The following is a 115343-nucleotide window of genomic DNA, read 5'->3' on the forward strand; positions in this document are numbered from 1 at the left end:
AACTGGAAAACTGGAAAACTAAGTTGTTCCACTTTGGTTGAGAAATCAACTCTAGCTCTCCAGAAGGGCGAAGCCCGATCCCGTTATCTAGAAGCGGAGCGATCCATAGGACGAAGTCCGTTCCCGCTCTTTAAGCTTCCTTCCTCAACGGGTTTTTCTTACCACCGGTCACAGGATCAGCAGAGCCTTCTGCTTTGGCTTGCTCGGCTCGCTTACGACGAATTTCTTTCGGGTCCGCCAACAATGGACGATAAATCTCGATACGATCTTTATCTCGAACCGTTGCGTCGAGCTTTATGTTACGGCTAAAAACTCCAACCTTATTGTTTGCAAGATCAATCTCAGGATATTGCTCTAAAACGCCAGACTCTCGGATGATCTCTTCAACCGTCATCGTTTTGTTCACAACCAGAGTGTACACTCTCTGTTCTTGAGGTAATGCGTATACCACCTCAACGTGGATCATGTCAGACTCAATACTCATAGCATGCATACACCTGTTTCGCACGCTGAGTGAACGCGTTGACCATATTGCTGGTCAGTTCATTGAAGATTCTACCGAAAGCCATTTCAATCATCTTGCTGGAAAATTCGAATTCCAACTTCAGCTCCACTTTGCAGGCTTGCTCATCTAAGGGAGTAAAAAACCACCCCCCTTTTAATATCTTAAAAGGCCCATCAACCAAATTCATCAAGATCGCTTCATCACTGATCAGCTCATTTGATGTAGTAAACGTTTTACTGATCCCCGCTTTCGAAACGTCAACGGAAGCAACCATGGCAGAACCACTGGATTCAATCACTCGGGAGCCGGAACACCCAGGTAAAAACTCAGGATAACTGGCCACGTCATTTACCAGCTTAAACATCTGTTCAGCGCTGAAGGATACCAGTGCTGAACGACTGACTTGCTTCATATAGACTCCTCAAAACATCTACCCAAACGACAGGCATGTACCAATTTTACTTTTATTTGCACTCAGCGCAAATAAAGGGATTTCCTAACTAGGTTCCTAACCGTATAATGCAGCTATTATGGCAAAGAAAAAATCGAAACAAAAAGCGGGTAGCAATACCATCGCTGTCAATAAGAAAGCTCGCCACGAATATTTCATTGATGATGAAATAGAAGCTGGCATGGAGCTTCAAGGCTGGGAAGTTAAAGCACTTCGTCAAGGTAAAGCAAACATCGCAGAAAGCTACGTGTTTATGCGAGATGGTGAAGCCTTTGTGAGTGGCATGACTATTACTCCTCTTAACCAAGCATCGACACACGTTGTGGCGAACCCTACCCGTGTGCGTAAACTACTGATGAGCCGCCGTGAGCTTGATAACCTTTTTGGTCGAATTAACCGTGAAGGTATGACGCTTGCTGCACTCTCGCTCTACTGGTCTCGCTCTTGGGTGAAGATGAAAGTCGGTGTTGCGAAAGGTAAGAAGCTGCACGATAAACGTACTGATCTAAAAGAAAAAGATTGGGCGAGAGAAAAAGCACGCGTAATGAAGAGTTCACTGCGCTAATATTGAGCACTTAAACGCACAAGTCTAGACAGGTTACACTTTTCTGGTACTATGCGAAGAACACTTTGGGGCTGATTTAGGATTCGACAGGAATTTTGCAGTCTGAGGTGCATGCCGTGGGGCGGTTGGCCACGTAAAAAGCCGCAAAAAAATAGTCGCAAACGACGAAAACTACGCACTAGCAGCTTAATAACCTGCTCAGAGCTCTCTCGCCCTAGCTTCCGCACGTAAGACGGGGACCAACGAGAGATCAAACCCAAACGCGCTAGCCCGGATTCTCCCGCCTGAGAGATGAACGGCGAAATTTAATTCAGGATAGTCACTTACTGGCGTGTCGGTTCGCAGGTACTTGGTGAATTTAAAGATCGACTAAGCATGTAGTACCAATGATGAATGGTTTTTGGACGCGGGTTCAACTCCCGCCAGCTCCACCAATTCAGAAACTTTCTAAGTAAGAACATACGCTTAGAAGGGAACAATCAGTAAGTTAAGTATGTGGTACTAAAAAAAGGTACTAAAATGAAATACTTAACTCAGAAAAAAACAGGCACTTGGTATTTTCGATACCAAGTGCCTTTTTTGTACCGCCGTTTTTTCGGCAATCGAACCGAAATCAAAAAATCACTTCATACATCAGATAAAATGACTGCCCATGTTAAAGCCCTCAAATTTGAATCAGCAGTAAAAGAACGAATTATGACTATAAAGCAGTATCTTACTCTCGAAGCCGCAAATAAACTCATTGCGACACATACGGGCTCTACACTAATGAAGATTGAGTGCGCTGTAGATCCTATGAGTGAGTTATCAACGGAATATATGTCTTACATGCTTGCTGAGATAGCTAAAGATGAAAATTTGAGCGCGAGTAATATCAATAGTTTAATGTCACCGATTGAATATCTGACTAGTGCCGATAAATCAGCAACTAACCTAGCCAATGAGGCTTTATCTAATTTTGAATTATCTCCGATCGACCCTCTAACGTGGCAAACGAGGCAAGCACTTATTCAAGTATTTCAATATGCCAAAGATGCTCAATCTGCTCTAAAAAATAGTGACCAACAAGCATGTGAAAACGTGGTAAAGCAGTTAGAAAAAGTTATGCTCAAAGTTGACCCAGACCCCGACCTAGCTAAATCGCTATCTTCTGAGCCAGCGGCTCAGGTCATATCTAATGCTACACCTGTTAAAGACGATAGGTCGTTAAAGGAGCTATTCGAAGAGTATGAGGAAGAAAAGAAGTTCTCGATAAAACCGAGATCTCTAGACCTAGCTAGAGCTAAAATTCATACTGTCTCTGAGCTATTGCATGACAAACCAGCCAGTAGTATCAATCGAAGAGAAGCGGTACTCATTAGGGACTCTTTATTAGAATTGCCTTCAAATATCCATAAGAAAAAAGAGTTTAAAGGAATCTCATTACTAGAGGCAATTAAAAAAAACAAAGCGTTATCAACACCTCTAACAACTCTCGGCAAAACCACAGTTAAAGACTACTTGCAGAAAGTTTCAAGCCTTTGTAAGTGGGCAGTACGACATCAATACCTCGAACACAATCATTTCGAAAGCATCAAGACACAAAGCAGGCAAGAAAGTAAAAAAGAAAGTGATGTAAGGCATCCATTTAGTAATGACATGCTGACTAAAATATTCTCTACACGAATATTTACACACAATGATATGTTGCATAGTTTCCACTACTGGCTTCCAATTTTAGCTCTTTACACAGGCGCAAGACAAAATGAGCTAGCTCAACTATTTAGGGAAAACATTGTTCAAATTGATGGTATTTGGTGCATTAGTTTTACTGAATGCCACCCATCGCAAGACTTCAAAACTGACTCATCGGAACGAATCACTCCTATTCATAGCAAGTTGATAGAGTTAGGTTTTCTTGAATTTGTTGAATCTTGCGAGGGAAGATTATTTGCAACGGGACTACCCTTTTATGAAGGAAAAGGTTACGGCAAGGAAGCATCCCGTTGGTTTAATGAAACGTATAAAACGAAACTAGGTATGAAAGCGAATACAGGATATACGTTTCATTCTTTTCGACACACTGTTCTCGATATGTATAAGCAACATAGTGATGTTGAGGAACGCTTTGCACAAGGTATTGTCGGGCACAAACACGGCAGTATTACATTCGATCGCTATGGCTCTGAATTTCACCCAAGTGCACTCAAGCCTTACATAGATTTGCTTGAATGGAGTTTTCTCAAAATCCAGCCATTTAATCTAGTCAAACACTTTGATAGAACCGAAAAAGAACTTTTAAAATCAGCCCGACGTAAAGCAAACAAGGCAAAAAATAAAAGTGACTAACAGGTAGCTAATTGGAAAAATTACGATATCACAGCTAACCAATAGTGAACTTCAATTTTCTCGATAAAAATGTTCGAACAACACATTGCGTATAGTGTTGTTAACTTGGAAGATTATAACAATCTAATTATGTTAAGAGCACACTAAGAGTGCGGTACTCTTAACTCATCGCACTCACTGAGTGCGGCGTTTTTGTACGTTATTGCCATCTATGGCATTAACGTTGCCACCAGTGGCAGTCATGTTGCCACTGGTGGCACGATTTTGGATGTAAAGAAAAAAAGAACTTCCACAGTTCAGCACCGAGCGAAAATTCACTCCTTACATAAGTTATATAAATTTATAATTGTTATGATCGTTATAATAGTTATACCACACTTTTAATCACATTTAAATTGAAATTAAGATTTAAATTTCAACAAAATCAAGATTAACAAAATTTAATACTAAAAAATTTTAGAATGTCAGGCTGAACTATCATTTAAATTAATCGCACTACCAGAGTGCGGGACACTTAGAAAACAACTCCTCCTCACACGCCCCAACCATCGTACTTATTATAACTTAAATAATTGATTTTAAAGAATATATTGTCAAAACCCTGAATGCGTACTATAACATTCATAGTTTGAGGTTTAGTAATTATACGGGGTTAAAAATGAACGCTGTCCGCGACGCTGCTAAAGAAATCGCAAAGCTCTATAATGAGTCCAAAACTTATCCTGAACAGGCTTTTTGTCTTAAGTTCGATTTTCTTGAGCTAGAAATCAGAGCACCTAATACCTACCCTCCGCTTATTGCAAACGCTATCTATAAACTGAGAAAAAAGAAGCGGTCTGCGCAAAGTTTCACTGAATGGCAAAATATCCTGAGATCTTGTCCTGCGATTGGGCTGATTTATTTGCACCCCGATTATCGACGTAAAGGTTTTTTTAAATATCTCGTATCGGAATTATTGCAGTTAGAAAATGTTCAATTTGTCTGCGTCAACAATGTAAATAGCGATGTGTTAACTCATTACTTGCAGAGAAACCCAAATTGGAGATATACGTTCCCAATGGTAGATAACTATAAACTGAAAAAGCTCATTCCTTATTGTCAACAGAAGCCCGCCGCACAACGATCCGTTCTAGATGTATTTAATGACTATATCGATACTCATGGAATCTACACAGATAGTGCGGCTCATGATAAGCAAATGTTTATTAAAACGCTCAAAGATGAAACAACAAATAGCAACAATACACATTCAACTAACCAATACGAAAATAATGACAGTGGTATATCAAATCAGAAACTCTGCTTTCTGAGAGTAATGAATAGTTACTACACTGATGCCGACCCTTTCTAATTAAATGGTATCAAATAACATCCGTTTATCGATACCCTGCAAATTCTGACCATTCGGTATCATAAAAATAGCTTTTTCATTTATGATACCAATGCTATAGTGATACCAGAATTTGTGATACTAGAAAAGCTATGACAGGACGAATTTTTGCATACTGCCGTGTATCTACCACGGAACAAACTACAGACAATCAAATATTGGCTATACGTCAAGCTGGGCACAATGTAATTAACTCTCGCGTAATTAGCGAAACAGTCTCAGGCAGTACAAAAGCAACTGACCGTGAGCAGTTTTCTAATCTTCTCAAACACAAGCTGGAAATAGGCGACACGTTAGTCGTACTAAAGCTCGATCGCCTTGGTCGAGATAATATAGATGTACAACAAACGATAGAACTTCTCTCGAAAAACGGAATCCGAATTATCTGCCTAGATTTACCAGTTGCAGACCTAAGCTCACCTGAAGGTAAACTTATGCTGCAAATGTTTTCCGCATTCGCAGAATTCGAAAGAAATAGAATCAGAGAGCGTACGCAGGAAGGACTAGCGAGAGCGAAACTTGAAGGTAAGAAGCTTGGTCGCCCTCAAGCGAAGGCAACAACACACAAAGTTCAAGGGTGCAAATCTCTTGGTATGTCACAAAGCAAAACAGCAATTCACCTGCACCTTGGAATAGCTACAGTTAAGCGCCATTGGAACAAATCAGGCGAATAATGGAATATAACCAGTTTGACAGAGAAAAGGCTTTATATGAGCTCACTAAATGTGTATCACTTGGAGCAAAATATCTCTTATGTGCTTGAAGAAGAGTTACTTATGCAATTAAGAAAAATCAAGGAGAACTCTCAGACAAACTCTTAGACTCTATTACAAAATAAAAGAGTAGAAGCTCGCTTGTTCGCATGACATGCGGGTAATCGATGATAATCTAATGTGAGTTGCCCAGTTACAAGAGCGAGATAATTGATAGGAACACTCCTATAGTAGGATACCCTACTTTCCAGAATAACATTAAAACTAGAGATCTAGTTTTCGGTTGTGAACCTTAAAGGAATCAGTGATATCACTTGTTATAAAGCAGAGCGATATGATAGAGGTTTTGCCATGGTAGGATTGGGGGCCGTATTAAAATTAGAGTCCTAATTTTTCACTTATCAGCCTAAACCTATTATATAAGCAAAAACGCCCTCAATAATGAGGGCGTTTTCTATCCAAATTACCTTTTTATACGCTTTTCGCGGTCGCTCTACTTTTAAACTTCTCCCGAAATATCTATAAGAATAGACAGCAGCGCGGGTGGAAGGGCTTTTTCAATTCGACTAATCCTTCTCTTATCTGGGTCTCATTTTAGACTAAGTTACACTTATAGACAATCTAGACATCCAGAGAAAGTAACAACGACATCAGTCCTAATAACTAATGGATAAAACCTTGTTGCAATCATCAGCAACTGAAAAACCTTCCAAGCATAATCAATTTTACTCAGCCATTACATGTAAACCAATTACTTATTACTACTGTATCTAAGTGGAGACTAACATTTGTAAAAACTACTCATTCAAATACAACTCAGCCATACCATCCAGTTTACTTTTTACTTCCTTCCAGTGTGGCATGACGCTGGTTAACAAGCGCCAAAAACGTTCGCTATGGTTGTGTTCAGCGATATGGCAAAGCTCATGTAGGATCACATAATCAATACACTCTTTTGGTGCTTTGATTAAGTGAGGGTTGAGCATCAAGTTACCTTTTGCTGAACAGCTACCCCATTGCTTCGCCATGGGAAGAACACGAAAGCTGGGTATTCCCTCAACCCAAGTAGCTTGTGGAAGCAGCTCCGCAAGACGATCATGAAAAACACGCTCTGCACGAACTCTGTACCAGTTCTTTACCAAAGCTCGAACCATAGCAGTCTTGTCTTCATTAAAACGAGTTAAGGTTACCAAGAGCTTACCTCGATTCATTTTTACCGAAGGTAAAGCCTCAATGTCTTCCACAACTTTAAGTACATATCTGCGCCCTAAGTAAAACTGCATTTCACCGCTGACATAATGCTTGGGTTGAACATACTCCAAGTGAGTACGAAACTCCTTGAGTGCGTCATAGATCCACTTAGCACGCTTCATTACCGCGTCATGAATATCTCCACGTTCGGTATCTTCTGGTGCGGTAATTGCCACTTCACAGTTAGGATGAACTTTGATGGTTATCTTTCGCTTTTGGCTTTCTGTGACGGGCTTGCGAACGACTTCGTAGGTAACAGCCTCATCACCATAGATGAAGCTGTATTCCTCTTTATTGCCTTCATTTGAACTTACCGAAGTCATTAATGATGACCTGCCACACCCAGACGAGTGATTTGGATAATATCGGTAATAATCACCTTAGCGGTGTCCATTCCGACAGCCTTAAACAGCACAGGTAACAACTTACGACGAATATGGTTTTCAATCTCTTGTGGGTTAATTGAAAATTCAGCCACAGATGCCGTAACCACTTCATCGATTCGCATTGCATAATCGAAGCGTTCATCTTCACTTAGAGCATTGCTATCGGCTAGGTTTTTCAGGAATAACCCGTAGTAAGCTTGGACGTGACGTTTGATTTTTGGGTCAAGTTCGGAGAAGCGGTCAATAGGCATACCTTCGACATTTCGCTCTTTTACTTGTTCTTCAAAATCAGCAAACAACAGGTATTGCTTTACTGGGGTATCAAACATCTCTTTCGCTTGTTCGATGGCTTGTTTTAGCAACTTAGAAAAATACTCCTGAGCATATGGGTCATCTGCGAGCTCCTGATCAATCATCTTAGTCACACGACCAGTGATAGCATCTTTTTTGTTACGAGCTTCATCGTCAGTCATCTCTTCAGGTTTGACATCTTTACCCATGTTACCAACTAAGTAGACGCCTTGAGACTCTTGGATCTCTACACCACCAATGTGCTTATCTAACATGGTTCGGATGTTTTCAGCATACTCATCATAGTCAACGCTTTCTTCCGCATCCTCACGGACTTGGCGACGCAGCTCAGACATCGATTTCAACGTCTTTTTGTACAACTCACGCTTATCATCAAGACTCTTATCTTCGAAGTACGTGGCTGATTGCAAAGCCACTTTTAGGCAGTTAGCAAACGTTGTGAGTGATGCATAAAAGTCCTCACGCTTTTTCAAGTTGGTGTCGGTAAGTTGACCATCAATCGTGTCAATTTTTGGGGCTAATACTTGACGAAGTGCTTGACCATCTTGCTTGTTCTGTACACCTTCAAACGTTGCCCATAAATCGCTATAGAAACCTGGCAGCTTCTTATATTCGGTGTCCATGCGGCTATAAAGACCTTTAAGGTCATCAATATCAAAACCACCTTTAATACGCTCTTCTAGCTCTTGATAGCTAGCAATTGAAGCATCTAGTTCTTTCAAAATGCCTCGATAATCAATCAAGTAACCAAACTGCTTCTTCTGATGGAGACGGTTTACACGAGCAATTGCCTGAATCAAGTTGTGTTGCTTCATCGGCTTATCGATGTAAAGCACGGTATTCTTGGGTTCATCAAAGCCTGTCAGAAGCTTATCCACAACGATCATGATATCAGGGCCATCGTCTTTGCTAAACTCATCAATGATGTGCTGGGTATAAGCTTTTTCATCTTGACCAAAGTCAGAATTAAGGACGTTTTCCTTCCACCAATTTTGCACTATATCTTTGCTTTCACCATCGACTGTATCGTGGCCTTCACGAGTATCAGGCGCAGACATTGCGACAACGGAAGTCACTTTACCTATTTGGTCTAAAAGCTTCTTATATTGAATAGCAGAGGCTTTTGAGTCACAGGCAAGTTGACCTTTTAAGCCTTGACGTTTGAAGTTTTGGAAGTGATCGGAAATATCATGGGCGATGAGTTCCAATCGACCTTCGGTTTGATAGATTTGACCTTTCTGAGCAAACTTTTTCTTCAAGTCTGTTCGCTGTTTTTCAGACAGCTTATCGGTGATACGGTCAAACCACGCATCAATGGCTTTGTCATTAGTGCTGAGATCAGGAATACGCTCTTCATACAATAAAGGCGTCACCGTTTTATCTTCTACCGCTTGTTGCATTGTGTATGAGTGAATGATCTTACCAAACTTATTTTCGGTTTTATCGTCTTGCAACAGAGGTGTTCCCGTGAAGCCAATATAAGCGGCTTTCGGAAGGGCTTGTTGCATTCGAATGTTGTTCTCACCGTTTTGGCTACGGTGGCCTTCATCAACTAGTACGATAATATCTGGGCTATTGTTATAGCACTCTGGGAGTTCGATAGCCGTACCAAACTTATTGATGATGGAGAAGATAATACGTTCGTTCCCTTTACCGATTTGATCTGCTAAACGGCGACCTGTTGTAGCCATGGCCGATTTTTTATCTTTATCCGATAATGCACCGCCTGAAGCGAAAGTACGGGCAAGTTGGTCTTCAAGATCAACACGGTCAGTCACTACAACGACACGGCACTTGGCTAACTCTTTAAGCCAGATAAGGGCTTTGGATAAGAAGACCATAGTGAACGACTTACCTGAGCCTGTTGTATGCCAGATCACTCCGCCATTACGAGCACCTTGCTCATCAAAAGAAGTGACTCGTTCAATTAATGCTTTAATGCCGAAAATTTGCTGATAACGAGCGACAATTCTACCTGCCTTTTTATCAAACAAAGTAAATAGCTGGGTCATTTCCAATAGGCGGTCATGACGCAAGAGTGAAACTAACAAGCGGTCTTGGTTGGTCACCATTAAATCACCACCCGCAATGAGTGACAGGTACTCATCACGCACTTTGGCAGAACGGTGGTTGAAGATAAGGTCGAGTTTGTCTTGTTCTAATGGAGCGTTCTTTAAACGTGCAAACGTTGCTTCGGTGATCTCTTCTTCTTTCCATTTCGCCCAGAACTTTTCAGGCGTTCCACAGGTAGCGTATAAACCTTCATGACCATTCACAGAGAGTAATAGTTGGCTGTAGGCGAACAGATGAGGGATCTCATCTACCTTTTGGTTACGGATGTTCTGCGAGATACCTTCCGATACCGTTGGTTTCCCTTCAGAAGAGGAGTCAGGGCGTTTCGCTTCTATCACAACCCAAGGTAATCCATTGACGAAACACACCACATCAGGGATACGCTTACCTGTTCCATAGGCGTTTTCTACTTCAAGCTCTTCGGTGAAGTGGTACTTATTGTTTTTTGGTGTTTCCCAATCAATGATGTCGATGGTTGGGTTGGCTTTCTTTCCATCAACAAACTCAGTCACACTAATGCCGTAGGTAAGTGCGTTATACAGTTTCTCGTTAGCCGCTTTTAAGCCTTCATTCATAGCTGGGTTAGCTAGCTCGTGAACAATTTTATCGACAGCGGCTTCTGATAATTTGTGCACTGTACCCATGAACGTATAGGTTTTGTGCTTGAGTACGTCACGTAACACATCTGGAAGAATAACCACTGATTGGCTTCCACGTTGAGCCGAGCATTCGTTAGGTGGGATAAACGTATAACCTAAATTAGTCAGTAGAGTCAGCGCAGGGATCTTGGCGCTTTGTTCTTCACGGAAGTTAGGTAGATTCTGACTACTCATGACTGCCCTCGATGATAAGCAGCTAGGTCACTATCGAGCGACCATATAAAAACCTCACTCATAGAGAACTTGCTAACGCACTTGTTGAACTCTTCAATGATACTTAGGTCACCAAAGCTAGTACCTTCATTTGGTTTGTCTATTGCTTTGTTTCTGCCAGCATGCTCTGGAAAAGAATCAATCCAAGTTAATATTTCGGTGGTATTAGGAAACTCACTCGGTTGGTATGGAGCTTTTCCTGTAAATGCACCTTTTACAGAATCACTAAAGCGCTTAGCCGTTTCACGCCTTGTTCCCCCGTCTCCATTTTGTGCAATATGGTTACCCGTCTCTACAATAGTCGCCATTGGCAGAATAAATGTGGCACCACTACCTGCGTAATCAGCGAAAGATGCGCTAATTTCATCGATATCTTGGTTTCTTCCTGGAACATTAAGTAGGTTCAAAAAGACTGATGTGTCAATAATGCAGATAGCACTCATTCTTCGCTACCTCGCATTTTAGCTAGCCAATCTAATGCGTTTTGTTTTTTCTGTTCTGCTGTCACTGGAGATTTTACAAAGCGATCAACAATACCATTGGTCACTAGCTCCCCAAGAGGCCCTTGGGAAACCAGCCCAGGATAGTCATTTAGATCCGAAAAACGTACCAGTTGACTGTCACCAGTCGTTCGATCACGGTAACAAAACACGACATCACCAAGAGCTGAATCAGGTAATGCATCCATTAATGCAGGATTATGAGTTGATAGTAGTAACTTAACATTTCGCCTTGTGGCTTGTTCTCGCATTGTTGCAAGTAGCTGTTTCGCCCTTGATGGGTGAACACCATTATCAACTTCTTCAATTACCACAGTAGAGCCTTCAGGAGCAGAAAGTAGTGCCGCTGCAATCGCTAATACTCTTAATGTTCCATCCGATAAAAGTTCAACAGACCAAGTGCGATCAGTTCCACCAAAGCTTTCAACTAGTTCTAGGGACACTTGATTTCGTCGATCTTTAAAGAAGGTAATATCTTTCACATCTTGTTCAGGCAGACTCTGGATAAAATCGATAATTGCTTGACGATTATCTTTGTTTTCCCAAAGCGTATAAAGTACCCCTGATAAGTTGGCGCAATCACCTCTTAAATTCCGTTCTGGATAACTATCACCACGCATTAGTGAAGGTACAGGGTCAAGAAATAAGGTGTTAGAAAGTAACTTTTGAAATGTCTCAGTCGTTTGAGGAATTTCTTTTTGTGCTTTTTTATGACCTGATTCAAACATTGCCGACGAGACGAGTTGATTCAAGATTGTAATTTGATCTGTTCCAGGGACTTGAGGTTTGCGACCTCCACGTGCAAAATTGTTATAAGCTATACGTACGTCTGTTCCCAACCCTGTAGATGGCTGCTCAATCTTATAGAGTGGAAAGCTCTCTTTTGGAGATACAATCATCTCCTGCGAAATATGTAACTCATCATCACGAAGTGAAAGCTCTACTTCAAACTTGTTCCAATTGCGGTCATCCGTCTGGCAACCCAGACAAAAAGAAGAAGATCCTAGGTAACCAAGATCTCTTATTTGACCTCGTAAAATTTGCTCTGAGTCATCGACACGTTGTTTCAATACATTGAGCTTTTGCCCTTGAGCTAACCAAGCAAGAAAACGAAAGGCCTCTAAAGCATTACTTTTTCCTGAAGCATTAGCACCGATCATCAAGGTTAAAGGAGAAAGGTGTAGTATCTGTTCTTTGTAACTTTTAAAGTCTCTAATTTGAATTTGCGTTAGCATATTAAATCCTTTTCTTGAGCGACTTTCACACGGCACTTACCCGTCAATAACTGCTGCATCAGTGCCTTTTTCTCTTGCTTAAAGTGAGCAAGTTTTGTTTCTAGTACTTCAATTTCTTTGTCGGCAGCTGTAAGGACTGAGGCGATTTTTTGTTGTTCGTCAAAAGTAGGGACAATTAGACTCAATCCCATAAAGTCAGAAGGCTTCACATTTAATAATCCATGTGCTCGACCACCTTCCGCTGCTACTTTTGTTAACCCTCGGTTTAGCAAACCAGATTCAAAGTATTGCTCCATAAAGCAGCTTGACGTCTTGGCCTCATCCTTTATTGCGAAGCAGATATAAAGGCTCGTCACTACAGCGTCGTCATATCTATTTAGCCGCTTAATTGCCCCCATGGGGTAACCATTTGAATAACTTTTGTTATAAGCAAACTGCCCTTTACGCAAGATAAAGTAATTATCGAGTGTCTCAGACGCGACTGACTTTTTGAAAAACTCTTGCTGCTTAATTAGGCCATGCTGCGCAGAGATCGTTACAACATTAGTGCTTTGCCCTTTGTTTTTCTCTGCCATTCGGTCAAATAAATGACTTAACTTAACCTCTTCCCACTCCCCCTCAAACGCCTTGCCCGTTTCAGCCCCGTCTTTTGATGAAGAGCGCAAACGCTTCTTACCCGTCAAAAGCTGCTGCATCAGGGCCTTTTTCTGCTGCTTACTGGTTTCAATCAGCTTTCCAGTGGTGGCAATCGCTTTGTCCCATGTTGAGAGGATTTTGGCTATTTTGCGTTGTTCTTCGTATGGAGGAAGCGCTATCTTTAGTTTTTTGAAGTAAGGCAAACCAATCGTTTTAATCGTAGAACCAACGGCTTGCCTTTCAAACTCATGCTTGTTAGTTTGCAGCCAGTTATACAAAAACCAGTTGTGGATTTTATTATTAAAATCACACTTCCAAGCAATGAAATGCTGACTGACCGCCATAGGTTCTGCCATTACCCCACTTTTACCGATCCCAGCATCACGAGAAAGAACTACAGTTCCTGCTGGGTGTACTTGCGCAGACGAGTTCTCAGTACCCAGTTTGGAAATTTCTTTGTCTGTTTCTTTCACTAACCCTTTATCCAATCGGAAGCTATCAGCTAATGAAATCCACTTAATTCCTCCATCCCAGTAGTCTGGAAAAGATTTACTTGGTGTATGACCACTGCATCTTTCAGCGTATTTGTCTAGTAACCCATAAGACCAACCATCTGGAATCTCAGATGAATTTAACTCACGCGCCATAACCCAACTCCTCTAGGTAACCCGCCATTTCTGCTTCTAGGCCAGCTAATTCATTTTGTAGCGCTAAACGTTCAGTGCGTACCGCTACTAGGTCGATCTCTTCTTCTTCCTCAAAGGTATCAACGTAACGAGGAATGTTGAGGTTGTAGTCGTTCTCGGCAATCTCTTCTAGCGTAGCTAGGTATGAGTATTTGTCTGTGGTTTCACGCGCCTTATAAGTATCTACAATCTTCTGAATGTTCTCAGGTGTTAGTTGATTCTGGTTCTTACCAGACTTGAATTCACGAGATGCATCAATGAACAGTACCTGGTTGTTGTCTTTCTGCTTTTTGAAGATAAGAATGGCGGCAGGGATACCAGTTCCAAAGAACAGCTTTTCAGGTAGGCCGATTACTGTATCTAGCAGGTTTTCATCGATAAGCTGCTTACGGATTTTACCTTCACTAGATGCGCGGAATAATACGCCATGCGGCACAACCACACCCATACGGCCGCCTTTTTTACCTTGAGAAGCGGGCTTTAGCGTCTCAATCATGTGTGAGATAAACGCATAGTCGCCTTTGGTCTTTGGCGGGATACCACGGCGGAAGCGACCAAAGTGGTCGTTACCAGCATCTTCATGACCCCATTTATCAAGAGAGAACGGAGGGTTGGCTGTTACTACGTCAAAGTGCAGTAGACCGCCTTCTTTGTCTTGTAGCTTGGGATTACGAATGGTATCGCCCCACTCAATGCGGTGGTTGTCTTCACCATGTAGGAACATGTTCATCTTAGCTAGTGACCAGGTTGAACCAATCGCTTCTTGTCCAAACAGAGCATATTGTTTAGAACCAGCAAAGTTGTTCTGTACTTGCTTACCACACTTCATCAATAGTGAGCCTGAACCACAAGCAGGGTCACAGATGCTATCGCCTTGTTGTGGTTCTAGAATGATTGAAAGTAGATCTGATACTTCTGGTGGGGTATAGAACTCACCCGCAGATTTTCCACTGCCTGCTGCAAAGTGTTTGATGAGGTACTCGTAGGCGTTACCAATCACATCTAGCGAACCAACGCGGCTTGGGCGTAGGTTCAGGGTCTCTTTACCAAAGTCTTCTAGTAGATGGCGCAAAATGTCGTTTTTCTGCTTTTCGTCACCCAGCTTATCGGTGTTGAAGCTAATGTCTTGGAAGACATTCTTGAGCTTAGTGCCGTTAGCTTCTTCAATCGCATGGAGAGCTTGGTCGATACGAGAACCATTACCAGGCTCATGACGAGCTTCATACAGATCCCAAAATGTTGAACCTACAGGGATTTTGAAAGATTGGCTTTCCATCATTTCTGAGATCAGTTCAGGAATGTCACCGTACTCTTCTTTAAGTTCATCGTATTTGTCCTGGTGAACATCAGAGATGTACTTTAGGAACAAGGTAGTAAGGATGAAGTCTTTGTAGATAGACGGATCAACCGTACCTCGGAAGGTGTCACACGCTCCCCATACCGCTTTATTGATGTCATCTTGATTGATTTTAGTGTGTGGCATGATTTCCTAGCCCTTAAATTGTTCAGAATTCTGGATTAAGTCAGTCGCTATAGCATTAAGCTGCTGCTGACGATTATTTATAAGTTCATGAAGTAAGGCATTTTCTTTAATGCTTGCTGCATAGAGCTTGGCAATAGTGTTTTGTTTTTCTATCTCTGGTATCGCTAGCTCAACATCGGCCAATACTGGTTTTCTAATGTTTGTTTGTGTGCTGCCTTCAGCACTCTTTCTAAAGTATTGCTGCACAGGCTTTTGATTGAGCTGCCAAGCCAAGAACATAGGGTTTATCTTATCGCATTGCGATGACTTGATACGGATCTGAAACAGGCTAGGAGAACTAATTACGTCTTCTAGTTGTTCAGGAACGTAGGCTGCATAAGTTCTCATCCCCTTGGCAATGAACAGAACATCGCCTTGTTCAAGCCACATAGGCTGCTTCTTACCTGTTAATTCCGTTCTCACCAACTCGGTGCTTTGCAACTCACCTAGATCACTGATGTCTTTTGCTTGCACGACTTGTACGGAAGCATTTGGATCATGCTTGATTGACCCGCGAAATGGGTAGCCAGCATGAATATCCGCTACCTCTGATAGTCGTAGTCTCATTCCAACACCTCAAACTTTAACTTGCATCCATTGTGGTTACTTTAAGCAAATACGTCAAGAAAAATGCAGGAATAAAAAACTGCAAATTTTAAGTTGACTGAATTTCAAACCGATCATAAGATTATTTGCAGTAAACGAATGGTGCTTAGGGGCTATGAGTTTAAAACTCGAGAAGAAGACTTTAATCTAATTAGGTGTATGAGGAATCGAAGTGACTCCCACAGAAGTAAAGTACAGAAAACTATTTGATTCGGCGATCAATAGGTATGTAAATGACAATTTAAATGCTCTACATGTATTTGAAGGTAAGCACGTTATTTTGCTCAATGATCTATACAAGTACTGTTCTGAACGAGCAGACTACTACTCCATTAACAGACACAATTTACACCAGAACAACATCATCCCTACCGAGGTATTGATGCAAAAGGGTCACTTAGTTGGCGACATGGGCGATTATGAGCTGAGACTGAAAAGAGTAAATGCTTTTATCGAGTGGTGTCAGCATAAAGAGAAGAACAACCTCAAAGCTCACGGAAAGGCAATGGGCAAATGGTTAGCTATGCACTATGGGGATCTCTTTTCAACAAGTAGTAACGCCGCATCTTCTTTGAATCATATTGGAGGAGTAAATAACCTAGAGTTTCTCTTCTTTACTAAAGGTCTTTCACCACAAGCTCTAATTCCTAATGATCCAAAGCTAAGTAGGAATGAAATCAAAAAAATTATTCATGCGAAAGTTAAAGAGCTACATAAACCTAAAAGGCCTAGCAGCGGGACTGCTGACTCTGAGAGTAATGATACTGAAGGTTATGTATATCTCATCAAGCTAAACAGTGGCCTATACAAGTTCTCTCAGTCCAGCGATAAATATCCATCTAGATTAAATGCTCAATTACCAGAATCAGACCTCTCATTTGGTCATATGATTGCGCTTGTTAAAGATGCAAAAGCAGCAGAATTAGCACTTCACAAGTACTTACGTTCTATGGAATATCGTCAACCCAAACAGAAATACAAAGACCGATTTTGGGTTGAAAGCGATGAACACGCAGTAAAGCTATTTAAAGCAGGTTTGAATAGAGAATGGCCAGAACATCAACTAGTTGTAAGTAACTGCAAGGTCAAATTAACTGTGTGATTATTAATACAGCAAACTCATGGCAGAGTAACCACGGTATCCGTTGGCGGAAGCCGTCATTTTTCGATGGCTTGCCTTCGGCAAAAGAAGGCGATAATTGCTGCTATGAACTGTTTATGTTGATAGTAAAGAGCGTCATCAATAATTGATTTGATATTTAACTTAAATGGACATTGAGCCTTGTTAGATTATCAATGGTGGCTAGATGGGATTTGCTAACAGAAAACCAAAAACCAGATCTGGTTTTCATTAAGTGCATCCACATAAATCAATATGAGTGGCAGTAGTAAACAGTTGCATTTTCATTTTAACCCTAAGTTTTAGCCCAGATATAGACAGGAAAACTGAGGAATAAACTGACTCTGACATTTTTCCTAAACGAACCCGTTAATCTGACGTTTTTCCTAAACGAGCCCGTTAATCTGACATTTTTCCCAAACGAGCTCGTTAATCTGACGTTTTTCCCAAACGAGCTCGTTAATCTGACGTTTTTCCCAAACGAGCCCGTTAATCTGACGTTTTTCCAAATGAGAAATTGCTTTGATGCACTTCAACGAAAGCTAAATTCATCCAAAATTGGCAAAGACGTAACCACAAGGCTTGTGCTATTACGTTTCAAGGCAAGGGCGAGTGAAAAACGCAGATATAACTTTAAGCAGTGCCGCTTTTTGCTTTCAAGCAAAATGGCCTATCTATACAGAAATAGTCATCACGTTGACTAGCCTATTACAATCCCCCTCTGGCAGGATAATTGTTACTTTTGACTAAAAAACAGTCTAATTCTTAATTTTATACGTTAGTTTTAAGAATTCTTAAAGCCATTAAGAATGGATAAGAAACTTGAAAGTCACTCTTCAATCAAAGCTCGTATTTTTATTAATTTAAGAGCTATTGGACGCCAGTTCAACTCCCCAAAAAGAACTGAACCACTAACTGATTCCCAACAAAAAGAATCACCACTCACCTAAAATAGGTATTGAAATAGGTACTAACATGGTACAAGATATGGGTACTAAAAGCTGATTTATAAACCAAAACCACACACTTTAACCTGTTGATTTTGAAGAAAAAAGCAGGGCGACGGGTTCACTTCCCGCCAGCTCCACCAAACGTTTGGAAAGGGCCAACTCGAAAGGGTTGGCCCTTTTTGTATCTAAAATCTTTAACTATCAATAGATGACGCCTCGCGCAGACTTTAACTACACATCAGTACGTCACAATCTCTTAGTATCCCCGGCAAAAGCTTTTTTGGGCACACCAAATAGCAGGTTCGTAAAATAACTCGTCTGACGGACAAAGAATTGGAAAGCATCAAAAACCGTAGCTATCGCGAGCTATCAAGCCAAACCTCACTTTACAACTGGTCACTCTAGTTATAGAGACAGTTCTCCCTCTCTACACAACGACCCTTGGCTTATACCAAGAAACAAGCCGATAGCGCCTCCGCCACCGATACCCAACATTGAATGCATCATGTGTCACAGCCAATGGCAAGCCTCATTGCCAGAGCAACCTACCTGCCCCAAATGTGATAGCCATTTGTATGCGAGCGAGGTCTCTTCGAGATAAAAACGCATCAAGTGTTCATTTTTTATGAACAAACCTAAAAAATGAAAAGAACCTGATACTCCCAGCTTTTGTTTCTCAGGCTCAAGCTCTTTAAATAACTAATGAGTAGTTAAGATTGCATAAATGAAGGAAAATCAACACAATGAGTAGCACAGGTGTCATTATTGGCAAATACTTGTTTCAATCAATCAACGATGAAATTTATTTTAAGTGCGAACAGTGGCTATTTTTACCCATAACACATACGGAAATAACTAACTCTCAACCAGCAAGACGCTACACTGTATACTCCGCACTACCATGCTAATTTGAACAACGAGCTGCTCTCTAAACTGGAAGCCTACACAGGCTTTCTTGCCAGATAATGAGTAACATATTATACATTAATTGATAAAACCAAGAATTATGAGTAATATACTACTCATAAATAGAGTGGAGTCTTCAATGGAAGAGTTAAACATACAAGCTTTTATCAAAGGTGAATGGCTAGATATTGCTATCATTTCATTTCCTAAAAGTGAACAGAACAACTTCCGAGTGACTGAACTCAATTACCTCGGAGACTACGCATTAGAACATCATGAAAAAGATGACCTACACGCCGTATCAATTAACCTGCCTGTATCTTTTTTCTTTGACGACCTGGGGCGGCCTGGATGGCTAACTTTTCTTGATGACATCATGCCAAGTGGGGCAAGCAGACGCTATTGGGTCAAACACCTAGACATTGAAGATCTTTCAATTGATGAACAAGACTATGTTTTACTAAAGTTTGGCACAATGTCGCCTATCGGCAACTTGCGAGTAAAAGACTCTTTACCAGAACGCTATGAAGAGTCAGATACCCTCTATTTTTCTCTAGACGATGTAAAAAACCGCGCAAGTGACTTTTTAGATTATGCTCAACAAAGAGGGGCTGCGGCTGGCGGTGCGACAGGCGCAGGAGGTGAAGCTCCAAAACTAATCTTGCGTTGCTCTAAAGAAATCACAGAGCCAAGTAAGATATGGATCGATCCTTATCAAGATGATAACACCAACCAAGATCTACACTATTTAGTTAAGTTTCCTAGAGGCTCAAGAAACACTGTTGACTGCAATATTCTTCGAGCTGAGTTCCATTATTATCACGAACTCACCGCTATGGGTTTTGATACCATACCAATCCAAAATATGCGATTAGAAGAAGGATTAAACTACCCTTCTTTATGGTTGCCTAGGTTTGATATTCGTTTTAACGAAAAGCAACAGATTGAAAAATTCGGAATGGAGTCTGTCTACTCCATTTTGAATAAGGGTGCAGGCGTTACTCTAGAGCATGAAGCGACGATTAGAACGTTAATTGAAAAAATCACCCATAGTCATATGATGCAAAATCAAGGGTATGACTTTGATGTTCAGAGCTTTGTTGTAGAGTGGGTAAAGAGAGACTTACTCAACATCCTATTTGGCAATAGCGACAACCACGGTAGAAACACCTCATTCTTAAAAGGTGATGGTTATATTAAGTTAGCCCCAATCTACGATTTTGCTCCAATGAAAGCCGATCCAAAAGGTATTCCAAGAACTACAAAATGGAAAGCCCCACTAGAAGTTGGTGGCACTTACAATTTTATCGGTATTGCAGAATCACTGTCTGACCTTGTGCCGAGTGAACTCTTACTGAACGAGCTTAAAGATACCGCAGAAAAATGTCTGGATCTTAAAGAAAGACTGATCGCTCGTGGGGTTCCAGAGCAGATCATTAAAATGCCAGCTATTGGATTAGATCATATCCCTGAAAAATTGAAAAAATGGGGGCTGTTATGAGCAATAATAACAAGTCATCTAAAGAGTCTATAAATGATGTCGTTAATCGTCTCCGACATAATCGCAAACAGATCTCTAATCCTCACAATACAAACAGTGACGACAACGTAAAGGCTGATACTGTTAACCTCGGAGGTCGCACTTATCAAAGGGCATCAAAAAAGACTCTACCTCCAAAAGCAACCGAACGCAGCAGGATAGTAAATCATATAGTTAAACAATTATTGTTCGGCGAACTAACCCAAGGTCAGGCACTGAAAGAACTTCGGATCAATGTGTTAGGTTTAAAGCAAGATGTTTACGCAAGGCTCGTAGATGTGTCCCGAAAAACCCTCTCTGATATAGAGAATGATCGTGGTAACTACAAAACAGACATATTGAATAAAGTTTTCAAACCTTTTGGTCTGAAAGTTGGTCTAATCCCGTCTTCAACGAGTATGCTAAACTCATTGCTCGAGAATAACTGATCACCTACTGATAGCTAACGGTCACAGATTATTTTGCTATGATTTCGTCAGTCCGTAATAGCTAAAGTTATATTTGGACGGGAGTTTAGTTCCTTTTGAAGTAGGAAATTGATGTACCATTTGATGCTACAGAAAATTGGCAATGTTACAAGTAAGTGCTGCATTGCCTGAGGGCTTTCCTGAGCATATCGTGGGCTCAATTTTTGAGAATACTCAGAAAATAATGCTGTAACGATGCTGAAGAAACTTCGACTCGAGAAGTCTTAATCTCTTTGCACCGTCTCTATAAGAGAGAAGGAACAAGGTATATGAAGGAGTATCATTAGACTGGCACTCGTTCAACTTGATGTGATTCTATCCGTCGAGGTTAATAGCAATCAGAGCTTTTAAAGCTTGTTGCTTAGGTAAAATCGTGATGCATTCCCATGCCCGATAACTGGATCAGCCCTTTTTATTATTCATACTAAACTCACCGCACAGTAAATATAAATACAACCCTAACACCTACATATATAAAACTTATATTTAAGTTCATCTAAATATTTTCTATGAAATTAGAAATACATTAACTAATACATCTCATTATCATTGAGAGAAAGTAAGTATAAGTCACTGATAAATATATGTTATATAAATAAACCCCATGTTTAAATCTCATTACATTCCTTTATATTGACATTCATTAACGCAATGCTTTCCAAGCCAAGAATAACATTCACATCCATTTAAATTAAAATAAAAATGTAATGGTTTTCTTTAGTTTTTCATGCTGAAATATATTGGCTATCTTTTATTTTTTAGTGGTTTTTGTCGCTATTTTAGAGTTAAAAATCAATAAATAAATTTTAGTACGTAGTAATTAAAATATTAATATATAAATTAGTAGTATGAAATTAAATAAAATAATCATTGCCATCTTTGTATTGTTTACATCTTATACCCATGCTGTTGAGCTTGAAGTCGTCCTTAAAGATGTCAGCAATGATCACTATCATTTCTATGTAAAACTGGTTGAAGACTCTCATCAACCCACTGGTGTAATGCCCCCCCAAGCAGAGTCATCCATTTCAGCCGCCACTAACAGCGAAAAGATTCGTTATTTAAGTATTTGGAAGGAAAGCCCCCACTGGAAGGTGGCGCTCTTTGATAGCGAAAACACCCACCTATATAAAGATTACATCAGGCTATCTAGCAACAATAAGCTTGACCAGAGTGCTGTACATTACTCAGAGCAAGGTACGTCTCTCACAATTGAGCTAGGTTCCTACCAATTTAAGATTCGAGATTATCTAACCGAACCTGCCGTGACACAGACACTAAAAGAAGTGAAGTCCGATCTTATCCACAATGCTTTCAGTTACCCTTACGCCTCTTATTCAAAGCTCAGTGCTGTCACGGAGCTGGATTCCTACGTAACAGAGCATGGTACAGCCGGTTTATCTATGCCGATCTTCCACAATAATGGCACGGCTCACCTATCCTTTATCGAAAATCGTTATACCATCGAAGGGTTGGATAAACTTAAGTCTGATAAACAGGTGTCAATAAAGACAACCAGCGACTTAACGACTATCGATGTCGATCATGGTCAGTCGATCACAACTTATTTTCTAAAAAGTCAGCTTTGGGTTGATCACAACTCAGGAGTGCTCAAAGCTGATGGCTCAGGGTGGAGTAAGCCCCCCTTTAACGAATATTACCTTTCTTCCATTGGCCAATGTGTGAAGTTAAAAACTTCCTCTGAACCATCTTGTTATCCGATCGTGAGCCTCAACTATGGGCGTCAAGCTAGCCTAGATTCTTTGCCACACCTAGTCGGTTGGAAAGATCAATATCGTTCTGTTCAGCATCAGTTTAATGATATCGGCAGTAAATCGGTAGTAACAGACAGTGAGGTTTCAAACGGCCCTGGCGTTATTTCTGAGCGATTCACTTACAGCGATGAGTCGAGCCACTCCGGTCAACCTCCTCTGATGACAGAGAAGGAAACCATTAACTCAGTAAACAATATCCGAGAGGTGACGCGTTACTTGATCAAGGACGGTTTCGTGGGCTTAGTCAGCGGAATCACTCGCTTTGGTACCATCAATGACACAGAATACCCCCTTTCTGAGACCAAAATAGATTGGAACCCCTCTGCAAGTGGTGATGCTCAAAAAACTAAAGTCGTAGACTCAGTTTCTGGTGTCGATGGTTCTGTGCATGAACAAACCGTCACCAATTATAGTTATGACGCAAAAGGTCGTATCGAAAAGCGTCTCCAGACTACTGAAAACTTCAAGCTTGGAAAGATTGAAGAACAGGTCGTGTATGAATACAGCAAAAATAAAATCAAAGGGAAAAAAGAGCATCTGTCTATTGCCAGCCCAGCTTATGAAAGTGGGCAAAGTGCACTGCAGGTCAAAGATGTTGAATATAAATACAAAAAAAACAAACTGACCCAAAAAACGGTTCGAGAGGGCACAAGTCAGACGCAAGATATCGTCGAAATGGACAGCCACGATCGACTAACCTCTAGAGTGAGGAAAACGAATAACCATTTCATACTCAGAGAGAAGCTTGTTTATCAGGGCGAGCGATTGGTGAAACATATTGGAAAAGATGCATCAAAAGACTACCAATACCTGAACACTGATCGGGGAAGTATCGTAACTACTGCTGTGAACGGTACACAACTTGGCGAGACACATTATGATCCGAATAACCGCGCAATTGCTGTAGTCACTAGCGGTAAAACTGAAAATCTGCAATTTTACTCAATAGATAAGGTGCCTGAGGAACTAAAAAACTGGAAGCAAGCTTGCCCCGCAGATACCACGCAAGTCAGTTACAACCCTTTGCAAGAATCGCTGACATGCATCACCACTCGCGGTGAGTACCAAATAAGAATGGGCTTGGATGGACGACTCAACATCACCCATGATGAACAAAACCAAAGCGCTTCTCCTCACTCATTGTTAAACCGCTTAGATCGACACATTCGTGATTATGAAGCTAACAAGCAGTCAGAAGAACGCTTAGACATTGATTTGCGACTGAATAAAACTTATGCGAACTGGGGCAATACCCAACGTCGTTACTACGATATTACTGGGCTATTGTATCGAATGGATGATGACCAAGGTAATACCGTTCGCTTCACTTATAATATTCAGGGTCAGCAAACGTCGATTGAAATCAATGGTAAACCTGAAACTAAGATCACCTTCACGTATGATGGCCTAGGTAAACGGACGGACAGCGCTACTGGATCTACTGGCGTGGCAAGCAGCTCGGTCGCTAGTACAGCTGCTACACCAGTGGCAAACAACGTTTCGTTGGATAAGCAGAGGCTTAAACAACTGAAAAAGAAATTTAAGCATGCGGTCGATTTTGGTGTAAAAGGAAATTGCAACAGTAAGAATCTCAAGCAATTTGATCAAGCAATTCGCGATCACATTATCGCACCAGGAACGCAAGAGATAGACGGCAGCTATCGAGGTGAAAAGGTCCAACTACACACTGACCCAGCTACCGGTCTGACCGTCATTCTTGAGCCAGACGGTAAGTTTCTCAGCGGCTGGAAACTAAACCCAAAACAACTAGAGTGTGTTTTAAATACAGGTAAACTATGAGTTCGATAGAGTGTTCTAAAAGCTACACATTGTTGATGTCTCGGTTCCTATCAGGTCAACTTACGGGAGCTCAATTTGAGGAACGATACCTAGAGATGTTCAAGAATGAATCGAGACCAATGCCCGAGAATGTCTACCAAGTCCTCAATAGCTTGTTCTATTGTGTCGATGCTTACTGTAGTGATCCGGACTTACGTGATGATGACGATTTGGACGATTCACTTCTCTTAGCTCGTACTCAGGATGCATATGACCTACTGACTCAACATGATAAGTAGCGGTTTAGACACCGTATCCGATAGCTCAAGTGTATTGAGCTATCGGCCAATGATGTTGATTTAAGATAAGCCCGCTAGCGGGCTTTTTTGATGCTTTAGGACTAAGACAACAGCAGAGGTAAGACAACAGAGGCAGGCAATTTTACGTCTATTTTCGGCTAAGGAGCCAAAGCCTGCCGCATAACAAAGCTCATCAGTGTTTGCCTTAACAAGGCTCGTGTGCTGTCGCTGACCAGCTAGCATGACGATAGTCAGCCAAGCATTTGATATCAGGGCAATCTTGATGATTAAAACGCTTGCACTGTTTTGTACGCACACATCGCTCGCGCCTTGTCACTTCCCTCAGCTTCATTTTGCTCGAAACAACGGCGATATGACGCAACGTATTGGTTGAATGCTTCCATTGCATCGTGTTTAGGTTGATTTACCAGCTTTTCAATAAATTGACGCGACCCGACTTCGAAGTGCTGAGTGTCTATCGGCGTATTCCAGTCCCCGCCCCAGATAAGGAACCCGTGGTATGCGAAAAGCTCTGTGACGTCTTCAGCCATGCCTTGACGTTCGATCTCATTTCGAGCTCGAAAACGAGTTCGGTTAATGTAGTTATCTACTGATTGAATCGGTTTAACTGTGATTTTTCCATCTGAGCCAAATTCTAGAAACGGGTTTTGTACCGGGTTGATATCAATGGCAACACCATAAGCATGTTTCGACCAACTAGACCCGCCAGTGATGGAGCGAGCATTGAAAGCACTGCTATTGTTCGCGGCCATAGAAGCAGTATCATCGCCTCGAAATTCACGCATTAAGCGCGCAGAATGAAGCGGAAACTGACGTTTATGTAGCTCGGTGAAAATCCGCTCTACGGAAGGGGCAACAACATCGAACACTATCACACTGCCCTGCTGAGTTTGCCCATCAAAGTTAGTAAAGTCGAAATCAACTTTAGAAAGTCGATCACAGCCTAATGGAGCGCCCTCATTCAACACCCCCTGACTTTTCATCATACTACATTGCCATTCTGAAATAGGGGCGATTTTAGCGTAACCCGTTGAACTCAATAAGGCAGTGAGCAGGCCCACCCAGCATCTTTTCATTTCGCTTTTATCAACGTATTTTCAACCCAAAGTGGGTTTATTCTAACCAATGTTCTGATTAGACGTGATATTTAAAACAGCGGGTTGAGTCAAATTGTGACGCTGACGGCGAAAGGTGTTTTGCTCTAATAGGTAATAGAGGTAACACAGACAATCTATCAAAATACAGAGAGGGACACTCAATAGATAAATTCAATCACTTTCTATTGAGTGTGCATAACATGACTTTACTCAGCCTTCGTTGCCTTTAAAGCTATTCACCGCAGAGGCAACACTTTCTGCGCCAGTGTAGATTTCATCCATGGTTTCTGACACAGTTTGAATCTTTCCGCTCGTTTCCTGAGCCACAGAATTAACGTCGTTCATTGCTTGAGTGACTTCTTTGGTCAAAGACATGTTTTTATTGACAACTTGGGTAATCTCTTCTGTCGACTCAGACGTTCTTGACGCCAATTTTCGCACTTCATCAGCGACAACAGCAAAGCCCCGTCCCTGATCACCAGCCCGCGCAGCCTCAATCGCCGCATTCAGTGCGAGCAAATTGGTTTGCTCCGCAATACTACCAATGGTTTTGACAATTTCAGATACATCATCAGACAGCGAAGCTAGTTCATCGATCTGACTGATCGATGCCGTGAGGTTATCCATCATTTTTTGTGAAATACCTACGGTTTCTTGAAGTACCTGATTGCCGTTCTGCGCAACTTGAGAGGTTTGCAACGCCGTTGAGTGAGCAATGTTTGCCGCTTCTGCAATCGCCATTTCACGAGTAACGTCATCGGTAATATCGGAAGCGAATTTAACGATTTTATACACATCTCCCTTTTCATTGCGAACGGGGCTATATGAAGCTTGGATCCATAGTTCTTCTCCATAACTTGTCTTGCGTAGAAAACGACCAGAAAAAGCCCGACCTTGCGCCAGTTCACGCCAGAAATTAGGATTTTCATGATAAAACTCATCAAAGCAGAACATGCGATGGTGCTGCCCTTGGACCTGCTCTATTGAGTAACCAAGAGCAGTTAAGAAGTTTTTATTTGCATCGATGATCGTGCCGTCAGGCTGAAACTCAATCACCGCAAAATTTTGATGCAGTGCCGCGATAAGGTCTTTATCGGCTCGTGCTTGTTTGACTTTCTCTGTCACATCACTGGCTATTTTTATTACACTAGTGACTGCCCCAGTATCGTTAAGTACTGGGAAGTAGGTCGCCTCAATGATGACCAAATCTCCAGACTTACTGTAACGTTCGAAAGTACCTGATTTCACTTCACCTCGTCCCAGAGATTGCCAGAAATGCGAGTATTCAGAGCTCTGTACGTAGCTTTTGTCACAAAAAATACGATGATGTTTACCAACTAGCTCATCCATTTGATAACCCATCGCTTTTAAAAACAACGAGCTGGCTGTTTTGATGTTTCCTTGAGGATCAAATTCAATCGTGACCAAAGCCTGATTCATGGAGGCGACAATTAGCTGGTAATTCTGCTGTCGAACACGCTTTTGTTCCGCTTCTTCGGTCTTTTTTTCAAATGGCCACATATCTCGATATACTCCCCATATTTTGCATTGTTCAAGTATAGTACCAGTTTAAATTATAGACATATCAATAATGGAGTAGCAGTCTGCCTAGAGCTTTATCGGACTTAAAGCGCAGTTTTTCCTGAAAGTAGAGTGAGAACATTGACTTAAATATGCAACAATGCATATATCAATTAGATTAATATAAATCTAGTAGATCGATACGTAAGGTGTGCATCAATGATGATTTCTTTATTCAGGATTTTATGTGTTCTTAGTCTGTCTTTGTCTTCATTTTATACACTTGCTAATGAACGTTTTCCTTTAGCTCCACCGGACACGAGTAGCCCGCAAGCAACCTATCTCAGCTTCATCCACTTTGTCGAACAAGCCAACCAAACCTTGTTAGAGCTGCCTTCCTTACCGGCAGCAGAGAAAGAAGCGGCCAAACAATCGGTGTATGCTCTCTTCGATAAAGCAATGCAATGTTTTGATCTCTCTGAAGTACCCAAATCGAGCCAGCAACGAGTCGCATTAGAGTCCGTTATGCTGATGAAAGAGATCCTCGATCGCCTCCCAGAGTTTGAAGCTACATCGATTCCCGATCAAAAAAATATCGCCTATTGGCGGCTGCCTCACACTCAATTGATGATCGAAAAACAAAGCGATGGTCAATACTTATTCTCAGCTCAAACTGTCGATAAACTCTATTCTAACTATCAGCTTGTCAAACATTTGCCTAACCGCAACGGGGCAGTGGATGACTTTTATCAGTTTTACTCTCTGAGTGCAGGGAAACTGATTCCACCAGCTTGGTTTGGTTATATTGAAGCCCTCCCAAATGCGTTCATGACAGAGCTTTCTGATCAAGCAGTATGGCAGTGGATCGCATTAGCGATAGTCAGCCTAGTGTTATTTGCTTACGGTTACGCTGTTTATCGCTATCTTGGTAGGACTATATTTACCCCTGTAATAATGGCGGTCGGAATTGGCGTTTTCTTATATTTGATCAGCCACGAAATCAATATGACGGGCAAGTTAATGTCGACTTTAAACGTCTCTGGTGAGCTACTGATCTGGCTTTTAGTGACTCAGTCAGCTTACCTAGTTGGCTACAGAGCTTGCACAATTTTACCCAATCGAAGCGAGAATGCCTCCGAGTTACGCCAAAGCGTGACACAAATTGTAGGGACTCTGGTCGGCTCTGCTTTAGCCGTGTCGATCTTTGGCTATGGCTTAAGCCGTATCGGCGTTCCAGTCTACGGTATCGTCACTGGATTAAGCCTCGGTGGTATGGCTATCGCACTTGCGATTAGACCGACGATGGAAAACTTAATTGGTGGCGTGATACTGTTTATGGACAAATCATTGTCTGTAGGTGACTACTGCAAAATTGGCCAAGTCTCTGGTGTTGTTGAGCGTATAGGCGTACGTTCGACGCGAATTCGAGCTAAAGATCGCACCCAAATAACCATTGCGAATGGCGACTTGGTAAAAATGGAAATCGTCAACTTCACTCGTCGAGATCGCTATCCGTTTAGCACTCAGATAGGTCTGCGATACGAGACGTCTATGCCTCAAGTCGAACAGATTGCGTATGAAATAAAAACGGCGTTTTTGGCACACCCAGATGTACTCGAATCCCCCCTACGAGTCCATTTTTCAGGCTTTGACAAATACAGTTTAAACATTGATGTATTGGCTCATATTGATACTAAAGACAGAAATGAGTTCTTGCAATTACAGCAAGATTTACTGATGCGTATTGAACAAATTGTTAAAGCGAATCAAGCAGAGTTTGCTCTGCCAGCCCAAACGACCTACTTGCAAATGAAATCCAACTCAGTAGAACAAATCCGAGCCGAATCAGAAGCGCTTAGTTAAATTGATTAAAATGAAGCAATGGCGAAAACCACCTCCATTGCTTCATTTCATCCAAAGATATGCGGGCCATACTTGTGCCTCAGGCCTGAATCAATTCGCTCCCCCCCTTTTAGCAAGCAGGTTAGTCACCATTTTTCAATCCGCTCAAAATACCGATGGGCACCCTAACCACTTCCTGACAAGCAACACAATCACTAACACTTTTCTCGACGTCGTCTTTTCATTCACTGCTTATAATCCTTAGTCATTTTAATCATCATAAGTTATCGCCTTGATACTGAGAAAATCATATTTCACATCGCTCAAGAAACACTGGAAACAACGAGCTAAAGCTAAAATCAAAGCCATGCTACTAGGAGGCACACTAGGGCAAAAGAATCCAACACAACGATTGGTCACATCCAGACCTGCGGACATCTGCCACTTGAAGCGCACCCTATGCCACAACCTTGAGCAATATGAAGGAAAAGTACCTCATATGTACCTCGATACCCGCGGGAACGTCACAGTAGGGGTTGGGTATTTAATTGCCGCTACGCACCAGGCTAAAGAATTACAACTTATCCATTCCTCTTCAGGGAAAATAGCAACAAAGTCGGAGATAATAAAAGAGTTCACACAAATAAGGAGGCTTCCTTATGGGCGAAAATATGGTGCAGGTTTTTACCAAAAACACACTGGTCTAATTCTCAGTGACCAAGCCATGCTTAGTATGATGGAGCAGCACATCGAGAACTTTGAGAACGAGCTGTGGGCTATCTATGGAAAAACAAACTTTGAACAGTTGCCAGACAACGTTAAGTTGGCGCTATTTGATATGATCTTTAACTTGGGCATGCCTAAGCTTCAAAATACCTTTGTAAAATTTAACCAACATATTCAATCCGGAAATTTCCGCAAAGCGGCGAAGGAATGTCGCCGCCGAGGTATTTCAGACAAGCGTAATCAGTATGTAAGGTCCCTACTGGAAAACACATAAAAAAAGCGCCCCATTGGGGCGCGTTGCTTACTGTGAGTATAGACGCCGGATAGGCTCAGGTTCAACATAATCAATCAGCTTGTCATTACTCAACTTATCGATTTGCTCCTGAGTGGCCGACACCACCAGCACCTGCTGATTATCGAGTACATCGATAACGTCAATACCGTTCGAATGAAGAAGCTCTCTAGCTTGCTGTTCTTTGCCTTCATGATACTTTACAAAGAATCGTGGTTGCTCTGCCGCGGCCTGTGCAGGCCTATCATCCACTGGGGGAAACGCTGGGTTCCCAGCCATTGCAATGGCAGAGAAAGTCGCGACCAATAGACTGAGAGCGCCAGCACTTGGCAATGACCTTAATATCTGCTTCTTCATACTCACTCCTTATTGAAATGATAGTGTCCAGCTATTGATGCTACCCGTGTCTTGGTTAGCGCTATCAACTGCGTTCAACGTCCAGGTTCCTTTAGATTCAAAACCACTGAAATCAGCTTGGTAAGTCTCCTTGATGTTGTTTGCCGAACTACCCGTATTGTCATGCAGTGTCACCTGCCCCCCCGTCGGTGACGTTAGCGTCACACGAAGGTCACCAATGTAGGTATGACTGATGTCAAGTTCAACCGATACCGTACCCGCATCACCAGAACGTGATACATCCAGTGAGCTCGTAGCACCCACGCTGTTGTCATCTGGAATCACTATAGTCTCTGAGTTAGTAAAGCTTGACGGCGTTTGGTTCCCGGAATCTGCACCATTATGCGTTGCAACCAGAGATGCACCACTGTACGCCGAGTAGCCGTATACCAATACTTCATAGGTACCTGCAGAACTTACGTTCAGTGAACAACTTTCACCATTACCTTGCTCCCATGAGCGGCAATCATGGGTACCTGTACTAGGCGTACCATTGAAACGCACATACATATCCGCATCCCCAGTACCACCACTTAGGTTAAAGGTAGCTTGAGTCGCACCAGCAGGGACTTCGAACGTGTAAATCGTACTCGATTTGCTTCCGCCAGATAACGACGTTTTTGCTACTCCATTCTCAAGAACTTTACTTGGTTCTATCGGGCCATTACAGCCAGAATCTAAATAAGTCTTCGCGGCATCTGCATTCACCAGACCGTAACCTGTACGGTTGTCACGACCTTCAGAATCGATATCTGTTGCCGATGCTGTCAGTGCTTTACGTATTTGTTGTGCCGTACAAGTTGGGTGGTAGCTCCAGACTAACCCCGCAACTCCAGCTACGTGTGGTGTCGCCATAGATGTACCGTTGTAGTACTCGTAGTCTTCACCTTGAGTGGTCTTAACGGTGACCGTTTGACCCAACTGACTTGCCATTTCGAGACCAAATTGACGATCAACGGTAACAGAAACCATACGATAGTCGTCGTTATCATCAAGTACAAATGGGTTCTGTAAACCAGACAATGCTTGGTTACTGTATACGATCGCAGCTTTTGCGCCAGCGCTGTAACACGCCTTAACTGGGTTAATTTCTGGGCGAACCCCTGTGGCTTGATTTTCAATACGCTCAGTCAGACAGATCTTGCCTGACATGTCACCACAGTTGTAGCTACCTGAAGAGATATCACAAGCCGCAAGAGGTGCAGTAACGGTGCCTGCAATTGGATCGGATTTGTATGGATTATTAACATCAGCCGGGACTCTCAGAATTTTACGGTTGTGCGGAACCACACCGCGATCGAAGTTGCTCACTCCATTAATCGTAATATCTGCCAGCACACCTTCACCGACAGTCACCGTTGAAAGCACTGCAACACCTGGCGCTGCGATATCCACTTGATCTGTCGCCTGAGAAAAAGCAGCATGCTGATTTTTGTTGTCCACAGCCGCTACTGACATCACAGAATCGTAAGATGCTGGGTAACTATGCGCTGTATTTCCCGAGTTACCTGCCGCAGCGATCAGAAGAACACCGTCATCGTATAATGATTGAAGTGCATTACGTTCTGTTCTACTCGATTGACTACCACCTAAGCTCATATTGACGACATCAGCGCCGTTATCTGCACAGGTCTGAATCGCCTTCACTAAGCTTGAAGAGTAGCCCCAACCCGCTTCATTAAATACCTTAACGATATGCAGATTCACGTTCTGGTTTGGCATCACGCCTTTGACGCCTTCACTGTTAGCAATCGCAGCAATAGTACCTGCGACGTGAGTACCGTGGGCGTTATTGTTGCCGGGAGCACTCCACGAACCGGTTCCACTATCGTTGGTGCCCTGCACACGGTTGCCACTCAGGTCGTTGTGACTGATGTCGTAACCTGAATCAATGATACACACAGTACGGTTCCCCGCATTGGAGTCATTCAATAGTTGTGCATTGACGGCATTAAAGCCCCAAGGTGTCGTTTCGCTTAATAGGTAGCGGGGAGGATCGACCTCAACATATTCAACTTGGCTATTTTCACGCAGTGCCGACAGATCACCGTCATCCATTTCGACACTGTAAAGCGCTTGGTTACCCAGTTTTTCTACTTTGCTAGCTTTCACTTCATCTAATACCGCTTCACGCGTTTTCGATGGAGCCACTACTGAACGAGCCATTGAGAATGGTGCGGGTGCATCTTCTTTGAACTTGACTATATATTTAGTCGGGAGATCCGCCTCATTAAAGCCTATTGGCGACGCTGCAAACGCAGACGTAGCACCAGCCATAGCCACTGTGATTGACGATAGGACGAACATCCCTTTGGTTTTATTTATCATGTTGTGCATTTGCTCTGATCCTTTTTGAGCTATTATTATTCACTTTATTCTCATGAACAGTCATTCCAATAACTACTCAAGAGAACATTAGCTATAAATTATGCTTATAAAATATCCAATATTTTATAAAATAAAACATTCACAAACAGGCAAAAAATCAACTAAACAACAATTTTGGTTAACATACAAAGGTCAATAAAAAGGCTTAAAAAGCAATTAGTTAATAAGTTAATTTGAATTTATAAATAGATTTATTGAGTATTTATTCTAAAATCAAGCGGCGTTGATAACGGTTTCAGCTAACAAAAGTACCGCACAAATCTAGGAGAAAGCATAAGTGCTAAATTAGTCATTAAGGTAACTAAACAGAGTAACTAGGGCAAAGAAACTTCGCTGATGCTTCATCAAATAACAAATAGCCGCTTCCAACCACGCTCGCTTCCCCATTTGAATAGTTTCTCTGTCCAATGCATATCCTGATCAAAGATTGAAGGCGTAGTTACCATACTCACCAATAACCCGATCATTTAGTTATAGATAGCAAAATCTCGATGAAACTCATCCCATCTGAACTCAATTTTTATTGCAATTTAGTTAAATAGATTTAAAACTCTAATTTATACCGAATCGGTTCTATCGGTTTTATGACGTACTCGAATTAGAGAGGGAAAGTGTTTTGCTTGGTATTATTCGCTTGATTTTGGCTGCGATTTTCATTGTCTTGATGACTCTATTTGCTTTGGTGTACTGCTTGTTCAGCCCAAGAAATCCAAAGCATGTCTACTTCTTCTGCCGTTGGTTTAATCAGTTACACAAACTCATTGGGCTCAAATTAATACAACGTGGCCTAGATAGAGCTCCAACGCCAGTCAATAGCGTATATATTTCTAATCATCAAAGTGTGTACGACTTTGTCACAGCGCCGGGGATGCTCCGCCCAAAAACCGTAACCTTGGGGAAAAAAGATTTACTCTGGATACCCTTCTTTGGCCAACTTTACTGGATTACTGGCAACATACTGATTAACAGAGAAAACAAGTCACAGGCACGCGATACCATCAAACAAGTCGCAGAAGCTATTCATCAACGAGATCTATCCGTTTGGGTTTACCCCGAGGGGACACGCAGCAAAGGTCGAGGGTTACTACCGTTTAAAACTGGTGCCTTCCGCATGGCGATTGAAGCGGGAGTCCCGATTACACCTATGTGTGTCAGCACAACCCATGAAAAGATTAAGCTCAACCGCCGGAGTAATGGTGTCGTGATAACTGAAATGCTTGAACCCATTGATGTATCTGGCTATAAGCTTGAAGATGCTAGAAAGCTCGCAGAGCACTGTCATAACCTAATGGCGGCGAAAATAAAAGAGCTGGACAACGAAGTTGCCCAACTCGAAGCACAAAGCAGTAAGCCGCTCACAGAGGAGCAGCGAGGCCACTAGAGAACGTATTGATCCATCAGCGCGACCATACGGCCAATCTCTGGCTTGGTGATAGTGTCATTCGCACCTAACGCCAGAGCTTTCGTCCTATTGTCATCACTCATCAGCGACGAGAACATCACAATGGGTAACTCTTTGTAGGCTTCGGAGTCACGTAAACGCTTGACCAAGTGCATGCCATCCATACGTGGCATTTCAACATCCGTTACCACTGCATCGACCAACTCAGTCACGGATATCTCTTCTTTTTTAGCCACTTCCGCAATTTCCATTAACTTCTCGTGTGCCTCACCGCCATCTTTACATGCGATGATGTTGTAACCCGCCGAACTTAATGTGTCCTGGATCAAGCTGCGAATAAAGGCCGAGTCATCCACCACCATAACCGTCTTCGCATTACGCTTGGATACCATTTTCTGGTTAAGATCGACGCTTTTATCTACTTTGACATCGTATTTTTCCATGCTTAGCTCAGGGTTGATGTCAGCGATAATCTTCTCAAAGTCTAGGATCATGATCAGATTGCCATCTTTGCGTACTACCGCAACCACACAGTCTTGTTCACCTGCTTCAAGGAATTGGCTTGGGGACTCGACATCATTCCACGAAATGCGATGAATGCGGCTGATGCTATCGATAAGAAAGCCATTCGTCATGCGGTTGAAATCTGTGACAATCACAAACTTCTTCTCCAAGTCGCTACTGGTTGGCACACCTAACCAACCAGCAAGATCCACTAATGGAGTAAGAATGTCACGGGAAGAGAAGACACCGACCATATGTGGCTGAGCATTAGGGTAGTCTGTGGTCTCTGGCACTTGAATTACTTCACGGACTTTAGCAACGTTAATGCCGTAGTAACACGTCTTTTTCGAGCCATCTGGCATCTGTTTGACCAAATGAAATTCAATGATTTCAAGTTCGTTGGTGCCGCTTTCTGTAAGAATTGTACTGCTTGAAACGCTCATAGTTGATTTTACTCATTCCCGGTATTATTCACACTTACGCACATAATTTTAATTTGCGTAGCTACCATTAATCTACCGCCTCGGGTTTTGTATTTTTCGTTGATGCTGAGGCGAAAGTAAAACTATCTCATTTATCAATATAAATACCAGAACAATTCATCAATATAATGGCAAGCTCTTGAGTTGCTCACACTATGATGAACCACTGGTTACCTCTCCTAGTATAAGCCCCGAGTGATGAACTTTCATTAAACCAACAAGAATTGCTTTTTGAGGCTAGCTGCTGTTGGAAAAAAAATACTAGTAAGTGTCTGTATAAACACGTGAACTCTATGTCTACACTACTATAACGGCAACACGAACAAATTGTTGAATCAATTATCACTAAACCAATGTAGAAAGTGAAAACAAAAAAGATCTGGCAGACAGCACTGGGACTTCCCAGTGCCTTGGCTATTAAGATCTGAGCGCCTGTTCTAAATCGGCAAGAATGTCATCAATGTGCTCAATGCCGACTGAAAGTCGGATCATTTCAGGTGAAACACCCGCCTGCTTCTGCTCAGCTTCGCTAAGCTGGCGGTGAGTGGTTGAAGCAGGATGGCAAGCCAGGGATTTGGCATCACCGATGTTGACCAGTCGCTTAAAGATTTTCAGTGCATCATAGAAACGCACCCCAGCTTGGTAACCATCTTTGAGACCAAACGACAGAATCGCAGAGGGTTTTCCCTTCATATACTTCTCGGCCAACGGATAATGCTCTGAGGTAGTCAAGCCTGCGTAACTTACCCAACTTACTTTGTCGTGCTGGTTAAGGAACTCGGCAACTTTGAGCGCATTTTCTGTGTGACGTTCCATACGCAATGATAATGTTTCCAAACCTTGTATCAACATAAAGGCATTCATCGGTGACAACGCAGCACCAGTGTTACGTAATGGCACTGTCCGAGCTCTACCAATGAAGGCCGCTTCACCAAACGCTTCAGTGTACACTACACCATGGTAAGATGGTTCTGGCTGATTAAAAGTAGGGAAGCGGGCTTTATGCTGCGCCCAAGGGAACTTACCGGAGTCAATAATGATGCCACCGAGCGTTGTACCATGGCCGCCAACATATTTGGTCAGTGAGTGCACAACAATATCTGCACCAAACTCGATTGGCTTACAAAGCGCTGGCGTAGCCACTGTATTATCGACGATAACAGGCACACCCTGAGCATGAGCAAGTTCTGCTACTCGCTCTAGATCAATGATGTTACCGGCTGGGTTACCGATACTTTCACAATACACAGCCTTGGTGTTTTCATCGATCAATTCAGCAAGGCTTTCAGGCTTATCGTCTTTAGCAAACTTTACCTCAATGCCTTGATTAGGTAACATATGCGCAAAGAGTGTGTAAGTCCCACCATAAAGCTGTGGTGTAGAAATGATATTATCTCCAGCCTGTGCCAAAGTGAGAATCGCATAGTTAATCGCCGCACTTCCCGCGCTAACAACCAGACCAGCGACACCTCCTTCCAAAGCAGCCATCCGCTTTTCCAACACGTCATTGGTCGGATTCATAATGCGGGTGTAAATATTCCCAGGGACTTCAAGATTAAACAAGTCAGCACCATGCTGAGCGTTGTCAAACTCATAGGCAACCGTTTGATAAATAGGTGTCGCGACAGACTTGGTGGTTGGGTCAGTTTCATAACCAAAGTGAATTGATAAGGTTTCGTCTTTCATATACCTTCCTTGGGCAAGCGAATAAATGTGGAATTAATGTCTTATCAATAAATATCCACGTTGTGTTCAAAACCTAACCATATTGTGAATGTATTCACACTAAACCCTTGAAAACTATGACTGAGAAGATTCTACTAAACACGCCTCTTTGTACCTTTTGTCACCAACTCGACACGGTCAACATAGCGGACCTCTCACTGCTTACGCCAGATGCGAAGCAAATGTGGCAAGACAAGATAGCCCTGTTGCAAAAGCAACTAACAGCGCTGCCACATTTAGCAGGACAAGTGATATTACGTTTACCAATGGGTTTAGAGAGTGAAGAGATTGACGCCGTGGTGCTTTATCGTGGGATCGTATTTGTTATTCAACTTGAACTTGAGAGTAACAGCTATCAGGCGGACTCGATAACCAAGGTTCATCAGTTAGCCCGACAGTTGAAAGATCTCACCCCTCTCAACAAAGCACGGTATATGGTTCCTGTGCTACTAGCGGCAAAAGCAAAGCCTCAGGCTGGGCCATTAGCCGCTTCCCAAGACTTATTGTTTGATACCATGTGTGACTCTAGCGAGTATTTATCTGCGCTGATCGAGCACTTTGCCAACCAGTTTAAAGCAGATGAGATCGATGCTGAAAACTGGTTAGTACAACATTATCGCAGCCTCTAACGTGTCATTTTCTTAACAAAGACCACCACAAACAGTGCCATAGTAAAGCTGCCTAAAAAAGCTTCAAAGGCAGCGATAAACCTGGCGAAACCGACTGGAGAGATATCCCCGTAACCGAGAGTGGTAAAGGTAACCACACTGAAATAGAGTGAATTAAGAAATTCAAACAAGTAGAACTGCCAGCCACTTAGGCCCTCATATATCGGATGTGCCCCTGTTGTATCGAGAAAGAAGTATGCCATAGCGCAGACCAGTATCAAAAAGATAGAAAAACCAACTACACGCATTGGATCTTCACCATAGCCGCAGAACAAATCAACAACCTTAGATACGATTCGCTTGATACTCAGCTTAGGCATTTGATAGCGACGGAAGCGCATCTCTCGTTTAAAGAAATCGCCCGCCATTTCAAACAATCCCTGTTTTTCACACTGTTTCCGGATATTGCGACATACTTCTTCCGCTTCCTGATACAAGGAGGCAGCTTGTTTGTATTCACGCTTTCTGCGAGCCTGCTTGGCCTGCAGCTCTTGCTTGAGGAACTTTCCCCACTCAACATTTTCAAGCTTAGCTCGGCTAAGTTCGGCCCCCAGCAAATTGCAATTATCTAACTTTGCACAATGAAGGTTTGCTCCCAACATCTTGGACTTCATCAAAGAGGAACCACGTAAATCAAGACCGAAAAAATGCGCATCGGTCAAATCCGCGCGGTAAAAGTCCACATTGCGGCATGAAAAGCCTTCTTTACTGCCTCGATTAACCAAATTAATGTCAACCAAGTCTGTTTTTGCCAACTGAAATCCGTCTAAAGGTTTACCCGCTGCGGCCCATTGTTCAACCTTGTCTTTAATCTTATCTTTGCTTTTATCGACTTTGGGATCATGCCAGTAACAAAGTCCTGACTCCCCACACGGTTGATCGCAGCACCAGCCATCAGGATTTTGATAGCTGCATTGGCCTTGTGTAGATTTCATATGCGCTGCCCCATAAGCAAGTCAGCAAACTGACGCTTACTGACTTCATTAAGTGTAGTGGGTGCATATGCTCTCGCAAACGCAATTTACAATTTAATCATTAAGAACTTGTTGTTTCAGCCAACTTTTAAATAGTCGGGTATGGGGATTATCTAGGTGGGTAATAATAAAGTAGCCCGCATTAGCACGGATTGCGGGAAATGGTGCGACCAATCTTTTTTGATAAAGCTCATCTCCTAAAAGAGCCATTCGTGCTAGCGCTATTCCTAAACCCGCTTCTGCGGCAGACATCGCCATATCAGTGCGATTAAAGAAGTGTCCACTATGTGTTTCAAATTTGAGTGCATACTGTTGTGCCCAAAAGTGCCATTCATGGTCTTTGGCAGAATCTTTCCATGGCATAGCATCATGAAGCAGCGTCACTTGTTGCCATTCTTGTGCACTGCCTGACAACTTAAGATGAGAAAAATGACGAAAATACTCTGAACTCATTACCGGAAGCAGAGACTCTTCCATCAAGAGTTCAGCATCGGGTAACTTATAGGGTAGTGGTCCATAATCGATGGCAATATCATAATCTCTGCTATCGCTGTCAACCAAAGCACCTTCCGCAAATGTGTGGATCTGAATGTCTGGGTGGCGCTTTTGAAAATCATCCAAACGTGGCACCAACCATTTGAAGGCCAAAGAGGGGGTCAGTTTAAGCCGTATCTGCTTACTGTCGCTAACATGCGTCAATTTGTAGGTATTTTCCTCGATTGCCAGCAAATGTGGTGTCACTGATTGAACTAGCTTATCCCCTTTTTCAGTCAGACGAATACCTCTTGCATGGCGTTCGAATACGTTAAAACCTAAACGTTCTTCGATTAATTGAATCTGCTGACTGACCGCACCCGTAGTGAGATTGAGCTCACGGGCAGCACTAGTCAGACTGCTGTGTTTCGCGACGGTGCATACCAGATTGATACCATTGAGCAGAACAGACTTCATAAAAGCTTTTAGTTTTTCTATACAGTACTGTTAATTCTTATCGATTGTTAATCAAATGTAAATCCACCATGCTTGGCAAAATCGTTAAATTGAGGGTTTGAGTGTGAAAGTCGTTGTCTTAGGCAGTGGTGTCGTAGGGTTAACCAGCGCTTGGTACTTATCGCAGGCTGGGTGTCAAGTCACGGTGATTGATCGTCAGCCGCGTGCTGCGGAAGAAACCAGTTTTGCTAACGCCGGACAGATTTCCTACGGTTATTCATCCCCTTGGGCTGCACCTGGTGTACCACTCAAGGCGATGAAATGGCTATTAGAAAAACATGCTCCGTTAAAAATCAAACCTAACCTCAGTCCAGAGCTCCTCCATTGGGCCAGTCAAATGCTAAAAAATTGCCAGCTGGACAGGTACCGAATTAACAAAGCCCGAATGCTAGCGATTGCTAATCGTAGCCGAGAGTGTTTAGCGCAGTTAAACCAACAGTATGACCTCAACTATCAGGGGCGCACTCAAGGGACGCTACAAATATTCCGCAACCACAAACAATTAGAAGCCATTGAGAAGGACATTACGCTGCTGGAAGAGAGTGGCACTCGCTATCAATTACTGGATGCCAAGGAATGCCTAATTCAGGAGCCAGGGCTAGCGAATATTCAAGGCACTTTGACTGGCGGACTATACCTGCCAGATGACGAAACTGGAGATTGTTACCTATTTTGCCAGCAACTGCAGGCAATGGCAGAGCACGCAGGCGTCGAGTTTCTGTTTAACACTGAGATCCAGCATTTGAACATCCAAGATAATCAGGTCACCTCTGTCGCGACATTACAGGGTGAAATCGAGGCTGACAAATTTGTGGTGGCAATGGGCAGTTACTCAAAAAAACTTCTGGAACAAGTCGGAATAGACATTCCGCTTTACCCAGTAAAAGGGTATTCGTTGACTTTACCTGTGATCAACCATGACTTTGCTCCGCAATCGACCATCATGGATGAAACATACAAAGTGGCGGTCACACGATTTGAAAATAGAATACGCGTCGCTGGTACAGCCGAGTTGGCCGGATTTGACCCAGCTCTGCCAGACAAGCGACTCGCGACCTTAAATCATGTCGTTTCTAACCTATTTCCTCAAGGCACGGATTTAACTCAAGCAGAATACTGGACAGGCTTCCGTCCAATGACACCTGACGGGACACCCATCATTGGAGCTACCAAAATCGCCAATCTATTCACTAATACTGGTCATGGTACATTAGGTTGGACCATGGCCTGTGGATCAGCCGATATTCTGACAGGGGTAATCACGAGGGCGGATAACCATCAATATAAAGCGCTAAGTACTCATCGATATGAAAAATAGTAGAAATAGCTACAATAAATAAAATTAACAGTACAAAAAATAACCTACCAAACACAGCACACATCTCTAATTGCGCTGTCATTTTAGTCATATCAATTCAATTCTCAGGCAATTCAAAATTCCGCCCCTCAATAACACCAACCGTTAACATTTATTTAGCATTTTGTGCCTAAGCTCACGCAAACAAACTTTAAAGTATAAATTGGTTAACAATAGAGTTACAAAAAGGTTAATATCCTGCTCAGAAAACAACCATTATAAAACAAAACAGGGAAAATACTTATGCAGTCATTAGTTGATTTTCTGAATGGAATCATCTGGAGTCCGGCACTAATTTATTTGTGTCTTGGCGCTGGCTTGTTCTACTCAATCATGACGCGATTCGTGCAGGTTCGTCACTTTAGTGAAATGTGGCGTTTACTTCTTTCAGGTAAAAGCTCGTCCAAGGGCATTTCTTCTTTCCAGGCACTCGCCGTTTCACTTTCTGGACGTGTAGGTACAGGTAACATCGCAGGGGTTGCAGCAGCTATCGGTTTCGGTGGACCTGGTGCGGTGTTCTGGATGTGGGTTGTGGCATTCTTTGGTGCAGCAACAGCGTATGCAGAATCCACACTCGCTCAAATTTATAAAGAAGAAGATAACGGCGAATTCCGCGGTGGTCCTGCTTACTACATTGAGAAAGCAATGGGTCAGACGTGGTACGCGTGGATCTTTGCTATCGCGACTATTTTCGCTTGTGGCTTCCTGTTACCAGGTGTTCAGTCAAACAGTATTGGTAATGCGGTGGAAGCAGCGTTTGGCTCAGGTGCAATGATCGAGACAGCGATCGGCACATTCAGCTTTGCGAAAATCTTCACCGGTACTGTTATCTCCGTGATCCTAGCGTTCATCATCTTCGGTGGTGTTAAGCGTATCGCGAACTTCACTCAGATTGTAGTTCCTTTCATGGCACTGGCTTACATCATAACGGCCTTCATCATCATCCTTCTAAACATCGGTGAAGTACCGCGCGTATTCTCAATGATCATTGGTGATGCGTTCACACCTATGGCAGGTGTTGGTGCGGCAATCGGTTGGGGTGTTAAACGTGGCGTTTACTCAAACGAAGCGGGTCAAGGTACAGGTCCTCACGCGGCAGCAGCAGCAAGTGTTGACCACCCAGCTCAGCAAGGTCTGGTACAGTCGTTTTCTATCTACATCGATACGCTACTAGTATGTTCGGCGACAGCATTTATGATTATCATCACGGGTGCTTACAACGTACACGGTGCAGAAGGCTTCCTAGTTCAGAACGTAGCAGCGGACATTGCAGCGAACGGCCCGGTCTTCACTCAGATGGCAATTGAAAGTGCATTACCGGGTATTGGTAAGCCGTTCATTGCGATCGCATTGTTCTTCTTTGCTTTCACAACCATCCTTGCGTACTACTACATTGCGGAAACAAATGTGGCCTATATCCGTCGCCACATCAAAGTTAACGGCTTGATGTTCGTACTGAAATTGGCACTTATTGCAGTTGTGTTCTACGGTACAGTTAAGACTGCAAACCTTGCATGGGCAATGGGTGACGTAGGTGTTGGCCTGATGGCATGGCTAAACATTATTGGTATTCTGATTATCTTCTTCATGGCGAAGCCAGCACTCAAGGCACTAAATGACTACGAAGAGCAGCAGAAACAAGGTGTGAAAGAGTACACGTTCAACCCTGTAAAACTAGGCATCAAAGGTGCAGATTACTGGGAAGATAAATACCGTCGTAAGACAGGCAAAGAGCCTACAGCAGTAGAAGAAGAGTCCAAACCTGTTGAACAACCTTCAACCTAGTGTGGATATCTAAGATAAAAAAGCAGTGGTAAAAAAAGGGGTTAGCCTATGGCTAACCCCTTTCATCTTATGTTCCCAAATATATTTCTAACACGGCAATTAGCCATGCAAGCAATACTCTTTACGCTGCAACAGCTTCCGTTACCGCTGATGTTTTTTTCTCACCTATCGGCAGAATCGTGCGGCCATATTCGTTGTTCAGTACTTGAGCCATCGCGAAGTAGATTGCACTTGCGCCACAGAAAATGCCTTCAAAACCTGCAATTGTGCCAATCAGCTCACTCCCCGTGAAATCACGTGCGGCAAGTAAGAAAAATAGAATAGTTAACGAGCCGAAAACCACTTGCTTCGCTGTTGGGTAGCAGAGCGAGCCAATAAACATGAAACCCGTGAAGATGCCCCACAAAGCTAAGTACCAACCCATGAAGTGTGCTGGGCTTGCCGGTAACCCCATGTAAGGCATAACAATCAAGCCAACCAGTGTGAGCCAAAACAAGCCATAAGAAGTAAATGCGGTAGTCCCAAACGTATCACCACGTTTAAAGCACATCATGCCGACAATCACTTGGCTCAGACCACCATAGAAAATACCCATTGCCAAAATCATTGAATCAATTGGGAAGAAGCCTGCGTTATGAATGTTTAGCAGGATGGTCGTCATACCGAAACCCATCAGACCAAGTGGAGCGGGGTTAGCCAGTTTTGTTGACATTTCACACACCTTTCAAAAAAATTAATAAAATTTACGCGCGAAGTTTAGTTCCGTTCGATAAAAAAGATAGATCCGGAATGTGCAATCTAAGATTCCGAAAACCATTCTATAAACTTAGACACAACGACAAGTTCCACCATCAATAAAACAATCAGCAACTTGAGACCGCTGTTCATTGCTCCTCTCAGTCGCCACAAATAAAAAGCTCCTGCTTATTGCAGGAGCTTAGTTCAATGAGTCATGAGCCTTTTACATTACTGGCAAGAGATTTCATCCCAGAACCAGTTAGACTGGGTTGGCGTATCCCAACTACCTGGGCCATTTTTGGCGACAAAACATTTACCCTCATGAGTAACTTTATCGCCGTTGGCAACCTGAGTTACACCAGCTTGCCACTGAATAAAGTTATCAGGAACTGGCGTTGGATCAGGATTCGGGGTTGGCTCTGGCGTAGGCTCCGGTGTTGGATCCGTTGGCGTCCCAGAAACTAATTCCCATGGCCCACCAGCACTAGGATTATCACCCTGAGTCCACCATTTCGCTTTATACGTCGCCCCTTCATGGCTGACTTCATCACCCGTGTCGTAGACTTTAGTGGCACTCCAAATCTTTCCTGTACCTGGTTCAGGGTCAACTGGGTCTAGCTGGTCAACAACACGTACTTCAGGCCAACTCGCGTGAGAGCCGTACAAGTTAGTCACACATTTTTCGTAGTCACCCGGTACCAGCGCAGAGTATGCGGTCTGGAATCCAACTAATTCACACTCAAAGGAATAACCTCCCGGACGATCGGCATAGTACTTCCAATTGCCATCCCAGTTGGTATATAAAACATCGGTTGCACCATTTAGGTTAAGGCTACCGTATGGGGTTTGTTGCCAGCAGGTGCTCTTTTCATCAGCTTCGATTGGAATCTGGTAATAAGACGACAGCCCTTGCCAATATCTAATGCGGTTGACAGGCTGGCCTTTATTTTTATTCTGTTCACCACACTCAATCCCCCCGTTAATGATATTAATCGTGGTGCCAAAGCCATAGCCAATCCCCGCTTCAATTTCACGCTGAGAAGGTGACCACGTTTTATCAATCACGTGTAACATGGCTGGTTTTGGTGCTTGTGGCGTTAAGAAAAACCAAATCGCTGACGCTAAGTTCAGCCAAGAGTCTGCAACTAAACCTGGGTTATTGAGCAAGACGGATGCATCTCCATCAAACATCGCTTCAGAGAACGCGCCGTAATTAAAGTGATAAGAAAGCTGTTTAGCACCGCGTCCAAAATAGCCCTGCCCTGCTGCACACGGCCATTTTTTGTTTTGCCAATCGTTCTGGCCACAGCCAGTGGTGTAGCCTTCCTGACCTTCTGACCAGCCCATTTCGCGTACATGCACTAACGCCTGTTGCCACTCTTCAAGACCTAATGGGTTATCCGACACATTATCTTTGGCAATATGCCCGCCTGTTTCCTGCGCGAAGTGGGCAAATGCCGTCACGATCGAACGTTCACAGATCGCATCGGAATCTCGCCCATCAGTATACTCGGCACAAAAGGCGGGAAATTTACCAATCGCACGCAAGAAGCGGGTATAAGTATATTCAGGCGCAGCCATATTAGTCAGAAAATCCCACTCAGCCTGAGGGAACACACGTTCAGCGCGCTTAACGTTATCCGGATTAGTGGCAAGGTTAGGCTCAATCGCCTCAACAACGCTATTCGGTGCTGTAGTAAGTGCCTGAGACCATATCTGGTACATAGGGTTGGACGTTTGTGCGTGTTCTGCCGCCTGAATATCAGCGCGGGCAACCACATAGCCATTCGGATTCTGCGGGTCAGGTTGAATATTGGTCATCGCCCAACTGGACGATATGGCGGCTAAAGCTAAAGCGGCGGCCAAGTAACTTACTTTCTTCATCTCACTTTTCCTTGTTTTATAAAACTGAAAAGAGATTAGAAAAAGTCAGATTAAGAATCACGGTGAATAAACACGGCTGATGTGAAGTTGCGAGTCACTTTGGAGTTACAACGAAATAAGAAACGGTCAAAGCCAGTAAAATGTCTTTTGGATTCAAAAACACTCAATAATTCACTGACGTAGAATTCAATAACCCTGCCATCATCGGCGAACAATAGGATTTTTTCGGTGCAAAATACCGTAAAACACTCAAACCATTAAAAAGCCAGCCCGAAGGCTGGCTTTTAGCGTTTTGCATCAACGAACAGGATTATTCCCACTCAATCGTCGCTGGTGGTTTACCTGAAATGTCGTAAACCACACGCGATATACCGTCAACTTCGTTGATAATACGGTTGGATACCTTACCAAGGAAATCGTATGGTAGGTGGGCCCAATGTGCTGTCATGAAGTCGATCGTTTCAACGGCGCGTAGAGAGACGACCCAGTCGTATTTGCGGCCATCGCCCATTACACCTACAGAACGTACAGGTAGGAATACTGTGAACGCTTGCGATACTTTGTTGTAAAGGTCCGCAGCATGCAGCTCTTCAATGAAGATAGCATCAGCACGACGTAGTAAGTCACAGTACTCTTTCTTGATTTCGCCAAGAACACGAACTCCGAGACCAGGACCTGGGAATGGATGGCGGTAAAGCATGTTGTAAGGCAGACCTAACTCTAGGCCAATCTTACGTACTTCATCTTTGAACAGCTCACGTAGTGGCTCAACAAGCCCCATCTCCATATCGTCTGGCAGACCGCCAACATTATGGTGGGATTTGATTACATGTGCTTTACCCGTCTTCGAAGCCGCCGACTCGATCACGTCTGGATAGATAGTCCCCTGAGCAAGCCACTTCGCATTTTTCAGCTTCTTAGATTCTTCATCGAATACGTCGACAAATACGTGACCAATAGTCTTACGCTTGTCTTCTGGATCCGACTTACCTTCAAGAGCTGTCAGGAAACGCTCTTCTGCGTCAACTTTGATGATGTTCAGACCGAATTGATCGCCAAACATATCCATAACTTGCTGGCCTTCATTTAGACGAAGCAGACCGTTATCAACGAATACACAAGTTAGTTTGTCACCGATTGCACGGTGAACCAGCATCGCAACGACAGATGAATCGACGCCGCCCGACAGGCCTAGGATGACTTCGTCGTCACCTACCTGCTCTTTGATACGCGCAACGGCATCTTCAATGATCGATTCAGAAGTCCAAAGCCCTTCGCAACCACATACGCCAAGAACAAAGTTCTCAAGCATTTGCTTGCCTAGCTTAGTATGCGTTACTTCAGGGTGGAACTGAACACCGTAGTATTTCTTCTCTTCATTGGCCATTGCCGCATAAGGACAAGTTTCTGTCTCACCGACTTTTACGAAGTCCGCTGGAATTTCTACCACTTTGTCACCGTGGCTCATCCACACGTCTTGAGTTGCTTCAAGATCTTTAAACAGTGCTGATTCACCAGAAACTTTGACTTGTGCGTAGCCGAATTCACGCTCGGTTGAACCAGCAACTTTACCACCTAGCTGCTCAGCCATAGTTTGCATGCCGTAACATACACCTAGTACTGGCACACCAGAGTCAAATACGTATTGAGGCGCGCGTGGAGAGTTGTCTTCCGTTACGCTTTCTGGACCACCAGATAGGATGATACCGTCTGGATTGAATTCACGAATATCCGCTTCTTCTACATCCCAGCTCCACAGTTCACAGTACACACCGATTTCACGTACACGGCGCGCAACTAGCTGAGTGTACTGAGAACCGAAGTCCAAGATCAGAATACGTTGGTCATGAATATTTTTAGTCATTTTGAGCAGTCTTATAAGCTAGGTTATTAAAACGGAGGCGAGTGTACTCGCCTCTTATTAATGCTTCAAGGAAAAAGCAAACGTTTCCGTTAAATATATAGGTTTTATTTTTACGACGGTATTTCGTTTGAGAGCCTTTACCGAATGAACGGAGAAAGCGCGCAGTTTATAAGTATAAATGAGCACTTTCGATGCAGCTATCGAACGAAATAACCAGTAAAAATTAACCTAGACGGTAGTTTGGTGCTTCCTTAGTAATTTGAACGTCGTGTACATGAGACTCTTTCATGCCAGCGCCTGAAATACGTACGAATTCAGCTTTAGTACGCATATCTTCAACCGTTGCACTGCCAGTAAGGCCCATGCTTGAACGTAGACCACCCATCTGTTGGTGAACGATCTCTTTCAAGCGGCCTTTGTATGCGATTCGACCTTCGATACCTTCTGGCACTAGCTTGTCTGCTGCGTTATCTGACTGGAAGTAACGGTCAGAAGAGCCTTGAGACATAGCACCTAGTGAACCCATACCACGGTAAGCTTTGTAAGAACGACCGTTGTATAGAATCACTTCACCCGGAGCTTCTTCAGTACCCGCAAACATTGAACCAACCATCACACATGATGCGCCAGCAACGATAGCTTTACAGATATCACCGGAGAAACGGATACCGCCATCTGCAATAACTGGAATGCCGTATTCATTGGCAACTTCTGCTGCGTCTGCAATAGCGGTAACTTGAGGTACACCAACACCAGTAACGATACGAGTTGTACAGATAGAACCAGGGCCAATACCCACTTTCACTGCGCTTACGCCAGCTTCGATTAGAGCCTTCGCGCCTGCACCTGTTGCTACGTTACCGCCAATGATATCTAGATCTGGGTATGCCGCGCGAGTTTCGCGAATACGGTTTAACACCCCTTCAGAGTGACCGTGTGAAGAGTCGATAAGCAATACGTCAACGCCAGCTTCAACGAGTGCCTTAACGCGCTCTTCGTTACCTGCACCGGCACCCACTGCTGCACCAACGCGTAAACGACCTTGCTCGTCTTTACATGCGTTTGGTTTACGCTCTGCTTTATGGAAGTCTTTTGCGGTGATCATACCGGTTAGTTGGAACTCATCATTCACAACCAGTACTTTCTCTACGCGCGCTTCGTGCATTTTCTCTTGAACTTCTTCGCGAGTCGCACCTTCTTTAACAGCCGCCAGACGCTCTTTAGGTGTCATCACGACTTCTACTTTCTTAGAAAGTTCGGTTACAAAACGAACGTCACGACCAGTGATGATACCAACAAGTTCATTGTTTTCAGTAACTACAGGGAAACCTGCAAAACCATGCTTTTCAGTAAGAGCAACCACATCAGCAATTGATGCATCAGGGCTAACTGTCACAGGGTGAGAAACCACACCTGCTTCGTAAATTTTAACCTGATGAACCATTTCTGCTTGCTGCTCAATCGACATGTTCTTGTGGATAAAGCCAATGCCACCCTCTTGCGCTAGTGCAATTGCCAGGCGCGCTTCAGTAACGGTGTCCATAGACGCCGAAATCATTGGGATGTTTAGGGTGATGTTCTTAGTTAGCTGAGTGCGAAGATCAGCTGTGTTTGGGAGAACAGTGGAGTGTGCTGGCACAAGTAGTACGTCATCGAATGTCAGCGCTTCTTTGGCAATTCTTAGCATTTGCAATATCTCACAATTAGAGGAGTAAAAAGAACAATCCAATCTCATCGTTTCGCATAATGAGGGCAGTAAGCGGAGATGCTAGGCTGCATTTGGATTAGATATTGCGGACGGATTATACGGCTAACGCAATCGCTTGACCACAAATTTTTTAATTTTTTTCTTGCATTTACCCCCTTGCTATGTATTATATTGCCGCTAACTTCCATACCCACGTCCACGGGATTAGCTGTGTCTTCTCTGACCAATCAAAACATCTTCACCGTTTCTCGTCTTAATGCTGAAGTCCGTCTGTTACTAGAAAATGAAATGGGCATTGTTTGGTTAGTGGGAGAAATCTCTAATTTCTCTGCGCCTGTTTCTGGGCACTGGTACCTCACTCTAAAAGACTCTCGCGCTCAAGTTAAATGTGCCATGTTCCGTGGTAACAATCGTCGCGTTACTTTCAAACCGCAAAACGGCAATCAAGTCTTAGTCAAAGCACGTTTATCTCTTTATGAGCCTCGCGGTGACTATCAGTTGATCATTGAAAGTATGCAGCCCGAAGGTGATGGCAGACTTCAACAGCAATTTGAAGAGCTGAAGATGAAACTGGCGGGGGAAGGGCTGTTTGCCCAAACCAACAAAAAGTCATTGCCAGAGCATCCCAAACGCGTTGGTGTAGTCACCTCTAAAACAGGCGCAGCCCTATTCGATATTCTTGATGTCCTCAAGAGACGTGATCCTTCGTTACCTGTTGTGGTTTATCCAACATTGGTTCAAGGAGAGGACGCCGCTATTCAGATCGCACAAGCGATAGGTTGCGCGAATAGTCGCAACGAATGTGACGTTTTGATAGTTGGCCGTGGTGGCGGTTCTTTGGAAGATCTTTGGTGCTTCAACAGCGAAATTGTCGCACGCACGATTGCAGCCAGTCAGATACCTATAATCAGTGCTGTTGGACATGAAATTGATGTGACTATCGCCGACTTTGTTGCCGATATGCGCGCACCGACTCCATCGGCCGCAGCGGAATTAGTCAGCCGAGATAATAGCCATAAAGCTCAGGCATTCAATACCCGTCAACACAGACTGCAGAGCTCAATTCGCCATTATCTCACCAAACATAAGCAGGCTACTTCAACGTTACTGCATAGACTTGAGCGCCACCACCCTACTCATCAGCTACAGCGACAAAGCCAACAACTTGATGAACTGTCACTTCGTCTCGAGCGTTCGATAGAACGCTATTTTTCAGTACATCATCAAAAAATTGAACGCCAACAATACAAACTACAGCTTCACTCTCCACTCACACGCTTGAGCGAGCAGAAATTGGCATTGCAGCGGTTAGAACAGACATTAATGGATGCGATGAGCAGAAAACTACTTAACTCTCGCCACCAACTCGCGCTTGCTGTCGAGAAACTCGATACTGTCAGCCCACTTGCGACGTTAAAACGTGGCTACTCCATTACTCAGGATACCTCTGGTAAGGTTCTGACTAACGTGGGCGAGACAAAAACAGGTGATACTCTGGTCACCCGTTTATCTGATGGCGAGATACGCTCTACCGTCGTTTAAGCCTGTTTAATGAACTGGAAGGCAACTCTGGACTTCGACTTTAGTTCGTTACAAGTATGGCAAAAGTAGCTGGCGGAACCACAAGCCTGTAGTTTTTCCAGCTTGCATTCACACTCAGGGCAGTAACCAACCTTGATGTAATCACTCGCACATTCATTACAGTGGTAGTGACCTTGCCACTCAAGCTCTTTTTGACATACTGGACACGGGTTCATATTAAACTCTCTCAGTCGATGTTTCTGCTGATAGCTTATATTCTGTGGGAATCTTGGCACTATGATCTAGGTCATTCTCCATGATGGTGCTTAACCTGATACATCTGCTTGTCCGCTTGTTTAATCAAACACTCGATAGAATCTAGTCGTTCAATCTTCACAATCGACAGTCCAACACTCACATTGACTTCAATTGTATGCAGAGGAGTAAGCTCCGCCAAACTTTCTCTTAGTTCGGTATACAGAGCCCGAAGAGATTCTTCATTATCTGAAAACGCAAACGCGACAAATTCATCGCCACCATAGCGCCCACTCATACCTGACTGTGAAAAACAGTGTTTAAAGGTGTGACCCACTGCTGTTAACACGACATCCCCTGCTTCATGCCCATTCTTGTCATTGATCTGCTTGAACTTATCAATATCAGCAAAAAAACATGCCATATACGTCAAGTTAGTGTTCAGACAATCTGATGCACGTTGCAACAAAGCACGTCGATTCAAGCAGCCCGTTAAACAATCGTAACTGGCGTGATAATGCAGTTGATGTTCAAGTTGATATTTTTCCCATGCTACCGCATAGAGAGAAGCCAACATTTCGAGTACTTCTAGCTCTTCTTCACTTGGCTGAGATGGTTCAGCGCTGTAAATCGCGAATGTTCCCATCACGGTCTGGTCATTGGCCAAAATAGGTACAGACCAACAAGCACGGAAATTAGCCTTATTCGTTATAGAGAGAAAAGGCGCCCAGTTCGGATGAACATTAATGTCCTTCACCACAACGGTTCGTTTAAGAAAAGCCGCTGCACCACAAGATCCAACACCTTCGCCAATTTCAATACCTTCTATCGCCTGATTGTAGAAGTCAGGCAAACTAGGCGCATATTCCAAATATAGTCGTTGTGTCGATTCATCCAGACGTAAGATAGAAGCACGACGTTCACCAAACCAATGCTCGGAAAGATCAACCACTCGACGATTGAGTTCTGCTTTCCCCATACCCAGTGCAAGCTTGGTGAGCAACTTATTGACTTCTCGGTGAGCGTGCAGAAGTCGGTGATAACTCATAAGGCTGACTCATTATTAATTATTAACAGAAAAGGTGACTTATTAGGCGATTTTATCATCAGACCTTAACCACACTACCACAGCGAATAATTGATTATCGAGTTTACATCCATATTATGGGCTAAAGATCTTAATGAGATCATCGGCTAAATCCATTTTGATCAGCGATCACCCCAGAAAAGAATATTTATATCACCACACACCGAAAGCATAAGTTACATATGCTGCATTTGAATTTATTTCAGAGTAAAAAAACAAATTAGACACAAAAACCAAAAAAAACAGAACTTAATAAAAAGATCTTATTGAAGCTATCCCTTAATTACATCGGTGCGCATTTGGATGTTTTGTGCGTCAATCTGATGAAAACAAGTGGTAATTGCTTTGTATTCATTAAGGTTTTTAGCATGAGTGCCACCACATGGTATTTCAGCTATCTCGCCTTCACCAAGATCACATCTCCAATAACGTGAATCTGTTAACGCATCACCACAGCATTTTATCTCGATATCAGCTTCGACAGTTAACCATTGTGCTATCTGTTCATTAACCCAGAATTGTATCTTTTCTAGATCAGCCAGCATGTCAGCGCTGTTTAATCCCCGCTTACGCAATGTTTTTCCCAGACGATATGTATCGATACATTTATCTTCACTCACAAAGCTTGTCTCTTGGGCATAGCTGTTAAAGTCGTCGTACCCGTGTGGGTCTTTACGATCTGCCTCTTTACGCCAATAACCGTTTTCCACCAACACTTTGTTGAGCGCTAAATAGGCGAGATGCCCTGCACTATGACCTCGACTCAGCGCTTGCTGATACGGTTTGTCTACGACTAATGTGACCTCCTGCTGGACCTCAAAGTCTGTGAGCGATTTTTCTAGACAGTGAACAACAATAAATGCCCATCCCTCTTCATCACGTTTAACTGGGATTGTACTACCAACGTAGAGTTCATTGCTGTTGAGTTCGACGGCTCCAACCACACAATCAACCACCACGTGACCATCAATGGTGCCTTTGTCCGCGGGATGATCAGGCCAGATATGGCTGACAGGATGAAATGGGGTCATTTCAGTGATGAGGTAAAGGTAATCTTGTCCCAATTCAATACGTTGAATCTGAGAAGTAAGCTGCCACATATCGTGACAAAAGCGTGTAATTGTAGGGGTAACAGACATCTCACTATCCTATATAAAAAAAGCGCCCTTATTTAAAGGCGCTTTTCGTTGCTCTGCATTATTTTTTTCGATTTTTCATCATGCTCATTAGGCGTTTACGTTTACGCTCTTGAGATAGGGTCATCTTATTCGATTTACCCTCAAATGGGTTGTCGCTGTTTTGGAACTGGATACGAATCGGCGTTCCCATGATTTCCAATGACTTACGGTAGTAGTTCATCAGATAGCGCTTGTAAGAATCTGGTAGTTCATTTACTTGGTTACCGTGAATCACCACGATTGGTGGATTATAGCCACCTGCGTGTGCATATTTCAGCTTCACGCGACGGCCACGAACCAATGGTGGCTGGTGATCTTCGGTCGCCATCTTCATTATCCGAGTCAGAACCGAAGTACCCACGCGAGTAGTCGCTGATTTATACGCTTCCTGAACAGACTCGAACAAGTGGCCAACACCAGTACCGTGAAGCGCAGAAATAAAGTGAATTCGAGCAAAATCAACGAAGCCAAGGCGACGATCTAGCTCTTTCTTCACATGCTCCTTCACATCCATATCCAGACCATCCCACTTGTTTACTGCAAGTACAATTGATCGACCTGCATTAAGCGCAAAACCAAGCAGGCTTAGATCTTGGTCTGAGATGTTCTCACGAGCGTCGATAACCAGTAGGACAACGTTGGCGTCTTCCACTGCCTTCAACGTTTTAACTACAGAGAACTTTTCAACGGTTTCGTTGATACGCTTACGACGACGTACACCCGCAGTATCGATAAGAACATACTCACGACCATCACGCTCCATAGGAATGTAGATAGAGTCACGAGTCGTGCCTGGCATATCGTAAACCACCACGCGCTCTTCACCGAGAATACGGTTAGTCAGGGTAGATTTACCTACGTTAGGACGACCAATAATCGCCAATTTTATCGGCTGATCTTGTAGACGTTTGAACTCTTCTTCCGCTTCTTCTTCGGTATAATCTAGTTTCTCTTCTTCTTCATCTACGAATTCAGTTAAGTCTTCGATTTCACCTTGTGCTTCTTGCGCCATTTTTTCAGCAAATGGATTCAGAGCTCGGTCGATCAGTGCACCAACACCACGGCCATGAGCAGCAGCAATCTGGTACATGTTTTCAACACCTAACTGCCAGAAGTCAGCAGATGCTGCATCAGCATCAATACCATCAACCTTGTTCACAACAAGCATCGAAGGTTTTTCAATCTTGCGCAGGTGGTTAGAAATTGCAATATCAGCAGGGGTCAGGCCAGCACGACCATCGACCATAAACAGCACAACATCAGCTTCGTCAATCGCTGCTAATGATTGCTCAGCCATTTTGGTTTCAACACCTTCTTCAGTGCCATCAATACCGCCAGTATCAATCACTATAAATTCATGCTCACCAAGCTTCGCTTGGCCATATTTACGGTCACGAGTTAAGCCAGGGAAATCCGCAACCAATGCGTCGCGAGTACGAGTCAATCGGTTAAACAACGTTGATTTTCCAACGTTTGGACGCCCTACTAGAGCAACAACAGGTACCATAACAACCTCTACAATATTCTTTTCTTTATGTAGTTATAGGTAACAACTCAGCAGAGTCCACACTTTGAGCGCTTTACCTATAACCACATTAACTATGGGTATCTAAAACAAACAAACGGCTCCCAACTGTTACCAGCTAGGAGCCGAATGTGAATTATATCACACGATTACTTACTAATCGTCAGTTTCTTTACATCGCCATTACGAGTCACCGTGATATAACCATCTGGGACAACAATTGGCGAGACAGCAAATCCACTGCTATTCACTTGCTGCTGCGCAACAAACTCACCAGTATCTCGATCTAGCCAATGTAAGTAACCTTCGCCATCACCGACAACCAGGTATCCATCAATCAGTACAGGGGCAGTTAGGAGACGATGTTCAAGCAACTCATTACTCCAAAGTTCCGTGCCACTGCGAGCATCAACAGCAACTAGATAATCTTTGTCTGTCACCATATATAAACGACTACCGTCACTCGCAAGATCTGTGGACGAAGAATATTTACGCTTCCAGACAGAGTTACCAGAGCGCAGATCAATAGCGGTTAGCTGACCATTGTAACCCACAATATACAGCGTGCTACCAAGAACAAGTGGAGAAGCATCCACATCAACTAAGCGATCAATTTCAGTAGCACCTTGTGGTGTACCGATTGGCTGTTGCCAAATCAACTGGCCACGTTCTGCAATCGCAGCCGCTAAACGACCGCTTGCTGTTCCCCAGAACACACCACCAGAAACCGTCACAGGAGCACTGTTACCTCGCAAAGTAAGACTCGGTACTTCGGTACTAATCGTCCATTTGGTGTCACCTGTTGCCTGATCCAGAGCAATCAACATACCAGTGGCCGTGTGAACAATGACTAAGTTACTTTCCGTTGCAGGTGACGCTAACACTTCACCATCAACATCAACACGCCAGTTCACTTCACCATTTTCTTCGTTCAGCGCAATGACCTGACCATTTTCACTACCAATAAAAATTTGGTTGTAACCCGCCGTAATGCCACCAGATAGTCGAGCTGGAACATTCTGCTCGAGGTTTTGTTGCCACAAAGTGCTGCCATTGTCAGGATTCAGTGCTTTTACAATACCGTCACGGCTTGCAACAAAGACTTTTTTATAAGCGTATTCTGGAGACAGTTTAGAGAAATAATTGGCTACACCATCTCCGACACTTACCACCCATTCGCTTTTCGGGGTGAATTCGCTGTTAACCTGTGGCACGGGCGCCATCACGATGGTGTCTTCTTCACTGGCACAACCCGCTAACAGGCCCAGTATCGCAGCAGTAGTGAGTGCTTTTTTCAGCATTTTATTCATGCACAGCACCATTACTTAGCCAGATCATCCAGTTTCATTTGTAACGTTTGGCTACCATCATCTGCTTGTTGCGCTTCAGTATATGCAGCATAAGCCCCTTCTGTATCGCCTTTACGCTGAAGAATATCACCTTTAAGCTCAGCTACTCGGCCAACCCAGCCTTCATCAGTGATGGCTGACAAGTCAGAAATCGCCGCATCAAATTGACCTTGCTCCGCTTTCAAGCGCGCAAGGCGGAAAGAAATAACTGAAGTTAGAGCTTGATCATCCGTCGCTGTTTTTGCCCACTCTAGTTGTGCGAGTGCTTCATCTAAGTTCCCCGCTTCAACCTGAACCTTCGCCAATTGTAATGCTGCCAATACCGCATACTGAGTCTCTTTGTTAGCATCAATGAAGCTTTGAAGAGCACCTTCACCCTCAGCACCTTTGGCCGCCAATTCCTGAACCGCTTGGGTGTAACTTTCAGATGCAGCTTCTTGCGCCTGGGTCATCGTATCTTGATAATAGCGCCAACCAAATAGACCACCTAAGCCGATAACCGCACCAAAGATCACGGCTTTACCGTTCTCTTTCCACCAATCTTTGATCGCTTCTACTTGTTGTTCTTCAGTATCGTAGAGTTCCACTTCCTGTCCTCTTAAATCTAAAAAGTGGTGACTATAATCACCACTTCAAATTTGAATGCGTTTAAACCAACTCTGCCAGCTTAGCTGCTACGTCTGCTTGGCCGTAAGTTTCTTGAGTGCCGCCAATCAAGTCTTTCAGTACCACAGTGTTATCTGCGACTTCGTTCTCACCAAGAACTAGTGCCACCGCTGCACCGACCTTGTCAGCACGCTTAAATTGTTTCTTAAAGTTACCACCACCAAAGTGGCTCATAACACGTAATCCAGTGACTTGTTCACGTAGTGATTCGGCTAGCTTCATACCCGCGAGCATTGTACCTTCGCCTGCCGTTACCACATAAACATCAACGCTACGACGAACTTCTGTGAGCTCTAACGTTTCTAGCATGAGAACCAAACGCTCCAGGCCCATTGCAAAGCCAACTGCAGGTGTTGCTTTTCCGCCTAACTGTTCGACTAGACCATCGTAACGACCACCACCACATACGGTGCCCTGCGCACCCAAGCTTTCTGTAATCCACTCAAACACCGTACGATTGTAGTAATCAAGACCGCGAACCAGACGCTCGTTAACTGTGTATTCGATACCTGCCGCGTCAAGAAGTTCACAAAGACCTGCAAAATGTTGTTTTGATTCTTCGCCAAGGTAATCAGATAAACGTGGTGCATCACCTAGAATCGCTTGTACATCTGGGTTCTTAGTATCCAGTACACGCAGCGGGTTAGTGTGCATACGACGTTTACAATCGTCATCCAGAATGTCAATGTGTTGCTCTAGGAAGGCAATCAGTGCAGTGCGGTAGTTCGCGCGATCTTCCAGTGAACCAATTGAGTTCAGCTCTAGACGAACATGCTTATCAATACCAAGCTCACGCCATAGACGAGCCGTCATCATGATAAGTTCTGCATCAACATCTGGGCCGTCTAGACCAAATACCTCAACACCACATTGGTGGAATTGACGGTAACGACCTTTTTGTGGACGCTCGTGACGGAACATTGGACCCATGTACCATAGGCGCTGCTCATCACGGTTGAGCAGGCTGTTTTCAATACAAGAACGTACACAGCCAGCCGTGCCCTCTGGGCGAAGGGTTAAGCTGTCGCCGTTGCGGTCTTCAAATGTGTACATCTCTTTTTCAACCACATCGGTCACTTCACCGATAGCGCGACTGAATAGATGAGTCATCTCAACGATTGGCATGCGCACTTCGTTGTAACCGTAGGCGCTGATTACGTTCTTCACTGTGTTCTCAAGTTTCTGCCACAGTGGTGATTGAGTTGGAAGGCAGTCGTTCATGCCTCGAATTGCTTGGATTTTCTTTGCCACAGTTATCTACCGTAAAAAATAGTTACCGTAATTTGGGTTACGTTGAGATTAATCTTGTACTTTGACGTCGATGCGGTTTGCTTCGTCTAATGTTGAAGCTTTTGCGCGAATTTTAGCTTCTAGCTGGTCAACAAGGTCGTTATTGTCAAAACGCTCTTTCTGACGTTTACCGTCTTCGTAGAATGCGCTCTTCTTGTTACTTCCTGCTAAGCCTAAATGAGACACTTCTGCTTCACCCGGACCATTGACCACACAGCCAATAATGGACACATCCATCGGCGTAATCACGTCTTCTAGACGCTGCTCTAGTGCATTCACTGTACCGATCACATCAAATTCTTGGCGCGAACAGCTTGGGCAAGCAATAAAGTTAATACCGCGAGAGCGAATACGTAGCGACTTTAGAATATCAAAACCGACTTTGATCTCTTCAACAGGATCCGCCGCAAGAGAGATACGCAGCGTGTCGCCAATTCCTTCTGCCAACAGCATCCCGAGACCAACAGAAGATTTTACCGCGCCAGCTCGTGCGCCGCCTGCTTCAGTAATACCTAAGTGAAGCGGCTGATCGATCTTCTTCGCTAGTAAACGATAGGAATCGACAGCAAGGAAAACATCTGAAGCTTTCACACTGACTTTAAACTGGTCGAAGTTAAGACGATCAAGAATATCGACATGACGCATCGCAGACTCTACCAACGCCTCTGGAGTTGGTTCACCGTACTTCATCTGAATGTCTTTTTCTAGCGAGCCACCATTCACGCCGATGCGAATCGGAATGTTTTTGTCGCGCGCACAGTCAACCACTGAGCGGATACGGTCTTCGTTACCGATATTGCCCGGATTGATACGTAAACAGTCTACGCCGTACTCCGCCACTTTTAGCGCGATACGATAGTCAAAATGAATATCCGCTACGAGTGGGATGTTCACTTGCTGCTTAATCTGTTTGAATGCTTCCGCAGCATCCATGGTAGGCACAGATACGCGAACGATATCAGCACCGACATTTTCCAGTGATTTAATTTGAGCAACAGTCGCTTCAACGTCTGTTGTTCTAGTGTTAGTCATCGACTGCACAGCAATCGGTGCACCGTCACCAATAGGTACGTCGCCCACATGGATACGAGTCGATGGGCGACGTTTGATAGGAGATTCGTATTGCATAGTAATTTTTTAAGGTAAGTTGAATCTTGCTACTTTGCCTGAAGTATACCCAGAAAGGTCGACAGGTTCACTCGCTAATGTCATTGAAACGTTTTCAGGAGCACCCAAAATCACTTTATAAGGCCTTTCACCGCTCACTTGTAAATCTTGACCTGCTTTCTTAATACCTGTCGCTAGCGTTTTACCTGTTGCATCTTTTACCTGAATCCAGCAGTCATCAATGAATGACATTTCAAGCAAATTAGCCACGATGGCAGGTGGAGAAGTCTCAACAACGTTATTCTCTTGTTGATTCGGTTCCACAGCGGCAACCGGGTCAGCAGCTTCTCTGCTCACTGTTTCGGCTTTCACTGGCTCATTCACCTGCTGCACTGTTTCAATTGACGGTTCAACAACTTCTGAGTCAGGCTCTGACACCCCGACTTGTACTGGAGTTGTTACTTCTTCAAGCGGTTGTTCAACAACTGGCTTTGTCTCTACCGAATCATTAATTAGGCTTGGCTCAACCGCTGTAAAATCCAACTCACTATTTTCAGCCAGTTCTTGCTCTATCTTCTTTTCTTGTTCAGTCACAGCGGTCAGTTCAACAACACTGTTCTCTTGATTTTGCCACCACCAAACAGAAGAGATACCTACGATAATGGCAAAAATACCCCATGTGAGGGTCATAATGCGGCTATCATGCTTTTCTTTGTTGGTCTTTTGAGAAAAGCTTTGCATCTCGTGTTCTTCATACTGTGCCTCACCGCAATCGTCTAGTGCGCACAACACCACAGATTCTTTGATACCGACAACGCGAGCATAAGAACGCAGATAACCACGAGTGAAGGTCGCCACCTGCTCACTCTCAAACTGATTAGATTCGATGTTTTCGATAATAGAGCGACGTAGACGTAATCGATCAGCCACTTGCTGCTGTGTAAGCCCAAGTTCTTCTCGTTTTCGTTTTAAAAGCGTACCCGCTTCAATTCTTTCGATATTGTTATCTTCTTCAACCGGTGTCTTTGTTTGCTGTTCAGCACTCATTTTTATACTGTCTCTTTTCAGGGGATACCAAACCAATTGCACATTTGTTGTTTTTCGTTAGTGGTGCTGGTTTTGTTCAGAATCCAAAATCTTTGAGGATGATACCTCACCATATTATGCAAAAGTGCTTCGCTCAAATCTAAGAGGCATTAACCCTAAAGCACTAAAGTTTAATTCTAATAGATATCAGAGATGAAACAACATAGAAAAGGCGCATAAATTACAAGCAGCTCAAGGTTTTTCCTGATTTTGACATTATTTAGCAATACCAATTTACAAAAAAGCCAGAGCAGAGCTCTGGCTTTTTTGTCAAAACACTCGATTAGACTGCTTTAACGTCAATGGTTTCACCTTTTGCCGCTCGAAGCATTGCAGTCCGTTTAGTACGATCGATAACATCCCCAACCAACTGACCACAAGCTGCATCAATATCATCACCTCGCGTCTTGCGCACAGTGACAGTATGGTCGTACTGCATCAACGTTTTCTGGAAACGGTCAATGCGTGAGTTACTTGGCTTTTTGTAAGGGGACCCCGGGTAAGGGTTAAACGGGATCAGGTTGATCTTACATGGTGTATCTTTCATCAGCTCCGCCAATTCACGTGCATGGTCCATATCATCGTTCACATGGTCCAGTAGCACGTATTCCACGGTCACTTTACCGCGGTTCGCATTGGAAGAAGCAATGTAACGACGTACCGATGCTAAGAAATCTTGAATATCCCAACGGTCGTTGATGGGCATGATTTCACTGCGCAGCTTATCGTTTGGTGCGTGAAGAGAGATTGCCAACGCGACATCAATTTGACCTGTCATTTGATCTAGACCCGATACCACACCAGAAGTCGATACCGTGACGCGACGTTTCGATAGACCAAAACCTAGATCATCCAACATCAACTCCAGTGCTGGGATCAGGTTTTTCATGTTTAGCAGTGGCTCACCCATACCCATCATCACAACGTTAGTGATAGGGCGACGGCCAGTCTCTTTTTCCAAACCGATTTCACGTGCTGCACGCCACACCTGACCAATAATCTCAGAGACTTTCAGGTTACGGTTAAAGCCTTGCTGAGCGGTGGAACAGAACTTACATTCCAATGCACAACCTACCTGAGACGACACACACAAAGTCGCACGATCATCTTCAGGAATATAAACCGTTTCTACGTCCTGGTCGCCAACCTTCATCGCCCACTTAATTGTGCCGTCTGAAGAGTGTTGAGCTTCCGCCACCACAGGGGCTTTAATCTCACAGCGATGGATCAGCTTCTCACGCAGCTTCTTGTTAATGTTAGTCATTTTCTCGAAGTCATCGACACCAAAATGGTAGATCCACTTCATCACCTGCTCGGCACGAAATGCTTTCTCACCAAGCTCTTCAGCAAAAAACTTGCGCATTCCTTGGCGATCAAAGTCGAGTAGATTGATTTTTTCAGTGGTCATGTGGCCTCACGAAACGACGTAACATTAATTAAGGGCGCGAATTGTACAGCCTTTATTCAGCGACAACAAGAGTTCTAACACCCTGTATTTTTTAAGGCATTAATATCTCAGTGATTAAATTTTATACAAAAACAATCAACCCGCCAAATCGGCGGGTTGCGGTTAACGGGAGACTTGTTTTATCTGCTCAACAATCGCTTTTAAACCATTGCCTCGCGATGGACTGAGATGAGCAATGAGACCCAATTTTTCAAAGTACTCATCAATATTGAATGCCTGAATTTCTTCGCTGGTTTTGCCATCATAAGCCGCCATAACGAGCGCAATAAGGCCTCGCACAATACGTGCGTCGGAGTCTGCGCAAAAATGCCACACACCATCAAGATTTTCACTCACTAGCCAAACCTGGCTTTCACAGCCTGAAACCGTGACTTGCTCAGACTTCAGCTCATCGGGCATCACAGGAAGTTTCTTTCCCCACTGAATGACCTGACGATAACGTTCTTCCCAGCCTTTAAAGCCTTGCATAGTCGTAACGATGTCTTCTGATTGAATATCAGTGCCAAAAGGTGACTGTGGGAATGAGGGCATAATAATCTCCAAACGAACTATTTACGGTATTTCTGAATCAGCTTCTCGACAATTCGCGAAACTGCCACAAAGCCGAACGTTGCGGTGACAACCGTCGCCGCTCCAAATCCACTGACACAGTCCATACGTTTTGGCCCTTCCGCTGTAGATTTAACACCGCACACACTGCCGTCTGGCTGAGGGTACTTTAGTTGTTCAGTTGAAAATACACACTCAATACCAAACTTACGCTGCGGATTCTTGGGGAAATTGTGGTGACGACGCAAAGTATCTTTGATTTTTTTCGCCAATGGGTCTTGGATAGTTTTCGTCAGGTCCGCAACTTGGATCTGGGTTGGGTCGACTTGCCCACCCGCACCGCCAGTAGTGATCACTTTAATCTTATTGCTACGACAATACGCCAGCAATGAAGCTTTCGCTTTCACGCTGTCGATCGCATCAAGCACGTAATCAAACTCTTTTGACAGATATTCTTGCTGGTTATCTGGCGTAATAAAGTCATCAATCAGGTTTACTTTACACTCCGGATTGATAAGCTTGACGCGTTCGGCCATAACTTCAATCTTGCTCTGTCCCACCGTACCGCTCATGGCATGGATCTGACGGTTGATGTTGGTAACACAGACATCATCCATATCAATCAAGGTCAACTCACCGACACCTGTACGGGCCAATGCTTCAACCGCCCAAGAGCCTACTCCACCAATACCGATTACGCAGACATGCGCAGCGCGCAAAATCTCAACTTCACTATTACCGTAAAGACGGCGTGTGCCACCAAAACGTTGGTTGTAATTATCAGAAGCTGGAGTGTCGAGTTCACGCATATGGGTATTCCGCAAGGTACAAAAACAAAGAGTGCGATTTATACGCACTCTTAATTAAAAAGTCTAGATGAAGCTATTGTAGCTTTTCTGGAGGCAATGCCCAAGGAGCCTGAGTTGACGAGTTTTCCAGTCCCAGCTTCCAGACTCGGCCAAAGTGCTTATAGTGACCCGCCTCAGTACCTGCTCTCGGCCCCATACCATGGTATAGATCGAGGTGGTTCTGCTTCACCGCCCCTCCAGTATCAAGAACAATCAGTAGACGTAACTGATGCGCACCACTCCAAGTGCCATCGGCATTGAGCAATGGCACTTCAGCAAGAATAGGCGTTCCCATAGGGAAAATTGAACGGTCACCCGCCACCGATGCCATTGGCAGTAATGGGATCCCAGCAGTACCTGTCACTGGAGCGTCCGCTCGGGGCTCAAAGAACACATAAGATGGATTCTGTTCAAGTAACTCACGAACGGTCGTTTCATCATTTGCCAACACCCACTCTTTAATCGCTTTGAGCGACATTTTTTCGCGCGGGACTTGGTCTCGCTCAATCAACACCTTACCAATACTGACGTAAGCTTTGTTGTTTTTCCCACCGTAGGCAAAATACTCCAGCGTATCGTCATCTTCAAAATGAACAAAACCACTGCCCTGCACTTCCATCAAAAATGGGTCGATCATATTCGCCGCATAACCTAATTCCAGCCCTTGCCCTTCTAATGCGCCATCATAAATTTGAGCACGCGTCGGGCAATCAGCGTCACACTCTGGTTTGCCATAGACAGGGTATTTGTAGGTTTCATTCGGTTCGTGGCGCAATTCCATCACCGGTGAGAAATAGCCGGTAAACAAGACGTTACCTTGCTTATCACCGCCGCCTAGCTGGGCAGTTTGAATGCCATAGTCAGCTAACTGCGCAGGATCACCACTCTGTAATACCCATTCATTGAGCTTTTCATACAAAGGCTGATAAACCCGAGCCATAGAAGGTGAGTTTTCAACGACTTGTTGAGATTGTTTGGTAAATTCAGTGAAATCCCGTGGTTTGTCCGATTCTACAACTGCGGTTTTATTCAGAATCGAATTAAATTCACCATCAAGATATTGTTGAGCACGATCGTGCGGTTGTGCACAGCCAAACAGAACACTGGCTGCCACAATTGGAAGATATTTTTTGAACACAGGTTTATTCCTTACAAGCCTGCTATAAAGGATGACAAACTCAAACGGTTAGCGCAATCAGATAGATGTTAACGAAGGTTATTTTTGGACTTTTCTGACAATTGATAAACGGGCTGATAATGCGGTTCAGAAATCAATCTCATCTGACTGAAACTCGTATCAAGCATTTGGTAACGACGCTTTTTCTCTCCTACCTGAAACTCCACATAACTTCCATTAAAGCGGTATCGGGTGTTGACCACACCACCATCAATGACTACTCCAGTTTCATTCAGTACAAAGCTATCTGCAGAGTAAGGTGCGACGCCCTGTTCAATCCATGTTCCATAGACCATAGAATTAGGGTGCTTGATGATTTGATATCGATCGTAAAGCGCTTTGGATACAAAGATGAAAGCGATAGACACTGCAATAGCGACTGCCAACAATCCTCTCTCCAACGATTTTTTCTTTTTCAAATTCAACGCCCACTATGAACTTCATTTACCATCTAATGATAAGTTTAACTATTATGTCAAGTGTTAACCTAATTACTTAACTTTGCTTGAAATAAAAATCAACCTCCCCCACTCATAGCACTTGAAAATATCTCCAGCTATTGAGTTGATACGTTTTTTAGCTCTCTACCTCAAAAACCCCTTGCTGCCAGAAGAATAAAATTGCAATATAATCACATATAAATTCATTAGTATTGGGTAAATAGTGAAGATCCGTAATACCGCTTTAGTCAAAGGCTTTCGTCAATCAGCCCCATACGTTAACGCCCACCGTGGCAAAACCATGGTCATCATGCTGGGTGGCGAAGCGGTTGCTGATAATAATTTTGCAAATATCATCAGTGATTTAGCACTACTTCACAGCTTGGGAGTCAAGGTGGTTCTCGTTCATGGTGCGCGTCCACAAATCAATCGAATTTTGGACCGATGCCAACATGAAACGCCTTATCACAAAGGCATTCGTATTACCGATGAAACTAGTCTAGATATCGTCATGCAAGCCGCTGGGCAACTTCAGTTGTCCATCACTGCACAGCTATCGATGAGCCTAGGAAATACACCTATGGCTGGTACTCAGCTTAATGTCGTCAGTGGTAACTTTGTCATCGCGCAGCCACTTGGCATCGATGATGGAGTGGATTACTGCCACAGTGGTCGAATTCGTCGAATAGATGTAGAAGGTATAAACCGTACACTCGACCAAGGTTCCATTGTTTTACTTGGACCTATTGCCAGCTCAGTAACTGGTGAATCCTTCAACCTTTTATCCGAAGAAGTCGCAACACAAGTTGCCCTCAAATTGCATGCCGATAAATTAATTGGTTTCTGTTCGGAGCAAGGGGTCATTGATGAAAATGGCAATGCTGTCGCTGAGCTTTTCCCGCGAGAAGCAGAGCTGTTTCTCGAAAAGCTTGAACAAGACAGCGACCATAGCGAAGACAGTGGCTCTGGCACTGTTCGCTTCCTTCGTGCAGCCACCACAGCCTGTCGAGCAGGCGTCCCACGCAGTCATTTGGTGAGTTATAAAGTCGATGGTGCCTTGATTCAAGAACTGTTCTCCTTAGATGGCATTGGTACTCAAATCGTAAGAGCGAGTGCTGAGCAAGTTCGTCAGGCTAACATTGACGATATTGGCGGAATACTAGATTTAATTCGTCCTCTAGAAGAACAACGTGTGCTGGTAAGGCGCTCTCGCGAGCAGCTTGAACAAGAGATTCATCAGTTCACCATCATCGAAAAAGATGGCCTGATCATCGGCTGCGCAGCGCTTTACCCATACACTCAGGAAAGAATGGCAGAAATGGCGTGTGTCGCCATTCATCCAGAATATCGTGATGGCAACCGTGGCGTTTTGCTGCTCAACCACATCAAATTACAGTCGAAGGCTCAAGGGATTAAGCATATTTTCATCCTGACGACTCGCAGCCTGCATTGGTTCCGCGAACAAGGTTTTCATGAAATGTCGGTTGATTTTCTCCCTTCGCAAAAGCAGAACCTTTACAACTATCAGAGAAGGTCAAAAATTTTAGCTATTGAACTGTAATGCATATTGTCGAGACAATGAGTTAGATAATGTCTTTATCCGACATAACTACCGAAACCCTGCTGTATCGATTGAGGCCCATTTTTTCGCTTTATTTTGTTGCATTAACTGGTTAAAATTCGAGCTCCCCAATAACCCGCTACGGAAAAAGGGGAGCCCGATTGGACTCGTCTTCAACTTACAGGCGCCTGAGCCTGATAAGTCGCACGGATTGCTTGAGGTAGATAACAACGTCACTAAGAGCAAATGACCGATGAAAACCATCATCTGTAACTCGATCCAGAGTTTCTGGGATATGGCTGATAACGAACTTCTGGAAGGGCTAGACGTCCATTGCGTCTTCCCAGTCAGTAAGGGGTTAAAAGCATTTATATTGAACTACCAGCAGAAGTACGGCATCCGCAGTATCTCTTTTAGCAAGGCAATTCAATAACTTTTCTCAATAGCCATGGACGGTCATTGTTATAAACGGTTTACTAAGCCACTCGCTCTCTCGGTTCTGATCTTTACCCCTCGCGCCATCACTCTTTCATCCACATATAAACTCAATTTTTGTTTTGCACGCGTAATGCCCGTATAGATAAGCTCGCGAGTTAGAATTGGCGTAAACTCTGGTGGCAATATCATCAAGGTATGCTCAAATTCACTACCTTGTGATTTATGAATCGTCATCGCGTAAGCAGTTTCATGCTCTGGTACTCGGCTGGGAAGCACGGCTTTGACTGAGCCATCGGGAAGTTCGAAAAACACCTTCAGTCGCTCAACTCCCTCCGAGTTATCACGTAAGCAAAGACCAATATCACCATTGTACAAACCCAATGCGTGATCGTTACGTACTACCATAACGGGCCTTCCGTGGTACCAAATCTCGTCCTGAACCTGAATCATTTTACGTGCGTTTAAAGCTCGTTCTATGCGTTGATTAAGCCCAGAGATACCAAAGTCCCCTTCTCTAACGGCACACAGTAAACGGCATTTTGCGAACAGCCGCAGCGCATCTTTTGCACGCTGGTGACTGGTCTCTGACTGTTCGGTGTCAGGATCCACAACCACTTGTCCGATTCGCTTTAAATAATGACTGTATTCCTGTGCTAATGTTTGAATCATCTGACTGTAGTGCTGACCATCAATAGGAAATCTCGCTATGTCTTCGAAACCTCGCTGCCAGACCCAATCAACCTTTTGCATTGAGCCAGCATTGATCGCTTTCGCTAATTGTCCAATACCTGAGCGAGCATCAAATCGATAGCTCTTTTGCAACATGCACAGGCTGTCAGCAATAGTCGCGGTGGTATTGGAGGAGTGGGCCAGCGTCTGGTAGCCAGTAAGCTGAGCAATCACACTAGCATGAGACGCACTGTAGCCTTGTTGGTAAAAGGAACAAATGTCCCCCAGCACTGCCCCAGCTTCCACCGACGCGAGTTGATCTTTATCACCGAGCAATATCAAACGGGCATGTTTAGGCAGTGCATCGACCAGTTTGTACATCATAGGCAGATCCACCATAGAGGCTTCATCCACCACTAAAATATCGAGGTGCAGTGGATTGTGCTGGTTGTGACGAAATTCAACGCTGTTTGGAACAGCGCCTAGCAAGCGATGTAAAGTACTCGCGTCGGTTGGTATTTGCTCTTTAAGCGCAGGTTCAACGGGTAATTCTGCTACCGCCTTACCGATGGATTCCGTCAACCGCGCCGCCGCTTTACCTGTCGGAGCGACGAGTTTAATCGCCGGAGCATCGCCTGCTTGCTGAGCCTGAGTGATCAGGGCGGCAAGCAATTTCGTCACTGTGGTGGTTTTTCCAGTACCCGGACCACCAGAAATCACCGCAAAGCGCCGTGTCAATGCCACAGCGGCCGCTACCTTTTGCCAGTTAACACAGACCGTGACGGGTACCAGTTGATCCAGTACGTTCAAATGCTCTATTTTGGTCGCACTAAGGAGCTTTTGGTCTATGGTAGGCCAATCGAGTTGTTCACTGCTCACTACATCAAGATGATCGCAGACTAACTGCTGTCTAAGTACCTGTGTCGAGCTCCCATCAGATTGCGCGGAGGCAAGAGCAGTAAAGAGGTACCGATAGTTTCTGGCAAACAGGTGATTCAACAATTCTGCCAGTTTTTGAGCATCAGTAGGCTTTAGGATCATGGGTGACCCAAAGCTGTTCAAGCGATTTGCCAGCACCACTTCGTAATGCCAATAACGATGCAGGTAAAGTCGTTCACCGTCAAAAATCATTGGCGATGTCTGCCCTTGTTCCCCAACCAAAGATGAAGCCTGAAGTAGTGATGGCCAATCTGCCTTTTGTAGCATTTGATTAAGCTCGATAGCCGCATCACCAAACAACCCCAATTTAGCTGCCAAATCCACAGGCTGTCCGTAACTGTCAAACAGAGGCAAGCAAATATGCCCCTTACCTAACTCGCTGCTGAGAATTGCGGCAATAAAAGCAACGTATTCATTTTTACTTTGAGCAAGAATAAAACGAGAAAACTGATAATCAATCTGTCGGATTGAACCTTTGCTCGCCAGAGGCTGAAGAAACGAAAAGAGATCTTGCATGATTAGAGTAACTCCATCTGACCAGAGCTGGACTGTTTCGGTTCGATAGGACGCCCATCAATCAGGCTGTCCATGTCTTCGAGAAACTCAAGTGTCGGCCGTGCAGAGAAAATGCCGTGTTCACTTGCTCCATCCATACCGCGCAAAAATAGGTAATATACTCCGCCGAAGTGAGTCTGGTAATCGTAATTTGGTACGCGAGATCGCAGGAATCGGTGTAAAGCCAGCGCATAGATTTGATATTGGAGATCATAGCGGTGATCAGCCATTGCTGCTTTCAGGGCCTCGCCATGATAGTCAGCGACATTATCTCCAAGGTAATTGGATTTCCAGTCAAGTACGTAATACTTGCCCTGATGTTCAAACACCAAGTCAATAAAACCTTTCAGCATACCCTGTGTGGAATGAAAGCCCAGATCGCCAGCTTTGGCAGACAGAGGGTCATGACGCTGAATGACGCGATTCAATGCGGGCGCAGTCAGTATTTCAATCGGCAACAAGAACTCCATTTCAACTAAACGTTGAGCAGGCTGCTTTTGATTGAGTTTGAGTTGCTTACCATCTAACGGCGTTGCCAATACAGTATCGACGAGTTGTTGCAGTATCGGCAACCAAGCTAGGTCAAGCTGCTCACTTTCCATCAAATTAACAATGATGTCGCTATTACTGTCTGCGGTTGCCAATTCGGTAAACTCAACCTCTTCAAATAAGGTGTGAAGGAAGGTACCTGGTCTGGCACCTTTGGGGAAAGTAAAAATACTTTTCTCAGGCTCTAGCTGCTCTTCTTCCTGCTGCTCATCAGAAGAGTCGACATCCAACAACAAAATATCCGTCACAGCATCGTCAAAATGGTGGCTAGCTCCCTGCTTAACCAAACCGGAATAACTGGTGATCCGCCAATTCCGGTCAATTTCATTTTGCAATTCATTGGCGCGCAGGGCTTGCTTCTCCGCTTCTCTAACAACCAGCTTTTCATTCACACTCTCAGGTAAGTCCGCCAACCGGACACAACTCAACTGCTGAGCCTGCTGTTGTACTGCAGCGGTTAAATCGGCGATGCCGCCTGGCTGACCATTTTGTAATAAATACCCCATCGCACTGTGGTGCACGCCAGTCGGCTCTTTCGTCGAGCGACCATTGCGTAGCGGCGCCGCACCGACAAAGCAGCCATAAACCGCGCGGGTGAGCGCCACGTAGATCAAGCGCAGATCTTCCGCCAGCCGCTCCTTATCAGCTTGCTGTAATGAGGCGTCCTGTTTGGTGATATCCAGAATGGTTTTGTCTGAAGCACTATCGTAATACTTGGCTTCACTCGCCTCTCGATAGCTGAATACAAACGGCAAAAACACCAGATCGTATTCCAACCCTTTTGATTTGTGGATGGTGACAATCTGCACCAAATTGCGCTCCGATTCCAAACGCTGGATCTGCTCCTCACTTCCCCCGAGACCATTGCGGGCATCACTAATGGCCTGAGCCAACCAGCGCAGCAAACCGTGGTCACTGTCGAGCTCTTGGCTGGCTTGCTGAAGCAGCTCTCCTATGTGCATAAAGTCCGTCAGAGATCGCTCGCCATTATCTTCTTCAAGCAATCGTTCTGCGATGTGCCTTTTACTCATCACACTACGCAGCATCGGCAATACGCCACGTTGACTCCATAAACGGCGATACTCCTTAAACTCATTGATGGCATTTTCCCACTCATTTTCATCGTTATTGAGTTTGTCGAGAGTTCCGGCATCAAGAGCAAACAGCTCTGACGCAAGACTGGCTCTTAAAGCCCGGTCATTTTCCGGTGTAAGCACGGCTTGGAGTAATCGCTGTAGGTCTTCTGCCACCTGTGAGACAAATACGCTATCTCGGTTAGACAGATACACGCTGGCAATCCCCTGCTCTGCCAAGGCCTGTTTGATCATTCGACCTTCACTGCCGGTTCGAACCAACACAGCAATGTCTCCGGCCTGAATCGCGTGTTGAGACTTTCCATCATCAAAAAATGCACGCTCGCTCTGAGCCGCCGACAAAATATGATGGATTTCATCGGCACAGGCCTGCGCCATGGCTTGATGATATTCACCTTTCGCCAACGGCTTCTCTTCAGCTTCTTGTAACCAGTAAGTCATTGCCGGTTGACGCTGTCCATCTATCATCCACTGGCGTTTGTCTGCATTCGGGCTCGATTTAACCGGAAGAAACGGAATGTCATCGTCATAAACAAACGGGCTGCTCGGCGTTTCGAACACCTGGTTCACCGCCGCGACCATGTCTGAGCTCGACCGCCAGTTGGTACCAAGAGTGAAGTGAGAGGAGACCTGATTACGTGCCTTGATGTAGGTAAATATGTCCGCACCACGAAAACCGTAAATCGCCTGTTTGGGATCACCAATCATGAACAAACCGTACTGAGGGTGCTCAAGATAGATACGGCTGAATATGCTGTATTGAAGCGGGTCGGTATCCTGAAATTCATCGATCATGGCGACCGGATAGAGAGACCGGATTCGCTGCGTAAGCAGCTCACTATCATCTTCATCAATCGCTGCGGACAACTGAGTCAGCAGATCATCAAACGACAGCCACTGTTTCTGCTGCTTGGCCTTCGCCAACATCTCGCGGCACTGTTCAATGGCGTGTGCCAGCAGTGGTGCTTCAAGACTAATAGGTTTGGCGAGAAACTGCTCGATAGCAACAAAAGCAGGATGGCTTGGCGCCTGCCCTTTAGGGGTCTTATCTTGCAGGATATTCTGTGCAAACTTTTCTAGTTTATCCGGGTACTCATAGCCCGTGGTTTCACTCGCGGCCCAAATGTCTACCGTTTCAAGCCAAGCAGGCAATGATTTCTTGGTGTAGCTACGCTTGTTGACATCCGAGTCGCTGATAAGAGCAAGGTAGTCTTGTTGTCCTTCACGCCAAATTGCTTTGAGTTCAGCAATCTGTTTGAGGTTCTGGCTATGCAGGTCAGCCATACTGCCTTGCATAGCTGGCACTGAGAGCTGCAAAGGTGCCCCAGTTAAATAAGGGCTGATCTTTTTCAGCAGTTCGGCAGGCGCTCCCCAAATTCGGCGTACTTCACCGGCAAGATTAAGTGGTAGTGGGTAGAAATTACGTCGCCAGTAATCCGCCACAACCTGAGCTTTAAGGTGACTTTCATCAGTAATGAATTCGTTGTTAAATCGACTACCAGACTCAAACGCATTTTGAGTTAACATGCGCTGACAAAAGCCGTGAATTGTATAGACCGCCGCTTCGTCCATCTGCCTTTCCGCTTGAAGGAGAATTTCAGCCGCTTGAGAATGATCGTCAATGACTTCAAGCAAAGGTTGAATGACGGGATCACCGCTTTGACCACGAGAAAAGGCCAGCCGCGCATCATGAATTCGGGCTCGAATCCGGTCTCTCAATTCAGCGGTCGCGGCCTCGGTAAAGGTCACCACCAGAATTTGGTCTACCGTTAGCGGCTGCTGGTGTTTGCTCTCCGCACAGCCATGACCAAGCAGCAACCTGAGGTACAGACCAGCAATAGTGAAGGTTTTTCCGGTTCCGGCTGACGCCTCTATTAAACGCGCGCCATGAAGCGGAAAAGTCATGGTATCCAGTGACGTTACCATTGACGTGGATGTCATAAAATTCGTGCCCTTGATGCATTTATTCCAGATTCCAATGTGATCCAGACTTTAAAACGATATTTATCAATAAAAATCCCATTCAAGATAGGATTTTATGAGACCTCTCTCACGGCAAGCGACGAGTCTTACCGATAGTATTCGCTGCACGACTTGCGCAGGCAGTACCTGATGCTAAGCAACCGAATCATGGTCCCTCTGACCTGTGGCCGTACAGAAAACGCCCTACACCAATAATGATTTCCTGGCGGCCACCTACTTCTCTATGTCTTGATTATCTTTCACTGCCAATCTCGGCGCTTGTAACACTAATGCCGTCAACGTCCTGACTTGCATCGCCAACTCATCGTTCCATTCAGGCCAGATTCGAGCAATGTAAGCGTTCGCACCTTCTCCGTGGCTAAGATAACCATCGTTAAATGTGTCTGCCATTTTCTTGAGTGACTTTTCTTCATCATCAACCCAATTACCACGGCTAAAACCCGCTTCTACACAAGCTAAAGCGGTATTCGGGAAGTACGTTAAAGGCGTTGTCATTCCCTGATAGAACAAACGAACCAACTCTCCCAGCGTCGAGTGAGCAACAGCTGCATTCTCAAGTGGCGGAAACGTTAGGTGCACCGCTCCTTCTTTGCGATCATAACCGACCATATGCGAGCAGAGCTGATGTCCCATCGCATTCAGAGCCAAATGATCGATCCAGACAGCAAGGTAATCCTGAGCACGAATTCGCCCACTGCGGAAACGAACTAAGCCCGATTGATAGCTTTGAGTTAACCAACCTGTCAGCTGAACAGGCTTTCCTTCTCCCAGCACATCAAAGGTCAGTTTCACTTCAATATCGTCGCTCGGTGAGACACATAACCAAGTGAGCTTTTCTACCAGCTCTTCAGCCTGCACTCGATTGGTTTCAAATTCTATATCACCAAATGCGCCTACTGGTAGCTTACCTTGAGCACGTTGATGGGCGATGAAGTCGTCAATAATGACTTGCTGATCCCCAGCTCCACTGAGATGGTGTTCAAGCAATAATTCCAACAGGCTATCGCGCATTTGGTAGCTTTCTAAGCCATTGAGAACGAATGGCTCATCATCTTCCATTACAGGTAACGGGGGCTCAAACACAACCTTAAGACGGCGATTAAAAAAATACTGCACAGGCAAACGCCAGAAGCGTTGTAACTCCACCAAATCCAGTTCAAGCGGATAGACTGCATCTAACAGGTAATCACTTAACTGACGATTGAATTGGCCACCGACTTGTCCTTGTCGATTCGCCGCAGGCAACCACTCTTTGGCGTAACTGGCATTATGTTCAACAAAAGCACTCGGGCTAAACGGCACCATAGAGTGAATGGCACTAATACTATTGAGCAGACGTTGACCGGATTCATCCACCGCTAACGCTTCGTCTCCTGCCAGACAATAGTTTTGTTGGCAATATTCCATCAACTCGGACACCAATACTGACGGTACGCGCTCAGTATTGTCCTGAATCGAGCGACCCACGTAGCTGATATAGAGCGTATGCTGCGCTGACAACAAGGCTTCCAAAAATAGATATCGATCATCATCCCGACGAGAGCGATCACCGGGTTTCGCACGCCCATTCATCAAATCAAACCCTTCTGGCGGCACGGTTCGCGGATAAATCCCGTCGTTCATTCCAAGCAGACAGACGGTACGAAATGGAATCGATCGCATTGGCATCAAGGTACAGAAGTTCACTTGGCCTGCTAAGAAACGCTGACTGACTCGGGTCCCGGAGAGTTTGTTGTGCAAATATTGAGAGACAATATCTGGTGTCAGATCCTGCTCATAAGATGCTTCTTGAAGTTGATCTTTTAAAGATGTCAGCGTGTCCCGAATCGATTTGAGCGCCACTTCACCTTCTAGATCAACGCTAAAAAAATCATCCAAGGCAAACGTCAAGGTTTCACGCCAGTATTCAATGGACTGAGTCTTGGCCAATTGACCGCGGTAATCGCTGACAGTTTCGATAAAATGAGATAATTTACCCGCCAATTCAGCGCCGATACCTTGAACCTGATTGTAAGGTGACAACAGACCATCTTCGGTTTCGAGTAACCCTGCTGATTCTGGCATAGCGTAACCCAGCAACATTCTCTGAATGCCAAATTGCCAAGTATTTTGCGACGTTTCAGGCAAATCAAATTCTTCGCCAGTGTGGTGATTAAGTCCCCAGCGAATGCCCGACTCTTCGACCCATTGCTTCGCTTGAATGAATTCATCTTCATTCAAACCAAATCGAGTCAGAATAGCGGGTGTTTCTAGCAACTCAAGTAATTCAGAAGCAAGACAACGAGTATTCGGTAAGTTCACTACCTGCATAAACGCATGCAAGATAGGGCTTTCCTGATCAGCCGTCCGGTCAGAGATAGAATAAGGAATAAATCGCTCCCCTGGCGCATTACCAAACACCGCCTGAATGGCCGGACTGTAGGCATTAATATCCGCCACCATAACAATGATATCGCGTGGTTTTAGACTTGGGTCAGAATCAAACATCGTCAGTAGTTGATCATGCAGCACTTCCACTTCGCGCATTGGGCTGTGGCAAGCATGTAAAGTGACCGAGCGATCGCGCTCATCAACCACTTGCTTGTGATAACTATCTTCGAGGGTATTATCATCCTGATGCTCTTCAAGATTGAGGATATCAGCCTGCAAATGGTGCAGCAAAGAGTCACGGTCAATATCAACGAAAGCTTCAATTTCATGAGATTCCAGTTGAGACAGTAAATACATGTTGTCTCTACCTAACTTGCCCATTGAAGCGAGTAAGCTGTTACCCACCACATTGGTGTGCAGTTCATCATCGAGGTTTTGTTCAACATCACCTTTGAGCTGCTGTGTTTCACCATCTAACTCAGAATGGTCTTGTTTCCATACCAGATGTTGTCGATGCCGAGCAGCCAAGCGCGCGAGGTATTTACGATCGCGTACCTCTCCCCAGTAATAGCGACAGGGGTTAGTAAACATCAGATGGACATCTATATGCTCACCGATGGCTCTAAGCGCATCCATATAACGAGGCGGTAGTGAAGTGATGCCAAACACAAACAGTCGTTTCGGCAAATGTTCAAAATTACCGCTGTAGTTTTCCAGCGTATCGATGAAGTGTTCGTATAGGTTGGCGCGATGATAGGGCGACTGCCCTAGTTCAATAGTGTGATCGTATAGTGCCTGCCACAAAATAGGCTGCCAACTATGCTCCTCACCAAGCTCTGCCACAACTTGGCCCGCTTCCCAAGCGGCGATCCATTCGGGTCGATAAACCAGATAACCATCGAAAATATCAGCAATTTTTTCGGCAAGCTGATAGAGCTTACTCTGATCCTCGTCATCGACTAGGTAGCGCTTAAGTGCCTCAAACTCTACTCGCTCAAGAAGACTGGGCAGAATAAACATTAACTTCCAGGTCATGGCTTCTTTGTTGAAAGCACTTCGCTGCGGCACATCAGGCAGCACCTGAGTGAACATATTCCAGATAAAAGTGGCAGGGAGCGGGAATTCAATATTTGCGGCAACACCAAACTCTTTCGCCAATTCCATTTTCAACCATTGCGACATACCCGGGCTCTGAACCAGAATTTGCTCTTGTTCGAATGGGTTTTCTAATGGGTTGAGCCGTACCAACTCGACGAGTAAAGATTTTAAAACGTCAACTTGGTTGGAATGGTAGACAGTAAACAAAATGCACTCACACTATTCTTGCCGCAATTGGATTGAGATTAGCATAAGTGCATAGCTTTCTTGAGAATTATACGCTTGTCAGTGCGTCAAAAGGCTACGCATTACGCACAATCACTTTATGAGGTTGATAGAAGCTGAAGTAACGCCATGCTACATAACCTACAACGCCAGTCGCCACTGTTAGCTCAAGACCCGCTAGCGTATGCACCTGCTCAACATAATGAACATCAATGCCTGCCTGCTGCATCCACCCTGCTAGCTTAAATAACGCAGTTGAGCCTATAACCATTGGGAAAGTAAACGCGGCATAACCAGGGCTAAATGGTAACCTCAGTAATCTGAAAAACGCGAGGTAGATAATCGCTGTCATCAATACACCAATGCCAAACAACAAACCAACAATCACAGGCGATGGTTGTACTGACACTGTCAGATAACCAGCCAGCGAAAGGCTAGCGGGTGCAGCCATAATGGCTAGTGTTGGTTTGGCGGCATCAGGTACCTGATGGGTAAACATAAAGCGATAAATCATCATTGGTAGCATCACAGCATACGCCAACATGCCGAAAATCAATGCACCATTGGCAATCAGGGCCAGGTCTGGATTTCCCGAAAATGAAACGTCTGCAACAATGATGCCCACAGGAGGTACAAACCAGCTTGGTACCATGTGATGTAGCTCAAACTCCTGAACTCGGTGGTAGATAAAGCTGGCGAGGAAGACAATATGCAGGCCGACCGCACCCAACCAAAGCACATCACCCATTACTGCGGAAAAATGGCCGAGTGAATTAGACACCACCATAGTTCCCATAGCGAATGTAGGGACGACACTACCAACAACAGGGTGCGCCAAGTCCTGATTCAGCAGATGTCTATGAAACAGAAATTTGACCGCCAGAACCACGAGTAACACACTAGCTATCGCAGCTCCCACTAACTGACCATAACCATTCAAAGGTGCAAAGTTCTCCCAGCACCAACCTAAACTGGCAATCCCTAGCGCTAATCCTGCCATAGGTGTCGGTGCACCCATCACTTTTGCTTTTGTCGCTTGAATCATCATTGCCTCACATTCTTTCTTCTACGGAGACAATATTACGCTTGCTAAACGTTCGAATATATCTAATTATTTAAAACACTCGTTCAGAATAGTTTAACGTTATTATTATGGCTGCCAATATCTCCCTTAAACAGTTGAAAGTGTTCATTGCCATTACTCAGCACGACACATTGACTGCCGCCTCGGAAGCACTGTTTTTATCCAAAGCTGCCGTCAGTATGGCGTTATCAGAACTTGAGAAACAGCTCGGTCATTCATTGTTTGATCGGGTCAATAATCGCCTTGTTCTCAATCAGGAGGGACAAAAGCTGCTGCCACTGGCAGATGAATTATTGCATCGCGCTCAGGATATCGACCAGCTGTTTGACGGTGACCAAACCCTAAGCGGGCTGCTCAGAATTGGCGCCAGTGATACGATAGGTAATCAAGTCGCCCCTTATATGCTCAGCCAATTTCGCCAACAGACAGGCCACAAATCGCAGAGCTTATTTATTTCAAACTCAGCTTTGATCTGCGAGAAACTGATCGACTATGAGCTGGATCTGGCATTAATTGAAGGCAAAACCTTACATCCTCAACTAATTTCCACTCAGTTTGGTCAAGATGAAATGTGTGTCATTTGCGCGCCAGATTCTCCCTTTGCTAAATCTCCTCAACTTCCAATCGGTGAGCTGGAAAACAGCGAATGGATTCTGCGTGAGCCCGGTTCTGGTTCACGGGAATTCTTCTTACGTGTGATTGCACCACGCCTTGAACACTGGCAAGAAGCATTTCAGCTCAACACCACTGAAGCACTGATTAATAGCGTTTCTGTTGGCCTCGGTCTTGGCTGTTTGTCGCGCTTGTCAGCGGAACCCGCGATTCGTAGTGGTCGAGTGGTCGAACTGACGTTACCGCTGGATATGAAAAGGCGCTTCTGGTTACTGGTGCACAAAGAAAAGTATCAAAGCCCGCTACTCAAATCCTTCATCGATTTCTGTCACAACTGGCAATAAAAAAAGGGCAGCCCCAATCACTAGGGCTGCCCTTCTAATCACTCAAACTAGAGAGATCAGACAGTGGATTCACTTGCTGGTTCAAGCACCAGCTTTTGTTCCTCTTGGTTCTGCTTCGCCGGGCTACGTTTTGCCAGTACGTAATAGAACAGTGGTGTAAGTAACAGGCCAAATACCGTGACACCAATCATGCCAGAGAACACTGCGATCCCCATGGCTTGTCGCATTTCAGCACCCGCACCGGTAGAGAACACCATAGGCACAACCCCCATAATAAAGGCGATCGATGTCATCAGAATCGGACGTAAACGCAGACGCGATGCCTCTAGAACCGCCTCCATGACAGTGCGACCTTTGTCCTGCAGTTCCTTGGCAAACTCAACGATCAGGATAGCGTTCTTGGTTGCCAGACCAACCAATACAATCAGACCAATCTGGGTAAAGATGTTGTTATCGCTGCCCCACATGATTACACCACTGATCGCCGACAATAGCGTCATCGGGATAATCAAAATAATCGCCATCGGTAAACGAACACTTTCATATTGAGCCGCCAACACCAGGAACACCAACAAGATCACCAGAGGATAAATCAGCGTGGCTGTATCACCAGCCAACTTCTGCTGGTAGGTTAGCTCTGTCCACTCATACGTCATGCCGATAGGTAAGGTCTCAGCAAGGATCTGCTCAATCGCAGCCTGTGCTTCACCTGAGCTAAAGCCAGGCATTGGGCTACCGTTGACTTCCGCGGTCGTATACGCGTTGTAATGCATCACACGATCTGGACCTGCGCTGTAGTTAACATCAACAAAAGCCCCCAAAGGAATCATATCGCCATCGGCATTGCGAACCTTAAGCTGACGGATTTGCTCTGGTGTCTGACGGAACTCTTCATCAGCTTGAACATTGACCTGATAAGTTCTGCCAAAACGGTTGATGTCATTCACATAGGTACTACCCATGTAGGATTGAAGTGTAGAGAACACATCGTTTAGAGACAGATCCTGCTTCAACGCCTTAGTACGATCGACATCCAGATCAAGCTGAGGCACATTGACTTGATAGCTTGAGAATACGCCCGTCAATGCTGGATGCGCCCAAGCTTTCATGATCACTTGTTGAGTGACACCATACAAGGCTTCATAGCCATGGTTTGCTCTGTCTTGAATTTGGAGACGGAAGCCACCAATGGTTCCCAGCCCCTGTACAGGCGGCGGTGGGAAAATAGCGATAAAGGCATCTGGAATCGAAGCGAACTTCTGGTTCAACTGCATCGCAATCGCGTTAGCACTTAAGCTTGGGTCTTGGCGTTCATCGAAGTCGGCCAATGGTGTAAACACAATGCCGCTATTCGGGCTATTGGTGAAACCATTGATGCTAAGCCCTGGGAAAGCCACAGAATGTTCAACACCCGGTTGCGCCAGTGCAATTTCCGACATTTCACGAATCACCGCTTCAGTTCGATCCAGTGATGCTGCATCTGGTAATTGTGCAAACGCCACCAGATATTGCTTATCCTGCCCCGGTACGTAGCCCGTAGGAGTCTGATCGAACTGATAAGCTGTCAAACCAAGCAAGCCAACATACATCAAGCAAATCAAGGCACCTAAGCGGATGGTCTTGGTCACCGCGTAGCCGTATACCATAGCACCACGATTAAATAGTTTATTGAACGGCGCAAAAATAAAGCGGCCGAACAATCTATCCATAGCGCGGGTTAACCAGTCTTTTGGCTGATCGTGACCACGTAGCAATAGCGCTGATAACGCAGGGCTTAAGGTCAGCGAGTTAATCGCTGAAATAAAGGTTGAGATAGTAATCGTCAACGCGAACTGTTTATAGAATTGCCCGGTTAGGCCAGACATAAACGCCGTCGGGATAAATACCGCCGCCAAGACTAAAGTCGTTGCAACGATTGGCCCTGTTACTTCTCGCATCGCTTTTTCAGTTGCGGCAATCGGTGCTAAACCTTCTTCAATGTTCCGCTCAACGTTTTCAACGACAACAATGGCGTCATCGACGACAATACCAATCGCTAATACCAGACCAAACAGGGACAAGGCATTGAGCGAGAACCCCATCAGATACATAAAGGCAAACGTACCAACCAGTGATACAGGCACTGCTACCAATGGGATGATAGAGGCGCGCCAAGTCTGCAAGAATAGAACGACAACCAGTACCACCAACAAGACAGCTTCAAGCAATGTCTGAACGACTGCTTCAATTGAGCCACGCACGAACACTGTTGGGTCATAAACGATCTCGTAACTCACCCCTTGTGGGAAGGTTTGCGACAACTCCTCCATCTTCGCTCGAACATCATCAGAAATCTGAATCGCGTTAGAACCAGAAGCTTGAAAAATAGGGATAGCGACCGCATCCTGATTATCCAGCATTGAGCGAAGAGAGTATGTCTCTGCGCCTAACTCAATACGTGCTACGTCTCGGAGTCGGTTAACCTGACCATCTTCACCCACTTTGATGATGATGTTTTCAAACTCTTCAACTTCGCTTAGACGACCTTTTACATTGATTAGTAGCTGGAAATCAGAATCACCACTTGGTTGTGCGCCTAAACTACCCGCTGCAGCTTGTTGGTTTTGCTCCTGAATCGCGGCAATCACTTCGCTTGGATTTATGTCTAGAGCAGCAACTTTGTTTGGATCCAGCCAGATACGCATGCTGTATTCACCGCCACCAAACAGTCGAACCGCACCAACACCTTCAATACGAGCCAACTCATCTTTGACATTCAGTGCTGCATAGTTCGCTAGGTATAGCAGGTCATAACGCTCATCAGGTGAAATTAGGTGAACCACCATCGTCAGATCCGGTGATGATTTTTCTGTCACCACACCTAAGCGCTGCACAGTTTCAGGCAGGCGAGGTAAAGCGCGATCTACTCGGCTTTGAACCAGTGTTTGTGCCTTATCTACATCGGTACCGATGGCAAAGGTCACAGTTAAAGTCATTACACCATCTGATGTCGCCTGCGAAGACATATACAGCATGTCTTCCACACCATTAATCTCTTCTTCGAGTGGTGAGGCAACGGTATCGGCAATAACTTTAGGGTTTGCTCCCGGGTAGGTCGCAGTAACGACAACGGTCGGCGGCACCACTTCCGGATACTCAGTGATAGGCAATTGCCACACTGAGATCGCACCGCCGATAAAAATCAGTATCGACAATACAGAAGCGAAGATCGGCCGACGTATGAAAAACTGAGAAAACATTGCAATGATTCCTTCTTAGTTCACTTGCAAAGTCAGAAGCTCATTGCGCTGCTGATCAAGTAGCGCCTGTTGCTGACGAATGCTCGCGAGAGTATTTTCATCCGCCATAGAGACTTCATTCGGCGTCACTGGCATATTGGCACGTACACGCTGTAGGCCATTGACGACAATCTTATCGCCCGCGTTCAAACCAGAAGCGATAATACGCAAGCCGTTTACACCTTCACCTAGTGAGATAGCGCGATACTGAACTACGTTGTCATCGCCAAGCACCAATACATACTTGTTATTCAGATCAGTGCCAATCGCTTTGTTATCGATCAGAACGCCCTGATAGCTCGCTGAGCCAGCAATACGTAACTTGGCAAACATACCCGGAAGTAAGTTTTGCTTTTCGTTATCAAACACGGCGCGGACTCGAATCGTACCCGTAGTTTCGTCAATCGCGTTATCAACAAAGTCGATATAACCAAGGTGCGGATAACCGCTGTCATTCGCTAGCGCCATCTGCACCACATTTTCCGCTTCACCGTTTGCAGGTAGAAGATTATTAAGCTGTTGATATTTAAGATAGCTACGTTCATCAACATCAAAATAGGCGTACATATGAGAAGTCGAAACTAAAGAGGTCAGCACAGTTTGACCGGTTGTCACATAGTTACCTTTGGTGATTTCAGCATTAGAAACTTTACCGTCGATAGGTGCGCGAACCAGAGTGAACTCCAGATCCAACTCGGCTTGAGCTAACGCAGCTTTTAATGCGGAAACACTGGCAATACTGCGCTGTTTATCTGCAAATCGGGCATCCACAGTTTCCTGAGAAATTGCTTTGGTTTTGCTAAGGCGTTGAGCACGCTCGTAATCTTTAATCGCCTGATTGAGGCTAGTTTGAGCACTGCTGAGCTCCGCTTTAAGGCGTGTCACTTCAGCCACGAACAAACGATTGTCAATAGAGAACAGTACATCACCCGCTTCAACCACACTGCCTTCTTGGAAGTGAACTTTATCGACATAACCCGAAACGCGAGGCATCACAGTAACTGTCTGAGGTGACTCCAGACGACCTGAGTACTCATCTAACTCGGTGACTTTTTCAATTAATACCTGAGCCACTTCAACCCCAGGTGGTGGTGGCGCTTTCGCCGCTGATTCTGCGTGCGAATCCTGACATCCCGACAGCACCAAAGGTGCTGCAATTGAGATTAGTAGAAGAGGATTTCTAAGGTGTTTACCTACCATCTCGCTATCCTTACCATTATTTTGTACCGATCGGTATAATAATCTCAGAATTTGAGTTAGATCAAGATAAATTTATAAAATGAATGATTACGGCATATAGACAACGTATGACAGCCGCATTACCATTTAAAGGAATTCAGGAATAAGTGACAGATAGATTTATGACAGGCGGAACTTCTGGCCGACCACGCTGTTTTGACCAAGAAACAGCGTTGGAAGAGGCATTAAAAGTTTTTTGGAATCAAGGGTATGAGGGGGCTTCACTCACAGACCTAACGAAGGCTATGGGGATTAATAAACCCAGCATGTATGCGACTTTCGGCAACAAAGAACAGCTCTTCCTGCAGGCCGTTGATATGTATAAGCGACGCGAAAGTGAGTTCTTCTATCAGGCGCTTGAACAGCAAAACATCCGCGACGTCATCACTGGAATTCTGTCTGGCTCAGCTCAAGCTCACTGCTGCAATGAAAAACCCAAAGGCTGCCTGATGATACAAGGCGCACTGGCTTGTAGCTCAGAAGCCAGCTCCATCAAGCAAACCCTAATGGCTCGTCGCAATGAGATGGGAGAAACTCTCCACCAAAGGTTTGAAAAAGCCCAACAAGAGGGTCAGTTACTCCAGGATGCTAACCCGAGAGTAATGAGCCACTACCTAGCGACTGTGCTGAATGGCTTATCTGTTCACTCGATGGATGATGTTTCAGAAGAAATGATCCATGCCGTTGCGAACATGGCGATGAACAATTTGCTTTCATGCTGCATTCAGCCAGACTGATCACTCTCCCAATCGCAGAAGAGATTACACCTCCTCTGCCCTTCACTTGTTTAGATAATCAACCAATTGCTTACACTATCAGCAAACGCATTGCCCAGCTCTCAGAGTTAAGCTAGCTATCTGGACTTAATTGGTGAAAAACTGTATAAACAGACAGTAATGAATTCCATTAATTTTGAATTAGAGGACCAACCATGGCTGTAATCGTCAAGTACGTGGTAGAACGCAACGGAGAAGAGAAAATGACTTTTACCTCTAAAGCGGAAGCTGACGCCTATGACAAAATGCTTGATATGGCTGATGAGCTTTTTGAGCTACTAGGTAAAAGTGAGTTGCTGGAAGATGAAGGCAAGCAAGAAGACTTGGCTATGTTTCTGGCGCAAAACAAAGAAGAAGTACTTTTTGCTCTTGGTGCTAAACGCAAACCTGCGCCAAAGAAAAAGACCATTGAGGCGGTTGAAGACGCTGAAGAAGATTCAGCTCAAGAAGACGCAGCGTAACAACACGCTCAACAGATGTATAAAACCTCAGCAATGGCTGAGGTTTTTTGTTTTAGGGGAAACAAATCACCTCACGTTTACCCTAATCCCTTGCTCCTCTCTGAGTTACTATTTCTATTATCTAGCCTTCATGAGAAAATTGAGATGAGTTATATTGTCGAAGTATGTATCGATAACATTGAATCCCTTCACCTTGCTATTGAAGGTGGTGCAGGCCGGATTGAACTTTGTTCATCACTGGCACTAGGTGGTCTCACACCAAGCTTTGGTTTGATGAAACAAGCAGGCAAACTCTCATCTGTGCCTGTGTATGCCATGATTCGTCCTCGTCAGGGCGACTTTCTCTACACCGAGCAAGAGATTGAAAGCATGCTGATTGATATCGAAGCGGCTGCCGATGCTGGTTTACAAGGTGTAGTTCTTGGCACCTTGAATGAGGATGGTCATATTGATATGAACGCCGCTCAACGTCTGGTCAATCAAGCCAAATCCCTCAAACTAGGCGTCACTTTCCATCGCGCGATTGACCAATGCGCCGATTATCAGAGATCTATTGCAGATATTGCGGAACTTGGCTGCGAACGTGTTCTTACATCGGGGCTTGCTAGTAATATCGATCAAGGCCTTGATGTTCTTCGACACATGGTGGAGCTTGCTGACGATCGCTTCTCAATTATGGCAGGTGCTGGCCTAAACGCGGAAAATGTCTACAAAATCGTTTCTGAATCTGCGGTTCAGGAAGTGCATTTATCGGGTAAATCCACACGGCCAAGCAAAATGAAGCTCATCGCGGAGCAAGCCAAAATGGGTAGTCAGAATATTGATGATTTTGTTGTTCCGGTTACTGATCCACAAGCGATTGAAAAGGTAGTAAAAGTTCTCACTTCTTCGTGATTCTACTCTCCCGTCTGAGTTTGAAATGCTAACCTTTTGATAGCAAAAGGAGAGTCTTATGAGCAAAAGCAAACTGGATAAAAAGTTTTACGAAAAGGAACTGGCTCGACTTCAAGTTGAATTGGTTAAGCTGCAAGAATGGGTCAAGCAAGAGGGCCTCAAAGTCGTTGTGCTCTTTGAAGGACGGGATGCAGCGGGTAAAGGCGGCGTCATCAAACGTATCACTGAGAAGCTCAACCCTCGTATCTGTCGCATTGCAGCCCTACCGACCCCAACCGAAAAAGAAAAGACCCAATGGTATTTCCAGCGCTACGTAGCGCATCTTCCCGCTGCTGGTGAAATGGTTTTATTTGACCGTAGCTGGTACAACCGTGCAGGCGTCGAAAAAGTCATGAACTTCTGTACCCAAGAACAGTATGACGAATTTCTGCGATCATGCCCCGAATTTGAACGTATGTTGCAGCGTTCTGGGATTATCTTACTCAAATATTGGTTTTCAGTTTCAGATGAAGAGCAGGAGAAGCGCTTCCTTGAACGGATTAACACACCGGTGAAGCGCTGGAAGTTCAGCCCAATGGACTTAGAATCTCGCAATCGCTGGGCAGAATATTCTGCAGCCAAAGACAAAATGTTTGCCTACACCGACACCAAGCAGTGTCCATGGTGGGTTGTACCCTCTGATGACAAAAAGCGCGCTCGGTTAAACTGTATTAGCCATCTACTTGAACAAATCGAGTATCAGGATATTACCTACCCAGAGATCGAGCTACCAGAGCTCAACAAAGAAGGTTATATTCGAGCTCCCATTGAAGAGCAAACCTTTGTTCGTGAAAAATACTGAAGCTGGTCACACTAGAAGAAACAGTATGGCGCTGCGGGTTTAGCGCAGCGCATCATCAATACTTTGTTCACCCAAGTGGCGAACATCTTTGCCTTTAACAAAGTAGATGATGTATTCGCAGATGTTTTGGCAGCGATCCCCTACTCGCTCAATTGCGCGTGCAGACCACATAACTTGGAGAATATGAGGAATATTCTTCGGGTCTTCCATCATATAAGTCATCAATTGACGGATAACGGCTTCATACTCCGCATCAATTTTATCATCCAGCTTGTACACTTCTGCAGCTGAATCGACATCCATTCGCGCAAACGCATCCAAAACCTGATGCAACATACCGATTGCTTGACGACAGAGTGGTTCAAGGGAAACCTGGAACATCTGCTCTTTTGATGACGGACTTTCAATCGCCACATAAGCCATTTTGGTTGCCACGTCCCCAATTCGCTCAAGATCGGTGATGGTCTTGATGATCGCCATGATCAAGCGTAAGTCTTTAGCCGTTGGCTGACGTTTGGCAATGATTCGCGTGCAAGCTTCATCGATAGAGACTTCCATCGCATTTACTTTATGATCGTCACGTACGACTTTACGCGCTAGCTCAATATCCTCTTTGTGCAGTGCCTGCATAGCAAAAGATAACTGCTGCTCAACCAGCCCTCCCATCGTCAGTACGTGGGTTCGGATGGATTCTAATTCGACATTAAACTGTCCTGATATGTGACGTCCAAAGTTCATGAAATATCGGTATCTCCCTTATTATCCGTATCTACCTGTGATGTAATCTTCCGTTTGTTTTTTCAATGGTGAAGTGAAAATTGAATCTGTATCTGAATACTCGATCAACTTACCCATATGAATAAACGCCGTATGATCGCTAACACGCGCTGCTTGTTGCATGTTATGAGTGACAATAACTACAGTATATTTGGTTTTAAGATCATTGATCAGTTCTTCAATGGTCAAAGTGGAAATTGGGTCTAGTGCCGAAGTAGGCTCGTCAAGAAGTAATACTTCAGGTTCAATCGCAATGGCACGAGCAATCACCAAACGCTGCTGCTGACCCCCAGATAAACCAAACGCATTCTCATGTAGCCTGTCTTTCACCTCTTCCCATAGCGCCGCGGCACGCAGAGAGCGCTCAACAGCATCATCGAGAACTCGACTGTTGCGAATACCCTGCAAACGTAAGCCATAAACCACATTTTCATATATCGATTTTGGAAATGGATTCGGGCGCTGAAACACCATCCCAACACGGCGGCGCAGTGTCGCCACATCAACCTGCGGGTGGTAAATGTTTTTGCTATGCAGTTTCACTTTCCCTTCCACGCGGCACCCTTCAACCAGATCGTTCATTCGGTTGATACAACGTAAAAGTGTCGACTTGCCACAACCCGAAGGACCTATGAATGCGGTCACCTGACCTTTAGGAATGCGCATAGAAATATCGCTCAGTGCCTGAGTATTCTGGTAAAACAGGTTCAGATCTTCGATTGCAATCGCAGTCTGTTCTTCACTCAGGTTGTTGACGTCTAATGGCGCTTGATAGCCCAATGTCTGATTAACTGAAAACATCTCTTAATCTTGCCCCAGAGTTCGATATTTCTCGCGTAGGTTATTGCGAATACTGATCGCCGTCAGGTTCAGCCCGACGATGACACTCACCAGCAAGAACGACGTCGCGTAAACCAACGGTCTTGCACTTTCAATATTAGTGGTTTGGAAGCCAACATCATAGATGTGGAAACCTAAATGCATGAATTTTCTATCCAGATGCAAAAATGGGAATTGGCTATCAACCGGCAAGCTAGACGCCAATTTTACCGCCCCCACCAGCATCAAAGGCGCTACCTCGCCAGCTGCACGGGCAACTGCGAGAACTAGTCCAGTAATGATCGCGGGGCTTGCCATTGGTAATACAATTCGCCACATCGTCTCAAACTGAGTGGCACCGAGCGCCAAAGAGCCATGACGGACGGAACTCGGGATGCGGGTCAAACCTTCTTCGGTAGCCACAATCACAACTGGAAGTGTCAGTACCGCCAGTGTCAGCGCTGACCAAAGCAGGCCCGGCGTACCAAATGTCGGCGTTGGCAACTTCTCAGCATAAAACAGAGAATCGATTGAACCACCTAAGGTATAGACAAAAAAGCCAAGACCAAACACACCATAAACAATTGAAGGGACACCAGCGAGGTTTATAACCGCGACACGAATCAAACGAGTAAAAGCATTATTTTTGGCGTATTCGTGGAGATAAATCGCAGCAATCACCCCCAGTGGCATAACGATAATCGACATGATCAGCACCAGCAGAACCGTACCGAACATGGCAGGAAAAACGCCACCTTCAGAGTTCGACTCTCTAGGATCATCGGATAAGAATTTCCATGCCTGATGTGCCCACTGGAACACTTTTTCAGCTACCGTCATTTGATTCGGATACCAGACATCCACGATCCGACTAAGTGGGATTCGGTACTGATTGCCCTTCATATCTTCGACAATCAGGCCTTGCTGAGCCAATGCTAATCTCAGTGCATCCAGCTGAGATTCCATTTCCGTGAGCTGCTGGCCAAGCATGCTCGATTGAGCGTCGTAACGTTTGATGAAATCAGCATCTAAGCGACCATTCAGCTCACGTCTTTTCTTCTCTAAACGCAACCTGTCAGCCTGAGCGCTGATCACTTTGATCTGCTTCTCCACCAAACGGTCAATTTTAGTACGTTGCTTATCGGCAAATACCAGCGCGCTTTCAACATCGGTTTTAGCCTGCTCGCTTACCTTGCCATCAGCAGTAAAATATCCTTTCGGTTGACCGTAAAAGTCCCCACCTCGAGTCCGTTCAATCACCGCCCAACCTTCAGGCTTTGAACGTTCAAGTAAATCGACCTCCAGAATAGAAACAAAATCAGCAGGGTAAATATCCCGATTGGCAATCTTAATACTCAGTCTTTGAACTAAGCCTTTCTCCTCGACTTCGGGAGTGAGTGCAATGTCCATTTCGCGTAAGTGGCTGATCGGCACATATTCTTCGGCATAAAGCTGACCAATCAAGACGTCACCCTGTTCAGTTTTCCACTGATAAAGGGGAGCAGGCCAGAAATAGGACAAACCTTTCCAACCGATAAGCAGCAGCAAACCAAGCACTGACAGCAAACTAATGCTGACTGCTCCGCCTGTTAGCCAGACCCACGGTGAACCGGACTTTAGCCACTTAAACACGAACAATGCCCCTCAGATAACTTCGATTACAGCGCACGATATTTATCCCTTAACCTTTGACGAACCCATTCCGCGAGCGAGTTAACCGCGAAAGTAAACACCAGCAAAATCAGCGCCGCCAAAAACAGAATGCGATAATGAGAGCTGCCCACTTCAGACTCAGGCATTTCAACGGCAATGGTGGCAGACAGGGTGCGCATACCTTCTAAAATATTCCAATCCATGATTGGCGTATTACCTGTAGCCATCAGCACAATCATGGTCTCGCCGACGGCACGCCCCAGCCCCATCATGATGGCAGAAAAGATGCCTGGACTTGCGGTGAGTAACACAACATGAACCAGGGTTTGCCACGGCGTAGCACCTAACGCCAGAGAACCATCTGATAGATGTTTTGGCACCGAGAAAATCGCATCTTCTGCGATGGTAAAAATTGTGGGGATAACGGCAAAGCCCATCGCAAAACCGACCACCAGTGCGTTACGTTGGTCAAAACCAATTCCCTGCTCGGCAAGATACGCACAGACATCGCCATTAAATAACCACTGTTCGATATTGGCACTCTGGCCCAAAATCACGACAGTAAACAACACCATCGCTGGCATAAGAATCAACGCATGCAAACCATTGGGGAATCGACAGCTCCATGTACGTGGTAGCTTGTGCCAAATCGCCCCGATGGCAACGGTTGAAATGGGTAAGAACAACATCAACGACACCACAGCCGCTAGGTGGCTCTCTACAATCGGCGCAAACCATAGCCCGGCTAAAAAACCAATGATCACGGTTGGCAGCGCTTCCATCAGTTCAATCGAAGGTTTTACCACGCGGCGCATAGATGGCGTCATAAAGTAGGCCGTGTAGATGGCGCCTAATACGGCAATCGGCACAGCAAACATCATGGCAAATGTCGCTGCTTTTAACGTACCAAATGCGATGGGTACAAGGCTGAATTTGGCTTCAAACTCATCGTTAGCCGATGTAGTTTGCCAAACAAATTCCGGCTCTGGATAACTTTCATACCAGACTTTCTGCCATAGTGAAGATAATGAGATTTCAGGGAATGGATTATCAACGTAAGCCACATTGAGCTGCGAGTCGGATAGGGTTAGCAGGTGCTTTTCATTGTTAGACATTGCCGCCAGTTGCGGCGCTTTATCGTAAGCTCGTTTAAAGATCACCAGTTTTTCGCTGGTGGTGTAATGGCTTTGGACCGTACCATTGATGTAAAAGCTGTAAAAACCCTTGCGATACGTATCAGGCAGCAAGAATTGCAGCTGCGACGCCAGTTTAAAATCGCGAATTTGAGTGAGGTTTCTTTGCCCATCACTCAACACATCAAACCATTGAGAGACTAACCCATCCTGATGACTGACCAACAAAGAATATGCGCCAGACAGCAGCTTAATATCCGTCACCGCGTGTTTGTTCTCGCCCTGACTCAAATCAACCACTTCACGTACTACAAAGCTTTCAATGCCTTTTTTGGCAATCACCACTTCAGAACCGACTCTTAGATAAAGCGTGTTGCCATCAGGCGTGAGAAGCAACTGGTCGAGATCGACAAATGGCTTAGGAAACTCGAAGTTCTGAATGTGCTGATTAGCATCACGCCAACGAATTCGAACGCGGTTATCTTGGTAATAACCGGCTAAGGTGACGTTGCTATCCACAGCAAAAGCAAACGACTTTAGCGCCGAGCCTGACTCTGTCTGCAAATCAAAATCGAGAGAAAAACTATCCACTTCTGGAGAAAATATACGCTGCTCGCCTTGCAGAAGACTGGTCATCTCAGGCCGATATAACAACACTTGCCCGTTAGCCGCTGCCGCACCTAACCAGCCCTGAGCTGGGTTAGCCGAGCTGTACAGTGAGTACTCAGTACCTAGTTCAACCGATAAACTAGGCTGTTGTGACAAGGTCGTCAGCGACCAAAAATCAACATAGCCGGCCTTAGATACCACATAGGCATGCTGGCCATAATCATCAATTCCAGCCGCCACTGGCGCTTTAGTGGTAATCGATTGGATAGCAACATTTGGAGTGAATTTTGCGTTAGAAAAAAGAGGCAGGACCATCATTGCCAGATAAACGAAGATCAAAACCAGCGCAGCCAAAACACCGACACCGCCTGCCGATACCGCTAGCCGAACTAAACGATCTTTGATTAATCGCTTTCGATCACGTTCTCGCAATGAAAATTCGGCTTTGGCCATTTCTCTCACTTACCTGCATTTGCCCATGGGTATAATATTTCGATTAGGTGACAATTATATTACAGATCGCAATAAACAACTGAAAATAATGCAATAAGATCGTGCAATAAAAGTGTCATATAAACCCCTTAATTTCTAATCCAGTTTTATTTTTACCACCTAAATTTGGTTAGACTCGTCAGTAAAGGTCAGGTTATGAGTGCAGAAAAGCTTTACATTGAAAAAGAATTGAGTTGGTTATCTTTCAATGAACGAGTGCTCCAAGAAGCCGCAGATAAAACGGTGCCACTCATCGAAAGAATTCGATTTTTAGGTATATTTTCCAATAACTTAGATGAGTTTTACAAAGTCCGATTTGCTGATGTCAAACGGCGAATCCTAATCAATCAGGAGCGTGGTGGTAACGACAACTCCAAACACTTGCTGACTAAAATGCAGACTAAGGCTCTCAAACTCAACGAACGCTTCGATGAGTTGTACGCTGAGCTAATCCGCGACATGGCACGCCGACGCATCTTCCTCGTCAATGAAACTCAACTCAACGAGTCGCAAGAAAAGTGGGTCAAAAAATACTTCCGTAATCAGGTACTCCCACATATCACCCCTCTTCTAATGCGAGACGATATTGATGTCCTGCAGTTTCTCAAAGATGAGTACGCTTACATCGCGGTTGAACTGCGTAAAGAAGAGCAAAATCAGTATGCGTTGATCGAGATCCCAACTGATCACCTGCCCCGCTTTGTGATGGTACCCGAGCAGAAAGGCAAACGACGCAAAACCATTATCTTGCTCGACAACATAATTCGTTATTGCCTTGATGAGCTGTTTAGCGGCTTTTTTGATTATGAAGAGCTGAACGGTTACGCAATGAAAATGACTCGCGACGCAGAATATGATCTTAGCCATGAGGTGGAACATAGCCTGCTCGAACAAATGTCAGAAGGGGTAAGTCAGCGTCTGACGGCAATGCCAGTCCGCTTCGTTTATGAACGTGATATGCCGGAAGAAATGTTGGAGTTTCTGTGCCATAAACTGCAAATATCCAACTACGACAGTTTGATCCCCGGTGGGCGTTACCACAATTTCAAAGACTTCATCGGCTTTCCCAATGTCGGACGCGAGTATTTAGAAAACAAGCCATTGCCACCGATGAAATGTGCAGATTTCGACGGCTATGCCAACAAATTTGATGCGATCAAGAATCAGGACATTCTACTTTACTACCCGTACCACAGCTTTGAGCATATTTCTGAGTTAGTCCGCCAAGCTTCGTTCGACCCTAGGGTGCTCAGCGTTAAGATCAATATTTACCGAGTTGCCAAAGACTCTCGTTTAATGAACTCATTGATCGATGCAGTACACAATGGCAAGCAGGTCACGGTTGTTGTAGAACTGCAAGCTCGATTCGACGAAGAAACCAATATCGAATGGTCAAAGGTCCTGACCGAAGCAGGCGTGCAAGTCATTTTTGGCGCACCGGGTCTGAAAATCCATGCTAAGCTGCTACTCATTAGCCGTCGAGAAAACGATGAGATCGTACGCTACGCCCATATCGGAACTGGTAACTTTCATGAAAAAACGGCCCGCATTTATACCGATTTTTCTCTACTCACTGCAGATCCGGAAATCACCAATGAAGTACGCAATGTCTTCGGATATATCGAAAATCCATACCGCCCAGTGAAGTTTGAACACCTGATTGTTTCACCACGTAACTCACGCCAACAACTGTATCGTTTGATCGACAGTGAAATCGCCAATGCTAAAGCTGGTAGAAAGGCCGCCATTACCCTGAAAGTGAATAACATAGTCGACAAAGGGCTGATTAATAAGCTCTACGGTGCCAGCGCTTCTGGAGTAGATATCAAGATGATCATCCGCGGGATGTGTTCATTGGTCCCTGGAGTCGAAGGAGTGAGTGAAAATATCAAGATCATCAGCATCGTTGATCGTTTTCTTGAGCACCCGCGGGTCATCATCACCCACAATGACGGCGATCAACAAGTTTACATTTCCTCTGCTGACTGGATGACGCGCAATATCGACTACCGCATCGAAGTTGCTGCTCCAGTACGTGATCAACGTCTTAAACAGCGAATTATTGATATCATTAACATCCACTTTACGGATACAGTAAAGGCCCGCTGGATAGACAAAGAAATGAGCAATACCTATGTTCCAAGAGGTAACCGTAAGAAAGTTCGCTCGCAGATTGCCATTTACGACTATCTTAAAAATGTAGAAAAACAAACAAAGAAACGTAAACAACACTCCCTTACTGATGACTCAATCTCTGGAAATTCGTGATGTTGCGGCGATTGACCTTGGCTCTAACAGCTTCCACATGGTGGTGGCTCGTGTCGTAGACCAAGATCTGCAACTGGTCAGCCGACATAAGCAGCGAGTCCGTCTCGCTGCTGGCTTAGATGCTCAAAAAAATCTAGATAATGCTTCGATTGAGCGAGGCCTTGAATGCCTTGCTATGTTTGCGGAACGCCTGCAAGGCTTTGAGGAATGCAATGTACGTATTGCGGCTACACATACTCTTCGCCAAGCCAACAATGCCCACATTTTCCTCCAACGAGCGAGAGAAGTACTGCCATTTCCTATTGAAATCATCCCCAGTGTCGAAGAAGCACGTTTAATCTATCTTGGGGTTGCACACACCCAGCCAGAGTCAGATTCAAAACTTGTGGTTGATATTGGTGGCGGCAGTACTGAGATGATCATTGGCAAGGGGTTTGACCCAGCGCTGATCAACAGTAAACAAATGGGTTGCGTCAGCTATACAAAGCTTTACTTCGCTAACGGCAAGCTCTCGCGCAAGAATTTTGCTAAAGCAATACTCGCAGCTGAACAAAGATTAGAATCCATTGCTCATCGTTACTGTAAGAAAGGTTGGGAGATTGCGTTTGGCTCGTCAGGTACAATTAAAGCGATTCGAGAAGTCTTAATTGGTATGGGCTTTGAGGATGGCATTATTCACGCTAAGCGTCTCGATAAGTTAGTCGAAAAGCTATGCGAATGGCCCTCGATTGAGGATATTGAACTCAGTGGGTTAACCCCCGATAGAAAGCCTGTTTTTGCCGCCGGCGTGGCCATTCTTATCGCGATCTTTAAAGCCCTCAAAATTGACGAAATGCACTTTTCAGAAGGCGCGTTACGTGAAGGTTTGCTGTTCGAAATGGAAGATGGCTTTAAACGCTCAGATATCCGGATGAGAACCACGGAAAACCTAGCCAGCAAGCATTTAGTTGATCTTGATCATGCGGCAAAAATTAAACATCAAGCGCAATCTTTCCTGCAACAGGTGCATCAGGATCTCGGTATCAAAAAGAGCTCAGAGCTGTTTGACTTGCTCGACTGGAGCGCGCTGCTTCATGAGGTCGGTCTCAGCATCAGTTTACAAGCCTTCCACCGTCATTCTGCTTATATTCTTCGCCACACCTACATGCCAGGGTTTAACCGCGAACAACAAACGGTGCTGGCCATGCTAGTCCGCTTCCAGCGTAAGGCACTTAAACTACATGAAATGGAAGAGTTCACGCTCTTTAAGAAAAAACACATCATTGGTGTAATTCGTATCTTGCGCCTCGCTATCTTACTCAACGGCCAACGTAACGAAGACGCTTTGCCAAAACTGATGTTGAGCATAGACGGCGATAGATGGATATTGAGTTCAGAAGATAACGAGTGGCTAGAGCACAACAAACTGCTGCACGCTGATTTGATGACGGAACAAGAATACTGGAACAACGCTGGTTGGGCGCTGAGTTTTTAGTTTTATAGCCTGTGGTGCTCGATAGATGTTGGTAGTGTTATCAGGTCACCTCGAGCAAGTTTTATACACGCACGATGACGAACTTAGGATCAGACGGTTAATCGACAATGCCTACTTTTGCCAACTCACTACGTGCAATCTCTGCGGATATCGGCACATAACCATCTTTTTCAACCAGTTTTTGCCCTTGCTGTGAGTACATAAAGCGAATAAATTCTCGCTCAATCGGCGGCAAGGGTTTAAACGGGTTCTTGTTTACGTAGACATAGAGATAACGTGATAGTGGGTACTTACCTTTAAGAATATTTTCCTGACTCGCTTCAATGTAATCCTCACCCTGCTTAGCAATGGGTATCAGTTTCACTCCAGAGACTTGGTAACCTACCCCAGAGTAACCAATGGTATTGATTGCAGAGGCAACAGACTGAACAACGGATGCCGAGCCTGGCTGCTCATTAACATTACTTTTAAAGTCTCCGCCACACAGCGCATTATTCTTAAAGTATCCGTAGGTACCAGAGACCGAGTTACGCCCAAACAGCTGCATAGTGCGTTTAGCCCAATGATAATCGAGCCCTAGTTCAGACCAAGTAGAGATAGACTGAGTCCCGCCACAACGCAGTGTTGCAGAAAAAATATTGTCTAGCTGAGTAAAGTTTAGCCCTTTCAGCGGGTTATCTCGGTGAACGAAAATTCCAATCGCATCAATGGCAATTCGGAGTTCTGTTGGCTTATAGCCGTGTTCACGCTCAAAGGCTTCAATTTCCCGATTTCGCATCGGCCGGCTCATTGGGCCGAATTGAGCGGTACCTTCGGTTAATGCTGGCGGAGCCGTTGAAGAACCAGAGGCTTGTACCTGACCATTCACACTCGGGTAAAGTTGCTTAAACTCTTCTACCCACAAGGTTGTCATGCTGGCTAATGTGTCAGAACCAACACTGGTTAAACTCCCGGTAATACCGGGGACTTTTTGATATTCAGATAGGTTCACCAAAGCCGCTTGAACAGCAAAGGAAAAACTGGCAGAAACAATAAGAGTAGTGAGCGCTAACTTCATTAAATCACCACCAAACGCGGTGGCAACACGAATGAGAATTTGCTGCCGGCCCCCACTTCGGATTGTATTTCTAAATGCGAGTCGTGATGCGTCAAAGCATGTTTCACGATCGCCAGCCCAAGGCCGCTTCCTCCGGTATCCCTAGAGCGTGCTTTATCCACTCGATAGAAACGCTCAGTGAGTCGGTGTAGGTGTTGAGGCTCAATACCTTCACCACCATCTTCCACTTCTAAACATGCACCTTGCGCAGTCTGATACCAACGAACCCGGACATCCGCGCCTGCTGGTGTGTATTTCACTGCGTTATAAACCAAGTTTGAAATGGCACTACGTAGTTGGTCTTCATCTCCAAGTACGCGCAGGCTGTTATCAATATCAAAGTTCAGCTTATGTTGCTGATCACCACTCAGGCTCGCCGCTTCTTTCTCTAACACATCTAGCATTGCTGGGACATTCACTACGTCTTCCAGTTCATGCATGGGCGCCGCTTCAATCTTAGATAGTGTGAGCAGTTGATTAACCAAACTGTTCATACGATTGAGCTGCTCTGTCATGACACCATGGGCTTTGGTCCACATAGGGCCAACCACCATATCTGGGTCTTCGGTCATTTCCAGATAGCCTTGCAATACCGTCATTGGCGTGCGCAGCTCGTGAGAAACATTGGCAAAGAAGTTACGACGCATGCCTTCCAACTGTTTGAGCTGGGACACATCACGCACCACCATCAGGTGCTCACCTTCAGTGTACGGCACAATACGCAGCTCAAGCATGCGCTCAACATTGAGTGGCGAGCGCATCTCTAGAGGCTCAGAGAAGTCTTGTTTATTAAGATACTTAATGAAATCTGGCGTGCGGATAAGGTTGGAAATCGGCTGACCTGAGTCGTCCGGCCAACGGAAACCGAGTAAGTGTTGAGCTAGCTTATTACACCAAACAATATTGCCTTCACTACGAAACACTACAACTGCATCCGGTAAGGATTCAGCACCATTGCGGAATCGGCGAATAAGATTGGTCAGCTCTTTGCGCTTTTTTCGCTGGCGCTGCTGCAAGCGGTAGATACCGTTAAACAACGATTCCCAATTACCGCTTCCCGAAGGTGGTGTCAGACGCTTTTCATCCCACAACCACGCTGACAGGCGCATCTGATTATGCAGATGCCATACAAGCTGCAAAACCGTAGCCGCTAGAAGCAACCACGGCATATGGCCGAAAATCCATCCGACAATCACCCAAGGGGTGTAAAAAAAAGCCAGCTCCCAGGCTAGCTTTTTCCAAGTTAACCGCTCTACCACTTACCTCTCCAGATGGTAAATTTACATTATGCCTTTGTTGAGAAACGGTAGCCTGCACCACGTACCGTTTGAATCAATTTGTCATGGCCTGCCGCTTCTAACGCCTTACGCAGACGACGAATATGCACATCAACAGTACGGTCTTCAACGTACACGTTGGTTCCCCATACGTTGTTCAGCAGTTGCTCTCGGCTATAAACTCGCTCTTGGTGAGTCATAAAGAAGTGCAGCATCTTGAACTCAGTTGGGCCCATATCCAGGGGCCGATCGTTCGCGGTTACACGGTGCGAAACTGGATCCAGCTTCAAGCCCTGTACGTCAATCACATCTTCAAGTGCAGTTGGCGTCACACGGCGAATCACGGCTTTAAGACGCGCCACCAGCTCTTTTGGCGAGAATGGCTTAGTAATGTAATCGTCCGCGCCAACTTCCAGACCACGAACTTTATCTTCTTCTTCACCACGTGCTGTTAACATCACAACTGGAATATTGCGCGTCAGCTCTTCACGTTTCATGTGTTTGATGAAGTTGATGCCGCTGCCACCAGGTAGCATCCAGTCTAGCAATACTAGATCTGGGAAGGGTTCAGCTAGCTTAGTCACCGCACTATCGTAGTCTTCAGCTTCGACGGCTTGGTAACCTTTTTGCTCAAGAACAAAGCAAAGCATTTCACGAATTGGTGCTTCGTCTTCAACAACCAGAATCCTTCTAGACATAATTGAGTAACCTTTGAGTTAGTTGAATTTAATCGGGCATTTACCCTTTGCAACGATAGGCATTATTACCATCAATTATGACACTTTTGTGACCTTTGAAAACAAATTTTCATATAACTTTCATCCCACTATTGCGCGCTTACATTAGGACAAGCACAGCAAAAGTCTTTATGATGAGCGGCCAAACTTCAGGTATAGAGAAAGTGTATGTGGTTTAAAAACTGTCTGGTTTACCGTTTTAACCGAGATATTGAATTCAAAGCAGACGAGCTGGAAAAGCAGCTTGAAGAGTTTCGTTTTACGCCTTGTGGTAGTCAGGACAAACAAAAGTTTGGCTGGGTCACTGCAATGGGTAAACATGGCGACATGATGACTCACGTGTCTGAAAACCGCATTCTGATCTGCGCGAAGAAAGAAGAGAAAATGCTGCCAGCGTCTGTCATCAAAGAATCACTCAATGCAAAAGTTGAGGCGATGGAAGCACAAGAAGGTCGACCTCTGAAGAAAAAAGAGAAAGATAACCTCAAAGATGACATTGTCATGGATTTGCTCCCGCGCGCATTTAGCCGCAGCAACCATACCTTTGTTCTTATTCTGCCTAAAGAAGGCTTTATTCTGGTCGATGCCAGCAGCTATAAGAAAGCAGAGGATGTACTCGCCCTTCTACGTAAAACCATGGGTAGCCTACCTGTCGTGCCAGCCATTCCAGAAAAAGCCGTTGAAACCACGTTAACTGAATGGGTGAAAACGGGCGACACTCCGGTTGGGATGCAGATGTTAGACGAAGCTGAACTGAAGTCGGTTCTCGAAGAAGGCGGCGTGATTCGCTGTAAGAAACAAGAGCTAACGGCCGACGAAATTCGCAGTCACATTGATGCCGATAAAGTCGTGACCAAACTGGCCCTTTGGTGGCAAGAGCGTATTGAGTTCATTCTGGCAGAAGACGGCAGCATCAAGCGTCTTAAATTCTCTGATGATCTGAAAGATCAGAATGATGATATTCCTCGTGAAGATCAAGCAGCACGATTTGACGCTGATTTCTCACTCATGTGCGGTGAGTTAAGCGCATTCCTGCCCAACTTATATGAGTGTTTAGGCGGCTTACCTCACCCTAACGCTTAGTCCATTCTCTAGGTGCTCGGCATGTTCGAGCGCCTACCTATAATCTCCTTACCTAAGTTATGGACTTTTTTCTAGTCACTGGTCACGTTTTGGCGTAAAATTTGCGCCCCAATTCCATAAGGTGGAATGGACCTGACTTGAGATCAGACTAAGAGAATTATGAAATGACAACTGAGAAAGCATTCGTACCAGAACTACTGTCACCAGCGGGTAGCCTAAAAAATATGCGTTACGCCTTTGCCTATGGTGCAGACGCGGTATACGCAGGCCAGCCTCGTTACAGCCTTCGCGTACGTAACAACGAGTTCAACCACGAAAACCTAAAAATTGGTATCGACGAAGCGCACGCCCAAGGCAAAAAGCTTTACGTGGTATGTAACATCCAGCCGCACAACTCCAAGCTAAAAACCTTCATCCGTGACCTGAAGCCGGTGGTTGAAATGGGCCCTGATGCGCTCATCATGTCAGATCCTGGTCTGATTATGATGGTTCGTGAAGCATTCCCAGAAATGCCAATTCACCTGTCCGTTCAAGCCAACGCCGTCAACTGGGCAACGGTTAAATTCTGGGCAGCTAATGGCGTTGAACGTGTGATTGTTTCTCGCGAGCTTTCTCTGGAAGAGATTGAAGAAATTCGCGAGCACTGCCCTGAAACTGAACTTGAAGTCTTCGTTCATGGTGCACTTTGTATGGCTTATTCGGGTCGTTGTCTACTTTCTGGCTACATCAACAAGCGTGACCCTAACCAAGGTACATGCACCAATGCATGTCGTTGGGAATACAACGTCGAAAAAGGCAAAGAGAACGACTCTGGCGATATCGTTGAAGCCTTCGACCCCAATGAAGTACAAGCGGTTGAAGTGCAAGATGAGCGCCCTGAGGCAACACTTGGTCTAGGTAAACCAACCGACGAAGTGGTACTGCTTTCTGAAAGCCACCGCCCAGAAGAAAAGATGGCGGCGTTCGAAGATGAGCACGGCACTTACATCATGAACTCAAAAGACCTGCGTGCCATTCAGCACGTTGAGCGTCTGACTAAAATGGGGGTCCACTCACTCAAGATTGAAGGTCGTACTAAGTCATTCTACTACTGTGCACGTACTGCACAGGTTTATCGTAAAGCCATCGACGATGCTGTCGCTGGCAAGCCATTCGATGAAAGTCTGATGACAACACTTGAGAGCCTAGCTCACCGTGGCTACACAGAGGGCTTCCTGCGTCGTCATACGCACGATACTTACCAAAATTACGACTACGGTTATTCTGTCTCTGATGCTCAGCAATTTGTCGGTGAGTTCACGGGGAAACGTCGTGGTGATCTTGCTGAAGTGGAAGTGAAGAATAAATTCATTGTGGGTGACAGCCTTGAGCTGATGACACCGAGAGGTAACGTTGTCTTTACCCTAGAAACAATGGAAAACCGTAAATCACAACCCGTTGATGACGCAAAAGGAAATGGCCACTTTGTCTTCATTCCTGTACCACAAGACATGAACCTAGAATACGGCCTGTTAATGCGCAATCTCAACAATGGTCAGGATACCCGTAACCCAACAGGTAAATAACCATGGCGTTGTTGATCACGGATAAGTGCATTAATTGTGATATGTGTGACCCAGAGTGCCCAAATGGCGCGATCACCATGGGTGACACTATCTTTGAGATCGACCCCGATCTTTGCACCGAATGTAAAGGCCATTATGAGCAACCGACCTGCCAGTCTGTGTGCCCGATCACCAAGTGCATCATCACTGATCCAAACCATGTCGAAACTGAAGAACAGCTTCTAGAGAAGTTCGTCATCATTCAAGGACTAGCTTAACCCTGAAGCTATCATTAAAACGCCGCTCAACTGAGCGGCGTTTTGGTTATTGTGTGCTGTCTTTTGCTATTTGTAGCTTAGCTCCGTCGCCTTACCTTTGAAGATTCGATAAACCGCAAAGGTATAAAGTAAGATCATTGGCATTACGACCATCACACCATAACCGACAATCATCAAAGTCGCAGGGGAAGAAGCCGCCTGCTTGGCTGTCATCATTCCCGGCACTACCTCAGGAAAAAAGCTATAAGCAAGTCCAAGGAAACTCAAAGCAAAGATCACCGTAACCCCAAAGAACGGCCAGCGAGCACCAAGGTCATTGACCATAGGAACCTGACGAAGATAGCGATCGACAAGGTATATCGTCATCAACACGATGATCGGCACGGGGGCCAGTAGTAACATTTCAGGGAAACTAAACCAGCGCAATGCAACCTGTTCATTGACTATCGGGTTCACAACACTGACAACCATGATGCCAGTGGCGGCAACCCACCCCGCTCTTCGGGACCATCGTGCGGAACGGATCTGCAGATCGCCTGCGGTTTTCAATACCAACCAAGCGCCACCGATATAGACATAAGCAGCAGCGACACACAAAGCACTCAACCAAGCAAAACCCAGAGCTTCACTACTTTGCTCAAACCCCATAATGTAACGACCAACCATATACCCTTGCGTCAACGCAGCGATCAATGAACCGACTCTGAAGCACCAATCCCAATGTGTTTTATGGTCTGAATTGGCCTTCGCTCGAAAGTCAAATGCGACGCCACGCATGATAAGCGCTATCAACATAATAGCTGTCGGTAAGTAAAGTTCAGTCAGGATCAAACTGTGTGCCGTAGGAAAGGCAATCAGTAAAATACCGATCGCCAACACCAACCAAGTTTCATTCGCATCCCAAAACGGCCCTATGGAAGCAATCATTCGATCACGCTGCTTTTCATTGTCGCTCGGTAGCAACATACCTACACCCAAATCATAACCGTCTAGCACAGCGTACATAAAGACTGAGAAACCAAGCAGCAGCAGATAAATTTCCGGCAAATAGTCGAACATCATTGTGCCTCCTGTTGGATCAGTGGTACTTGATGGGCAGTAACATCTTTACGTGCCAAATAAAACAGGGTGTGAATGTAAGCCACCAGTAACAACGCGTAGATAGCTAAATACATCATTAGAGAAATCATCACACTACTTGAAGCTACTGACGTCACTGCTTCAGAAGTGCGTAGCACACCACTCACCAACCAAGGCTGTCGTCCAATTTCCGTAACGTACCAGCCAGCTAAAGTTGCCACCCAACCGGAAAATGTCATTGCTAAAACGATCATCAAATAAGGTTTGGGTAGGCCAGAGCCGCGCGCAAGCTTCACTGCACCATACCAACTGACAAACAGCATCAACACTCCAACACCGACCATAATTCTAAAACCAAAAAATAACGGCTTTACTGGTGGGTGATTGGGAGTAAACTCATTGAGGCCTTTTATTTCGCCATCAATGTCGTGAGTCAATATCAAGCTTGCCAGTTTGGGAATGCCTATCTCGAAGTCATTGTTACGCTGTTCCTCATTTGGTATCGCGAAGAGTAGTAATGGTGCACCTTTTTCTGATTCCCATACTCCTTCCATCGCCGCAATTTTTGCGGGTTGATGTTCCAACGTGTTTAAACCATGCAAATCGCCAACGAATATTTGTAGAGGAATAAAACCTGCCGCCGCGAACAGTGAAACTCTCAGACCCAATTGCGCGGCGCGATGATCGGGTTGTTTCAGCACTTGATAAGCCGAGATACCCGCGATCAGAAAGCTCGCCGTCAAAGCAGAGGCTAGTAACGTATGACCAAAACGATATGGTAGTGAAGGATTAAGAATAACCTCTTTCCAGCTCGTTACGTGAACGATGCCGTCAATCACTTCATAGCCATTCGGAGTATGCATCCAACTGTTGAGGACTAAAATCCAAAATGCAGACATCGTGGTACCGACAGCAACCAGTACCGTCGCCAAGGTATGAAACCACTCCGCAACTCGTCCACGTCCAAATAGCATAACGCCAAGAAATGTCGCTTCCATGAAAAAAGCAGTCATGACTTCATAGCCGAGCAAGGGGCCAGCAACATTTCCGACTCGTTCCATAAAACCGGGCCAATTGGTGCCAAATTGGAAACTCATGGTGATGCCTGACACCACGCCGAGAGCAAAGGTTAACGCAAAAACTTTTACCCAAAAATAGTATACATCCAACCAGACCGGTGATTGTGAGCGATTGTAGCGCCATTTAAAAAAGACCAGCATCCAAGCTAACGCTATTGTGATGGTCGGGAAAAGAATGTGAAAGCTGATATTGGCGGCGAACTGGATCCGCGACAGCATGAGGGTATCTAACATTTGGGTTCCTAAACAACGTGTCATTCTTTAAATGTCTTAAACTGTAATTTAGTTACGGAAAAGACGACCGTTTGGATTAAACATCAGAGAAAAATGAAGGGGAAATTTTCTCTCGGCATGATTTATATCAATTAAGAACACCAAAATAGTAATAAAAATTGTCACAAATAACGACAATAAGTAGCCAATTTAAACAAAAAGATAAAAAGTGTAATCTAGAGCAGTAAAAAAATGACAGTTCGGAATTTTCGAATTTTTAATTCGAAATACGTGAAATAAAATTACAGATCATTAGTGCGCTTCGCCACAGACCTATCCAATAGCTCGATGCACTGCGTTGGCATTATTTTAGGCTTTTTACTTTTTTTCTGGGTAATATCAGCCTTAGCTGCTGCGGGTTTAGGCTGAGGTTTCCAGCTAGACAGTTCAGCCCCACATCCATCGCCTTTGGGGGGGGCGGTCTGTGATTGACACTGACTGTTATCATCCGGGCACTTGAGCCTGACGTGCATATGATAATGATGCCCCCACCACGGTCGCACTTTTCTCAACCAGCCCCGCTCAGACGATACTTCCTGTGTGCACAGTTTGTCTTTGATTACAGGGTGAACAAAAATGCGGGCTACCTTTTCATCACTCGCTGCCATTTTTATCAGCTCAAAATGGCGTTCATCCCAGTTTTTTTTAACCAATTGATACTGTTCGAGGTTAACCACACTCATTGGTTCAGGATCACTAAGCTGTTGCGAAGAAAGTTCACCATCAGCCAATTTTAGCCATATATCGATATCCAAGCCGGTCTGATGGCTCGAATGTCCAGAGGAGAAACGCCCCCCTTGAGGTAATGAGATATCACCAATCAGAATACGAGTGTTTAATCGTTGTGACACCATATTGGCGAGGCGCTGAATAAAACTAACCGCTTGTGGATGAGCATAATAGCGTTGTTTGTGGCTGCGCAATACTTGATACCCCTCCCCTTGAAGAGGCAGATCCACAGCACCTGAAAGGCAACCATTAGCATAACTACCAATCGATTCAGGAGGCTGTGTCGAAGGCGACCTAATCTTCTCCCATGGGCTTGCCAACACAGTAGGTACCATGAGGGCAAACAGCACTAACCCAGTAAGCTTTGACCCGTTCATACTTCGCTTTATCATTTTCACTTGTCACTAGTTTAGCTCAACAATGCTCGCCGTTGTCGGAAAACGTGGTCACCTCTATCGCTGTATAAATCACTCTTACGTCGATACCTTCTCCTATTTAATCGGTACCCTTTGAATAATAATTGAGCCACCCTCTCCTGCATTTGCTGCCCATGGCTAAACTCATAACACCTCAATAAACCGATACGCCTGCCTCCTTCACCTTGAGGATAAGACGCAGCGTAAAAATGCGCGAATATCATACCCGCATTCGGGCAACTCATCGTTAGCTGGAATTTATCAATCAAAGATTTCGATAAGGCTTAAACCTTTGAGGTTCTAATGCGTGAAAATATAAATGTGGCATGGATAGCACCCTTTATTGCTGGCTCCTCCATCATATCGAGCAAAACATTATGTCTTGTGACTGCGTTTCTTGATGATCTTAACTCAAGTGAACTAGGGTTAATAATGTACGCAATTAAATCGACTGGCTTGATCTCCGATATACCAGACGAAAGAGGAGGGATCGACAATATGGCACGACGAATAATTTACTTACTTGCTCTGATTTTCAGCTCTTTTTCGTTTGCCAAAGATTGTATTGGTGTCGTCCCAGCGGGCTCCGTGCATGACTTCTGGAAATCAGTCAAAGCAGGAAGTGAAAAAGCAGGCCAAGAGTTAGGCCTTAAAATTTACTTTCGTGGCCCCCACGATGAGTCCGATGTCAGTGCTCAGCGCTTCATCATAGATCAAGTCATGGAGAATGCTTGTATTGGCTTAGTCTTAGCGCCAAATACCCAAGATAGGGCCTATGATGTCGCCCGTTTGAAAGAAGCGGGGGTACCCACAGTCTACTTTGATCGCGATACTGGCTCTCCTGATGTGGTGAGTGTTATTGCAACTAATAACTACCAAGCAGGCGTAATGGCTGGCCAAGAGATGGCCAAAAAGTTAGGGAATAAAGGTAAGGTGGCATTGCTTAGAATGAAAAAGGGCGTGATATCCACCGATGCTCGTGAAAAGGGCTTTATCGACGGCGCTACCGCATCAGGGCTTAGTATCACTATCGATAACTATCTAGGTACTAAAATTGGCGAAGCGCGCAAAAACGCAGAGCAAATTCTTGCACAGAAAACAGACAATCTAGACGGCATATTTACACCGAATGAATCGACAACGTTGGCTGTTCTCATGGCACTCGATACTACTCCATCGACACAAGAATTGGTTCATATCGGCTTCGACTCCAATGACTCTCTGGTGAATGCACTAGAAGACGGTTCTATTTATGGACTGATCATCCAGCAACCTTTCGAAATGGGCTACAAAAGCGTCTATACCGTGTATCAAGCCTTCCTAGGCCAAGAATACGCCAAAAACATCGCTACTGAGACCATTTTTGTCACCAAAGAAAACATGCTTCTGCCTAGCGTCAATCAGGCATTGTTAATGAAATACGATTGATTCAGACGGTCAATTACCCCTGATAAAAACAAAAAGGCCGCTGACTTGTCAGCGGCCTTGCTCATACAAAACTTTGTGTCTTATGGCATTTCGTCAAACTCTGCGCCTTCTTTCTCAACTTGAGGCGGCATCAGGTGTTCTTTAGTAATACCCAGTTTTAATGCCAGTGCCGAAGCCACATAGATTGAAGAGTATGTACCAACAGTGATACCCAGTAGAAGTGCGGTGGCGAAGCCATGAATCATAGCGCCGCCTTGCGTAAACAGAGCAACCACTACGAACAATGTAGTACCGGATGTAATCAAGGTACGGCTCAATGTTTGTGTGATTGAGCTGTTCATGATTTCAGCCGGTTCGCCTTTACGCATCTTGCGGAAGTTTTCACGAATACGGTCAAATACAACAATGGTATCGTTGAGCGAGTAACCCACTACCGTCAGCAAGGCTGCCACAATCGTCAGGTCAACTTCAATTTGCATCAAGGAGAACACGCCAAGCGTAATGATAACGTCATGTGCTAGAGCAAGTACCGCACCAGCTGCTAAACGCCATTCAAATCGTACCGAAACGTAAATCAGGATACAGATAAGAGAAACGATGATCGCCAGGCCACCAGCTTCGGTTAGCTCATCACCTACGTTTGGTCCGACAAACTCAATACGGCGCATTTCAACGCTTTCACCTGTGCCGTCTTTGATAGCAGAAAGAATCTGGTTGCCCAACGCTTCACCAGCAACACCATCACGAGGGCGCAAGCGCACCATCACATCACGAGCACTACCAAAGTTTTGAACCGTTGCGTCACCAAAACCTTTTGCTTCCAGCGCAGTACGAATCTCTTCCAAATCGGCAGGCTGCTCAAAGCCAACTTCAATCAGCGTACCGCCAGTGAAGTCTAGGCCCCAGTTCAACCACTTGGTAGAAAGAGTAAAAATCGATGCACCAATCATCAGGATCGACAGCACGAAGGCGAATTTCGACCAACGCATAAAGTCGATCAATTTGTCTGCTTTTAGAATCTGAAACATAATAATTCCTAGCCTTAGATCGACAGTTTGTTGATGCGCTTACCACCGTACATTAGGTTCACGATACAACGTGTACCAATGATGGCAGTAAACATAGACGTTAAGATACCGATAGACAGTGTCACCGCGAAGCCTTTGATTGCGCCTGTACCTACAGCAAACAGGATAATTGCGGTAATCAAGGTGGTGATGTTGGCATCGGCAATGGTGCTGAATGCGTTCGCATAACCTTGATGAATCGCCTGCTGAGGGTTTCGCCCGTCACGCAACTCTTCACGTATCCGTTCGAAAATCAGGACGTTAGCATCGACCGCCATACCGACTGTCAGAACAATACCGGCGATACCAGGCAACGTCATTGTTGCTCCCGGAATCATCGACATCACACCAATAATCAGTATAAGGTTTACCATCAGCGCGGTATTGGCAATCAGACCAAACTTACGGTAGTAAAGCAGCGTGAATAGCATAACTGCCGCCATACCCCAGATACACGCCATGATACCCATGTCGATGTTCTGTTGACCCATAGATGGACCAATTGTACGTTCTTCAACGATAGAAATCGGCGCAATCAGAGCACCTGCACGAAGCAATAGTGCCAAGTTGTGCGCTTCAGCCGCTGAATCGATACCTGTGATGCGGAAGTTACGGCCAAGCGCTGATTGAATCGTTGCTTGGTTAATCACTTCTTCATGCTTAGTCAGGATAACGCGACCATCTGCCGTCTTGCGTCCGCTGTCTTTATATTCAGCAAACACGGTTGCCATCAGCTTGCCAATGTTCTTTTTGGAGAACGCTGACATTTTGTTACCACCTTCGCTATCTAGTGAGATGTTAACTTGAGGGCGACCATATTCATCCACACTTGAACTCGCATCAGTGATGCTCGAACCGCCTAGGATTACACGCTTTTTAAGCACAACTGGACGACCATCTCGATCTTGCTTGATTTCACTACCCGCTGGCGCACGACCACTAGCTGCTGCCGCGAGATCCGCTTTGTCGTCGACTTCGCGGAATTCAAGCGTTGCCGTCGCACCTAGGATTTCCTTCGCACGAGCGGTGTCCTGAACACCTGGCAGTTCCACAACAATTCGGCTTGCACCCTGACGCTGTACAAGTGGTTCAGCCACACCCAGTTCGTTTACACGGTTGCGCAGAATGGTAATGTTCTGCTCCACAGCGTAGTTGCGAATTTCAGTCAGGCGTTGCTCAGTGAAAGTAGCCGTCAGAGTAAAACGACCATCAGTGTCTGCATCGACAAATGTCATATCAGGATGGTTTTGCTGCAGTAAGCGTTTGGCATCCGCAAGCTGCTCTTCATTACGCAGTAAGACTTCAACAGATTCTTGACCTGAAGGACGAATCGCACGATAGCGAATCTTTTCTTCACGCAGTTCACTACGGAACGCTTCTTCCTGCTGGCTGACCAGCTTTTCCATCGCTGCGTCCATATCCACTTCCATCAGGAAGTGAACACCACCGCGAAGGTCAAGGCCGAGCTTCATTGGCGCTGCGCCAACCGCTTCTAACCAGTCAGGTGTTGCAGGGGCTAGATTAAGAGCAACAATTTTGTCTTTACCTAGTGCTTCATTGATCACATCGCGAGCACTTATCTGAGTGTCGGTATCGTTGAAGCGTACAAGAATGGATCCATTTTCGAGAGCAATGGATTTATGAGATAAGCCCTTTTCATCAAGAGCTTCGGTGACAGAATCCAGCGTTGACATATCTACAGAGGCGCCACGCGCCCCTGTAACTTGAATTGCCGGATCTTCACCGTAGATATTTGGAAGTGCATACAATGCTGCGATAGCGATGGTAAACACCACCATCAAATACTTCCATAACGGATAGCGGTTAAGCACAGCGAGGATCCTTTAGCTGTTTTATAGAGACTTCAGCGTACCCTTTGGTAGCACTGCAGTAACGAAATCTTTCTTGATAACAACTTCGTTATTCGTATTTAGCTCGATTGAGATGTAGTCGTTGTCTTCTGCAATCTTAGTGATTTTACCTACTAGGCCACCGCTAGTTAGAACTTCATCACCTTTACTCATGGAAGACATTAGGCTCTTGTGTTCTTTCACGCGCTTAGCTTGTGGACGGTAAATCATAAAGTAGAAAATGACCGCGAACATGCCAAGCATGATTAGCATTTCGAAACCGCCGCCTGCTGGTGCGCCTTCTGCTGCTGCGTGAGCTTGATTAATCATTAAAACAATCCTCTATTATTTTTTATTAATATTCCAAGTTGGGCCTACGCTTTTGAGTTTCAAGAGAAAGAATGACTATTAGCGATCACTATCTCAAAAATTCACTGCGTCTGCCTACTTTATTAGCAAAAGCCTTTGGCAAAATGCCAAAGGCTTTAATTCTTTTATCTGGTCAATTACTGTTCCTTCGCCAGTGGCGGCACTTCACGGCCACGACGCTCATAGAACTCTTTGACGAACTCATCAAAGCGATCTTCATCAATCGCCTTACGGATACTTTCCATCACACGTTGGTAGTAGCGCAAGTTGTGAATGGTATTCAGGCGAGCACCTAAAATTTCATTACAGCGATCTAAGTGATGAAGGTATGACTTAGAGTAATTTTGACAAGTGTAACAGTCACATTCAGGATCTAATGGTGTTGTATCCGTTTTATGTTTCGCATTACGGATCTTGATCACACCACCAGTCACAAATAGGTGACCATTACGAGCATTACGTGTTGGCATTACACAGTCAAACATATCAATACCGCGGCGTACACCTTCTACTAAATCTTCTGGTTTGCCAACACCCATTAAGTAACGAGGTTTGTCTTCCGGAAGCTGTGGGCAGGTATGCTCAAGAATACGGTGCATGTCTTCTTTTGGTTCACCAACGGCCAAACCACCGACTGCGTAGCCATCGAAGCCAATTTCTGTAAGGCCTTTCACCGATACATCACGTAGGTCTTCGTAAACGCCACCCTGAACAATACCAAATAGGTTGTTCTCGTTTTCAAGCTTGTCGAAATGATCACGTGAGCGCTGTGCCCAACGCAACGACATTTCCATCGACTTTTTCGCTTCTGCGTGTGTCGCTGGGTATGGCGTACATTCGTCAAAGATCATCACAATGTCAGACCCAAGGTCTTTTTGGATTTCCATCGACTTTTCTGCGTCCATGAAAATCTTGTCACCGTTTACAGGGTTACGGAAGTGTACGCCCTCTTCAGTGATTTTGCGGATGTCACCTAGACTAAATACCTGAAAACCACCTGAGTCTGTCAGGATAGGACCGTGCCAGTTCATGAAATCGTGCAAGTCGCCATGCATTTTCATAATTTCCTGACCTGGGCGTAACCAAAGGTGGAAAGTGTTGCCAAGAAGAATCTCTGCACCTGTGCCTTTTACTTCTTCAGGCGTCATACCTTTAACAGTACCGTAGGTACCAACAGGCATAAAAGCAGGTGTCTGAACCGTACCACGCTCAAAGGTCAGTTGACCACGACGTGCAACACCATCTTTCTTCTTAAGATCAAATTTTAACTTCACGAAGCCTCCAATTGTCAGAGAAACAGTCTGACGATATTTTCGGGGTTATCCCCATTAGGGAGCGGTCGCCTTCCATGCGAGATGCAGAGTATCCGATTACTCTACTTCCTAGCCTACTGCTAGCACTCGTAAATTGTTTGCGTTCAGTTCAATGCTGAACATAAGAGATTCCCTACTCGCTCGTTCCTCACTCTATGGAATGACAAAACCGTCATTCCTGAATCGAGGCACGAGATATCAGGAATCTCTCAAAGTAATCTATACCGTTTTCTTTTTGATGAACATTGAATCGCCATACGAGAAGAAACGGTAGTTATTCTCTACAGCATGTTTATAGGCGTTCATCGTATTTTCATAACCTGCAAATGCACTGACCAACATGATCAGTGTCGATTCTGGCAGGTGGAAATTAGTGATTAAACAATCCACTAACTGATATTCGTAACCCGGATAGATAAAGATTTCAGTATCACCAAAGAATGGCGCAAGCGCTGTGCCTTTCTTCAATGCATCCTGCGCTGCACTTTCTAGTGAGCGCACCGAAGTTGTACCCACTGCGATGATTCGACCATTACGCGCTTTGGCAGCGTTAATCGCATCCACCACGTCTTGCGGTACTTCCACATACTCTGCGTGCATGTGATGGTCGTTGATATTCTCGACCTTAACTGGTTGGAATGTACCAGCGCCTACGTGAAGCGTCACATAAGCGAACTCAGCACCTTTCGCTTTGATCTTCTCAAGCAGCGCTTCATCAAAATGCAGACCAGCGGTTGGCGCCGCTACTGCGCCAGGTTTTTCGTTATAAACCGTTTGGTAGCGCTCTTTGTCTGAATCTTCATCTGGGCGATCAATATAAGGTGGAAGTGGCATGTGGCCGATCTCTTCCAAAACCGCCAACACGTTCTTCTCAGCATTGAATTTCAATTCAAACAAGGCGTCATGGCGGGCAACCATTTGTGCAGAATACTCGTCGTTCTCACCAATGAAGATGGTTGAACCTGGTTTAGGCGATTTAGAGCAGCGTACATGAGCCAGAATGCTTTTTTCGTCCAACACACGTTCAACCAACACTTCCAACTTACCGCCTGACTCTTTACGGCCAAACATACGCGCAGGAATCACACGAGTATTATTGAAAACCACGAGATCGCCCGGCTGAACTTGCTCAAGTACATCAATGAACGTGCCATCGCTTAGTTCACCACTGTTACCATCAAGTTGAAGTAAACAGCTGGCGGTACGCTCTGGCTGAGGATAACGAGCGATGAGCTCATCGGGTAAATCAAAATGGAAATCTGATACTTGCATGTTACTAATCTTTTGCCGTGGATTCTTACGTCGTGATGGAAGTCGAACTGATTCTGTCACAAACAGACGACGAGTTTTTCGCAGCCGACTAGTATATGCCGCACAAACGCAATAGCAAGGATTGAGGTGTGAAATATTGTAATCAATATGGAATTAACAAGGGTATTGAGGAAGACAATGAGGAAGGCTGTAAAGTTGAATGGATACTTTGTACATAATTCGCCACACCTTTACCAAGGTTATCGGGGTGAAAACCCACCCAGCTCTCATACTAGCGAGTCAAAAATTACTATATTAAAAGAGACCACAACAATAACTCTATCACTCAGGAGGCAGCCATGATAAAAGTCGAAGATATGATGACGCGTACCCCCCATACCTTGCTGCGTTCGCATCTGCTTGCAGATGCAAAACATACCATGGAAGCACTGGATATTCGCCACGTTCCAATCGTTGATGCAAATAAGCAGCTACTCGGCGTGGTTTCCCAACGTGACGTGCTGGCCGCACAAGAATCAAGCTTACAGCAAATTCCAGAAAATCAGTCCTACACCTTGAATACTCCATTATATGAAGTCATGAAGACAGGTGTCATGACAGTTTCTCCTCAGGCTGGATTGAAAGAAAGCGCCATCTACATGCAGAAACACAAAGTAGGCTGTCTACCTGTCGTAGAAAAAGGCCAGTTAGTTGGAATTATCACCGACAGTGACTTTGTCGCGATCGCTATCAATCTGCTTGAACTACAGATAGAGAATGAACCGCAAGAACTAGAGTTCTAATAAGTTGTGTGCAGAGGATAACCAGCGTTCTGGAGAAAGAAACGCTGGTTTATTGTTCAGTCTGAGTTAGATGTGGGCCGCAACCTGTGTTTTCACATCGTCTACTGTTCGACCAGACATTGGGATACCCTTAGAGCTGAATGTCCATTCTCCCTGCTTAAGGCTAAGCAAACCAATAAACACACCTGTATGCGGACCTTGTTCTGACAGAGTAAAACGGCATATTTCCTTGGCAGAGCGATCCATTACACGACAAAATGCATTATCCACTTTCTGGAAAGACTGACCAGTAAAGCTGTTGACTGTAATTGCAAGGTGCTTCACCGACTTTGGAAGTTTCGGCAACGTAATACTAATCTGTTCGTCGTCGCCATCACCATCACCGGTACGATTATCGCCTTTATGCTTGATTGCACCGCAATTTGACTTAAGTTGCCCAAACCAAACGGTATCCACTTCTTTTAGGTCTTCGTCAAACAAAATACACGACGCATCAAGGTCAATCGAAGCAGGAGTAAATAGAGACGAAAAGAAACCTTTGGATTTTGCCACATCCCATCCAAGTCCAACCGTGACTTTGGAGAGTTTTTCAACCTCTTTTGTCAAAGATATAGAAGAATTTTTTGATAAATTAATCGCCATTATGGTCGTCCTTATTGATAGCCAGCAACAATGTCACCTAACCCCAATTGATAGCCAGCTCCAACAGCATGGAACGACCATTCACTACCGTTTCTAACCAAAGAACCGAATTGAACCGCAGATTCATTGGCAAACTCTTGGCCCAAGCGGTATTCAGCGATTAAATTGCCGCTGAGTTCGTTGTAAAGACGAATGTAACTCGTATTTACCTTTGAAAAACTGCCTTGGTCATTATGAATAGTCACAAATATCGATAACTCAGTCGCTTTTGGATCAACATTCGGAAGATCGATATGGATGACTTCGTCATCGCCATCACCCTCACCAGTTCGATTGTCACCCTCATGAACTACCGCATTTTGAGGGCACTTAAGGTTGTTATAGAAAACAAAGTGACTGTCGGAAATGAGCTTAGGTTGTTGTTGGGCATCATTGCTGCAAATAAATATACTGCAATCGAGATCCAGTGGCGGCTCGTTTGCCAATAGATCCCAACCTAGCCCCAACTTCAATTTAGTTAGTGCCGGTTCCACTTTATTAAGGTTAATTGAGCTGCCTTTTTCCAAATTAATAGCCATTATTCATTTCCTTTTTTATTTGTCATCAAGTTTGAAAGCTCTTGTCTCATGCTAACCATTTTCTCATCAGCTACCTTGCGGTTACGCGCACCTTCTTGTTCGATAGCGACAACATCTTCAAGTGTAGAGATAAGTGTTTGTTGAACATGCTCAAGCGTTTCAATATCTATTGCTGAACGCTGATTTGCTTGGGCTGTTTGCAAAGTATTTTGTCTTAAGAGATCTGCATTTTTGCGAATTAAGTCATTGGTGGCATCATCAATTTTTGAAGCAAGCTCCAGTGACTTTTTCTGTTCGAGCATGGAAATAGCCAACGTAAATTGCTTTTTCCATGATGGAATGGTTAGTGTTTTTATATTATTAAATTTTTCAATTAAAGTAATATTATTAGTTTGAACCATTCGAATCATAGGCGCTGTCTGCAACGCTAATAGCTGCAAACTCTTTAAATCATGTGTACGCTTTTGAATACGATCATAATTGGATTTTAAATCGCTCACCATCTGAGCTTTAAGAGGAGAGCTGTGCATTTCAGGATCAGCTGACAGTTCATCAATTTTATCTTTAACCAATAATCCTCTAGCTTCACCATATACTATTGATTGAGATAACGATTTATATTGAAGAATGTTCTGGTTAAATACAACATCAAGTTGTACAGATCTTTCTTGTAAACGATTTTGTTGTGAATCGACTTCTTTAACTACACGATCTAACTGTGTACTAACTGAATTAAATTGAGCGAGGATAGCTTCTTTAGTGTTACGGAATTTCTGAACAATCTTTCCAAAAAAGCTTTCCTTACCAACGAGGCTGGAAATATCCACTCCTTTAGCTAGTCCAATAACTGAATTTAAGTTATCGCCCATTTCCTCAAGATCTTTAGTACGCACATGCTTCAACATAGAATCAGAATATTCTCCAATTCTCTCGGCAGAAGATTGACCGAGTGTTGATATTCCATGAGAAGAAAAGATATCGCTATCTTTTAACTGCGTATAAACTTGTGAATAAACCTCTCGGGAGTCCAATCCGGCTTCTGTTAGTTCCTTATGATACATTTCAATGGCAACATTTAGTTGTGAATCAAGTTTATTGAGATCAATTTGAGGTAATAACTCACCTGTTATTGGTGTAGTTTCAACCACTGTATTTGACATAGCTCTACTTGGACTAAAGCTCGCAGGTTTAAAAGTCATTTATTGAAGATCCTCTATATTTTTAATTAGGGTTTGCTGAATATCATTGAGTTCGTAATACATAGTAGAATCATTAGATTCATCTACAGCAATAACGCTCAGAAACTGTTGCTTCCATACTTGAATAATATTCACTTTAATCTCTTCAAGTCTTTCGAAACTAGTCACTAGATTACTGGTATATAATTCCATTTGTGGGAATGTTAATTCTATAGACTGACCAAGCGCTTTAAGGTTAT

The 115343-nt window shown here is 44.7% G+C and carries 90 protein-coding genes and 1 other RNA gene (1 of these 91 running past the window's edge); 31 read left to right on the forward strand and 60 right to left on the reverse strand.

Features of this window, described 5'->3' with window-relative positions:
* Positions 1-130: 130 nt before the first annotated feature.
* Positions 131-484, reverse strand: coding sequence for an RnfH family protein (locus tag TW84_RS15295; RefSeq protein WP_045976503.1), 354 nt, complete (start codon positions 482-484; stop codon positions 131-133).
* A complete protein-coding gene (locus tag TW84_RS15300) occupies positions 474-917 on the reverse strand; it encodes an SRPBCC family protein (RefSeq protein WP_045976504.1) in 444 nt (147 codons plus the stop codon). Before TW84_RS15300 ends, TW84_RS15295 begins: the two co-directional genes overlap by 11 nt.
* Before the next feature lie 118 nt (positions 918-1035).
* Between TW84_RS15300 and smpB the strand changes: the two genes are divergently transcribed.
* The 5 genes from smpB to TW84_RS15320 all read left to right on the forward strand — a co-directional run bounded on the left by smpB (position 1036) and on the right by TW84_RS15320 (position 5913).
* Positions 1036-1521: an SsrA-binding protein SmpB gene (gene smpB / locus TW84_RS15305; protein WP_045976505.1), complete on the forward strand. Its 486-nt coding sequence runs from the start codon at positions 1036-1038 to the stop codon at positions 1519-1521.
* Positions 1522-1588: 67 nt separating this feature from the next.
* Positions 1589-1955, forward strand: a transfer-messenger RNA (tmRNA) gene (gene ssrA / locus TW84_RS23865).
* 85 nt (positions 1956-2040) lie between these two features.
* Positions 2041-3849 (forward strand): site-specific integrase, encoded by a 1809-nt coding sequence (locus tag TW84_RS15310; RefSeq protein WP_045976506.1) that lies wholly within the window; start codon positions 2041-2043, stop codon positions 3847-3849.
* Positions 3850-4507: 658 nt separating this feature from the next.
* Entirely contained in the window at positions 4508-5200 is a 693-nt protein-coding gene (locus TW84_RS15315) for an N-acetyltransferase (RefSeq protein WP_045976507.1), read from the forward strand.
* A 131-nt stretch (positions 5201-5331) separates the two neighbouring features.
* Positions 5332-5913, forward strand: a complete 582-nt coding sequence (locus TW84_RS15320; RefSeq protein WP_019823936.1) for a recombinase family protein — start codon at positions 5332-5334, stop codon at positions 5911-5913.
* Positions 5914-6749: 836 nt separating this feature from the next.
* Here the strand turns inward: TW84_RS15320 and TW84_RS15325 are convergent.
* From TW84_RS15325 to TW84_RS15355, 7 genes are read right to left on the reverse strand one after another with little or no spacing between them, the layout of a single operon-like run.
* Positions 6750-7526, reverse strand: a complete 777-nt coding sequence (locus tag TW84_RS15325) for a M48 family metallopeptidase (RefSeq protein WP_045976508.1) — start codon at positions 7524-7526, stop codon at positions 6750-6752.
* Complete coding sequence (locus TW84_RS15330; RefSeq protein ID WP_045976509.1) at positions 7526-10807, reverse strand: type I restriction endonuclease subunit R; 3282 nt, start codon at positions 10805-10807, stop codon at positions 7526-7528. Before TW84_RS15330 ends, TW84_RS15325 begins: the two co-directional genes overlap by 1 nt.
* Entirely contained in the window at positions 10804-11289 is a 486-nt protein-coding gene (locus tag TW84_RS15335) for a type II toxin-antitoxin system VapC family toxin (RefSeq protein WP_045976510.1), read from the reverse strand. The genes TW84_RS15330 and TW84_RS15335 overlap by 4 nt, the downstream gene beginning before the upstream one ends.
* A complete protein-coding gene (locus TW84_RS15340) occupies positions 11286-12581 on the reverse strand; it encodes an AAA family ATPase (protein WP_045976511.1) in 1296 nt (431 codons plus the stop codon). Before TW84_RS15340 ends, TW84_RS15335 begins: the two co-directional genes overlap by 4 nt.
* Positions 12575-13864 (reverse strand): restriction endonuclease subunit S, encoded by a 1290-nt coding sequence (locus TW84_RS25080; RefSeq protein WP_045976512.1) that lies wholly within the window; start codon positions 13862-13864, stop codon positions 12575-12577. Before TW84_RS25080 ends, TW84_RS15340 begins: the two co-directional genes overlap by 7 nt.
* On the reverse strand, positions 13854-15386 hold the full coding sequence (locus TW84_RS15350) for a type I restriction-modification system subunit M (RefSeq protein ID WP_045976513.1): 1533 nt from the start codon (positions 15384-15386) through the stop codon (positions 13854-13856). The genes TW84_RS25080 and TW84_RS15350 overlap by 11 nt, the downstream gene beginning before the upstream one ends.
* A 6-nt stretch (positions 15387-15392) precedes the next feature.
* A complete protein-coding gene (locus tag TW84_RS15355) occupies positions 15393-15992 on the reverse strand; it encodes a restriction endonuclease subunit S (protein ID WP_045976514.1) in 600 nt (199 codons plus the stop codon).
* A 211-nt stretch (positions 15993-16203) separates the two neighbouring features.
* Between TW84_RS15355 and TW84_RS15360 the strand changes: the two genes are divergently transcribed.
* From TW84_RS15360 to TW84_RS15380, 5 genes are all read left to right on the forward strand, one after another.
* Entirely contained in the window at positions 16204-17133 is a 930-nt protein-coding gene (locus TW84_RS15360; protein ID WP_045976515.1) for a GIY-YIG nuclease family protein, read from the forward strand.
* A gap of 2013 nt (positions 17134-19146) precedes the next feature.
* Positions 19147-20508, forward strand: a complete 1362-nt coding sequence (locus TW84_RS15365) for a type II toxin-antitoxin system HipA family toxin (protein WP_045976516.1) — start codon at positions 19147-19149, stop codon at positions 20506-20508.
* Positions 20493-20975 (forward strand): helix-turn-helix transcriptional regulator, encoded by a 483-nt coding sequence (locus TW84_RS15370; protein ID WP_045976517.1) that lies wholly within the window; start codon positions 20493-20495, stop codon positions 20973-20975. The genes TW84_RS15365 and TW84_RS15370 overlap by 16 nt, the downstream gene beginning before the upstream one ends.
* 887 nt (positions 20976-21862) lie before the next feature.
* The gene (locus TW84_RS24970; RefSeq protein ID WP_045976518.1) at positions 21863-24589 is read left to right on the forward strand and encodes a colicin D domain-containing protein; all 2727 of its coding nucleotides are present in this window, start codon (positions 21863-21865) and stop codon (positions 24587-24589) included.
* Positions 24586-24867 (forward strand): colicin immunity domain-containing protein, encoded by a 282-nt coding sequence (locus TW84_RS15380; protein WP_045976519.1) that lies wholly within the window; start codon positions 24586-24588, stop codon positions 24865-24867. The genes TW84_RS24970 and TW84_RS15380 overlap by 4 nt, the downstream gene beginning before the upstream one ends.
* A 287-nt stretch (positions 24868-25154) precedes the next feature.
* On the opposite strand, the gene TW84_RS15390 is transcribed toward TW84_RS15380, so the two are convergent.
* Positions 25155-25964, reverse strand: coding sequence for a M15 family metallopeptidase (locus TW84_RS15390; protein WP_045976521.1), 810 nt, complete (start codon positions 25962-25964; stop codon positions 25155-25157).
* A 231-nt stretch (positions 25965-26195) separates the two neighbouring features.
* Positions 26196-27506 (reverse strand): methyl-accepting chemotaxis protein, encoded by a 1311-nt coding sequence (locus TW84_RS25200; RefSeq protein WP_045976522.1) that lies wholly within the window; start codon positions 27504-27506, stop codon positions 26196-26198.
* Positions 27507-27725: 219 nt separating this feature from the next.
* On the opposite strand from TW84_RS25200, the gene TW84_RS15400 reads away from it, so the two are divergent.
* Together TW84_RS15400 and TW84_RS15405 are read left to right on the forward strand one after the other, a co-directional pair.
* On the forward strand, positions 27726-29369 hold the full coding sequence (locus TW84_RS15400; protein ID WP_240478187.1) for a mechanosensitive ion channel family protein: 1644 nt from the start codon (positions 27726-27728) through the stop codon (positions 29367-29369).
* A gap of 271 nt (positions 29370-29640) precedes the next feature.
* Positions 29641-30348, forward strand: a complete 708-nt coding sequence (locus TW84_RS15405; RefSeq protein WP_240478188.1) for a lysozyme family protein — start codon at positions 29641-29643, stop codon at positions 30346-30348.
* A gap of 27 nt (positions 30349-30375) precedes the next feature.
* On the opposite strand, the gene TW84_RS15410 is transcribed toward TW84_RS15405, so the two are convergent.
* The gene (locus TW84_RS15410; RefSeq protein WP_045976524.1) at positions 30376-30723 is read right to left on the reverse strand and encodes an ATPase; all 348 of its coding nucleotides are present in this window, start codon (positions 30721-30723) and stop codon (positions 30376-30378) included.
* Positions 30724-30732: 9 nt separating this feature from the next.
* The gene (locus TW84_RS15415; RefSeq protein ID WP_045976525.1) at positions 30733-33099 is read right to left on the reverse strand and encodes a S8 family serine peptidase; all 2367 of its coding nucleotides are present in this window, start codon (positions 33097-33099) and stop codon (positions 30733-30735) included.
* A gap of 667 nt (positions 33100-33766) precedes the next feature.
* Between TW84_RS15415 and TW84_RS15420 the strand changes: the two genes are divergently transcribed.
* A complete protein-coding gene (locus TW84_RS15420) occupies positions 33767-34531 on the forward strand; it encodes a 1-acylglycerol-3-phosphate O-acyltransferase (RefSeq protein ID WP_045976526.1) in 765 nt (254 codons plus the stop codon).
* Here TW84_RS15420 and TW84_RS15425 read toward each other — a convergent pair.
* Both TW84_RS15425 and TW84_RS15430 read right to left on the reverse strand, forming a co-directional pair.
* Positions 34528-35499 carry a chemotaxis protein gene (locus TW84_RS15425; RefSeq protein ID WP_045976527.1) on the reverse strand — a complete coding sequence of 324 codons (972 nt, stop codon included), beginning with the start codon at positions 35497-35499 and terminating at the stop codon, positions 34528-34530. The genes TW84_RS15420 and TW84_RS15425 overlap by 4 nt on opposite strands.
* 456 nt (positions 35500-35955) lie before the next feature.
* A complete protein-coding gene (locus tag TW84_RS15430; RefSeq protein ID WP_045976528.1) occupies positions 35956-37224 on the reverse strand; it encodes an O-acetylhomoserine aminocarboxypropyltransferase/cysteine synthase family protein in 1269 nt (422 codons plus the stop codon).
* Between the two features lie 116 nt (positions 37225-37340).
* On the opposite strand from TW84_RS15430, the gene TW84_RS15435 reads away from it, so the two are divergent.
* The gene (locus tag TW84_RS15435) at positions 37341-37892 is read left to right on the forward strand and encodes a hypothetical protein (protein ID WP_045976529.1); all 552 of its coding nucleotides are present in this window, start codon (positions 37341-37343) and stop codon (positions 37890-37892) included.
* Here the strand turns inward: TW84_RS15435 and TW84_RS15440 are convergent.
* Complete coding sequence (locus tag TW84_RS15440; RefSeq protein WP_045976530.1) at positions 37889-38866, reverse strand: ion channel; 978 nt, start codon at positions 38864-38866, stop codon at positions 37889-37891. The two genes, TW84_RS15435 and TW84_RS15440, sit on opposite strands and share 4 nt — an antisense overlap.
* Before the next feature lie 93 nt (positions 38867-38959).
* A complete protein-coding gene (locus TW84_RS15445) occupies positions 38960-39856 on the reverse strand; it encodes a LysR substrate-binding domain-containing protein (RefSeq protein ID WP_045976531.1) in 897 nt (298 codons plus the stop codon).
* Positions 39857-39959: 103 nt separating this feature from the next.
* Here TW84_RS15445 and TW84_RS15450 point away from each other — a divergent pair, with 103 nt between their 5' ends.
* Both TW84_RS15450 and TW84_RS15455 read left to right on the forward strand, forming a co-directional pair.
* Positions 39960-41213, forward strand: a complete 1254-nt coding sequence (locus tag TW84_RS15450) for a D-amino acid dehydrogenase (protein ID WP_045976532.1) — start codon at positions 39960-39962, stop codon at positions 41211-41213.
* Positions 41214-41495: 282 nt separating this feature from the next.
* Entirely contained in the window at positions 41496-43037 is a 1542-nt protein-coding gene (locus tag TW84_RS15455) for an alanine/glycine:cation symporter family protein (RefSeq protein WP_045976533.1), read from the forward strand.
* A gap of 121 nt (positions 43038-43158) precedes the next feature.
* Here TW84_RS15455 and TW84_RS15460 read toward each other — a convergent pair whose 3' ends face one another.
* The 4 genes from TW84_RS15460 to guaB form a co-directional block, all read right to left on the reverse strand.
* Positions 43159-43749, reverse strand: coding sequence for an acetate uptake transporter (locus tag TW84_RS15460; protein WP_045976534.1), 591 nt, complete (start codon positions 43747-43749; stop codon positions 43159-43161).
* A 254-nt stretch (positions 43750-44003) separates the two neighbouring features.
* The gene (locus tag TW84_RS15465) at positions 44004-45659 is read right to left on the reverse strand and encodes a chitinase (RefSeq protein WP_045976535.1); all 1656 of its coding nucleotides are present in this window, start codon (positions 45657-45659) and stop codon (positions 44004-44006) included.
* Positions 45660-45969: 310 nt separating this feature from the next.
* On the reverse strand, positions 45970-47523 hold the full coding sequence (gene guaA, locus TW84_RS15470) for a glutamine-hydrolyzing GMP synthase (RefSeq protein ID WP_045976536.1): 1554 nt from the start codon (positions 47521-47523) through the stop codon (positions 45970-45972).
* Positions 47524-47746: 223 nt separating this feature from the next.
* Positions 47747-49210 (reverse strand): IMP dehydrogenase, encoded by a 1464-nt coding sequence (gene guaB / locus TW84_RS15475; protein ID WP_045976537.1) that lies wholly within the window; start codon positions 49208-49210, stop codon positions 47747-47749.
* A gap of 231 nt (positions 49211-49441) precedes the next feature.
* Between guaB and xseA the strand changes: the two genes are divergently transcribed.
* Positions 49442-50773 carry an exodeoxyribonuclease VII large subunit gene (gene xseA / locus TW84_RS15480; protein WP_045976538.1) on the forward strand — a complete coding sequence of 444 codons (1332 nt, stop codon included), beginning with the start codon at positions 49442-49444 and terminating at the stop codon, positions 50771-50773.
* Here the strand turns inward: xseA and TW84_RS15485 are convergent.
* The 14 genes from TW84_RS15485 to TW84_RS15550 all read right to left on the reverse strand — a co-directional run bounded on the left by TW84_RS15485 (position 50770) and on the right by TW84_RS15550 (position 64756).
* Positions 50770-50988, reverse strand: a complete 219-nt coding sequence (locus TW84_RS15485; RefSeq protein ID WP_045976539.1) for a zinc ribbon domain-containing protein — start codon at positions 50986-50988, stop codon at positions 50770-50772. The two genes, xseA and TW84_RS15485, sit on opposite strands and share 4 nt — an antisense overlap.
* 71 nt (positions 50989-51059) lie before the next feature.
* A complete protein-coding gene (locus TW84_RS15490) occupies positions 51060-52055 on the reverse strand; it encodes a sensor domain-containing diguanylate cyclase (RefSeq protein WP_045976540.1) in 996 nt (331 codons plus the stop codon).
* Positions 52056-52366: 311 nt separating this feature from the next.
* Positions 52367-53233: an alanyl-tRNA editing protein gene (locus TW84_RS15495; protein ID WP_045976541.1), complete on the reverse strand. Its 867-nt coding sequence runs from the start codon at positions 53231-53233 to the stop codon at positions 52367-52369.
* A gap of 58 nt (positions 53234-53291) precedes the next feature.
* Positions 53292-54779: a ribosome biogenesis GTPase Der gene (der, locus tag TW84_RS15500; protein ID WP_045976542.1), complete on the reverse strand. Its 1488-nt coding sequence runs from the start codon at positions 54777-54779 to the stop codon at positions 53292-53294.
* A gap of 167 nt (positions 54780-54946) precedes the next feature.
* Positions 54947-56107 carry an outer membrane protein assembly factor BamB gene (gene bamB / locus TW84_RS15505; RefSeq protein ID WP_045976543.1) on the reverse strand — a complete coding sequence of 387 codons (1161 nt, stop codon included), beginning with the start codon at positions 56105-56107 and terminating at the stop codon, positions 54947-54949.
* A gap of 11 nt (positions 56108-56118) precedes the next feature.
* Entirely contained in the window at positions 56119-56733 is a 615-nt protein-coding gene (locus TW84_RS15510; RefSeq protein ID WP_045976544.1) for a YfgM family protein, read from the reverse strand.
* Positions 56734-56794: 61 nt separating this feature from the next.
* Positions 56795-58063: a histidine--tRNA ligase gene (gene hisS / locus TW84_RS15515; RefSeq protein WP_045976545.1), complete on the reverse strand. Its 1269-nt coding sequence runs from the start codon at positions 58061-58063 to the stop codon at positions 56795-56797.
* 48 nt (positions 58064-58111) lie between these two features.
* On the reverse strand, positions 58112-59230 hold the full coding sequence (gene ispG, locus TW84_RS15520) for a flavodoxin-dependent (E)-4-hydroxy-3-methylbut-2-enyl-diphosphate synthase (protein WP_045976546.1): 1119 nt from the start codon (positions 59228-59230) through the stop codon (positions 58112-58114).
* 9 nt (positions 59231-59239) lie between these two features.
* Positions 59240-60256: a cytoskeleton protein RodZ gene (rodZ, locus tag TW84_RS15525; RefSeq protein WP_045976547.1), complete on the reverse strand. Its 1017-nt coding sequence runs from the start codon at positions 60254-60256 to the stop codon at positions 59240-59242.
* 322 nt (positions 60257-60578) lie between these two features.
* On the reverse strand, positions 60579-61703 hold the full coding sequence (gene rlmN, locus TW84_RS15530) for a dual-specificity RNA methyltransferase RlmN (protein WP_045976548.1): 1125 nt from the start codon (positions 61701-61703) through the stop codon (positions 60579-60581).
* A gap of 162 nt (positions 61704-61865) precedes the next feature.
* Positions 61866-62294 (reverse strand): cysteine desulfurase sulfur acceptor subunit CsdE, encoded by a 429-nt coding sequence (csdE, locus tag TW84_RS15535; RefSeq protein WP_045976549.1) that lies wholly within the window; start codon positions 62292-62294, stop codon positions 61866-61868.
* Positions 62295-62311: 17 nt separating this feature from the next.
* Complete coding sequence (tcdA, locus tag TW84_RS15540; RefSeq protein ID WP_045976550.1) at positions 62312-63121, reverse strand: tRNA cyclic N6-threonylcarbamoyladenosine(37) synthase TcdA; 810 nt, start codon at positions 63119-63121, stop codon at positions 62312-62314.
* A 73-nt stretch (positions 63122-63194) separates the two neighbouring features.
* Complete coding sequence (mltA, locus tag TW84_RS15545; protein ID WP_045976551.1) at positions 63195-64298, reverse strand: murein transglycosylase A; 1104 nt, start codon at positions 64296-64298, stop codon at positions 63195-63197.
* A 68-nt stretch (positions 64299-64366) separates the two neighbouring features.
* On the reverse strand, positions 64367-64756 hold the full coding sequence (locus TW84_RS15550) for a DUF2850 domain-containing protein (RefSeq protein ID WP_045976552.1): 390 nt from the start codon (positions 64754-64756) through the stop codon (positions 64367-64369).
* 244 nt (positions 64757-65000) lie between these two features.
* Here TW84_RS15550 and argA point away from each other — a divergent pair, with 244 nt between their 5' ends.
* Together argA and TW84_RS15560 are read left to right on the forward strand one after the other, a co-directional pair.
* Positions 65001-66338: an amino-acid N-acetyltransferase gene (argA, locus tag TW84_RS15555; protein WP_045976553.1), complete on the forward strand. Its 1338-nt coding sequence runs from the start codon at positions 65001-65003 to the stop codon at positions 66336-66338.
* 253 nt (positions 66339-66591) lie between these two features.
* Entirely contained in the window at positions 66592-66771 is a 180-nt protein-coding gene (locus TW84_RS15560; protein ID WP_045976554.1) for a hypothetical protein, read from the forward strand.
* Positions 66772-66800: 29 nt separating this feature from the next.
* Here the strand turns inward: TW84_RS15560 and recD are convergent, their stop codons facing one another.
* The 4 genes from recD to TW84_RS15580 all read right to left on the reverse strand — a co-directional run bounded on the left by recD (position 66801) and on the right by TW84_RS15580 (position 77303).
* On the reverse strand, positions 66801-68900 hold the full coding sequence (recD, locus tag TW84_RS15565; protein ID WP_045976555.1) for an exodeoxyribonuclease V subunit alpha: 2100 nt from the start codon (positions 68898-68900) through the stop codon (positions 66801-66803).
* Positions 68901-68902: 2 nt separating this feature from the next.
* The gene (gene recB / locus TW84_RS15570) at positions 68903-72523 is read right to left on the reverse strand and encodes an exodeoxyribonuclease V subunit beta (protein WP_045976556.1); all 3621 of its coding nucleotides are present in this window, start codon (positions 72521-72523) and stop codon (positions 68903-68905) included.
* A 255-nt stretch (positions 72524-72778) separates the two neighbouring features.
* Positions 72779-76240, reverse strand: coding sequence for an exodeoxyribonuclease V subunit gamma (recC, locus tag TW84_RS15575; protein WP_045976557.1), 3462 nt, complete (start codon positions 76238-76240; stop codon positions 72779-72781).
* 94 nt (positions 76241-76334) lie between these two features.
* A complete protein-coding gene (locus TW84_RS15580; protein ID WP_045976621.1) occupies positions 76335-77303 on the reverse strand; it encodes a TDT family transporter in 969 nt (322 codons plus the stop codon).
* Between the two features lie 107 nt (positions 77304-77410).
* On the opposite strand from TW84_RS15580, the gene TW84_RS15585 reads away from it, so the two are divergent.
* Positions 77411-78298 (forward strand): LysR substrate-binding domain-containing protein, encoded by an 888-nt coding sequence (locus tag TW84_RS15585; protein WP_045976558.1) that lies wholly within the window; start codon positions 77411-77413, stop codon positions 78296-78298.
* A gap of 56 nt (positions 78299-78354) precedes the next feature.
* Here TW84_RS15585 and TW84_RS15590 read toward each other — a convergent pair whose 3' ends face one another.
* On the reverse strand, positions 78355-81537 hold the full coding sequence (locus TW84_RS15590; protein ID WP_045976559.1) for an efflux RND transporter permease subunit: 3183 nt from the start codon (positions 81535-81537) through the stop codon (positions 78355-78357).
* 15 nt (positions 81538-81552) lie between these two features.
* Positions 81553-82776: an efflux RND transporter periplasmic adaptor subunit gene (locus TW84_RS15595; RefSeq protein WP_045976560.1), complete on the reverse strand. Its 1224-nt coding sequence runs from the start codon at positions 82774-82776 to the stop codon at positions 81553-81555.
* A 146-nt stretch (positions 82777-82922) separates the two neighbouring features.
* Here TW84_RS15595 and TW84_RS15600 point away from each other — a divergent pair, with 146 nt between their 5' ends.
* The 4 genes from TW84_RS15600 (at position 82923) to ppk2 (ending at position 85787) form a co-directional block, all read left to right on the forward strand.
* On the forward strand, positions 82923-83552 hold the full coding sequence (locus TW84_RS15600; RefSeq protein ID WP_240478189.1) for a TetR/AcrR family transcriptional regulator: 630 nt from the start codon (positions 82923-82925) through the stop codon (positions 83550-83552).
* 194 nt (positions 83553-83746) lie between these two features.
* Entirely contained in the window at positions 83747-84052 is a 306-nt protein-coding gene (locus TW84_RS15605) for a YebG family protein (RefSeq protein ID WP_045976562.1), read from the forward strand.
* A gap of 144 nt (positions 84053-84196) precedes the next feature.
* Positions 84197-84946, forward strand: coding sequence for a copper homeostasis protein CutC (locus tag TW84_RS15610; RefSeq protein WP_045976563.1), 750 nt, complete (start codon positions 84197-84199; stop codon positions 84944-84946).
* A 58-nt stretch (positions 84947-85004) separates the two neighbouring features.
* The gene (gene ppk2 / locus TW84_RS15615; protein WP_045976564.1) at positions 85005-85787 is read left to right on the forward strand and encodes a polyphosphate kinase 2; all 783 of its coding nucleotides are present in this window, start codon (positions 85005-85007) and stop codon (positions 85785-85787) included.
* Positions 85788-85826: 39 nt separating this feature from the next.
* Here ppk2 and phoU read toward each other — a convergent pair whose 3' ends face one another.
* The 4 genes from phoU to TW84_RS15635 are packed head-to-tail and all read right to left on the reverse strand — an operon-like array spanning position 85827 to position 91231.
* Complete coding sequence (gene phoU / locus TW84_RS15620; protein WP_045976565.1) at positions 85827-86525, reverse strand: phosphate signaling complex protein PhoU; 699 nt, start codon at positions 86523-86525, stop codon at positions 85827-85829.
* A 21-nt stretch (positions 86526-86546) separates the two neighbouring features.
* Entirely contained in the window at positions 86547-87365 is an 819-nt protein-coding gene (pstB, locus tag TW84_RS15625; RefSeq protein WP_019274140.1) for a phosphate ABC transporter ATP-binding protein PstB, read from the reverse strand.
* A gap of 3 nt (positions 87366-87368) precedes the next feature.
* Positions 87369-89015, reverse strand: a complete 1647-nt coding sequence (gene pstA / locus TW84_RS15630) for a phosphate ABC transporter permease PstA (protein WP_045976566.1) — start codon at positions 89013-89015, stop codon at positions 87369-87371.
* A gap of 26 nt (positions 89016-89041) precedes the next feature.
* Positions 89042-91231 (reverse strand): ABC transporter permease subunit, encoded by a 2190-nt coding sequence (locus tag TW84_RS15635; protein WP_045976567.1) that lies wholly within the window; start codon positions 91229-91231, stop codon positions 89042-89044.
* Between the two features lie 195 nt (positions 91232-91426).
* On the opposite strand from TW84_RS15635, the gene ppk1 reads away from it, so the two are divergent.
* Positions 91427-93538 carry a polyphosphate kinase 1 gene (gene ppk1 / locus TW84_RS15640; RefSeq protein WP_045976568.1) on the forward strand — a complete coding sequence of 704 codons (2112 nt, stop codon included), beginning with the start codon at positions 91427-91429 and terminating at the stop codon, positions 93536-93538.
* Entirely contained in the window at positions 93513-95012 is a 1500-nt protein-coding gene (ppx, locus tag TW84_RS15645) for an exopolyphosphatase (protein WP_045976569.1), read from the forward strand. Before ppk1 ends, ppx begins: the two co-directional genes overlap by 26 nt.
* Before the next feature lie 97 nt (positions 95013-95109).
* Here the strand turns inward: ppx and TW84_RS15650 are convergent, their stop codons facing one another.
* The 3 genes from TW84_RS15650 to phoB are packed head-to-tail and all read right to left on the reverse strand — an operon-like array spanning position 95110 to position 98083.
* Entirely contained in the window at positions 95110-96069 is a 960-nt protein-coding gene (locus TW84_RS15650) for a PstS family phosphate ABC transporter substrate-binding protein (protein WP_045976570.1), read from the reverse strand.
* On the reverse strand, positions 96069-97367 hold the full coding sequence (gene phoR / locus TW84_RS15655) for a phosphate regulon sensor histidine kinase PhoR (RefSeq protein WP_045976571.1): 1299 nt from the start codon (positions 97365-97367) through the stop codon (positions 96069-96071). Before phoR ends, TW84_RS15650 begins: the two co-directional genes overlap by 1 nt.
* 26 nt (positions 97368-97393) lie before the next feature.
* A complete protein-coding gene (gene phoB / locus TW84_RS15660) occupies positions 97394-98083 on the reverse strand; it encodes a phosphate regulon transcriptional regulator PhoB (protein ID WP_045976572.1) in 690 nt (229 codons plus the stop codon).
* Between the two features lie 207 nt (positions 98084-98290).
* Here phoB and rdgC point away from each other — a divergent pair, with 207 nt between their 5' ends.
* The 3 genes from rdgC to TW84_RS15675 all read left to right on the forward strand — a co-directional run bounded on the left by rdgC (position 98291) and on the right by TW84_RS15675 (position 101027).
* Positions 98291-99205: a recombination-associated protein RdgC gene (rdgC, locus tag TW84_RS15665; protein ID WP_045976573.1), complete on the forward strand. Its 915-nt coding sequence runs from the start codon at positions 98291-98293 to the stop codon at positions 99203-99205.
* 164 nt (positions 99206-99369) lie between these two features.
* Positions 99370-100770, forward strand: coding sequence for a prephenate-dependent tRNA uridine(34) hydroxylase TrhP (gene trhP, locus TW84_RS15670; protein WP_045976574.1), 1401 nt, complete (start codon positions 99370-99372; stop codon positions 100768-100770).
* A gap of 2 nt (positions 100771-100772) precedes the next feature.
* Positions 100773-101027 (forward strand): YfhL family 4Fe-4S dicluster ferredoxin, encoded by a 255-nt coding sequence (locus TW84_RS15675; protein ID WP_045976575.1) that lies wholly within the window; start codon positions 100773-100775, stop codon positions 101025-101027.
* A 66-nt stretch (positions 101028-101093) separates the two neighbouring features.
* Here TW84_RS15675 and TW84_RS15680 read toward each other — a convergent pair whose 3' ends face one another.
* The 3 genes from TW84_RS15680 to mepA form a co-directional block, all read right to left on the reverse strand.
* Positions 101094-102086 carry a cytochrome d ubiquinol oxidase subunit II gene (locus TW84_RS15680; protein WP_045976622.1) on the reverse strand — a complete coding sequence of 331 codons (993 nt, stop codon included), beginning with the start codon at positions 102084-102086 and terminating at the stop codon, positions 101094-101096.
* Positions 102086-103420 carry a cytochrome ubiquinol oxidase subunit I gene (locus tag TW84_RS15685; protein ID WP_045976576.1) on the reverse strand — a complete coding sequence of 445 codons (1335 nt, stop codon included), beginning with the start codon at positions 103418-103420 and terminating at the stop codon, positions 102086-102088. The genes TW84_RS15680 and TW84_RS15685 overlap by 1 nt, the downstream gene beginning before the upstream one ends.
* Before the next feature lie 281 nt (positions 103421-103701).
* Complete coding sequence (mepA, locus tag TW84_RS15690) at positions 103702-104565, reverse strand: penicillin-insensitive murein endopeptidase (protein WP_045976577.1); 864 nt, start codon at positions 104563-104565, stop codon at positions 103702-103704.
* A 537-nt stretch (positions 104566-105102) separates the two neighbouring features.
* On the opposite strand from mepA, the gene TW84_RS15695 reads away from it, so the two are divergent.
* Positions 105103-106032: an ABC transporter substrate-binding protein gene (locus tag TW84_RS15695; protein ID WP_045976623.1), complete on the forward strand. Its 930-nt coding sequence runs from the start codon at positions 105103-105105 to the stop codon at positions 106030-106032.
* Between the two features lie 80 nt (positions 106033-106112).
* Here the strand turns inward: TW84_RS15695 and secF are convergent, their stop codons facing one another.
* The 5 genes from secF to queA form a co-directional block, all read right to left on the reverse strand.
* Entirely contained in the window at positions 106113-107060 is a 948-nt protein-coding gene (gene secF, locus TW84_RS15700) for a protein translocase subunit SecF (protein ID WP_045976578.1), read from the reverse strand.
* 14 nt (positions 107061-107074) lie between these two features.
* Entirely contained in the window at positions 107075-108931 is a 1857-nt protein-coding gene (gene secD / locus TW84_RS15705) for a protein translocase subunit SecD (RefSeq protein ID WP_084720245.1), read from the reverse strand.
* Between the two features lie 21 nt (positions 108932-108952).
* Complete coding sequence (gene yajC, locus TW84_RS15710; protein WP_045976580.1) at positions 108953-109279, reverse strand: preprotein translocase subunit YajC; 327 nt, start codon at positions 109277-109279, stop codon at positions 108953-108955.
* 176 nt (positions 109280-109455) lie between these two features.
* A complete protein-coding gene (tgt, locus tag TW84_RS15715; RefSeq protein ID WP_045976581.1) occupies positions 109456-110592 on the reverse strand; it encodes a tRNA guanosine(34) transglycosylase Tgt in 1137 nt (378 codons plus the stop codon).
* Between the two features lie 258 nt (positions 110593-110850).
* Positions 110851-111903 (reverse strand): tRNA preQ1(34) S-adenosylmethionine ribosyltransferase-isomerase QueA, encoded by a 1053-nt coding sequence (gene queA, locus TW84_RS15720; protein WP_045976582.1) that lies wholly within the window; start codon positions 111901-111903, stop codon positions 110851-110853.
* A gap of 338 nt (positions 111904-112241) precedes the next feature.
* On the opposite strand from queA, the gene TW84_RS15725 reads away from it, so the two are divergent.
* Entirely contained in the window at positions 112242-112685 is a 444-nt protein-coding gene (locus TW84_RS15725) for a CBS domain-containing protein (RefSeq protein WP_045976583.1), read from the forward strand.
* A 66-nt stretch (positions 112686-112751) separates the two neighbouring features.
* On the opposite strand, the gene TW84_RS15730 is transcribed toward TW84_RS15725, so the two are convergent.
* The 4 genes in view from TW84_RS15730 to TW84_RS15745 are tightly spaced (at most 11 nt apart) and all read right to left on the reverse strand, a layout consistent with a single transcriptional unit that may run on beyond the window.
* Entirely contained in the window at positions 112752-113327 is a 576-nt protein-coding gene (locus TW84_RS15730) for a TerD family protein (protein ID WP_045976584.1), read from the reverse strand.
* An 11-nt stretch (positions 113328-113338) separates the two neighbouring features.
* Positions 113339-113905 (reverse strand): TerD family protein, encoded by a 567-nt coding sequence (locus TW84_RS15735; protein WP_045976585.1) that lies wholly within the window; start codon positions 113903-113905, stop codon positions 113339-113341.
* On the reverse strand, positions 113905-115104 hold the full coding sequence (locus TW84_RS15740) for a toxic anion resistance protein (RefSeq protein ID WP_052707931.1): 1200 nt from the start codon (positions 115102-115104) through the stop codon (positions 113905-113907). The genes TW84_RS15735 and TW84_RS15740 overlap by 1 nt, the downstream gene beginning before the upstream one ends.
* Positions 115105-115343 carry the 3' end of a hypothetical protein gene (locus tag TW84_RS15745; protein ID WP_045976586.1) on the reverse strand. It continues 907 nt past the right edge of the window, so 239 of the gene's 1146 nt are visible here — the last part of the coding sequence; its start codon lies off the right edge, out of view; the stop codon is at positions 115105-115107.

Source organism: Vibrio neptunius (assembly GCF_000967495.1).
GTDB classification, from domain to species: Bacteria; Pseudomonadota; Gammaproteobacteria; order Enterobacterales; family Vibrionaceae; genus Vibrio; species Vibrio neptunius.

Coding starts and splice junctions, on each gene's coding strand:
- TW84_RS15605 (WP_045976562.1), top strand. CDS start 83,747: ATGGCTGTAATCGTCAAGTACGTGGTAGAACGCAACGGAGAAGAGAAA.
- ispG (WP_045976546.1), bottom strand. CDS start 59,230: ATGCAATACGAATCTCCTATCAAACGTCGCCCATCGACTCGTATCCAT.
- guaB (WP_045976537.1), bottom strand. CDS start 49,210: ATGCTAAGAATTGCCAAAGAAGCGCTGACATTCGATGACGTACTACTT.
- TW84_RS15495 (WP_045976541.1), bottom strand. CDS start 53,233: ATGTCTGTTACCCCTACAATTACACGCTTTTGTCACGATATGTGGCAG.
- recB (WP_045976556.1), bottom strand. CDS start 72,523: ATGACATCCACGTCAATGGTAACGTCACTGGATACCATGACTTTTCCG.
- TW84_RS15355 (WP_045976514.1), bottom strand. CDS start 15,992: ATGAGACTACGACTATCAGAGGTAGCGGATATTCATGCTGGCTACCCA.
- TW84_RS15325 (WP_045976508.1), bottom strand. CDS start 7,526: ATGACTTCGGTAAGTTCAAATGAAGGCAATAAAGAGGAATACAGCTTC.
- TW84_RS15335 (WP_045976510.1), bottom strand. CDS start 11,289: ATGAGTGCTATCTGCATTATTGACACATCAGTCTTTTTGAACCTACTT.
- TW84_RS15685 (WP_045976576.1), bottom strand. CDS start 103,420: ATGTTAGATACCCTCATGCTGTCGCGGATCCAGTTCGCCGCCAATATC.
- TW84_RS15440 (WP_045976530.1), bottom strand. CDS start 38,866: ATGAAATCTACACAAGGCCAATGCAGCTATCAAAATCCTGATGGCTGG.
- TW84_RS15315 (WP_045976507.1), top strand. CDS start 4,508: ATGAACGCTGTCCGCGACGCTGCTAAAGAAATCGCAAAGCTCTATAAT.
- TW84_RS15695 (WP_045976623.1), top strand. CDS start 105,103: ATGGCACGACGAATAATTTACTTACTTGCTCTGATTTTCAGCTCTTTT.
- TW84_RS15435 (WP_045976529.1), top strand. CDS start 37,341: ATGACTGAGAAGATTCTACTAAACACGCCTCTTTGTACCTTTTGTCAC.
- TW84_RS15650 (WP_045976570.1), bottom strand. CDS start 96,069: ATGAAGTTAGCGCTCACTACTCTTATTGTTTCTGCCAGTTTTTCCTTT.
- TW84_RS15610 (WP_045976563.1), top strand. CDS start 84,197: ATGAGTTATATTGTCGAAGTATGTATCGATAACATTGAATCCCTTCAC.
- TW84_RS15430 (WP_045976528.1), bottom strand. CDS start 37,224: ATGAAAGACGAAACCTTATCAATTCACTTTGGTTATGAAACTGACCCA.
- TW84_RS25200 (WP_045976522.1), bottom strand. CDS start 27,506: ATGTGGCCATTTGAAAAAAAGACCGAAGAAGCGGAACAAAAGCGTGTT.
- TW84_RS25080 (WP_045976512.1), bottom strand. CDS start 13,864: ATGGCGCGTGAGTTAAATTCATCTGAGATTCCAGATGGTTGGTCTTAT.
- TW84_RS15370 (WP_045976517.1), top strand. CDS start 20,493: ATGGGGGCTGTTATGAGCAATAATAACAAGTCATCTAAAGAGTCTATA.
- TW84_RS15330 (WP_045976509.1), bottom strand. CDS start 10,807: ATGAGTAGTCAGAATCTACCTAACTTCCGTGAAGAACAAAGCGCCAAG.
- TW84_RS15445 (WP_045976531.1), bottom strand. CDS start 39,856: ATGAAGTCTGTTCTGCTCAATGGTATCAATCTGGTATGCACCGTCGCG.
- TW84_RS15740 (WP_052707931.1), bottom strand. CDS start 115,104: ATGACTTTTAAACCTGCGAGCTTTAGTCCAAGTAGAGCTATGTCAAAT.
- TW84_RS15310 (WP_045976506.1), top strand. CDS start 2,041: ATGAAATACTTAACTCAGAAAAAAACAGGCACTTGGTATTTTCGATAC.
- TW84_RS24970 (WP_045976518.1), top strand. CDS start 21,863: ATGAAATTAAATAAAATAATCATTGCCATCTTTGTATTGTTTACATCT.
- pstB (WP_019274140.1), bottom strand. CDS start 87,365: ATGTTTTCAGTTAATCAGACATTGGGCTATCAAGCGCCATTAGACGTC.
- TW84_RS15340 (WP_045976511.1), bottom strand. CDS start 12,581: ATGCTAACGCAAATTCAAATTAGAGACTTTAAAAGTTACAAAGAACAG.
- tcdA (WP_045976550.1), bottom strand. CDS start 63,121: ATGCGTGAACTCGACACTCCAGCTTCTGATAATTACAACCAACGTTTT.
- TW84_RS15490 (WP_045976540.1), bottom strand. CDS start 52,055: ATGAGTTATCACCGACTTCTGCACGCTCACCGAGAAGTCAATAAGTTG.
- TW84_RS15390 (WP_045976521.1), bottom strand. CDS start 25,964: ATGAAAAGATGCTGGGTGGGCCTGCTCACTGCCTTATTGAGTTCAACG.
- TW84_RS15595 (WP_045976560.1), bottom strand. CDS start 82,776: ATGGTAGGTAAACACCTTAGAAATCCTCTTCTACTAATCTCAATTGCA.
- TW84_RS15730 (WP_045976584.1), bottom strand. CDS start 113,327: ATGGCGATTAATTTATCAAAAAATTCTTCTATATCTTTGACAAAAGAG.
- TW84_RS15320 (WP_019823936.1), top strand. CDS start 5,332: ATGACAGGACGAATTTTTGCATACTGCCGTGTATCTACCACGGAACAA.
- TW84_RS15415 (WP_045976525.1), bottom strand. CDS start 33,099: ATGCACAACATGATAAATAAAACCAAAGGGATGTTCGTCCTATCGTCA.
- TW84_RS15580 (WP_045976621.1), bottom strand. CDS start 77,303: ATGATTCAAGCGACAAAAGCAAAAGTGATGGGTGCACCGACACCTATG.
- TW84_RS15675 (WP_045976575.1), top strand. CDS start 100,773: ATGGCGTTGTTGATCACGGATAAGTGCATTAATTGTGATATGTGTGAC.
- csdE (WP_045976549.1), bottom strand. CDS start 62,294: ATGCCCTCATTCCCACAGTCACCTTTTGGCACTGATATTCAATCAGAA.
- secF (WP_045976578.1), bottom strand. CDS start 107,060: ATGTTTCAGATTCTAAAAGCAGACAAATTGATCGACTTTATGCGTTGG.
- der (WP_045976542.1), bottom strand. CDS start 54,779: ATGGTACCTGTTGTTGCTCTAGTAGGGCGTCCAAACGTTGGAAAATCA.
- TW84_RS15350 (WP_045976513.1), bottom strand. CDS start 15,386: ATGCCACACACTAAAATCAATCAAGATGACATCAATAAAGCGGTATGG.
- trhP (WP_045976574.1), top strand. CDS start 99,370: ATGACAACTGAGAAAGCATTCGTACCAGAACTACTGTCACCAGCGGGT.
- rlmN (WP_045976548.1), bottom strand. CDS start 61,703: ATGACCACTGAAAAAATCAATCTACTCGACTTTGATCGCCAAGGAATG.
- mepA (WP_045976577.1), bottom strand. CDS start 104,565: ATGAACGGGTCAAAGCTTACTGGGTTAGTGCTGTTTGCCCTCATGGTA.
- TW84_RS15460 (WP_045976534.1), bottom strand. CDS start 43,749: ATGTCAACAAAACTGGCTAACCCCGCTCCACTTGGTCTGATGGGTTTC.
- rodZ (WP_045976547.1), bottom strand. CDS start 60,256: ATGAGTGCTGAACAGCAAACAAAGACACCGGTTGAAGAAGATAACAAT.
- TW84_RS15585 (WP_045976558.1), top strand. CDS start 77,411: ATGGCTGCCAATATCTCCCTTAAACAGTTGAAAGTGTTCATTGCCATT.
- TW84_RS15680 (WP_045976622.1), bottom strand. CDS start 102,086: ATGTTCGACTATTTGCCGGAAATTTATCTGCTGCTGCTTGGTTTCTCA.
- TW84_RS15635 (WP_045976567.1), bottom strand. CDS start 91,231: ATGGCCAAAGCCGAATTTTCATTGCGAGAACGTGATCGAAAGCGATTA.
- yajC (WP_045976580.1), bottom strand. CDS start 109,279: ATGATTAATCAAGCTCACGCAGCAGCAGAAGGCGCACCAGCAGGCGGC.
- guaA (WP_045976536.1), bottom strand. CDS start 47,523: ATGACTAAAAATATTCATGACCAACGTATTCTGATCTTGGACTTCGGT.
- TW84_RS15735 (WP_045976585.1), bottom strand. CDS start 113,905: ATGGCTATTAATTTGGAAAAAGGCAGCTCAATTAACCTTAATAAAGTG.
- TW84_RS15295 (WP_045976503.1), bottom strand. CDS start 484: ATGAGTATTGAGTCTGACATGATCCACGTTGAGGTGGTATACGCATTA.
- ppk1 (WP_045976568.1), top strand. CDS start 91,427: ATGAGTGCAGAAAAGCTTTACATTGAAAAAGAATTGAGTTGGTTATCT.
- TW84_RS15725 (WP_045976583.1), top strand. CDS start 112,242: ATGATAAAAGTCGAAGATATGATGACGCGTACCCCCCATACCTTGCTG.
- phoB (WP_045976572.1), bottom strand. CDS start 98,083: ATGTCTAGAAGGATTCTGGTTGTTGAAGACGAAGCACCAATTCGTGAA.
- TW84_RS15455 (WP_045976533.1), top strand. CDS start 41,496: ATGCAGTCATTAGTTGATTTTCTGAATGGAATCATCTGGAGTCCGGCA.
- TW84_RS15400 (WP_240478187.1), top strand. CDS start 27,726: ATGATGATTTCTTTATTCAGGATTTTATGTGTTCTTAGTCTGTCTTTG.
- recD (WP_045976555.1), bottom strand. CDS start 68,900: ATGCAAGATCTCTTTTCGTTTCTTCAGCCTCTGGCGAGCAAAGGTTCA.
- TW84_RS15380 (WP_045976519.1), top strand. CDS start 24,586: ATGAGTTCGATAGAGTGTTCTAAAAGCTACACATTGTTGATGTCTCGG.
- TW84_RS15590 (WP_045976559.1), bottom strand. CDS start 81,537: ATGTTTTCTCAGTTTTTCATACGTCGGCCGATCTTCGCTTCTGTATTG.
- smpB (WP_045976505.1), top strand. CDS start 1,036: ATGGCAAAGAAAAAATCGAAACAAAAAGCGGGTAGCAATACCATCGCT.
- ppx (WP_045976569.1), top strand. CDS start 93,513: ATGACTCAATCTCTGGAAATTCGTGATGTTGCGGCGATTGACCTTGGC.
- rdgC (WP_045976573.1), top strand. CDS start 98,291: ATGTGGTTTAAAAACTGTCTGGTTTACCGTTTTAACCGAGATATTGAA.
- TW84_RS15560 (WP_045976554.1), top strand. CDS start 66,592: ATGAAAACCATCATCTGTAACTCGATCCAGAGTTTCTGGGATATGGCT.
- queA (WP_045976582.1), bottom strand. CDS start 111,903: ATGCAAGTATCAGATTTCCATTTTGATTTACCCGATGAGCTCATCGCT.
- TW84_RS15300 (WP_045976504.1), bottom strand. CDS start 917: ATGAAGCAAGTCAGTCGTTCAGCACTGGTATCCTTCAGCGCTGAACAG.
- TW84_RS15485 (WP_045976539.1), bottom strand. CDS start 50,988: ATGAACCCGTGTCCAGTATGTCAAAAAGAGCTTGAGTGGCAAGGTCAC.
- TW84_RS15425 (WP_045976527.1), bottom strand. CDS start 35,499: ATGAGCGTTTCAAGCAGTACAATTCTTACAGAAAGCGGCACCAACGAA.
- TW84_RS15365 (WP_045976516.1), top strand. CDS start 19,147: ATGGAAGAGTTAAACATACAAGCTTTTATCAAAGGTGAATGGCTAGAT.
- TW84_RS15465 (WP_045976535.1), bottom strand. CDS start 45,659: ATGAAGAAAGTAAGTTACTTGGCCGCCGCTTTAGCTTTAGCCGCCATA.
- bamB (WP_045976543.1), bottom strand. CDS start 56,107: ATGAATAAAATGCTGAAAAAAGCACTCACTACTGCTGCGATACTGGGC.
- TW84_RS15410 (WP_045976524.1), bottom strand. CDS start 30,723: ATGAAGAAGCAGATATTAAGGTCATTGCCAAGTGCTGGCGCTCTCAGT.
- ppk2 (WP_045976564.1), top strand. CDS start 85,005: ATGAGCAAAAGCAAACTGGATAAAAAGTTTTACGAAAAGGAACTGGCT.
- phoU (WP_045976565.1), bottom strand. CDS start 86,525: ATGAACTTTGGACGTCACATATCAGGACAGTTTAATGTCGAATTAGAA.